Source organism: Ruegeria sp. CDSA077 (assembly GCF_059612265.1).
On the sequence record NZ_JBXWQG010000001.1, the window covers coordinates 1347933 to 1435031 of the forward strand.

The window sequence follows — 87099 nt, forward strand, 5'->3', positions numbered from 1 at the left end:
CGTAGCCAGAACCATACCCGCGCCACCGGCGACAAAACTGTTTGAATGTCGGGTCAAAAGCGATTGAAATAGCGCGCCAAATCGCCGCTCAATCCCCGTACGAACCAGGCGAACGGCGAAAAGCAGCAACATGGTTGCGGCAAAAATCTCGATCAGAAAACCAGCGATGGCCATGTGTTCATACCCCGTCCGACCGGTGAGCAGCACTGTGCATCCGGTTTCGCATCTCTGTTATTGGGATTGATATGAACATAAGAGGTGTCGCCAGGTGATGTCCAAACCCGACGCGAGAGGAGTTACCCGCGTCGGGAAGTTGCTTATTATCCGTAACGATAAGGCCGTCCGGCCTTGAGCATGTCGGCGTTGTATTGCTTGAATATCTCAACAACCCTCGCCTTGATCTCAGATTCTGCCGCAATCTCATCCCAGAATGCGATTGCCGCGCCTTCGACCTGTGCCCATTCCTCATCCGGGATCGTGGTAAGCTGCATCTTGTCTCCATTGACCCGCAAGCTGGCCTCGCCGCCCCAGTACCACCACTGGCGGTAGTAATGCGACTGGTCACAGCAAACACGGAACAGCGTTTGCAGATCTTCCGGCAACTCGTTCCAGCGATCCATGTTGGCAAAGAAAGACCCGGCCCAGGCGCCTGAGATGTTGTTGGTCAGGAAGTAGTTGGTCACGTCCGCCCAGCCGACAGTGTAATCCTCGGTGATGCCCGACCATGCGATGCCGTCCAACTCGCCGGTCTGTACGGCGACCTCGATATCTTCCCATGGCAGTGTAACTGGTACCACACCGAACTGGCTGAGGAAGCGACCCGCTGTAGGGAAAGTGAAGACACGCTTGCCTTGCAGGTCCGCCAGGCTGTTGATTGGATCCTTGGTGGCGAAATGGCACGGGTCCCATGCGCCAGCCGAGATGTGCTTGACCCCGACTTTCGAGTATTCTTCGTCCCAGATTTCGTTCAGACCGTACTGATTGAACAGAACCGGTACATCCAGGGAATAGCGCGAGGCAAACGGGAAATAGCCGCCGAACACTGTGACATCGGTGGGCGACGCCATCGAGTCATCATCGGACTGTACCGCATCAATGGTGCCTTTCTGCATGGCACGGAACAGTTCGCCTGTCGGAACAAGCTGGTCAGCATAGAACAGCTCGATCTGCATCCGGTCACCGGCGATCTTGTTGAACATCTCGATTGCCGGGTCGATCACATGCGCAGCCAGCGCAGGACCGGCATAGGTCTGCATGCGCCACGTGATCGTGCTTTGAGCCAGCGCCGGTGCGGCCAGAGGTGCGGCTGCGACCCCTACCCCGGCGGTTTTCAGAAACTTACGTCTTGTCGTCATGTCAATTTCCTCTCTGTTGAAGTGCTTCGTGCCTCTTCGAAAGGCATTCTTGTTAATTTCCATAGACATAGCCGGGCAGCCAAAGAGCCAGTTCCGGGAAGATCATGATAATCGTAAGCGCCAGAACCATCACGGCGACGAACGGAAAGATCGAGCCATAGATATCCCTCAGCGTGATTTCTGGTGGGGCCATCGCGCGCATCAGAAATAGGTTATAGCCGAAAGGCGGTGTCATATAGGCGATCTGTGTGGTGATCGTGTACAGAACCCCGTACCAAATCAAGTCAAAGCCCAGCGCACCAACCAGCGGTACATAAAGCGGGGCGACAATGACCAGCATCGCGGTGTCGTCCAGAAACGTGCCCATGACAATAAAGCTGAGCTGCATCAAGATCAGGATCATCCAGGGTGACAGGCCCAACTGGTCGGTGAACAAGTTGTCGATTGCCTTCACCGCACCAAGCCCGTCGAAAACCGCGCCAAAGCCCAGCGCAGCCAGGATGATCCACATGAACATACAGGATATCGCCAGCGTATGCTTGGTGCAGGATTCGAAAATCGCCCAGGTCATCCGGCGTTTGGCGATTGATACTACCAGCGCCGCCAGCGCCCCGATGGCCGAGCTTTCAACCAGTGACGTCCATCCGTTCACGAATGGGACCATCATCGACGCAAAGATTATCAGCGGCAGCGCTCCAGCGGCCAGCAACCGGATCTTCTCGGCCCGCGGGACCTCATGCGCGTCTTTCATCGCTGGGCCGAGCTCGGGCTGAATGCGGCAGCGGATCCAGATGTAAAGGATGAACATACCAGCCATCATCAGCCCGGGCACGATCCCCGCCAGCCATAACTGTCCCACAGGTTGACGGGCGATCATCGCATACAGCACCAGAACCACCGAAGGTGGTACAAGAATACCCAGACTGGACCCGGCCTGAATGACGCCGGTCACCATGGTTTTGTCGTACCCGCGTCTCAACAGTTCAGGCAAAGCAATCGTAGCTCCAATGGCCATCCCGGCCACGCTGAGGCCATTCATGGCAGAAACCAAGACCATCAAACCAATCGTCCCGATGGCAAGCCCGCCGTTCACCGGCCCCATCCAGACATGGAACATGCGATACAGGTCATCCGCCAGCCTGCTTTCGCTGAGCACATAGCCCATGAAAATGAACATTGGCAGGGTCAGCAGCGGATACCACTTCATCAGCTTCATCGCGGCTGAAAACGTGATGTCCTGCCCTCCGGTTCCCCACAATGAAAGCGCCGCGATCGTCGCAACCGCACCGATCGCACCAAAAACGCGCTGACCGGTGAACAGCATCAGCATCATCAACGCGAACATGAAGATGGCGATATATTCCTGGCTCATGCCCGCTGTACCCCGATTTCCTGCCCGTTGATCCGCGCAATGTCTTTGAAAAATTCCGAGACTGCCTGCAGCAACATCAGGAAGAAGCCGAAAACCATGATGGATTTGACCGGCCAGATATACGGCCGCCACGCGGTCGAGGAACGTTCAAGCCGACCGATCTCTTCACTGCCGGTCAGCAGTCCGGTGAAGTAGGAAACGGGTTCGTCGCCCCAATAACCAAGGCTATACGCCGTCGACCCAAGCCCACCGTAGAACAGCACACCCAAATAGAGGATCAGCAAAAGCACGGTGAACGCATCGAACCACGCTTTTCGTTGGGGGCTCCAGTTGTGGTAAAACAGGTCCATGCGCACATTCGAACCCAGCTGAATCGAATATGGCCCACCCATGATGTAATAGGTCACCATCGCAAACTGTGCCATTTCAAGTGTCCAGAGCGACGGTAGGAAGAAGGTCTTTGATATCGAAGACCACAGCAGGATGCCCATCATGACAAACAGGCCCCACATCATGACCCGCCCGATCCGATAGTTGATCGCATCCACGATACGGACATATGCGCTCATCGCTTTGATCACGCTGACGCCCCTTCCTGAAAACCGGACAGAACACGCGCAATCCAGGGCACCAGGCAATCGGCCATCTCTGCCCGCTGCTTAGGCGTGCGGATCAAGTCATTGCGGATCTCGATCATCACGTTCAGCAAGCGGTGGGGCAGCGCCTGGGTATCCAGTGTATGAGCTACTCCATCCGCCGCAGAATAAGGCTCATTCAGCCTGATGATAAAGGGGCTGCCGATAGCTTCGTCAGCCATCATCGCTGTGGCAAACTGGTTGTCCACTCCGTGCAGAATACCCAGTTCGACCTGTCGTTTCTGCCCCAGATAGATCGGCGTGAAACTGTGGATTGTCACCATCAGCCTAAGTGAAGCGCTGTGTTGATCGATCAAATCCGACAGAGCGGCGCAAAACGGCTGATACACGTTTTCGATTCTGGCCACTCGCTGCTCGGGCGACATGTTGATGTTCGCCGGGATTTCGTAATCCTCGCTGCGGATCGGCATTGCACCCGCCGCCTCGGGCGGGCGATTGCAGTCATAGACCAGCCGAGACACCCCGCCATGGACCAAAGGTGCTGACATGCGTTTGGCCATAGCCTGCGCCACGGCCAGTGCGCCTGGATCCCAGGCAATATGACTTTCGCGTGCTTCAGCGCTTAGCCCCATATCACCCAGAAAAGCCGGGATACGATTAGACGCATGTTCGCACACCAGCACGACCACAGGCGCATTGCCCGCCAAATCCGTATGAACAACTTTGCCGAAGTCCAATCTACCGTCCTGCGATTCCAAAATGAGACATTGTGGAAAAATTTCCACAGACCGCATCATCCTGTCAATATTTTTTCTGTATAAATTTTTCCAAGCTTGATCTTGCTGAAAAATTATTCACATTATGGTCTGGTCGCATAATAGGAGGACACGCCAGTGCGGGTGACAGACAGGCTTCTGGCCCATCGGGACAAGATGACCCCGTCTGAACGGCAACTGGTCAGCGTTCTGCTGGATGATTACCCGATGGCCGGGCTGGGCGGTATCACCGAATTGGCCAGTACCGCCTCAGTCTCGACCACTACGGTTGCACGGATGCTGCAAAAGACCGGTTTTGACGGATATCCTCAATTTCAGGCCGCGCTGCGTGGTGAGGTCAAAGAAATGATCTCGGGGCCAGTAGCCAAACGTGATGTCTGGCAGAATGACCTGCCCGAAGAACATATCCTCAACCGCTATTCCCAGCGTTCTCTGGCCAACCAGAAGCGCACAATCGACGAGATCGACCCCAACGAATTCGATAGCTTCTGCAGCCTGCTGAGCGATCAGAATCGGCGTATTTTCATCACCGGTGGCCGCATTACCGGAACACTGGCGCAATACCTGTATCTGCACCTGCAAATGATCCGACCGGATGTCCGCCTGTTGCCGGTCGCCGCATCCTGGACCCATGATCTGTTGGACGTGCGTCAAGGGGATGTGCTGATCGCGCTGGATGTCCGGCGCTATGAGAACGCGAGCCTGCTGATTGGTCAGCTCTGCCACGAGCGCGGGGCCGAAATCGTGCTGTTGACCGATCAGTGGCGCTCGCCAATCCACCGGCTGGCCAAACACACATTCGCGGCGCGCATCTCGGTGCCTTCTGCCTGGGATTCGATGGCTGCGATACTGACCCTGATGGAATGCGCCATAGCCGAAGTTCAGGAACGGCTTTGGGATTCGGTCAAAGATCGCACGGTCGAACTGGAACAGGCCTTTGATCGCACCAAGCTGTTTCGGAAATTCGGTCAAAGTTCGGGCTCTTAGCCTCGGATTGTTCCAAAACTACAACTGCCCGTGAGGAGTGTTGCCACTTGACCGGCGGTTGGTCACTTTGTTTCCATGACATTTATTACCGAAAACCAGTTGCCGCTGCTGATTCTGTTTTTTCTGATCGGCACAGTCGGCACAGCGTTCCTGTTTCGCAAACCAGCCGGGCATCGCGCATGGAAACTGGCTGATCTGGTCTGGGTGGTTCTGGGCGGGGTCGGCGCATTGGTTGCGGTGATGGCCGGGCTTTATACAGCGGACAGTTCCCGTCTGGACCGGCAGATTGACGTTGCCTATGCCGCAACGCTTGCCTTTGACCGCGACGCCGCGCGGTTTCGTTTGCGGTTCTGCGACCCGGCCTATGACAAGGATATCGGAGCGCTGTGCGAAAAAGTTGAGTTCCTTTCAGCCTCCACCGCAAGCAACGCTGACCTGCCCTTGTTTATTGCCGTAACAAACGAAGTCGCTCCTCTGAGGGGGTTACAATTCCTGTTTGGACGGCAGGCCCGGGAAGAGCGCGATGACATGCGCGCGATGACATCGAAGGTGCACTCATTCGACGTCGACCAGTTTCTGGTGTTCACAACGCTGGATGACCCGACACAGGAAGCTATCGACAATCTGCGCAGGAAAGTTCCCGCAATCGCAGGCGACTATTTGATCTTGGCCCAAAGTTACGATGACCTTGTCACTCAGGTCGGCAAGCTTAAGGATGAATGGGAGTATTTGCGGGAAAACGGGCATATTCTGGTGCTTCAGATCATTGCGCTGTGCCTTGTCAGTTTCGCCGCCCCGTTCCGGCTGGGCAAATCCATTGTCGAACTCAGAACGACGCTTACTGCCGGTACGCCCGCGCCAACCGCTCGGGATCAGCGCCCAGAAGATAGCGGATCAGAGTCCACAGATTCCGACCACCACGACGCAACCACCCCGCCCGTTCATACCGGTCCGCGCTCGTAAAGGCGCGGGCGGACAACAGCGTGATGCGGCGCAACTTTTTGGCAAGCGCCACGTCCTCCATCAACGGCTGTTCCGGGAAACCGCCTGCATCTTGATATTCAGAACGCCGGACTAGCAAGCCCTGGTCACCATAGGGCAACCCAAAGATCCGGCTACGAAGATTGGCCCATCCGGCAACCCAGGATGGCGCAAACCCCGCGGCCACAAAGGCCAGTCTGAACGCCGCAGGTCGCCCCGAGGGCAGATGATCCCGCACAACATTGCTCCACCCGTCCTGCAAAACCGTATCCGCATGAAGTACCAACAGCCAATCGGCTTTGGCGGCTGCACAACCACGGCGCAGCTGCCCCCCGCGCGAGGCTTCTCCGGTCACGAACCTGGCCCCGGCATTCTCGGCGATTTCATGGGTTTTGTCGGTAGAGCCTGCGTCCGACACAATCAATTCGTGGATCAACCCTGCGCGCAGCCCCTCCATCAGCGCTCCAAGTGTAGCAGGCAAGGTTTCGGCCGCGTTCAGGGTTGGAATTACAATACTGATCGGTGCCGGCACGTCGGATATCCTCTGGTCTTATGAGCGACTTCTCATATATCACGAGCACCATGGAAAAGACGAGGACTCTGCCATGCCCAATCGCCGCATTCTGCGCCTAACCGGTGCCGACGTTGACAGCTTCTTGCAGGGGCTGGTGACCAATGACATTGCCGGGCTTGATCGGGGTCTGGTCTATACGGCGCTGCTGACCCCACAAGGCAAGTATCTGGCCGATTTCTTTCTGAAACGCGAGGGCGACGATATCTTGCTGGACGTCGCCGAGGTTATTGCCGACGGGTTGATCAAACGTCTGAGCATGTACAAGCTGCGCGCCGACCTAACGATCGAAGCCAGCGGCCTGAATCTGCAACGCGGCACTGGCCTGGCACCCGATGGGGCCCTGCCCGATCCGCGCCATTCAGATATGGGCTGGCGCGCATATACCGAAGATGAGGAAGGCGAGGACGGAACCGATTGGAACGCGATCCGCGTGCTCCATTGCATTCCCGAAACCGGAATCGAGTTGACCGAAGACAGTTATATTCTGGAATCAGGGTTCGAGTTGCTGAACGGTGTTGATTTCAAAAAAGGGTGTTATGTCGGTCAGGAAGTGACCGCGCGCATGAAACACAAGACCGAGCTGCGTAAAGGGCTGCGCACGGTACATGTCGCGGGCACCACGCCTGTCGGAACCGAAATAACTGCTGACGGGAAATCCGTGGGGCGCCTGTTTACCCAAGCGGATGGCCAGGGGATCGCATATCTCAGGCTCGACAGGGCCAAGGGCGATATGCAGGCGGGCGACGCGACCGTGCGCCTGACGGAATGAAATTTCTCGAATACAGCCTGGCCATGGCCCCGCCAGCCCCGGAACCATTTGATCCGCCCAGCACAGGCTGCCAAACTAGGTTTGGTTCAGTGATCCGGGTGAGTTAATGTTTCGTCTGTATAAAGCAATTTGGCGTGCCAGTTCCGCCCGGCAGATCATCCTTATCATCCTGTCTATTGCGGTTGCCGCTCTGGCAGCGGTCCCGCTGGAGTTTCAGCGCGATATCATCAACCACCTGACCTCGGACGATGTATCCGTGGACCGGATGATCCTGCTTGGTGCGGGCATGATGGTGGTTATCTTGCTGAGCCTGGGGCTGAAATGGCTGCTCGGCTATCGGGCGGGAACACTGGGCGAGGATATGATCCGTCTGATCCGGCAAAGGCTGCTGGTCCGGTCCGCCGATCTGGATGAAACCGGCGAGACCATGCGCAAGGGGACCATGACTACCGCCATTTCTGCCGAAGCAGAAGAGCTGGGTAAATTCGCAGGCGGTGCCTTTTCCGACCCGGTGGTCCAAATCGGCACTCTGATCAGCGTGATTGGCTATATCTCGTCTACACAGCCGGGACTGGGTTTGATCGCTTTTTCGATGGTCGCGCCGCAGATCATCATCGTTCTGGTTTCGCAACGCAAAGTGAACGTCTTTGTCGCCGAACGCGTTCGTATCCTGCGCCGCGCCACCGACAGTTTGACAGCAGAAAAGATTGACGCGGCCGCGCACGAGATCGAAGCGGAATTCGACAAAATCTACGAAACTCGCCGAAAGATGTTCATCTGGAAGCTCTCGGCCAAATTCCTTCTAAGCGTGATCAACGGCGCCGGGACGGTTGGGGTTCTGATGCTGGGTGGCTGGCTTGTCCTTCAGGGCAGAACCGATGTCGGCACAGTTGTTGCCGCCACCAGTGGGCTCAGCCGTATTCAAGGCCCCACGGCCTTTCTGATCGCCTATTATCGCCAGGTCAGCGCAAACCGGATCAAATTCGAACTGATGCTCGAACTATTTGGCCCGAACCCCGAAAAATACCGACGCGTCAAAGACTAAAAATAGAAAGAACCGCGCAGCGCGGGCTGTCGCGGTTCTCGGTGTCTTAAAGCAGAAGTGCAGTTACGCGCGTTCCGAATAGTCCATGGTTTCAGTATTCACCACGATCATTTCATCTTGGCCCACAAACGGTGGCACCATGACTTTTACACCATTGTCCAGAACGGCCGGTTTGAACGAGTTCGCAGCGGTCTGACCTTTGACCACAGGCTCGGTCTCGACGATCTTGCACGTCACTTTCTGTGGCAGTTTGGCGTTCAGTGCCTCACTTTCGTAAAATTCTACGACGATAGTCATGCCGTCCTGCAGAAACGGGCGGCGATCACCCAACAGATCAGCGGACAGTTCGATCTGCTCATAGGTCTCGGAATCCATGAACACCAACATGCCGTCGGATTCGTATAGAAACTGCTGGTCTTTCTGTTCCAGGCGAACCCGCTCGACCTTGTCAGCTGAGCGGAAACGTTCGTTCAGTTTGGAACCATTGCGCAGATTGCGCAGTTCGACCTGTGCAAAAGCCCCGCCTTTACCGGGCTTTACATGATCAACTTTGACAGCGGCCCATAGCCCATCGTTATGCTCAAGCACATTGCCGGGGCGAATTTCGTTCCCATTTATCTTGGGCATGACTTAAATCCTTCACAAACGGTTGATGCGTCAGTCGCGCACCCTATATCTGGCGTGGCCGCACCTGACAAGACAACGACACCTTGTGCTGCAGCCGCAGCAAGCTATGCGCGTGACGCAACGCAACTATGCACATTAGGTGTATCCGAATCGCACTTAATAGGTCATAAGAACCGTCACGCCGAAAATGCAAGAGCAAGAACAACAAGGAAGACGAGATGAGAGATTTCGTTGACGGCACCGCCTTTAACAATGAGCAAGGCAACCGTGCTCGTAAACTTTTCGCAGCTGTCGTTTTGGCTGCGCTGGATGATGCTATTGCCGACGACAAAAAGTATGGCAATGGCCCAGAACAGATCGCCCGCTGGGCACGCTCGCGCGATGGGCGCGAAGTGCTGTCTTGCGCGGGTATCGACCCAAATGAACGGGTTGTCAGCGGATTGATGGATTTCGTTGGTCGCGGTGTGCGTACTTCGGTCGCTCTTTCGCGCGAAGAAAGCGAGCGCCGCAACGCCGCCCAACAGGCCGAAGCCGCCTGATCACAGACACGAGTCTGTTTGAAAAAACGCGCCTCCTATTGATGGAGGCGTGTTTTTTTGTTGCATAGACCCCGAATATGAATTCCGGTGCGAAACTGCGCCCTCACCCGATGACTGAAAAATGATGACAATGCCACGTCATCCGGGGCTTTCCCTTCACCGTTAAATCAGGTCATCTGCGCGTTAGCTTACAGGAGACTCGGCATGGTTCGCGCCATCATGATTCAGGGCACAGGCAGCAATGTTGGAAAATCGGTTCTAGTGGCCGGATTGGCACGCGCCTATACGCGCCGAGGCCTACGGGTTGCCCCGTTCAAACCGCAGAACATGTCGAATAACGCCGCAGTAACCGAAAATGGTGGCGAGATCGGGCGCGCGCAAGCCCTACAGGCGTTGGCGGCACGACGCGCCACACATACGGATATGAACCCGATCCTTTTGAAGCCTGAAACAGATACAGGCGCGCAGATCATCATTCAGGGCAAACGCGCCGGAACGATGCAGGCTGGCGATTACCGCAAGGATAAATCCAAGCTGATGACAGCCGCGCGCCAGAGTTTTGACCGGCTCTGCACCGACGCTGATCTGGTGTTGGTTGAAGGGGCCGGAAGCCCGGCCGAGACCAACCTGCGTCAGAGTGATATTGCCAATATGGGCTTCGCCTGCGCCGCGGGTGTTCCGGTCGTACTTGTCGGCGATATTCACCGAGGTGGGGTAATTGCTCAGATCGTCGGGACTCAGGCCGTGCTGGATGCTGGCGATCTGGCAATGATCCGAGGCTTTGCCATCAATCGCTTTAAGGGCGATGTATCCCTATTCGACGAAGGTCGCGATGACATCGCCGCTCGAACAGGCTGGGCCTGTATCGGTGTTGTGCCCTGGTTCGACGATGCATGGAAACTGCCAGCCGAAGATATGATGGACATCCGGTCCCACAGTGGCGGTTCCTGCAAGGTTGCAGTACCTCAGTTGGAACGGATGGCCAATTTTGATGATCTTGATCCGCTATCGGCAGAACCCGGCATCACGGTCGAGATCGTGCCCGCTGGCCGCGCGCTGCCCGGCGATGCGGATTTGGTCCTGCTTCCCGGAAGCAAATCAACCATTGGCGATTTGGCTTACTTTCGTGCGCAGGGCTGGGATATCGACCTTTATGCCCATGTGCGACGTGGCGGTCACGTGTTGGGATTATGCGGTGGCTACCAAATGCTAGGTAACACCATTGCTGATCCCGATGGTGTGGACGGGCGGCCAGGTACAGTCGATGGATTGGGGCTGTTGGATGTGGATACCGTTATGGTCGGCGAGAAAAAGGTGACCCTGCGGACTGCACGCGCCCTGCCGGGGCACCAACCGCTAACCGGATATGAGATCCATATGGGCCGCACCGAAGGCAATGATTGCACCCGCGCCTGGCTGGAGGTCGAGGGCCGCCCGGAGGGCGCAGCCGATCGGACTGGCCGGATACGTGGAAGCTACCTACACGGTATATTCTCATCCGATCAATTTCGGACCGATTACCTACAGCTTTTGGGAGTCTCTTCCACCCTGCACTATGAGGACGGTGTCGAAGATACGCTTGATCGTCTGGCCGACCATCTGGAACGACATATGGATCTGGATCGCTTGCTGGAACTGGCTGAAACGCCGATTAAAGGCTGACTCTCACTCGGCTTTTTGCTCGGCCAACGCACGGTAGATCTCGCGGCGAACCATTTTTCGAACGTTCCGCGTAATGCGTTCACCCAGTACGCCCTGCAGTTCTTCACGAACAACCTGCGCAATCAAAGAGCGCAAGCCATCTTCATCAAGCCGGGACATGGCAGCATCTGCTTCTGAACCTGTTGTATCCGCGGCAGCCGATACCTCTGGGTCCCGTACAAACACTGCCTTTTCAACAGTCTCTGTCTCTGCATCTGGGGCTTCGTCTTGGGGTTGCCATTCCAACGGTTGATTTGGCGTTCCGGAATAGGCATCTACGCTGTCACCGTCCGGCTCCCACTGATCTTCGGTCCGGGCGATCGCGGCTTCCAGCGCCTCAATTTTGGCACTTAGACTTTTGGCTATGCCCTCTTCCGCAACTGGATCAGGTGAATATTCTGTAGCCGACTCCGCTTCATCACCCGCAACAACATCGCAGGCGCGCAGAAGCATCGGTTTCACCGATTTTTCAGCGCTGTACTCAGCGTCCAGCTTTAAAGGCTGCGTCTCGACACCTGTTTGCTCGCCGACCCTGAGCGCATCAGTCAGAACAAGCCGCCCTGGCTTTCGCTCTGACTTGGAACGCACCAGATCGGGAACTTTTCGACCTTCTTCGCTGACCAGCCGCTTGACCGATGACAGTACGTCTTCGATCCCGGAGTTCACGACATTGTCTGTCATTGTTTTCTACCGCTCTAACCTCAGGTCCGAGTGTAGCCAAACAATGCAGACCTCACAACAGGCAGTATTGGGTGTTTAATCCCGACGCAGTGCTTTCAGGACCCGATCCAGATCTTTGCTCTGCTTGCTGACCTGCGCTGGAGCCTTCTTCACCAGGTTGTAGTAAAGGGTCGGATCGTAAATCTGAACCGCCAGACCCAAACGCTCGGCCGTGAGCAAACCTTGGGCCTGCAGCAACTGATAAGCCGCCAGAGATCGCTCGGTTCTGGAAGCAATTTCGGCAAGCTGCGCGTCCAGCAAATCCTGCTGAGCAGCCAGCACGTCCAGAGTGGTCCGCGCACCCAAAGTTGCCTCTTCGCGGATACCATCAAACGCAACTTCCGAGGCGCGCACACGTTCCGAAGAGGCCCTCAGGCTTGCGCTTGCAGTTTGAAACCGGACATAGGCATCAGACACACCCTGCGTAATGTTCTTTTGCACATTCAGCAGATTGGCACGTGACCCATCCCGCGAGGCCATTGCGCGGCGCACGCTTGCCGCGAGTCGACCACCCGCATAGATCGGCTGGCTGAAGTTCAGCGAGATACTCGCATCATTCACATAATCGTCGTCATCATAGCTCTCGGTGACGCCCGCATCAGCGTTCAGGCTGACATTCGGACCCAGGCCCGCGCGCTGCTGCTGCACGACCAGATCAAGGGCGCGCACCTGATGCTGGGCGGACAGAATGGATGGGTGATTGCGTTGGGCCAGGCTGACGGCCTCGCTCTGGGACCGGGGCAAGTTTGGCAGGCTGGGCTGACCAGCAGTACGGCCCGGCAGTTTGCCAACTGCGTTCACATATTCCGCCTGAGCAGTGCTCAGATCGCCGCGCGCATTCGCCAGATCGGCCTGCGAGCTTGCAAGCTGAGCCTGAGACAATGCGACGTCTGTGCGGGTAACTTCCCCAACTTCGAAACGATCCTGCGAGGCGCGAAGCTCTTCTGCGGACAGTTCAACGTTGTTTTGACGAATCGATACAGTCTCTTCCTGCAGCAGAACACTCAGGTAAGCGGTCGCCGCGCGGAACAGGACCTGCTGTTCGATATCGATCAGCGCCTGCCGGGTCGACAGCACCGTTTCCTGCGCTGATTGCTTGCCCAGAATCGAGGCTCCGCCATCGTATAAAAGCTGGCTCAGCGTCAGGCCCGAGAAGAAGTTCGAAGGATCAACACTGTTCGTAACACCACTGTTTCTGCTGCGCGTATAGTCTTGGCTAACCGCGACGGTCCAGTTGATAATAGGGCGCAAAGCCGACAGCGCGATCGCCACATCCTCGTCCGCAGCCCGCAGCAGCGCCCGGTTCTGTTCCAGCAAACCGCTGGTATTATAAGCTCCGATGAACGCATCAGTCAGGTTATCGGCCCAAACCGCCTTACCGGGCAACGTGCCCAGAGCAATACCCGCAGTCACTGCCAGAGTCCTGACCAGCTTGCCTCCTGCTGCAAAACGCATGGCGAAATCCTCTCAAATCAAAATAACGCAGCCCTCAGGGCAGTTTGCGTCTTTGTGTTGAACTAATCAAGGCAGCAGATAAATCTGCCCGCCGACTATAGCGAAAATGCACTCTCGGCCGAGAAAGCCTTCAGAACAGGTGCACTGGCGTTGAATGCCTGGCGCCAGGTAACGCGATCGCCTGATTTGTGGCCTATACGGACGGTCCCAAGATCACCTTCCATGAACAGGCAGGCGATACGCCCATGATCCTTAAGCTGGTCAATCAATGCAGACGGAACCTCTTCTACACCGCCCTGGATCATGACCACGTCATAAGGCCCATGCTCGGCAGCGCCCTCATCCAGCGGCCCCACGTGAACGACCACATTATCCGCGTCAGCCTCCATCAGCAGCGTTTGCGCTTCGGCAGCTAGCGCTTCATCCGCTTCCACTGCTACGACCAACTGCGCCATATGGGCTGCAACAGCCGTCGAATATCCCAGCGCCGGAGCAATATCCAGAACAACCTCATCATTGGTAATGTTCAGCACATCCAGCATCTTGGCCAGTGTTCTCGGTTCCAGAATGCAGCGTCCAGCCTCAAGTTCTATCAAACTCTCGACATAGGCGGCTTCGCGTTGCGCGTCTGGCACAAAATTCTCGCGCTTGACGGACAGCATGGCATCAATGATCGGGAACTTGGTAACGTCCGAAGGCCGGACCTGCGTATCGACCATGGTGCGGCGGCGGGCTGCGAAATCTGTCATTGGATCGCTCATTCATTTCCCAAGGTTGCTTGGCTTGTGCCACATCCCGGGCAAACCAGCAACGGCCCGCAAGTGGAAACTTTCGTCTGTCGTGAAGATTTTAGAGTGATCCGATTGGGTGAACCAATTTTCAGTTCCTCAAATTTAGACCGAACCCACTGGACGCCCCGGATTAAAGCTGCTAAAACGCCTGTCACACCACGGCAAGTATTTGATATTACTTGAAAAGGCGAGTTGGCGGAGTGGTGACGCAGCGGATTGCAAATCCGTGTACACCGGTTCGATTCCGGTACTCGCCTCCAATAATCGTGCGTAAGTTATTGATATTTAACGATAATTTTGGCGCTCAAACTTGGGATTCGAACTTTCCCGCACCAAATCCCGCAACATTGCTTGTTCTGCCCCCAAAAACAGACCGTCAAGAATGCGATTGTCGCCTTGAACACGCGCAACTTAAAGCATAGCGTGTTCCCAGTTTGTTCAGAAAGGGATTTTAGGCTTGCCACAAGTGAGAATGGCTTCTGTAGGATTTGATTTACCATCAGATGATGTCACCAACTTGCATTTTTATTCGGACTCATCACTGCTCGACTTTGACCTTATTATCTTTTCCCCCATATTCGATGCCCAAGACTATTCGTCTGAAACCTATCTGGGAAAATACAGTTTTGACGAAGATCAGTCCTTTCGTCTGCGAGACGCAATTGAGCACTGGAAACGGGAACTTGACGACGCCGTAAACCACGGAAAAACGGTGTTTATTTTCCTGTGCGCAATTGAAACAGTCTATGCGGCGACTGGAGAAAAAACGTACTCTGGCACCGGAAAGAACCGTCAGGCCACAACCCTGGTCGAACCGATCAGTAACTATGAGTGTCTTCCATTCGACATAGAACCCACAGGGGCGTCTGGCGAAAAGATGAGCGTTGTGCCTGACTTCAAAGAGCTTTTTGAGCAGTACTGGGCTCTGGCAGAAGACTACAGTTCGTTTCGTGTGATTTCTGAAAGCCCACTTGGTACTACTTGCATCAAAACTGAGACCGGAGAGAAGTCCGTCGGTCGAGCTTTCGGTCAATCCGGAAGTGACGGAGTTGCTTTCATTCTACCTTACCTTGACATGGACGACTACGGGTTAGCCGAAGAAGACGACTATGGTCGCCTCATCTGGACTGACGAAGGAAAGAAACTTGGTAAGAGGATAGGTCAACAACTTATTTGGATTCACAAAAACGCGCGGCAAAAATCAACGAAAACACCGGCTCCAGACTGGGCGGCTGATCAATCATTTCTTTTGAAAAAAGAAATGATCTTAAATGAAGAGATCAAGCAGATAAGCGATGAGATTAGTTCACTCGCAGAAAAAAGAGACAAACTGGAAGCTGATCTTCTAGGACAGTCCAAGCTTCGTGACCTACTTTTTGAGAATGGTCGCGCTTTGGAAGAAGCTATACACCTAGCTCTTGGGCACTTGGGATTTTCGACCTCAAACTACAATGAAAATGGCTCTGAGTTTGACGTTGTTTTCGAAGCTCCGGAGGGAAGGCTCCTGGGTGAGGCAGAAGGAAAAGACAACAAAGCCATAAACGTTGGCAAACTGCGTCAACTTCAAATGAACATTCTCGAAGACTTGGAGCGCGATGAAATCGAACACCCAGCAAAAGGCGTCCTATTTGGCAACAGTTTTAGACTAACTACCCCTGATGAAAGAACTGAACAGTTTACGACGAAATGCATAGCTGCTGCGAAACAAAACGGTACAGCGCTGATGAGCACGTTGGAGCTATTCAAAGCTGCAAAGTACCTAGCTGAAAATGAAGACAGTGTTTTTGCAAAGAACTGCCGAAAGGTTTTGCTTGAGGAGGTTGGCGAGTTAACCCTCCCAGACATTCCCTCTGAGTGAAAAAAACCGCAACAAATCCCGCAACATTTTGAATGGCATCAGGTCGGAAGATCACCCTTAAATATTGATATGAAACGAGAATTTTTCTGCACCAGTTCGATTTCAAAACAGGTACTCGCCTCCAATACTTTCAAACAGTTGCTTCGCATTCGGCTTTTCGAGCCTGCGACACGCCGTCTCGCCACGGCAGTGCTCTGCTGAGTGAAGCTTGACACCGGATTGATCAGAAGGCGATGAACTCACTGGCTCGGCCGGTAAATTTGACCGCTCTATCGATTCCACGCGATATGCCCTTTGAAGTAACGGGCCCGCGAATCCTTTCGTCTGGATATCTTCGAGGTGCAAAGCCCAAATTCGCCTGCGGTCATTTTGCATATGGCTGACCAAACATGCCGCTGACAGGCATTGGCAGGTCGCTTTTCCATTCTCGATGATTTCCGTGCGTCTGCCGCGCTTGACAAGCCCCCTGCCCGTGCCGCATGTCCCATCCGTTGGTGTCTGCACATGCAGATGAAAAGGGAATGCGTCAGCGGTCATCCGTCAAACGCAGCCGCCCCCGCGACCGTGACCGGAGAGGGTGCCCAAAGCCACTGGCCAGACAGGCCGGGAAGGCGGGACATCTGCCAGAGGCCAGCCTCTGACATCCGCAAGCCGGGAGACCTGCCAACATCCGAAGTTGAAACCGGACGGGGTGATCCGGTGTCGGGCCCATGTCGCAATACGTGGCCCGCATGAAACCCCGTCCCCCGCGAAGAGGATTTGGGGGGATGAGAGACATGACCGAGACCACACCTGTTGAACTGCTGGTGTGCACGACCTGCCGCCGCGGCCTGCCCGTCGAGAATGATGCAGATCGTCCTGGGGCGTTGCTGCACAAGGCGTTGGAGCAGGCAGAACTTCCTGATGGCGTCACTTTGAAGGCAGTAGAATGCCTTTCAAATTGCGATCAGGGCTGCTCGATTGTGCTGCGTGGCGGACCCAAACGTTGGACCTTTGTCTATGAGCATCTCGATGAAACCGATCATGTCGAGACCATTGTTGAAGGCGCGACCAAATATCTCGCGACCCAAGATGGCCTCGTTAAATGGCGCGAACGTCCTGAACATTTCCGCAAAAACTGTGCGGCCCGCATTCCCCCGATTGGAGCTTAGATATGAGCAATCTCGAAAAACTGCCCGTCACTGTGATCACCGGCTTTCTGGGCTCGGGAAAGACCACGCTGGTGCGTCATCTGATGCAGAACCCGCAGGGCAAGCGCCTGGCCATTGTGGTCAACGAGTTTGGAGATGTTGGCGTCGATGGCGATATCCTCAAATCCTGCGCGATCCCCGATTGCCCGGCGGAAAACATTATGGAATTGGCCAATGGATGCATCTGCTGCACCGTGGCAGATGATTTCATCCCGACCATCGAGGCGCTGATGGCGCTAGAGCCGCGCCCCGATCACATTCTGATCGAAACCTCTGGCTTGGCCCTGCCCAAGCCGCTGCTGAAAGCGTTCGACTGGCCCGATATTCGCTCGAAAATCACCGTGGATGGCGTAATTGCTCTGGCCGATGCCGAAGCTGTGGCCGCAGGTCGCTTCGCCCCGAATGTCGCTGCGGTGGATGCCCAGCGCCTGGCCGATGACTCGATTGATCACGAAACGCCGCTATCCGAGGTGTTCGAGGACCAGATCTCCTGCGCCGACATCATTCTGCTGACCAAGCCTGATCTCGCTGGCCCCGAGGGTATCGCCAAGGCCAAGGAAATCATCGCAGCTGAAGCCCCGCGCCCTCTGCCCGTGGTCGAAGTGGCCGAAGGCGCTGTGGATGTACGTATTGTGCTGGGGCTTGAGGCCGCTGCAGAAGATGACATGGAGGCGCGTCCCAGCCATCACGATGGCCATCACGATCACGAGCATGATGATTTCGAAAGCATCATTGTCGAGCTGCCGGAACAGACCGATCCGGCCCAGCTGGTCGCCAATATCGAACGTCTGGCGAATGAACTGAACATCCTGCGGGTCAAAGGCTATGCCGCTGTTACCGGCAAACCCATGCGCCTTTTGGTGCAGGCAGTCGGGGCCCGTGTGCGTCATCAGTACGACCGCCCGTGGGAGCCAGGTGAAGAGCGTCGCTCGCGTCTGGTGGTCATCGCCGAGCATGACGACATCAAAGTGGCTGAAATCCGCGAAATCCTCGTGGGTGTGACCGAGGCTGCCGAGTAAACCATGCACGTCGTCTTCCGCGAAAGCCATGGGTTAGAGGAAACGGAGACCCCGACCGATCTGGGCCAGAGCCCGGCGGATCTGGTGGTGCTGTCCTTTTCCGACAGTGACCTTGGCGCTTTCGCGGCAGGCTGGCATCGTGGTGGTGGACCCGAAGGCCGGATGCCGACCCTGCGGCTGGCCAATCTGACAGCGCTGAAACATCCCCTGTCGGTCGATACTTATGTCGAACAAACGCTTGCGGGCGCCAAAGGCATTCTGATCCGCCTGATCGGTGGCGTGCCCTACTGGTCCTACGGATTGCAGCAGGTTCTGGCACTGGCCCACGCCAAAGGCATCGCTGTGGCAATCCTACCCGCGGATGGGCGTGAGGATACGCGGCTGGATGACTATTCTACCCTGCCCGTTTCAACCCTGCGGCGGCTGGCGCATCTTTGCGACACAGGCGGTGAGGTCGCAGCGCAGGCTGCGCTGGCGCAAATGGCACTGGCCGCGGGGCTTTATTCTGGCCCGGTGATGGGGGCCAAGACGATCCCGGAATGTGGCGTATGGTGCCCGGATCGCGGTGTGATCCCGACGGATACCGCATTCGCCGGTGATGCCAAGCGCATCCTCGTGACCTTCTATCGCGCCTATCTGACCTCGGCAGACACTGCCCCGGTCGCGGCCCTGATCCACCGTCTGCGTGCGCGTGGGTTTCAGGCTGTTGGCCTATTTGCGCCGTCGCTCAAAGCCCCTACCGCCGCTGACTGGCTGCGCGAACAGGTCGTAGCGCTGGCCCCCTCGGCAATCATCAACGCCACCTCCTTTTCGGGCAAAGGCGCCTCGGGAACGTCCCCGCTGGACGCCGCCAATGTGCCGGTATTTCAGGTCGCCCTGTCCACCGCACGCCGCAAGGCCTGGGCCGATGCCGAACGCGGACTGTCCCCCGCCGACCTCGCAATGCATGTGGTCCTGCCCGAGGTGGATGGCCGCATTTCGGCGGGCATCGCTTCGTTCAAGGAACCCGGCAGACGTGACCCCCATCTGGAATACTCCCGCTTTGCCCACCGGGCCGAGCCGGAACGGATTGAGGCGATCATAGACCGGGTGGACGGCTGGCTGCGCCTAAGCGACAAACCCAAGCCAGATCAGGTCCCAGCGTTGGTGCTGTCGACTTATCCCGGAAAAGACTGGCAGATGGCCCATGCGGTTGGCCTGGATGCGTTGGCCTCGGCCGAAGCGATGCTGTCCGATCTGCAGGCTGAAGGCTATGACACAGCACCCGGCGAACCGATAGCTGAGACGCTTTTGGATGCGCGACTTGCTTGGCCGCTCGCGGCCTATCAGACCGCGCTGGCAGACTTGCCGGAACAGTTGCAAACGGATCTGCAATCCATTTGGGGCAAGCCCGAGGACGACCCGTTTTTTGCCGATGGTGCCTTCCACTTTACCGCCCTGAACCGGGGCAAGACGCTGATCGCGCTGCAACCCGAACGCGGCACACCCGAGCTGCGCGATGACGACTATCACGACCTGTCCCGCACCCCGCGCCACAGCTATGTTGCCTTTTATCTCTGGCTGCGTAAGGGGCATGGCGCGGACGCGCTGATCCATATCGGCGCGCATGGCACGTTGGAATGGCTGCCAGGCAAATCGGTCGCCCTGTCCCAAAACTGCTGGCCTGAGGCGTTGGTCCGCGATCTGCCGGTGATCTACCCCTTTATCGTGAATGACCCCGGCGAGGCCGCACAGGCCAAGCGCCGGATCGGCGCGGTTACACTGGGCCATATCCCACCCCCGATGCGAACAAGTGACACGCCGGACCGTATGGTGCGGCTGGAATCCCTGCTGGACGAATTCTCGAACGCCGACGGGCTGGACCCCAAACGCCGCGACCGACTACAAGAAGACATACGGGATGAGGCGCAGGCCATTGGTCTGGAAAGCGATCTGGGTCTGAATCAGGCAACCTGTACCGCCGAAGCGATCACCCGTATCGACCGATTTGTCTGCGACATCAAAGAAAGCCAGTTCGGCGACGGCTTGCACGTCTTTGGCCGCGTCCCCGAAGTGACCGGCAATTTTGATGCCACGCCTTCGGCGCATGCGGAACGTCAATCACTTTTGGACGCACTGGCCGGGAAACGGATCGAGGCTGGCCCCTCTGGCTCACCCTATCGCGGGCGCTCGGACGTGCTGCCGACAGGGCGAAATCTTTACACCACCGATCCGCGTTCGGTTCCAACTCGCGCGGCCTATACCCAAGGTGTCAAACTGGCCGAGGAACTAGTGCGGCGGCATCTGCAGGAAGAAGGCGATTACCCCAAGGGGCTGATTGTCGACCTCTGGGGCTCGGCCACGATGCGCACTGCGGGTGAAGAATTCGCCATGGCGCTTCACCTGCTGGGTGTGAAACCGGTTTGGGACAAGGGGTCGGAGCGGGTTTCCGGTATCGAGGTGCTGCCAATCACTGATCTCAGCCGTCCACGGCTAGACGTGACCTTGCGTGTCTCGGGCCTGTTCCGCGATGTATTCCCGACGCTTTCTGCGCTGTATGGCCAGGCAGTGCGAGCATTGTGTGAACGGGACGAGGCAGCAGACTGGAACCCATATGCCGGGCAGGCACCGGCCGCCCGTGTCTATGGCCCCGCCCCCGGCAGCTATGGCCTGAACATGACGCAGCTATCCGAAATCTATACGGACGAAGCGCGGGCACAGGCCGGTCAGGCTTGGCTGGATGCCAGTTCCTTTGCGCTTGAGGGCGAGCAAATTGCACGGGATGTCGATGGTATTACCCAACGCGTTGCCCACGCCGATAGCTTTGTTCACCTTCAGGACCTGACCGAAACCGATCTGCTGTTGGCCAATGACTATGCCACGCATGAGGCCGGTTTTGCCGCCGCCAAGAAAGTCACTGGCGGTACTGCGCAGCTGTACCATCTGGACAATACCAACCCAGACATCCCCCGCGCCCGAACCCTGTCTGAGGAAATCAGCCGCGTTGTCCACGCGCGCGCGGCTAATCCTGACTGGATCGCAGGAATGCAACGGCACGGATTCCGCGGCGCCGCCGAGATCGCGGCAACGCTGGATCATATGGCAAGCTTTGCCCATCTGTCGGGAACCGTTGCACCGCATCTGTTTGACATCTACCACGATGCCACACTGGGTAACGCCGAGGTTGATGCCTTTCTGCAAGAGAAGAACCCACGGGCGCATCAGGCCATGCAGGATCGGTTCCGTGCGCTGCTCGAGGCTGGCCTGTGGAACACGCGCCGAAACTCGATCCGAGCCGATCTGGAGGGGTTGGGATGAGTGCACCGATCGTTCAGGGCTGGTGCCCCAGCGCCCATCGCCCGATGATGTCGGGGGACGGGTTGGTCGTGCGGGTTCGGCCGCGGCTGGCGCGCCTTGAGGCTGCGCAGATGTTAGGCCTGTGCGAACTTGCCGACCGGTTTGGCAATGGCACAATTGACCTGACCAACCGCGCCAATCTGCAACTGCGCGGTGTGGCCGAGGCCGATCACCAACCTTTGCTAGAAGAACTCGCTGCGCTGAACCTTTTGGATGCGGAACCGGGTATCGAGGTGCGGCGCAATATTCTGGTGACGCCGCTCTACCAATCCGGCGATCTTACCGCACGACTGACGCAGGAACTGATCGACCGGTTGGGTGAATTGCCGTCGCTACCAGCCAAGTTTGGGTTTGCCATCGACACCGGACCAAATCGCCTGTTGGTCGGGGATTCGGCGGATATCCGGCTGGAGACAGGCCCCGACGGGCTGATCCTACGCGCTGATGGCGCCGAAACAGGGCGTCGCGTGACCGAAAAAATCGCCATCGACCACCTGATCGCGCTGGCCGAATGGTTCGCGGATCACCAAACTCCCGAGGCCCGGCGCATGGCCCGCTTGGTTGCGTCACAGGATTTGCCGTCAGAATGCCAAGGCAGCGCACCGGGTGATGTTGGCGCTCTGCCTGAACCGGGCATCGTGGAACTGGGTGCGTTTTACGGAGCCGCGTTCGGTCAGTTGCCAGCGCGCGGGCTTGCGGGGCTGATTGAGACCTGCGGTGCCTCTGCGCTGCGGGTCACCCCTTGGCGGCTGTTCCTGATGGAAGGCGGGGCGGCGATACCCGCCCCAGCGTTCGTCACCGATGGCACCGACCCGCTGATGACCACTGACGCCTGCCCCGGCGCCCCGCTCTGCCCGCAGGCGCAGGTGGAGACCCGCGATATCGCCCGCGCGCTGACCTCGCGTATTCCCGGCCACTTGCATGTCTCGGGCTGTGCTAAAGGATGCGCGCGCATGGAACCAGCTGATGTCACCCTGGTCGGCCACGATGGTCGATTTGATCTTGTCAAACAAGGCCGCGCGGGAGATGAGCCAAACCTGCGCGGGTTAAGCCCCGAAACACTTATGACCATGGACTTCTCCTGATGCCCTATGAATACGAAACCGACGGCGCGGCGATCTACAAACAAAGCTTTGCCACCATCCGTTCCGAGGCCGATCTGGCACGGTTCGACGCCGATGAGGAACAGGTCGCCGTTCGGATGATCCACGCGGCAGGTATGGTGGGGTTGGAAGAGTTCGTGCATTTCTCAACCGGTTTTGTGACCTCGGCCCGTGCCGCGTTGGAAGACGGCGCACCGATCCTGTGCGACGCCCGCATGGTCAGCGAGGGTGTGACCCGGTTCCGCCTGCCCGCCGATAACGAGGTGGTCTGCACCCTGCACGACGAACGTGTGCGTCCGCTGGCTGCCGAGATGAGCAACACCCGGTCCGCCGCTGCGCTGGAGTTGTGGCGCCCGCATCTGCAAGGTGCCGTGGTGGCCATCGGTAATGCGCCCACCGCCCTGTTCCACCTGCTGAACATGCTGGAAGACCCCGACTGCCCGCGCCCTGCGGCCATCATCGGCTGCCCGGTGGGCTTTGTCGGTGCGGTCGAATCTAAAGACGCTCTGTGGGTGGCGCAGCCAGTGCCGTCCTGCATCGTCAAGGGCCGCCTCGGCGGCAGTGCCATCACAGTCGCAGCCATCAACGCCATCGCGAGCCGCGCCGAATGAACGCGGGCAAGATATACGGCGTGGGCCTCGGCCCAGGCGATCCGGACCTTATGAGCGTCCGGGCTGACCGCCTACTGCGCACTGCCCGCCACGTGGCCTTTTTCCGCAAACCGGGTCGCAGTGGTCAGGCGCGCAAGATCGTCAATGGCATGATCCCCGAAGGCGCGGTGGAATTCCCGATGGAATACCCCGTGACCACAGAAATTCCATTGAGTGATCCGCGGTACAATGAGCTGCTCTCGGCGTTTTATGAAGATTGTGCCGAGCATCTGAAGACACTGTCGGATCAGGGTGAAGACGTGGTGGTCCTGTGCGAGGGTGATCCGTTCTTCTACGGATCATTCATGCATCTTTACAATCGATTACGTGGCGAAGCTAAGGTTGAAGTCGTGCCTGCGATCACCGGTATGTCCGGCGCGTGGACCGCAACCGGCGACCCCATCACCTGGGGAGACGACGTATTGACCGTGCTGGTCGGCACATTGCCCGAAGACGATCTGGCCCACCGAATGGCCCAAACCGACGCGCTGGTGGTGATGAAGATCGGGCGCAATATCGACAAAGTGAAGCGGGCCCTGAAGACGGCTGGTTTGTATGACCGTGCTTGGATCGTGGAATACGCTCAGATGCCCAATCAACGCGTGTGCAAATTGTCGGAAAATTGCGAGGGGATTACTCCGTATTTCTCGATCATCATCGTTCACGGACAAGGGCGGCGGCCATGAGCGGTTGGGTCAAGATCGCAGGACTCGGGCCAGGAAACGAGGCTTTGGTGACGCCCGAAGTGACCGCTGCGCTGGCTGAGGCGACGGATGTCGTCGGCTACATTCCTTACGTCGCGCGCATCGCCGAACGCCCCGGCCTGACGCTGCATGCCAGCGACAACCGGGTTGAGATCGACCGTTCGCAGCATGCGTTGCAAATGGCGGCCGAAGGGAAGCGCGTAGTGGTCGTATCCTCGGGCGATCCGGGCGTATTTGCCATGGCAGCAGCGGTGTTCGAAGCGCTGGAAAATGGCCCCCGTGAATGGCGCGACCTATCGGTTGAGGTGCTGCCCGGGATCACCGCGATGCTTGCGGCCTCCGCCCGCGCTGGCGCCCCGCTTGGGCATGATTTCTGCACCATCAACCTGAGTGACAACCTCAAACCTTGGCCTCTGATTGAAAAGCGCCTGCGTCTGGCCGCGCAAGCGGATTTCGCGATGGCGTTTTACAACCCCCGCTCGAAATCCCGCCCCGAAGGCTTTGTCAAAACACTGGAAATTCTGCGTGAGGAATGCGAACCCGAACGGCTGATCCTGTTCGCCCGCGCTGTCAGCCGGGTGGATGAGGCAATCCGGATTTCGACATTGATTGAGGCCACGCCTGATATGGCCGATATGCAGACCGTTGTCATCGTCGGCTCATCACTGACCCGCGTGATCGAACGCGCCGGTGACCCGATCGTCTATACGCCGAGGTTCACCCCGGAATGAGCCAGCCAGTCCAGAACCTGCGGAACGCTCGACAGTTCCAGCCGCTGCGGCAGGGCTGGACGGTCGATCATCAACACCGGTATGTCCAGAGCCCGCGCGGCGTCCAGCTTGGCGCGCGCGCCGGCGCCGCCCGCGTTCTTGGATACCACCAGCTGCGTGCCGTGGCGCTGCATCAACGCCCGGTCATCAGCCTCGGCAAAGGGTCCGCGCGCCACGACAACCTCGCAATTCGGCAAGGGCAGGACATCGGGTTCATCCACCAGCCGCAACAGGTAATGGTGCTGGGGCTGGCTGACGAAATCTTCGAGATGCATGCGCCCGACCGCAAGAAACACGCGCTGCGGATTACCGGACAAAGCGGCCACCGCTGCGGCGATATCCGGGACGCGCAGCCAGGTGTCACCGGGCTGCGGTGCCCATTCGGGCCGTGTCAGCGCAACAAGTGGAATCTGCGCCGCATGGCAGGCTTCAATCGCGTTACGGCTCATCCCGGCGGCAAAAGGGTGGGTCGCGTCGATCACGTGGCTTATGCTGTGGTCATGGATATATTTCACCAGCCCTTCGGCCCCACCGAACCCGCCAACACGTACCGGCAGAGGTTGCGCGCGCGGATTGTCGACACGCCCGGCATAGGAATAGGTCGCGGGAATACCCAGATCCGCGATGGCTTTTGCCAGCGCGTTGGCCTCGGTCGTGCCGCCCAATATCAGGAGGTTGGACATGTCTGAAGCTCCGTGGCTGACCGTTTTGGGTTTGGGCGAAGATGGACTGGATGGCTTGCCCCCCGCAAGCCGTCAAGTGCTGGAACGCGCCGAAATCATCATGGGGCCACCGCGACACCTGTCCTTGGTTCCCGATTTCGGGGCCCAGCAGGTGGAATGGCCCGTGCCCTTTGCCGATGGGCTGCCGATCCTGACCGGTTTTCGCGGGCGATCAACCGTGGTTCTGGCCTCGGGCGATCCGTTCTGGTTCGGTGCCGGATCCGTGATCGCACGGAATTTCGAGGCCGGGGAATGGACCGCCCTGCCCGGCCAATCGACGTTTTCGCTGGCCGCTGCGCGGTTGGGCTGGCCGCTGGAAAGCACGCAGACATTTGGTCTGCACTCGGCCCCGCTGACCCGGCTGCGCCCGCATCTGGCCCCCGGCCTGCGCGCGATTCTGCTGCTGCGCGATGGTAAGGCCGTGACGGAACTTGCCACCTATCTGACTGACACCGGCTTTGCCGACACACACCTACATGTGATGGAGGCCCTGGGTGGCCCGCGCGAACGGGCGCGCAGTGTCTCGCTGACTGAGGCGCTGTTGGGTGGGTTCGATCACCCGGTCTGCGTCGGGCTCGAGGTTGCTGGCGGCGGGCAGGCCTTTCCGCGCGCCTCTGGCAAACCGGATGAGATTTTTGAGACCGACGGCCAGATCACCAAACGCCCTATCCGTGCGCTGACCCTTTCGGCGCTGGCCCCGCAGCGGGACGAGCATCTGTGGGACATTGGCGGCGGCACCGGGTCAATCAGCATCGAATGGCTAATGTGTGATCCAACGCTCAGCGCCACGACGGTCGAACCCCGCGAAGACCGCGCCGAGCGTATTCGCCGCAATGCCGACGCTTTGGGTCAGGACCGGCTGCAGGTGGTGCATGGCACCGCCCCGGATGCGCTGGACGGCCTGCCCCTGCCCGATGTGGTTTTCATTGGCGGCGGGCTGAGCAGTGAGCTGCTGCAATGGCTGCATACAACCCTGCCCTCCGGCACGCGGCTGGTGGCCAACGCGGTGACTTTGGAAAGCGAAGCTCTACTAGCGCAGTGGCAGGATAGGCTGGGCGGTGAGCTGCTACGGGTCGAACTGGCACAGGCTTCAGCCCTGGGGCCGCGGCGCGGTTGGAAATCGGCCTATCCGGTGGTGCAATGGAGCGTCACGCTATGATCGTCGCAGGCATCGGTTTTTCCTCGGCCGCTACGCTGAACAGCCTGCGCGCCGCCTATGATCAGGCGAGTGCCGGTCACGCTGTGGACGCGCTTGCCACGGTAGCCGACAAGGAAGGCCACGCCGCACTAACAGATTTTGCCTCGGCCATTGCCCTGCCCTTGCATTTCATTCCCCCCGCCGATCTGGCCGGGCAGCGCACCCTCACCTGCTCGACCCGCAGCCGCGCCACCTATGGCACCGGCAGCGTCGCCGAAGCATCCGCCCTTGCCGCCGCCGGAACTGGTGCGCGGCTGATCTCACCCCGACAGATTTCAGACGACCGGCTGGCCACCTGCGCCATCGCCATCGGAGGACAGACATGACCGTTCATTTCATTGGCGCCGGACCGGGCGCCGCCGACCTGCTGACCCTGCGGGGGCGCGATATCATCGCCGCTTGCCCGGTCTGCCTGTATGCGGGTTCGCTGGTGCCAGAGGAAATTCTGGGCCATTGCCCCGACGACGCCAAGATCGTGAACACGGCGGCGATGGATCTGGATCAAATCATGGCCGAGATCGAGACCGCACATCAGGCCGGTCTGGATGTTGCGCGACTGCATTCTGGCGACCTGTCGGTCTGGTCCGCGATGGGCGAGCAGATCCGCCGCCTGAAAGAGCTGGGCATCCCGGTCAGCGTGACCCCCGGCGTGCCGTCTTTTGCCGCTGCGGCCGCATCACTTGGCACGGAACTGACCCTGCCCGGACTTGCGCAATCAGTGGTCCTGACCCGGACACCGGGACGCGCATCGTCGATGCCCGAGGGCGAGACGCTGAAAAACTTTGCCCGCACCGGGGCGACACTGGCCATCCACCTGTCGATCGGCAATCTGGATACGGTGATCGCCGATCTGACACCTGCCTATGGGTCCGACTGCCCGGTGGCCGTTGTCTATCGTGCCAGCTGGCCCGATGAGCGGATCATCCGTGCGACGCTGGCAACCCTAAAAGACGCGTTGGACGAGAGCATCTCGCGCACTGCGCTGATCATGGTTGGCCCGGCACTGGCTGGTGAAGGATTCGACGAAAGCTGCCTGTATTCAAAGGATTACGACCGCCGATATCGCCCGCAAAATGCGGACAGCCCTTGGTCAAGCTGGAGCCATGGTGATGACTAACCCTCCGGGTATTCTGATTTCGGCACCGTCTTCGGGGACTGGCAAGACCACCGTGATGCTGGGCCTGCTGCGTGCGCTGGCCGAGGATGGCCTGACCGTTCAACCTTTCAAAAGCGGCCCTGACTATATCGACCCGGCCTTTCACCGGGCGGCGGCTGGGCGCGCCTCGTTCAATCTGGACAGCTGGGCGATGGGCGATCCTCTGCTGAACGCAATATCGGCACAGGCTGACGGCGCGGATATCGTCGTAGCCGAAGGATCGATGGGTCTGTTCGACGGTGTCGCCAAACCCGGTGAGATTGGCCATGGATCTAGCGCGGAAACCGCGCAGCGTATGGGCTGGCCTGTGGTGTTGGTTCTGGATGTTGGCGGTCAGGCGCAATCAGCTGCAGCCACGGCGCTGGGGTTTCGGATGTACAACCCCGACCTGCCCTTTGCCGGGGTAATTTTGAACCGCTGCGCCAGCCCGCGTCACGAGCGTCTGACCCGGTTGGGTATGGAACGTGCAGGCCTGCCGGTTCTGGGCGTTCTGCCACGACGCGGAGACCTGACACTTCCCGAGCGGCACTTAGGTTTGATCCAGGCGGTGGAACATCCCGATCTGGAAAGCGCCATTGTCGGCTATGCTGCGTTCCTGCGTGAACATGTCGATCTGGAGGCGATCAAGCGGGCGGCTTCCTCAAGCCCAAATAGGCCATCGTCAGCCGTGCTGCCGCGCCCTCCGGCGCAGCGGATCGCACTGGCCCGGGATGCTGCGTTTTCGTTCACCTATCCGCATTTGCTGGAAGGCTGGCGCGCGGCGGGTGCAGAAATCCTACCGTTTTCACCACTGGCGAATGAAGCCCCTGCCCCGGATGCCGATCTGGTCTGGCTGCCGGGTGGGTATCCCGAGTTGCACGCAGGCACATTGGCCGCCGCCAACACCTTCCAGACTGGGCTGCGCAAACATGCCGAGACAAGACCTGTGCACGGCGAATGCGGGGGCTACATGGCGCTGGGTCAGGCGTTGATCGACAAAGACGGAGTCCAGCACGAAATGGCGGGCCTTCTGGGCCTTGTGACCTCCTATGAAAAGCGCAAGTTCAACCTGGGTTATCGCAAGGCAGAATTACTGGCCTCGATGGCCGGATTTGCCGAAGGCACAGCGCTACGCGGGCATGAGTTCCACTATTCCTCGATCATCGAACAGCCTGACGCGCCGCTGGCACGCGTGTTCGACGCCGAAGGCGCGGAAGGCCCGCAAACCGGATCGGTGCGAGACAATGTCACCGGGACATTCTTTCATCTGATCGCCGAGGCCTCGGCATGAGTGGTTTTGTGTCCTTCATCGGTTCAGGCCCCGGCGACCCGGAATTGCTGACGCTGAAGGCGGTAGACAGGTTGCAGAAAGCTGATGCGGTGCTGTTTGACGACCTCAGCAGCGGCCCGATCCTGAGCCATGCCCGCGAGGATGCTGATCTGGTTGGTGTCGGCAAACGCGCCGGGCGCCCCTCGCCCAAGCAGGATCACGTCAGCCGCTTGTTGGTTGAATATGCACAAACCGGTCAGCATGTTGTGCGGTTGAAATCCGGTGATGGCGGCATGTTCGGCCGGCTTGAAGAAGAACTGGTGGCCCTGCAAGAGGCCGGGATCGACTATGAAATCATCCCCGGCATCCCCTCGGCGGTAGCGGCGGCGGCAGCGGCGGGCATTCCGCTGACCCGGCGACTGACCGCGCGGCGCGTGCAATTCGTCACCGGCCACGATGTCAGTGGCAAACTGCCCGAAGATCTGAACCTGGCAGCACTGGCTGATCCACAGGCTACGACCGTCGTGTTTATGGGCAAGCGCACCTTTCCCCTTTTGGTTGGCGCCCTGCATTCGCGCGGCCTGCCGCTGGACACGCCTGCATTGATGGCCGAATCCGTCTCGACCCCCGAACAAAAACTGCAACGCTCGACCATCGGTGCTTTGTCGCAGCAGTTGGAAACCGAGATCGGCACCGCCCCGGCCCTGATCCTGTATGGACCTCTGGCAGAGTTCGAAAATGATTGACTTGACGCTGATCGGTATTGGCACCGGCAACCCGGATCATGTGACATTTCAAGGGGCGCAGGCGATCCGCTCGGCGGACCTGATCCTGATCCCCCGCAAGGGCGAAAACAAGGCCGATCTGGCAGGGCTGCGCGAGCAGATCATCGCTCAGGTCGCGGATACCCCTCCGCAAATCGCGTATTTCGACATTCCCAAACGCCGTGCCGATGATGGCTATTTACGCGGAGTGGACGAATGGCACGACGCGATTGCATTGCGCTGGCAGGAGGCCATCGCAGCCCACCCGAAGGCCCGCCATGTGGCGCTGCTGATCTGGGGGGATCCGTCGCTGTATGACAGTTCGCTGCGAATCGCGGCACGTTTGACCCCTCAGCCAGAAACACGGGTGATTCCCGGCATAACCGCGCTGCAAGCGCTGACGGCGGCCCATGCGATTCCGATCAACGAACTGGGCGCGCCCTATATCGTAACAACTGGTCGTCGCATCCGGGACGAAGGATGGCCGGAAACCGCAGAAAACGTGGCGGTGATGCTGGATGGCGAATGTTCCTTCCAAAACCTGAACATGGAAGACTTGGACATTTGGTGGGGCGCATATGTCGGCATGAAAGAGGAAATCCTGATCAAAGGCCCTTTAGCCGAGGTTGCGCAGCAGATTCTGGACCGTCGCGCCCATGCCCGTGCCGACCATGGTTGGATCATGGATATTTATTTGCTGAAAAAGCGCATAATCTGACACAATACGTCGCAAATGATGATTGCACCGCCACAGCTATAGCGGCTAAATGGGGGTGTCTGGTCCTGCCGGAGAAATCCGGATGCTAAGAGGGAATTTGGTGCGACTGCCTCGGTGGTCAACTCCAAAGCCGCCCCCGCGACTGTAAGCGGAGAGCCCCTGTTCAACCAGCCACTCCCGGTTATCCGGGGGGAAGGCGAACAGAGGCATCGACCCGCAAGCCAGGAGACCTGCCAGGCGAAAAAACGAAACACCGGCCGTCGGGTGCGGCGGCAGAGGAGAATACAAAATGGCAACACAAACGAAAACAGCATCCGCCGCGCGTACAGGCTTTGTTCCGGTCATGTTTGCAGTGGTTCTGGGTCTGGGCCTCATCACGCTGACCGGTCACGTTCAGGCAGCGGCCCTGCATGATGCAGCGCATGACGTGCGTCACGCGACCGGCTTCCCCTGCCACTAAGACCGTGTTCAGTCGTATATTGACCAGCGCGTTGTTCGCTGGTGCTGCAGCGGGGCTGATTGCCGCCTTGCTGCAGTTGGTATTTGTGCAACCAGTATTGTTGCATGCCGAGCTTTATGAATCCGGAGAGCTGGTGCATTTCGGGGGCGAGACCGTATCGGCTCATCCCGAGCTGCCGCGCATGTTCTCTGAACTGACGCGTGATGCGCTGAGTGTCATCTTTACCATGCTGACCTATACCGGCTATGCGTTGGTGATGGTTGCGCTGATGTCGGTAGCCGAAGGTCAAGGACATCAGATTGATGGCCGGACCGGCGTCCTTTGGGGGTTGGCCGGATTTATCGCCTTCCACCTTGCACCAGGTTTCACCCTGGCGCCCGAAGTGCCGGGTGTCGCGGCAGCCGATGTCTATGCACGTCAGGTCTGGTGGTTCGCAACAGTTGCAGCAGCCCTTGTCGCCATGTGGTTGATCGCCTTTGGAGGTAACCTGATCAGCTATGTGATCGCCGCGGTACTTCTGTTGGTGCCACATCTTATCGGTGCACCCGAGCCCGATGTTTTCACCGGCCCTGTGCCGACTGAAATTGGCGCGTTGTTCGCGGCACGAGCTTTTGGAATCGGTCTGGTTGCATGGGTTCTGGTTGGCGCGTTCGCTGGCTATTTCTGGCAGAAAGAAGCGCAACCTTCCGAAGCAACGGCCTGATCGCACTTCGATTGAACGCGCCGGGTGTAAACTTGGCGCGTTTCCCTATGTTTTCAAGGAAATACAATGACCCGTTCACTTGCTCTATTCGTGATCGGTCTGGTCTTTGGCGGCGGTGCAGGATTTGTAATCGCTGCTGCAAATGGCGTCACATTTGATGGCCACGACCATTCTGATCCGTCTCTTCACGGAGCCTCACACACTGAGACCATGGCCCACGATCATTCCACGGCCCTGAACCTACCGGCAGGCACAGATGCACCTACACTGGACATCGCTCTGACACAGGATCCTATGTCTGGCTGGAACCTGCATGTCATGCCAAAAAACTTTACCTTCGCACCGCAGAACGCATCTACCGCTGACATGGCAGGCGAAGGGCACGCGCATGTTTACATCAACGGAGAAAAGCTCGCCCGGCTTTACGGCAGTTGGATGCATATTGATCAGTTGCCCAAAGGCGAGGTCGAGGTTTCGGTTTCGCTGAATTCCAACAGCCATAGCCCGCTTTCGGTCGATAACGTGCCGGTTCGTGCTGCGGTTACGGTTCAGGTCGACTAAAGCGCCGGAATACGCGCACGCAAACACATCCGAAGCCGCCCGCAGGGTCGGGCGTCTTCGATCCAGCCCTGCGGGCTGTTCAGGTAAGTACGGCAAGTTTCAGCGATATCCGCGGCATCCGCCACCACATCGACACCCGAAAACACATAAGATGCGCGCCCCTGCGCCTGTATAGCCAGCGCCGTGGGTTCCGCGCAGCCGCTGAAACAGGCGTGTTCGCTCAATTCGACCTGATCCGTCAATCCAGCCCTTTTCAGTGCGTCCTGCACAGCCTGCACCTCGGCCGCCCGATCGCGTGCGGTGCCACAGGTTTTGCAGATCATCAGGCGCATCCGATCCAGACCTTTCCCTTCGTCCTGCGCCCGTTTCTGCGGCTTTAAGCGGCGCGGCGCAATCCCGAATGCGCACAAGATTGTGAGTGCGACGTTCTCACATTTCTGGCAGGATTCCTGCAGACACCTTAAAAGGAGGCCTCTGGATGAAACTGCTTTGGACCGTCTTCGCCCTGCTGGCCCTGCCCGCCTGGGCCGACGAACCGCTCTCGGGATGGGCCGTGTATCCAACGGGCAAAAGCTATGATGAATTGGTCTCGGACACCAAATCGGCGGTTAAGGCAAACGGTCTGATCGTGGTCACGCAGGCCGGCCCCACCAAAGCCGCCGCCGCGCGGGGAATTACAATCCCAGGCAATCTGGTGATCGGCGCCTTCAACAATGACTATGCGGTGCGCGTGCTGGAAACCTCGGTGCGCGCAATGATCGAAGCACCGATCCGGTTTTACGTGACCGAAAACGAGGACGGCACCGCCACCCTATCCTATAAAACGCCCAGCTTTGTATTCGCGCCCTATATCTATGAGGGCGGAGACCCCCTGAGGGACATTGCCCAGGAATTGGATGACACCTTTCAGATCGTGGCCGAAGCCGCTGTCAAATAGTCACACTGGCGTGATGCGCCTTGCGTCCGGGTCTGTCCTCCGCAATCTGCGTTGAAACAGTTTTCGGAGCTATACTGATGCAGGACTCGTCGCCCCGCGCTGCGGACATTCTGGCCCAACGGCTTTATGAGGCTGGCTGCCGCCACGCTTTTGGCATGCCAGGTGGCGAGGTGCTGACCCTAGTGGATGCGTTGGAAAAGGCGGGGATAACCTTTCACCTGACCAAACACGAGAACGCGGCCGGCTTTATGGCCGAGGCGGTGCATCACCGCGACGGCGCGCCAGCCATTCTGGTGGCCACACTCGGTCCAGGCGCGATGAACGGGATCAATGTGGTCGCCAATGCGTTGCAGGATCGGGTGCCAATGATCGTGCTGACTGGCTGTGTCGACGCAGATGAGGCGCTGACATACACCCATCAGGTCATGGATCACGCACGGGTCTATCGCTCGATCACCAAAGGGACGTTCCTGCTGACCGCCAAAGGCGCGGATATTATCGCAGACAAAGCGGTGTCGCTGGCCAATCAGCCGCGCACAGGACCGGTGCATATCGACGTGCCGATTTCGGTTGCGGATGCGCCTGTGACCGATGTCAAACGCCGCCGTCTTGTCAAACCTGCCGCCGTCGCGCCCGAGGGGGATTGCGTTGAAAAAGCCCGCCGCTGGGTGGCACAGGCCGAACGGCCCATCGCGATTATCGGCCTGGATGTTCTGTATGACGACTCGCGCAAGTTGGTGCAGGCGTTCCTTGAACATTTTGGCATTCCTTTTGTGACAACCTACAAGGCCAAGGGCGTGGTTCCCGAGGATCATCCACTGTGCCTTGGCGGCGCGGGCCTGTCGCCGCTGGCTGACACCCATCTGGTGCCGCTGGTTGAACAGGCCGATCTAGTGTTGTGTCTGGGCTATGACCCGATCGAAATGCGCCCAGGCTGGCGCGAGATATGGGACCCCGAAGAAAAGCGCGTCATCGACATTTCGGCGGTTCCGAACGATCACTACATGCATCAGGCCGGGTTGAACCTGGTGGCTGATACCGGCGCGACCCTCGAGGCCATTGCAAAGGGCAACCCTGCCCGCGCCACCTGGCCCGGCGGCGAACCCGAACAGGTTCGGGCCGCCCTGGCGCGAGCCTTCCCTACTGATGATGTATGGGGTCCCGCCGCGGTAATTGCGGAAACCCGCGCGGCTCTTCCTGCCGAGACATTGGCCACCGCTGACAGCGGCGCACATCGCATCCTTCTCAGCCAGATGTGGGGATGTTCCGAAGAACGCGGGCTGATCCAATCTTCGGCGCTCTGCACCATGGGCTGCGCTCTGCCAATGGCCATCGGGCTGAAGCTGGCCGAACCCACGCGCCCGGTCATCAGCTTTTCCGGTGATGCCGGGTTCCTGATGGTCGCCGGAGAACTGTCGACCGTTGCCGAGATGGGTGGTAACCCGATTTTCCTGGTGTTCGTCGACGCCAGCCTTGCCCTGATCGAATTGAAACAGCGTCAGCGGCAAATGGGGAACGTAGGCGTCGATTTCGACCGCCACGACTTTGCAGCTATGGGCCGGGCCTTCGGTGGGAATGGTCACACGGTGCGCACCCGCGCCGAACTGAGGGATGCTCTGGAAGCGGCAACCAAGTCTGATAGGTTCACCGTAATCGCTGCTGAGATTGACCGCGGAGGATATGATGGCCGGATCTGAAGGACCGCTGAAGGGCGTCAAGGTTCTGGACCTGTCCCGCATTCTGGCCGGACCGACCTGCACACAGTTGCTGGGCGATTTGGGTGCCAGCGTTATCAAGATCGAAAACCCTGCCACTAAAGGGGACGACACGCGCCAGTGGGGCCCACCCTATGTCGCTGATGCCGACGGGGTTCCATCGGATCTTAGTGCCTATTTCATGTCAGCCAACCGCAACAAGAAATCGGTCGCCATCGACATCACCACACCCGAAGGTCAGGCGGAAATTCGGCGGCTGGCCTCGTTTGCGGACATCCTGATCGAGAATTTCAAACCCGGCGGGCTTGCGAAATACGGGCTGGATTACAAATCGCTCTCGCAGGAATTCCCTAGCCTCGTCTATTGTTCGATCTCAGGCTATGGGCAGGATGGGCCTAACGCATCAAAGCCCGGATATGATCTGATGGCGCAGGGCTATGGCGGTGTCATGTCTCTGACCGGCGATCCCCAAGGGGCGCCGATGAAAGTTGGAGTTGGTATCGCTGATGTCATGTGCGGTATGTATGCCTGCGTTGGCATTCTGGCAGCATTGCGCCACCGGGACCAGACCGGAGAGGGACAGCAAATTGATCTGGCTCTGGTCGATTCCCAGATTGCGTGGCTGATCAATGAAGGCGTGAATTATCTGACTTCCGGCAATGTGCCACAACGCCGTGGGAATGGTCATCCAAATATTGTTCCATATGACGTTTACGAAACCGCCGATGGCCATGTGATCCTTGCTGTAGGTAATGACAGTCAGTTCCGCCGGTTCTGCGAATTCATCGACCAACCTGATCTGGCGGATGACGTCCGCTTTACGACGAATCCGGCGCGGCTGGAAAACCGGGATGCGTTGAACGCCCTATTGCGCCCTGCGGTTCAGTCATATGATACCACAACCGTCATCGCAGAACTTGAGGCACGCAAAGTACCAGTTGGGCCGGTCCAGACCCTGGATCAGGTTTTTGACACCGAGCAGGTCGCGGCGCGGCAAATGCAGATCGCAATGCAGGCCGCCCCGGCCGAGGTAAAACTGATCGGAAACCCGCTGAAATTGTCGCGGACACCGGTAACCTATCGGACGGCTCCGCCACAGTTCGGAGCGGACACTGCAGCAGTCTTGAACGCTAAGAACCCATTTGAAGATTGAAACACAATGCCTTACTAGGCGGCATATTGCTGAAACATGCCGTTGAATCGGCGGATTTTTTCACGTTTTCCACACACAGCTTTTCACCAATTCGAGAGCAGGGCCGATACTGATACGACCCCGCCTGACTCTCTGCTAAATCGAATAAAGTAATAAATCGCAAATGGATTGGATCCCGCGCATGAAACAAGATGTTTTCGGACAGATGAACACTCTTTGCCATTCGGCCAGTGTCGAGGCGTGGAATGGTGTTCTGCTTGGTTTCATGGCGCATTCAGCTGTCACACCCCAGCATCTGGGCAAAGTGCTAGAGCTTGAGCCCGATTTCGCGCTTGGTCACGCCATCAAAGGCCTGTTCCTGGTCTTGCTGGGTCGGCGCGAGATGATGCCAGTTGCAGCGGAAGCATTGAATGCTGCCAACACCGCTATGGATCGCCAACCGGTAACTGAGCGCGAGCGGCTTTATGTCGACGCGTTGGCCCTTTACCTGTCCGACCTGCCCTCACATGCAATCCAGAAGTTCGAAGAAATTCTGCGCCTCCACCCACAAGACTCGCTCGCGATGAAACTCAGCCACGCAACACGGTTTGTCTTGGGAGATGCCGCTGGTATGCGACGGTCGATCGAACGTGTCCTGCCCGCTTATGAACCCGACCACGCCGGTCGCGGATATCTTCTGGGGTGCCATTCCTTCGCGCTTGAGGAAACCGGGGCCTATGAAAAAGCCGAAATCGCCGGACGTCAGGCCCTGTGGATGGTGTCGGATGATGCCTGGGGCCTGCACGCAGTGGCCCATGTGCACGAGATGACCGGCAATGCGCAGCAAGGTCTTGATTGGCTGGCCGGACGCGAGGATGCCTGGGCGCATTGCAACAACTTCCGCTATCATGTCTGGTGGCACAAGGCGCTGATGCATCTGGACCTGGGCCAGGTCGATCAGGTTATGGAACTGTATGACCAGTATGTCCGGCAGGACAAAACCGACGATTACCGTGACATATCGAATGCCACGTCGCTTTTGTCCCGGCTCGAGCTTGAGGGCGTCAAAGTTGGAAACCGCTGGGAGGAACTGGCCGACCTCAGCGCCGCCCGGACCGAAGATGGCTGCCTGATCTTCGCCGATCTTCACTATCTGCTGGCCCTGACCGGCGACAACCGGACCGAAGCGACCGGCAAAATGCTGCAGCGCATCCAGAAAGATGCCCAGCGCAATCAGGGCGACACTCCGATCCGGATGTCGGATCCCGGTATTGCCGCAGCCAAAGGGCTTGAGGCTTTTGGCGACGGCCTTTACGGCGAAGCATTTGATTTCCTGTCGAATGCACGGGACGGAATGCAACTGGCCGGTGGTAGCCACGCCCAACGTGATGTATTCGAGCGCATCACTATTGATTCCGGCCTGCGTGCCGGCCGTTTGGATGCTGTCGAGCGCATTCTAGACGACCGCCGTGCCAAGCGGGCCGGGGGTGAGGACAATTATGCTATGGCGCGCCGCGCATTGATCGACGCGGCTCGCGATAACCAAGACGCACAAAGCGTTCCGGCAGAATAACAAAACAAAAAGACTGAAGAAGGACAGAACTCGTATGGCGACTCTATCGCCCGCTTCTGATTTTGCACCTGTGGCAGCCACCTCGGCCGCCCTTGTTAGTACGCGCGACCCGCGTCTGGATTTCTATCGCGGAATTGCGATGTTCATCATCCTGATTGCGCATATTCCCAACGACCCCTGGGCCAAGTGGATCCCTGCCCGGTTTGGTTTTTCGGATGCAACCGAGATTTTTGTTTTTTGTTCGGGCATGGCCTCGGCCATCGCCTTTGGCGGCGCGTTCCTGCGCAAGGGCTGGTGGATGGGCACTGCGCGGGTATCATACCGGATCTGGCAGGTTTACTGGGCGCATATCGGCCTGTTCTTCTTTGTCGCGATGACGATGGCTGCGCTGAATCAAACAGGCCTGTTTGAGAAGAACTACATCTCGTCCCTGAACCTGCAGCATTTCTTCAATGATCCTGCGCCGCAGATCGTCGGCCTGTTCACCCTGACCTACGTGCCGAATTATTTCGACATTCTACCCATGTATCTGGTGGTACTTGCAATGATGCCGCTGTTCATGGGCCTGTCCCGCATCGGATTCTGGGCGGTTGCAGCCACATCCGTTGCTATCTGGCTCGTGGCGCAGACCGACGTTCTGGACCTGCCTGCCGAGCCCTGGTCGGATCGTCAGTGGTTCTTTAACCCTTTTGGCTGGCAGTTGCTGTTCTTTACAGGCTTTGCATTCATGCGCGGCTGGATCCCGGCCCCTCCGGTGTCAAAAACGTTGATCTGGGCAGCGGCGCTGTTCCTGATCTTTTCAATGCCTTTCGGGTCGTGGAAAGTGTTCACATGGGTGAATGCCGCAGCCCCGGATTTGGCCGATGAAATCCGCAAAGTCTGGCCCATCACGAAGGAATTCCGCGACAAGACCGATTTCGGCCTGTTCCGTTACATGCATTTCCTGTCGCTGGCCTATCTGGGCTGGGTCGTCGCGGGCGAACATGGCCACCGCCTGATCGCAACCGGTCAAAGCGCAGGTGCCAAAGCCTGGCAAATTGTGCTGACCCTGATCACCAAGGTGGGTCAGCAGTCACTGGCCGTATTCGTATTTTCCATGGCGGCAGCACGACTTATCGGCGTTGGTCTCGATCTGAGTGGGCGGGATGTCGCCAGTGTCTTTGTCGCTAATATGATTGGCTTTGCCATGATCATCAGCGTGGCCTATTTGGCCGCGTGGTTTAAGTCACAACCCTGGAAATCAAAGAAATGAAATTCACACGTCGCGCATTTCTGGCCACGACTTCAGCGCTTGCCTTCGCCCCGGCCACCTTTGCCGTGGGCGGAGAGGTCCCGTTTGACCGCAGTGACGTGATCGCGCTGGCCCGCGAGTTGGCCGCAAAGCCCTTTGCCGAGCGCGAGATGGTCCCGCAGGAATGGCAGGACCTGACCTATGAGCAATACCGCTCGATCCGGTTCCGCCTGGATCGTGCGATGTGGTACGAGACCGAGACGCCGTTCAACGTCGATTTCTTCACCCCTGGGCTTTATTTCCCCCGCACGGTTCAGGTGTCGACTGTGGAAGACGGCATGGCCAAACCCGTAGCCTTCGATCTGTCGATGTTTGACAAGTCGACCGAGGTTCCTCAGTTGCCCGTCGACGACACGCTGGGTTTTTCGGGCCTGCGCCTGCGGACTGAAATGCATCGCCCTGGCAAAACGGATGAGTTCTGCGTCTTCCAAGGCGCCAGCTATTTCCGCGCCATCGGCTTGCACGAGGTCTACGGCCTGTCGGCCCGGGGGCTGGCGCTTAAAACCGGCGATCCGGATGGTGAAGAATTTCCCGAATTCATTCGTTTCTGGCTGGAACGACCCAAGCCCGGTCAGCGCAATATGGTGGTTCACGCCCTGATGGACAGCCCGAGCGTGACAGGGGCCTATCGGTTCAATGTCACGGCAGGCGCCGATTGCGTGATGGAGGTCGAGGCCACTCTGTTCCCGCGAATGGAACTGACCCATGTCGGCATTGCACCCGGCACGTCGATGTTCCTGTTCGATCAGACCAATCACAGCCGTTTCGACGATTTCCGCCCTGCGGTGCATGACAGCGACGGGCTGTTGATCCGCAACGGCGCTGGCGAGGTCCTTTGGCGGCCTTTGGCAAACCCGACCCGCCTGCAGTTCTCGTCCTTTGTTGACATGAACCCGCGCGGGTTTGGCCTGATGCAGCGGAAACGCGCGTTCTCGGATTATGCCGATCTTGAAGCGAGTTACCACAAACGCCCCGGCCTCTGGGTCGAGCCAACCGGCGATTGGGGCAAAGGCGCGGTCACTCTGGTCGAAATCCCGGCTGATCAAGAGATCTATGACAATATCGTTTCCTACTGGCGCCCGATGGAGCCCTACGCGGCTGGCAGCCAGGTGGACCTGTCCTATCGCCTGATCTGGGGTGAGGAACCACAGCGCACCCCGATGCCGCGCGTGATCAGCACCGCGATGGGTGACAACACATTTGGTGAAGGCCGTCTGGCCGTGATCGACTTTGAGGCCAGCGAGCTGTTCGACGACCCAGAGGCTATGACGATCTTTGTCAACTCGCCCCATGCGGAAACTTCCGAAGGCGTTCTGCAGCGCAACCCCGATACGGGCGGTCTGCGGTTGGCCTTTTCCTTCGAGCCGGGCGACCGGAACCATGTGGAACTGCGGGCGCAACTGCTGAAGGACAAGCAGCCTGCCTCCGAAGTCTGGCTGTATCGTTGGACCTCATGAGCAGCGATCTGCATATCATGCCGCCTGACGCACCTCTGGCGATGCCAGAGCAGAACTTTAGCGCCGGGTTCCGTGACGCGCAGGCGCCCGGGCGCAGGCGTGCATCTGCGGGGTTCTGGCGCGCACTGGCGTTCTCGCCCGCGATGGCGGCTACGCTGGGCCTGCTGTGGGTCATGGCCGACTGGTTCGGTGCCGAAGGGATCAACCTGATCGAAGCCATTCTGCTGACGCTGATCTCATTCAACTTCTTCTGGATATCCTTCACGGTCTGCACCGTGTTGCTGGGCATGGTTTCGCTGTCACGTCAGGAACAGCCCAAACGTCAGGGCCGCCCTCAGCCATTGCGCGTCGCGCTGCTTATGCCGGTCTATAACGAGGTTCCCTGGAACGTGCTGGGCAACGCCCGCACTATGCTGGAAGACTTGCGTGCGCGGGATGGCCAGCACCACTATGCGATGTTCATCCTCTCGGACACGCGCGACCCCGAGATCGCGGCGCAAGAGCAGGCAAGTGTCGAGGCGTTGCGCACCACCCTCGCCCCTGGGCTTGAGCTGTACTACCGCCGCCGCGAACAGAACACAGACCGCAAGGTCGGCAATATCGCCGATTGGGTCAGCCGCTGGGGCGCGGATTGGGATGCGATGCTGGTGCTGGATGCCGACAGCCTGATGACCGGCCGCGCCATCCTGCGCCTGACGGATTCTCTGGCGCGCGACCCGGGCGCAGGCCTGATTCAAAGCTACCCTCAGTTGATCGGCGCGCAGTCAGTCTTTGCCCGGATGCAGCAGTTTGCCAATGGCGTCTATGGCATCGCTTTTGCTGAAGGTCTGGCCCGTTGGTGTGGTCAGGAAGGCAACTATTGGGGCCATAACGCGATTATCCGCACCAAAGCGTTTGCCAACTGCGCCGGGCTGCCGAAACTGCGCGCGATGAATGGTCAGGAAAAGCTGATCATGAGCCATGATTTCGTCGAGGCCGGCCTCATGCGGCGCGCCGGATGGGGCGTGCGGTTCCTGCCGCGTATCCGGGGCTCTTACGAGGAAACCCCGCCCACGCTGATCGACCATGCGCTGCGCGACCGGCGCTGGTGTCAGGGCAATTTGCAGCACCTGAAGCTGCTGGGCTCAACCGGTTTCCGCGCTGTATCGCGGTTCCATATGTTCCACGGCGCAGTCGGGTATCTGATGTCGCCGCTGTGGTTTGCCTTGCTGGTGATGTGGGCGCTGATTGGTCAGGGCGAGGATGCCTCGGTCCTGCATTATTTCAGCCCCGACAATCCGCTGTTCCCACAATGGCCCGAGATGTCGGAAACCCGCCACGTGCTGATCATTCTGGTCATGTATGCCATGTTGCTGGCCCCCAAGGTGCTGGGCGTGCTCGCCCTACCCCTCAGCGGTGTGCGCTATGCGGATTTCGGTGGCGCGGGTAAGTTCATGACCTCATTCATCTCGGAAGTCATCCTGTCGATCCTCTATGCGCCGATCCTTATGGTGCAACAGATGATCGCCGTCTTCCGGACAATTCTTGGTATTCAAAAAGGCTGGTCTCCTCAGGCCCGGAATGGTGGCAGCTATGGACTGCGGACGCTGATCTTATGTCACACGTTGGAAACTATCAGCGGTATAGCCTTGGGCGCCGGCATCCTATCGGGTCTGGTTTCAATCTGGCTGGCTCCGATTGCCATAAGCCTGGCCTTTGCCATCCCGCTTTCCGCACTCAGCGGCGTTTCAACCTCACCGGCGCGGCGCATGGTCGGAATGAAAGAAGATGTTCAGGAACCGGCAATCACCCGGTCCGCCCGTCTCCACAGGGATGAATTGAAGCGCCTGGTCGAAGGCAAAACCGTCATGACCCCTGCCGAGTGATCAACCACCCGGCAGGCCCTCGTACCACTCTACCATCATATCCGACCATCCCTGCGGCACATTGTGACCACCGGGGAAAAGTGCGAATTCCAACATCGCGCCATCGGCGCATCCGGTCCATCTGCGGCGCATGAATTGCCCGGTCGTGGAAAATCCGCTGGGTTTGGTATCGGCGCATTCGTTTGCGGCCCGCCAGATTTCCAGACCGGCAAAGATATCGCCCTGATGGAATCGACCGCCGCCCAAAAGGCGCCCTTCCAGCGGGACTACATTGTCGGTCCAGCCATGGGTGTGAAACATGCGCACCGGGCCATCACAGGCCTCGGGATGCGGTCGCCAAAACCCACCTGAAACCGGAGCATAGGCCGAAAACGTATCCGGCGCCGCGCAGGCGAGGTAATAGACCATGAAGGCCCCCGCAGAAAACCCGCCCAACACGACGCGGTCATCATCGACCCCGAACCGGTCCGACGCATCCTGAACCACCTCGCGCAGAAAAGCCGTTTCGTCACGCCCCTCCCAATCCGGGAAGAAATTCCAGCTTTGGCGGCCGTTACGCTCGGACCCCTCCGGTGCCATAACCGCATATCCGCGAGCAAGCAGAGGATCAACCATACTGCGGTTCTTCAGCGTTCCGGTCGCAGTCCCGCCATAACCGTGCAGAAACACCACCAGCGGTGGGTTTTCGGTTTCGGGAAGTTCGATATGGTACCCACCCGACGGCGTTTCGCACATGTCTTCCTGATCGACACAGGCGGCCATTCCTGCATTCGCGATCACTGCCATCCCGACCGACAGAAACAAGCTTCGGATCATTCTGCTTTCCCATCATAGTGTTGAACCGGCAGGCCTGCCCGGACCCAGCCCGGCCCTGCTGCTGAGCCTAACATACCCTCGGGCACGTCGATGATATTTGCGAACCCCGCCTCGGACAGCCGGTTGCTCAGCCGGGCCGAGCGCACACCCCGTGCGCAGATCAGGGCGATTGGGGCATCGTGGTCTCCGCCGGCAATCTGCAGCAGCGCCTCATCAAAATCATCGCGACGCATGTCTAGGGGATGCGCGCCTTCGCCCACGCCTGAGGCATCCCATTCGCGTGGGGTACGGATGTCCACCAAAAATATATCTCCAAGCCTAGCTTGCTGATGCGCATCCCCGACACTGATCCGACCGCCCGCATAGCTCTGCGGGATCAGGCGGTATTCGCGGATTGCAAAACCGCCCAGAACAGCAGCCGCACCAAACAGCAGAACCTTTCGCCGTGTCCGGTTTGCCCCAGCAGCCACTGTAATCCCTCCTGATCCGATGCGGTCCTATGTATCACAGCAGCTTATCCAGTTCCGCGTCGAAATTAACCTGCCTGTTCAAGTTCGTGTCATCGCCGCTTTACCTGTACCATCCTCTGCCTTGGGGCCCCTGAACAGGCAGAATGGCTTGCAATCGCTGGACACTCCGCGAATTATCCTTACAAAATCAATAGCACTTTTGACCGCCCAGACCGGAGTATCGCAGTTGTCCCTATTCCTCATCGCGGCCCTTCCCTTCCTCGGAGCTGTATTCCCAGCCCTTTTGATCCGGGCTGGACGAAATGCAGCAGCCTCGGCCGCTGGTTTGACCACTTTCCTGGCGCTGATGGGGCTGTTGATTCACATCCCAACCGTGATGCGCGGCGGGGTCGTTACCGCCCGGTTCGACTGGATTCCGGCACTGGGCCTAAACGCCAATTTCATGTTGGACGGCCTTGGGTTTCTGTTCGCGCTGCTGATCCTTGGCATCGGTTTGCTGATCATCCTCTACGCCCGGTTCTACCTGTCGCGCGAAGACCCGATGGGGCAGTTTTACACCTATTTGCTGCTGTTTCAGGGCGCGATGGTGGGAATCGTTCTGTCGGACAATATCCTGCTTTTGCTGATATTCTGGGAACTTACCTCGCTTAGTTCATTCCTTTTGATCGGATATTGGAAACACCTCCCCGAGGGACGACAGGGCGCACGTATGGCGCTGGCTGTGACCGGCTCTGGCGGCTTGGCGATGATTGCGGGGATGCTAATCCTGGGCAATATCGTTGGCTCTTATGACCTAAGCGTCATTCTCCAGAACAAAGAGCTGATCCAGTCTTCACCCTATTACATGCCAGCGCTGATCCTGATTTTGCTGGGGTGTTTCACCAAATCGGCACAGTTCCCCTTCCATTTCTGGCTGCCACACGCAATGGCCGCCCCTACGCCAGTATCGGCCTATCTGCACTCGGCCACGATGGTAAAGGCAGGGTTGTTCCTGATGGCCCGCATGTGGCCCGTTCTGGCGGGTACTGATGCGTGGTTCTACATTGTGGCCACAACCGGCCTGGTAACCATGCTGATCGGGGCCTGCATCGCCCTGTTCAAAGACGATCTCAAGGCGCTGCTGGCGTTTTCGACCGTGTCGCATCTGGGTCTGATAACCATGCTGCTGGGGTTTGGAACCAAGATAGCCGCCGTTGCTGCCATCTTCCACATCATCAACCATGCGACGTTCAAAGCAGCCCTGTTCATGACCGCCGGGATCGTGGATCACGAGGCCGGGACCCGCGACATCAAGCGACTGGGCGGATTGCGCCATTTGATGCCAATCACCTTCACCATCGGGACGATTGCCGCACTTTCCATGGCCGGTCTACCTCCGCTGAACGGGTTTCTGTCCAAGGAGATGATGCTGGAGGAAACGGTCCACACAACCTGGCTGCATTCGCATTATCTTGTGCCGGGACTGGCGCTGCTGGCGGCCTTGTTCTCTGCAGCCTATTCGTTCCGCTTTGTTGGTCACGTGTTCCTTGGTCCAGTACGCGACGATTACCCAACCCATCCACATGACCCACCGGCCGGGCTTTGGCTTGCACCCGCTTTCCTGGTCGTGCTTGTCGTCCTGATCGGTCTTTATTCCAACGCCATCGTAGGTCCGCTGGTGGCAGTTGTTTCAAGTGCGGTAATCGGGGGCGAGAAGCTGCCCTATTATTCGCTGAAACTCTGGCACGGGTTTACGCCTGCCCTGTATATGTCCGCGTTCGCGACACTGGGTGGCCTGGCCTTGCTGACACAGCATCGGCGCGGTGAGTTTATCTGGAATGCGCTGCCCAGACCCGAGGCGAAAACTATTTTTGACGCAGTGATCGCTGCGCTTACGACGACCAGCCGCTGGGTCACAGATACTCTGCATAATGGTGTCCTCAGCCGGTATGCGGCCATCCTGATCGTCTTTACGGTTGGGCTGGGATATTACGCATTCGCAACCGGATCTATTGGCGTTGAAACACGCACGCCCCTACCCGTTCAGATCATTCCGTTCATTGGCTGGATCTGCCTGATCGCCGCGACGCTGGCCATCATGTGGTTTCACCGCAACCGGCTGTTGTCCTTGGTGCTGATCGGGGTCGTGGGCCTGATCGTCTCGATGGCCTTCAACTATCTGTCCGCACCCGACCTTGCCCTGACACAGATTTCTGTCGAGGTAGTGACGATGATCCTGCTGTTGTTGTCACTGAACTTCCTGCCCACGGACACGCCCTGGGACAGCAGCGCGGCGCGGCGTTGGCGGGATGCGGCAATTTCGGTCGTGGCAGGCATCGGATCAGGTGCGTTGATTTACGCGTTGATGCTGCGGGATTTCGGTTTCCCGAGCATTTCCGAATTCCATCTGGCCAACTCGTATAAGGGCGGCGGAGGCACCAATGTGGTCAACGTGATCCTGGTGGATTTCCGTGGCTTTGATACTTTCGGCGAAATCATCGTTCTGGGCATTGCCGCCCTGATCATCTTTGCCCTGACCGAGGCGGTTCTGGAAACCAATGTCCGGGGGTATTTGCTGAACCGTAAACCGCACTGGCCGCAATCGGGTGACTCTCATCCGTTGATGATGGTCGTGGCGACAAGAGTGATGATGCCGATCGCGCTGATGGTCGGGGCCTATATCTTTTTCCGCGGCCATAACCAGCCAGGTGGAGGGTTCATCGCCGGTCTGGTCGTCGCCATCGCCTATCTGATGCAATATATGGCCAGCGGCTATACCTGGGCCATCGAACGGCAACGGTTCTATTACCACGGCACAATCGGCTGGGGCGTTCTGATCGCCGCAGCAACTGGAATTGGCGCATGGTTCAATGAACGTCCCTTCCTGACCAGCGATTTCGGATATCTGAATTGGCCGCCGCTGGAAGAGTTCGAATGGGCAACCGCCATGCTGTTCGATACCGGCGTGTTCCTTGCGGTTTTAGGCGCGGTGATGCTGGCACTGGATAGCCTGTCCCGCTTGGCCTGGCAGCCCGGCATGGCGCAGGAATTCCCGATGGATATCAACCCGCTGCGGGACGATCCGCCTGAAGAAGAACAAGAAGAAAAGGAGCAGGTCTGATGGAAGCGCTCGTAGCCTCTGCGGTTGGCGTGATGACCGCCGCCGGGATCTTCCTGATCCTGCGTCGCCGGACTTTTCCGGTCATTCTGGGTCTGTCGCTGCTGACCTATGCGGTAAACGTCTTTTTGTTTGCCACCGGGCGGCTGGCTTTGGACGCGCCGCCGGTTCTGAACAAATATGAAGAGGTCGCCTATACCGATCCCTTGCCGCAGGCCCTGGTGCTGACCGCCATCGTGATTTCATTCGGGATGACCGCGGTGATCGTGATGATCTCGCTTTCGGCCTACCTGTCGGCCAAGGATGATCACATCGACATGGCCGCCCATGACAATACGGACGCGCCGGGAGAAGACGCATGAACCATTGGATCGTTGCGCCAGTCGTCCTGCCCGCGATTCTGGCTCCGTTCATCATCATGGTCCTGCGGTACCACCTTGATTTGCAGCGCATATTCTCGGTCGCCGGTGTCGTGGCCCTGCTCGGCATCGCGCTGACAATCACCGCACAGGCCGCAGGTGGAGACATTCTGGTCTATGAGTTGGGCAACTGGCCAGCGCCCTTTGGAATCGTGCTGGTGCTGGATCGGTTATCTGCCATGATGGTCTTGCTGACCGCGCTTTTAGCCCTTCCGATAGTGCTTTATGCGATTGCCTCCGGATGGGATGCACGCGGCAAGCACTTTCATCCCTTATTCCACTTTCAGCTTATGGGCGTATGCGGTGCCTTTCTGACAGGTGACGCCTTTAACCTGTTCGTGTTCTTCGAGGTATTGCTGATCGCGTCCTACGGTTTGATGACGCACGGCGGTGGAGCCGTTCGGCTAAAGGCAGGCGTGCAATATGTCGCCTACAACCTTTTGGGCTCAACGCTGTTTTTGTTTGCCCTTGGCACGCTCTATTCAGTGACCGGCACGCTGAACATGGCGGATATGGCAGTGCGGATTGCCGAGCTTCCGCTCGAAGACACCGCTCTGATAAGAGTGGGTGCTGCCCTGTTGCTGCTGGTATTCTGCATTAAGGCTGCAGTTCTGCCGCTGCATTTCTGGCTACCGGCCAGCTATGCGAATGCTCCTATGCCAGTTGCCGCGCTGTTTGCGATCATGACAAAGGTCGGGGCCTACTCGATCTTGCGCATGTACACGCTTGGCTTTGGCCCCGAGGTGTTGGTTGCGCATGATCTTGTGATCAACTGGCTGCAACCTGCCGCTTTGGTAACTTTGGCCGTTGGTACAATCGGCATTTTGGGCTCACGACACATCGCGCGCCTTGTGGCTTTTTGCGCCATCGCGTCAATGGGTACCCTGCTGATCGCAATTTCCCTGTTCACCGAAACGGCCACTGCTGCCGCTTTGTTCTATATTTATCATTCGACACTGGCGACGGCGCTGTTGTTCCTGATTGCTGATCTGGTGATCGAGCGGCGCGGAGGCGCAATTGCCCCAAAGCACCCTATGGCACAGACCGGACTGATTTCCGCACTGTTCTTTATTGGTGCGATTGCTTTGGCCGGGATGCCGCCCCTGTCTGGGTTCATCGGCAAACTGCTGGTCCTGGACGCCGCGCGAGATGCACCAGACGCAAATACGGTCTGGGCTGTGGTATTGATCGGCTCATTCGTAACCATAGTAGGGCTGGCCCGCGCCGGAACTTTGATCTTTTGGAAAAGCCATGACGCCAGCTTGGCCACCGACCAAGCCGATACAACTGACGGCGAGACCGCCTTTCAGGCAGCCCCGGAACCTTCGCCCGGGTTGGCCTTTACGTCGGTATTTGCTTTGATCATCGGTCTGGTCATGCTGACATTGTTTGCCGGGCCTGCAATGAACTACGCTACCAGCACAGCGGAACAGTTGTTTGCACCCGAAAATTACATCTCGGCCGTGTTAGGGATGGAAGAATGAAAAAACTGCTTCACCGGATATTCCCGCACCCGCATCTGACTTTCCTGCTGACGGTCGTGTGGATTTTGCTGGCAAACACACCATCGCTGAATTCACTGGTGTTTGGCCTTGTGCTGGGGATTATCATCCCCTTCGTCACACAGCCGTATTGGCCAGACCGGCCCGTTCTTCGGAATTGGCCGATGATCACCGAATACATATTGGTGGTTCTATGGGACATTGTTGTCGCCAATTTGACAGTTGCCAGGATCATCCTGTTCAAACGGGATTCCGACCGTGAACCGAACTGGGTCTGCATTCCACTGGAACTGCGCACACCCGAGGCGATTACGGTTCTGGCCGGGACAATCACCATGACCCCCGGCACCGTCAGTTGCGATCTGTCCGCGCAGGGTCACAACTTACTGGTACACTGCCTCGATGCGCCAAACCCGGACGAAGTACGGGATCAGATCAAGCAACGATACGAGCGCAGGCTAAAGGAGATTTTCGAATGATCGAGCTAGCAATCTACTTTGCCTTTGCCTGTTTCGGCGCAGCCATCATGATGTGCCTGTGGCGGATCATTACGGCCGATGGAGTGGGCACCCGGGTTCTGGCGCTGGACACGATGGTGATCAACACAATCGCCCTTATGGTGCTTTACGGGCTATTTCTGGGGACCGAAATCTTCTTCGAGGCTGCCATGATCATCGCCATGCTCGGCTTTGTCTCAACCGTTGCCTACGCGCGTTTTATGCTGCGCGGCAATATCATCGAGTGAGGGCGATATGTCGGTAATCTTCGAATTCCTGGTCGCCTTCTTCCTGGTTGTTTCAGGCATATTTGGTTTTGTCGGATCGTACGGGATGATCAAGCTAAAGGACCCGATGTCCAGGCTTCACGCCCCCACCAAAGCGACAACGCTTGGAGTGGGTGGCGTTCTGATCGCCTCAATCATCCATTCCGTATTGATCGAACATCACCTGTCTCTGCACGAGCTGCTGATCACGCTGTTTCTGTTCCTGACTGCTCCGATCACGGCCCTGTTTATTGCCAAATGGCATATTCACCGCCATGAAAAGCCCCAGGATCTGCCGGACGCGGGTGAGGACAAAATCTGGGCCACACATGCGGTCGAACAGGTCGAAGACGTTCCTGATCACAGAAACACCTGATACCTATGTATAGACCTCCGCTGCCCCTGACCCGCGATCTGGTTCTTATCGGCGGCGGTCATACGCACGCGCTGGTGTTGCGAAAATGGGGGATGAACCCTCTGCCTGGCGCGCGCCTGACGGTCATCAACCCTGCGCCTTCAGCCCCCTATTCAGGGATGCTGCCCGGTTTCGTTGCCGGTCATTATCGCCGGGGTGATCTTGATATTGATCTGGTGCGCCTGGCTCGCTTTGCCGGGGCACGGGTAATATTGGGTGCCGTCGAAGGGTTAGACCCTGACCGACAAGAGGTACATGTACCCGGCCGACCGCCCGTCGCCTATGATGTAGCCTCGGTTAATGTTGGCATTACATCCGACATGCCGGCCCTGCCTGGATTTTCCGACCATGCGGTCCCCGCAAAACCGTTAGGGTCTTTTGCCGCCAGGTGGGCCGAGTACCAATCTGGCGCAGGCGCCGCCTCGGTTGCCGTGATCGGTGGTGGTGTTGCCGGTGTCGAGTTGATCATGGCGATGGCGCACGCTCTGCGTTCCGCAAACCGCAGCGCCCGATTGACCCTGATCGACAATGCTCGGGCCCTGACCGCGATTGGCGCAAAGGCGGCCTCAATCATTCGCAATGCGATGGCTGACCTTGGCATCGACGTGATCGAACAGGCCGCCATCGTCGAAATTCATGCGGATCACATCCGGTTGGAGGACGGGCGCCAGATTGCGGCTGAATTCGTGACGGGGGCGGCGGGGGCCAAACCCTATGGTTGGATGGCGCAGTCCGGGCTGGATCTTCACGATGGATATATAACGGTGAATAGCAGGCTGCAGTCCAGCAATCCTTTTGTGTTCGCAGCCGGCGATTGTGCCCATCTGTCAGAAAACCCCAGACCAAAAGCAGGTGTTTATGCCGTCCGAGAAGCCCCGATTCTTTATGACAATCTTCGGGCCTCACTGGGTGTCGGAAAGATACGCCCCTATTATCCGCAAAAAGATTACCTCAAGCTGATATCGCTGGGTGGGAAATCCGCATTGGCCGAGCGATTGGGAACCTCGCTCAGTGGTCCGTTGATGTGGAAATGGAAGAACCATATCGACCAGAATTTCATGAATAAGTTCCGGAATCTGCCGCAGATGAAAGCAGCAGAGTTGCCCCGCGACCACGCTTTGGGCGTGCCCGAAGTCCTGGGTGAAAAGCCCATGTGCGGTGGGTGCGGCGCAAAGATTGGGCGTCGCGCTTTGCGCAGTGTTCTGTCTGATTTACCGCCCCCTGATCGGCAAGACGTAATACCGCTTTCAGGTGACGATGCGGCTTTGCTTCTCACCGGCGGCGCGCGACAGGTGATGACGTCGGACCATTTGCGCAGCTTTACCAATGATCCGGTTTTGATGACACGGATCACGGCCATTCACGCATTAGGTGATATCTGGGCGATGGGTGCGGCACCGCAGGCCGCCACCGCGACGATTATTCTGCCTCGGATGTCACCCGCGCTGCAACAACGTACCATGTCAGAAATCATGGCCACCGCCAGTGACGTCATCCGCGCAACCGGGGCCGAAATCGTCGGAGGCCACAGTTCGATGGGGGATGAGATGACCATCGGGTTCACTCTGACCGGCTTGTGCGAAAACGACCCGATCATCTTGTCCGGGGCCCGCAAGGGCGACGCTTTGATCCTGACCAAGCCGATTGGCAGCGGCGTGATCATGGCCGCTGAAATGGCCGGTTTGGCCAATGGCATCTGGGTCGCAGAGGCGTTCCGCCACATGGTTCAGCCGCAAGGCGAAGCCGCGCGCATTCTGTTCAGCGCCCATGCGATGACCGATGTGACCGGGTTTGGTCTGGCAGGGCATCTGCAGGGTATTTGCGGTGCCTCGGGCTGCGGTGCGGTAATTGCTCTGGATGCGGTTCCCGTGATGGCCGGGGCTGTGGAGCTCAGTGCAAGCGGTGTTCGGTCCACGATCTTCGAGGACAACCGCGCCATCGCGCCTGAACTCGCCAACGGACCCAAGGCTGATCTTCTTTTCGATCCTCAAACCGCCGGAGGGCTATTGGCCGCTGTCCAAGCCGATGACGCGCCAGGCCTGTGTGCAGACCTACGTGCGGCTGGATATCCGGCAGCAATCATCGGCATGATCGACGATACGCCGGGTTTAAAACTTCAGAGCTGATCCAGGACCTGTTCGACCCGCACAGCGACCTCTTTCAGACCGGCACTTGCCAGCGAGGGCACCTGGATCGAGGCTACAATTTCGGCGCTGTGTACGCTCGCGGACTTGGCATAAGCCGGGTCGTAATGCTGTTCCATAAGTGACCGTGTAAGGGCCAACTTGTTATCCCCGTCAATAAGCGCAAACCAACTATCCACCACCTCATGCCCACGGTGAGACCTTAGCGGCGACAGGAGATCTTTCAACCGCTCGGCATCGCTGAGGACATCGTCATATGCCGAGACCAGATATTCCGCGCGCGCTTCTATCGGGGCATCAATCTGAATACGCACGGCCGCACACATGGCGGACCAAAGCCTCGGCGGCAGGATCAAAGAGCCGATTTTGGACGATTCCGCTTCGACTACGACAGGACGGGTGGGGTCAAAACCACAAAGTTCTGCGGCCAGCGCGGATTCGAATGCCTTTTGACTGGGTTGTCCGCCCGGTATTGCCCCCAGCAACGACCCCCGGTGATTGGCAAGCCCTTCGAGATCCAGAACCTGGACACCACGTTCCTGAAGGTGTGTAAGCAGCTCGGTCTTTGCTGTGCCCGTATACCCATCCAGAAGGACGAATTGAAACGGCAACGGATCGTCATACAGATACCGGCTCACCAAGCGGCGATAAGCCCGATAGCCGCCCTCGACAACCTCGGCCCGCCAGCCAATCTGTTGTAGCATCCAGGTAAACGAACCAGATCTCTGCCCACCGCGCCAGCAATATACAAGGGGTTTCCACCCCCCTTCGTGATGGGACAGGCTGTGTTCAATGTGGTTGGCCGCATTCCTGAAAACCAGAGCCGCCCCCAGCTTGCGGGCCAGAAACGGGCTTTCCTGGACATAGATCGTCCCGACGCGCGCCCGTTCGTCGTTATCCAGAACTGGCAGGTTGATAGATCCGGGCAAATGATCCTCGGCAAATTCAGCCGGGCTGCGCACGTCTATGGTTGTGTCGAACTCATGCGCGTATAACTGCTGAAGGCTGGTGATTTTCAGAACCATGTCAACGATCTAACCCGCGTTGAACCGGATGGAAAGGCACGGTGTCAACCTGCGATGGGATCGACAAGCGTCGGTCCACTGGCCCGATTGGAATTGACGCCCGGATCGACACGATGAAAGCCAAGAAGATCTTCCTGCCCCGGAGACAGCAGCCGCGCAGCCCCTTTGCCCATTTCACCCAACCATAACGGCCAGTTTTCGGGATCAACAATCAGGGGCATGCGGTGATGAATTCTGCCCAGATTGCGGTTCGCTGGTGTCGTAACGATTGCGCATGTTCCCTTCTTGTCGCCCTCGGGTCCCCAATCTTGCCATACCCCGCCAAAAGCAATCGGGGCCCCGTCTTTTCTGAAAATATACCAGGGCAGCCGGTCTCCGCTCTCGGTTTTGGTCCATTCATAAAACCCGCTGGCAACGATCAGACATCTGCGTTCTCTGCAGGCAGCCCTGAAAGCCGGTTTTTCAGCTAGCGTTTCGGCGCGGGCATTGATCAACAATGGCCCAGCGGTTTTGGACTTGTACCAGTGTGGTAAAAACCCCCAACGCAAGGCATCCAACTGACGCCCGGTTTCGCCTGCCCTGACCACATGCACCTGACATGTCGGACAAACGTTGAAATTCGGGACAACAGGCAGAGCATTGGCCGGGCGCGCAGAAAACAACTGGGCCATGGCATCATTTGGAAGGGTTATTGCAAACCGTCCGCACATAGGTAATGAACTTTCAACAATCGTTTTCTACAGGCACAGGTTCTCACGGGGTCATATGCAAAATCAAACGGCGAAAACCTTAAAAGTCAAAGCTGTCGCAGCGCTGGAAGAAGGCAAATTCCAGGCTGCGCTGAAAAAGGCTCAACTTGGCGTAAAAAAGTTTCCGACCGACTCGGATTTTCATGCCATTTCCGGTTTTGTTCTGACCGAGATGAAACAGTATAAAAGGTCGATCCCGCATTTTGTCGAAGCCGCGCGGATGAAACCTGACGATCCGCAATTCGTCGAAAACCTCGCCAATGCTCTTATGCAAACCGGCCAGATGGCCAAAGCCTTGGAATATGCCGAACTCAAGGCCGAAAAATTCCCAGCCAGCAAGGAACTGAACCGGGTCATTGATGAGATTACGCTGAAAGGACAGAATTGGCGCCTGATCATTGATCACGTGACCAAAAAACTTCAAAGCGACCCTGAAAATGTCAGCCTGTTGTCGACTCGTGCCCGCGCCTATGGCCGCATCGGTTATATCGAGCACAACTCACGCGATATAACCAAGGCGTATGAATTGGCACCGGACAACGAAAAGATAGCCTTTCAAAAAGCCGTAAATCTGCACCAGAGTGGCGACAAAAAGGGATGCGCCAATATTCTGCAGGGCATCTACGCCAAAGAACCTTTCCATGTTGCCACCCTTCTTCAGCTTTCGACAATGTCCAGCAAAGAGGACGCCCCGAAACTGATGCAGGCGGTAGAAGCAGCGATATCCGAAAGCGTACACGAGCTGTCGGAACTGGAATTTGCCAAGGCCCACCTGATCCAAAAAGCCGATAGCCTTGGCGCAGCACTGCCGCAATTTGCACGTGCCAATGCCATCCAACACAATGTCAAACCCTATGATTTAGAGGCGGAAGAACAGAAGTTCGAACGTATCACTGGCCTGTTCCCTGTAGGGGGAAGAGTTCCTTGGTCCGAACAAACCGATCAGCCGGTTCCGATCTTCGTTCTGGGCCAGCCGCGCTCTGGCACGACGCTCATGGAAATGATGCTGAGCTCCGCGCCAGACATTGCTGGCTGCGGCGAACTGACGGTTGGGGCCGATCTTTCGCGCGACTACGCACAACATCGCAAGACCTTCGATTCCACTGCCGCAGCGAAATATGCCAAAGAGTTCCGAGAGTTGATGCCGCCGATCCCCGATGGCTCAACCGCTTTTGTTGACAAGATGCCCCACAATTTTCAGCGGGTCGGCTTCCTGTTGTCAGCATTCCCAAACGCCAAGATAATAAACATGCTGCGTGATCCGCGCGATGTCGGTCTTTCGAAATGGATCCGCCGGTTCCCTGCGGGGGGCATGAACTATGCCTCGAATCTTGAAACCATTGCCCATTCTGCCAACCTGTATCGTCGCTATATGGCGCATTGGGATGCTGTTTTTGGCGACAAGATCCTGACCGTTCCATATGAAAAGCTTGTCGCGGACCCCGAAACCTATAGCAAGCAGGTCGCCGCTTTCTGCGACCTCGAATGGACCGAGACGATGATGCATCCGGAAGAGAATACCAAACAGGTCCGGACTGCCAGTATCGACCAGGTTCGCAACAAAATCTCAACCAAATCCATTGGGGGATGGCGATCTGTGTCGGAACATATCCAGCCCATGCTTGAGGGTTTTGATACAGGGCTTTGGCCGGAATACGATATTGATCAAGGCTGAAGGTTAGCTGAATGAAATAGGGCCGCATCCCAAGGTGCGGCCCTTTTCGTTTCGCTCTGGTCGCCTTACTTTTGCTTGATGCGACCGTCCAAATAAGGCTGGTAAGGCGCGTTTTCGGCTAGGTATTCCGCCGTGACATCCGCCAGATCCGGGCCAAAGTCATAGGCATTTTTATCGTCGCCTTCGAACATACTGTACCCGTCACCGCCATTTCTGACGTAATTATTGGTAACGACAAGGTAAGTTGCCGCCGGATCAATCGGGGTAAGCCCATCGCCGTTGGATACCATGACCTCTGATATGCGCCCTTCGTTTGGTGCCACCGATGCGTCCCAAACAAAGGTCAGACCGGCAACCTGCGGAAAGCGGCCCTTGACCTCTTCTACCTGGCTCACGCCGTTTTCAAGCGCGTCAACGATGCCTTGTCCGCTGATCTCAAAGGTTGAAAGCGTATTCTGGAACGGCAGCACGGTCAGAACTTCACCCATGGTCACATCGCCAGGGTCAATCGAAGCGCGCAGGCCGCCAGAGTTCGCAATCGCGATATGAACGCCCTGATCAGCAACCCGCGCAAGCATGGCATCAGCGACCAAATTGCCCATCTGACACTCCTGAACACGACAGATCGAACGGTCACCCTCAATCGCCTCAGACGTGCTGGCCACGACCTTATTGCGGATTTCGTCCAAAGGAGCGGCCAGTTCCGCGATACGGTCCAGCGAGGCCTGATCTTCGGCCACGTTGTTGTCCATGATCAGCGGCTCGCCAGCCGCCGCGACAACATTTCCGTCGTCATCAAAAGTGACATTCAGCTCGCCCAGGAATTTGCCATAGGCATAGGCCTGAATGATCTGCACGCCATCGACCACTGTCGGATAGGGACCAACAGCCTTGTCGGAAACGTTGGACAAATATGTATTGGAATGCCCACCTACAATTACGTCAACGCCGGTCGTTTCCTGTGCAACACGCTGGTCGACAGCATATCCCGAATGGCTGAGAACGATGATCTTGTTCACGCCTTCCGCGGTTAGCTTGTCCACTTCGGCCTGAACCGCGGGAACCGGGTCCGAGAATGTGATGTTCGGGCCAGGAGAGGCCAGTTCATGCGTGTCTTCCGGCGTCAGGCCAACAAGGCCGACTTTTTCTCCGCCGACTTCAATCACTGTAGACTTTTTGATCTTGCCGTTCAGCAATTCTTCGCCGGAAAAATCCGCGTTCGACATCAGCACCGGGAAATCAACCGTGTCGATAAACCCGCGCAGGACTTCCGGGCCATCATCGAATTCGTGGTTGCCCACGGTCATAGCGTTATAGCCCAGTTTGTTCATGAACTCGGCCGCGACCTTGCCCTTGTAATAGGTATAGAACAACGAGCCCTGAAATTGATCGCCGCCATCTACCAGGATCGAGTTTTCGGCACGTCCGCGGGCTTCTTCCACTGCTGTCACGAGACGGGCAGATCCGCCAAAACACTTACCTTCGGCGTTGTCATCTGAACTACAGCCGCTGTCATATTTGTTGATCGGCTCGATACGCGAATGAAAGTCGTTGGTGTGCAGAATGGTCAGTTTATATTCGGCGGCGGCCATTCCTGCAGTCAAACCCAGCACAGCAGCCGAGGCTAGGAAACGGGTGAACATATTTTAACTCCCTTTGTTAATTGCCAAGATGTTGCGCCGCCTTCAGCAAAGAGTCAAAGGGGGAAATCCGGCTTGAATCTAGCCGCAGCGCGGGGCATGACCGTTCTATGCTGATTTACAAGATTTTCCGCGCCAACGAATGGACGGCGCTGCAGACCGATGGCGCCACGGATGGTGCTCCGATTGATGTTTTGGACGGTTTTGTCCACTTTTCCACAGCTGAACAAGCTGCGGAAACCGCTGCCAAGCATTTTGCTGGCGCCGAAGGTTTGACGCTGTTGGCCTGCGATGCTGACGCGATGGGCGAGGACCTGAAGTGGGAGGTTTCGCGGGGGGAGGCTCTGTTTCCGCATCTCTACCGTCAAATCCGTATGACCGACATTATCTGGTCTTGCCCCCTGCCCTTTGACGGCAAGGCGCATCGCTTCCCGGACGACATGAAATGACGGGGTATATCGACCCGGATCGCGCCCAGTTTGAGGCCTTCAAGGTACTGGATCGTGACCAGCCTATTGAGATGCTGAACCTGGTGAGGTTCCGCGACCGGGCCGAATATCCATCGGGGCACGAACTGGCCAAAAGCGGTCTGTCGGGCGCTCAGGCTTATCGAAATTATGGGATCGAAACCGGGCCAATCATTGCCCGCCTTGGGGCAAAGATCATTTGGCGCGGCGCGTTTCAGACTACGTTGATTGGCCCAAAGGATGAGCTATGGGACGCGGTATTTATCGCGCGTTACCCATCGGCCCATGCCTTTCTGGAAATGATATCCGACCCTGATTACAAACAGGCGGTCGTGCATCGTCAGGCTGCGGTGAGGACCTCTCGCCTGATCCGGTGCGCGCCGACCGAAGGCGGAGAAATGTTTGGATGAAACTGACTGAAAAGCTGGGGCTGGCTGCCCTGCACCGGCTGGATCCGGAAACCGCACATACCCTGTCGATCAAGGCCCTGAAAGCGGGGCTTACGCCTGCGCCGGGGCCGGTCACCTCGCCGCGTTTGCGGACCAAATTCGCCGGGCTGGATCTGCCCAATCCGGTTGGTCTGGCAGCTGGGTTCGACAAGAACGGAGAGGTTCTTGGCCCCTTGTCTCGCGCCGGGTTTGGGTTCATCGAAGTCGGTGCCGTTACCCCACGCCCGCAGCCCGGCAATCCCAGGCCGCGCCTGTTCCGCCTGACCGAAGACCAGGCTGCCATCAACCGCTTTGGTTTTAACAACGAAGGGATGGAGGCCATGGCCCGTCGTCTGGCGGCGCGCCCCAGGGATGCGGTGATCGGACTGAACCTTGGCGCGAACAAAGACAGCGATGATCGGCCCGGCGACTTTGCCAAGGTACTGGCCCATTGTGGGGCGCATCTGGATTTCGCTACGGTCAACGTGTCATCTCCGAACACTGAAAAGCTGCGGGATTTGCAAGGCAAAGCGGCGCTGAGCGCTCTGTTGAGCGGCGTGATCGAAACCCGAAACACCCTAATGCGCCCTCTACCAGTATTCCTCAAGATCGCCCCCGATCTGACCGAGGATGAGCTGCGGGATATCGCCGAAGTGGCCCATGAATCGGGCGTTGATGCGGTCATCGCCTCGAACACCACTTTGTCGCGCGATGGGTTGCGCAGCGCACACAAAGACGAAGCAGGCGGCCTGTCCGGCGCGCCTTTGTTCGAAAAATCCACCCGCGTTCTTGCCCGGTTTAGCCATTTGACCGACGGTCAGATTCCGTTGATCGGCGTTGGTGGCATCAGCACAGCAGAACAGGCCTATGCCAAGATATGCGCCGGTGCTTCGGCCGTGCAATTCTACACCGCGATGGTTTTCGGTGGTATCTCACTTGCGGCGGAAATCGCGCGAGGCTTGGATGACTTTCTGGCGCGCGACGGGTTTGAAACAGTTGCGCAGGCCGTTGGAAGCAAAAGACAGGACTGGATATGATCGAATACTGGCACAATCCCAGATGCTCTAAGTCTCGCGCAGGGCTCGCTTTGCTTGAGGAAAACGGAGCGCAGGTCGAAATTCGCAAATACCTTGAGGATACGCCCTCGGCAGACGAAATCCGGGCCGTACTTACACGCCTTGATATCCCCGCCATCGACCTGATGCGGACTAGCGAAAAGCTGTTCAAGGAACTGGGCCTAACCAAGAATACCGCTCAGGATGACCTGATCACAGCAATGGCGGCCCATCCGGTTTTGATCGAGCGTCCGCTTGCAATCAAAGGGGACAACGCAGCCATTGGTCGCCCTACTGAATCCCTTCTGGACCTTCTTTAGGCGACCAAAGCCTCAAGCTTGGGGTACCGCCATCCCAGCGTGCAGGCACGCGCGATGTTCAAGATCATCAGCGCGGCCCAAAGGCCGTGATTGCCGAGCGCAGGCACCAATATGAACAGGGCCAAAACATAAATCGCAACCGAATGGATCATCGCATTGCGCATTGCGCGCGTCCAGGTCGCGCCTATGTAGATGCCGTCAAACATCCAGCTTGCCACACCGATCACCGGCGCCAGCGCCGCCCAGACCAGATACTCGCGTGCGGCTAGTCGCACCTCAGGTGCAGTTGACATCAGGTCGATCAACGCTGGCCCGGCCAGATAGAAAACCGCACCAAGTACAAATGCACCCCCTACCCCCCATTGCGAAGCCATGGCCGCGGCTCGGCGCACCTGATGCCGATCCCGCGCGCCAATGGCGCCGCCGACCAGTGCTTCGGCGGAAAAGGCGAACCCATCCAGTGCAAAGGCGGTAATCTCGAGAAACTGCAGCAAGACCTGATTGGCTGCCAGATTAACATCCCCCAGATCCGACCCGACGAAGAGGAATGTGGTAAAGGCGCCGGTCAGCAATACCGAACGGACCATGATGTCACCATTCACCTGCATCATCCGACGCAGACGCGTGGGATCAAAAATTCGCGGCCAGTCACGCCATTGATTCCCGGTAAAAGCACTGCGGCACAGCCAGAGACCTAGTGCCAGCCCGCTCCACTCGGCGATGAGCGTCGCGATGGCCACCCCCTCGACGCCCCAACCCAGACCAAGCACAAACCACAGATCCAGGAGAATATTCAGCCCGTTCATCCAGACCTGCAGGACAAAGACCCCACGCGTACGTTCAATCGCAATCAACCAGCCAGTGATGGCGAACAGCGCAATCGTTGCCGGCGCACCCCAGATGCGTATCTGCAAATAGTCGCGGGTCAGCGCCTCAACCTCGGGGCTGGCGGGGGAAAGGGCAAAAGCCCCTTTGAACAAAAGGACCTGGGCCAATATGAAAACCATACCTGCCGCACTGCCCAGCAATATGCCCCGCATCAGCAGCGCACCGGTTTCTGCAGTGTCACCTGCCCCGCGCGCCTGCGCCGCCAGGCCGGTGGTCCCCATCCTCAGAAAGCCGAATATCCAGTAGATCGAGGCCAGAATCACGGCCCCCATCCCAACAGCCCCAATCGGCGCAGCCAGACCCATCTGCCCGACTACGCCAGTATCCACGGCCCCAAGGATCGGAACCGTGGCATTCGACAGAACGATGGGCGCTGCAATTTTAAGCACGCGCCTGTGCGTGATGGGTGCCGAGGCGTCTTGCATGGAAATCTACTCAGCTTTCGATTTGGACTGCGGCATCAGAAAATGCCCGCTGGCCTGTGCGAAAGGACGCTGATGATTGTCCTGCCACGCTTCGACACGAACCGACGCATACCGGCGCCCTAATCGGCGAACAAAGGCACGCGCATAGGCATCCCGAGGCAAGCCCGATCGCAGGTAATCAACGGTGAAATCGACTGTTTTTGGAAACATGATGGTTTCATCTTGAAAGACCGTGCTGGCATCCAATTCGCCGTTTTCGATCCGGGGAAAGAAATACTCCCAACTCAGGGTGATAACCGCGGTTACTTCCAGAAAGGCAGCCGTCACACCACCATGAAGCGCCGGAAGCATCGGGTTTCCGATCAGCTTTTGGTCAAAGTTCAGTACCCCGGTCAACTCATTTCCCCGCCGGTCAAATTCGATTCCGAGAAACTGAATATATGGAACACCATCCACGATTGCCTTCAGTGCTGCATCGCGACGCTGTTCGATAAGCTGCATGGCTTCGGGCCGAGGTCGTGACATCATCGGCTCTCCACTGTGAATGAACCGGTGGCGGTTGCCACGGGCAGGTCCTTGTCCTCATCCATCGCAGTTGCGCGGACAAAGGCCACGTTTCTGGTGATGTGATAACAGACAGCATGTGTCGTAATGCTCTGCCCTGGCGTCGCCGGGCGCATGTAGTCTATCCGCAGATCTATTGTCGCGGTGGCGCCGGGCGAAGAAGGATGGCACATGACCGCGGAACCGCAGCAGGTGTCAAGCAGGGCAAAAACCGCCCCGCCATGGATCACACCCGTGCGTGGATCACCAATCAGTTCGGCCTTGTAGGGCATCGAAATCTCGGCCTCGCCATTACCCATTTTGGTGAGTGTCAAACCCAAAGCTTTGGCATGCGGAATGGCCTCAATAAACTGTCGTGCTATAGCAGCTTTGTCGACCATCTACTTGTGTCCTCTCTGTTTCTCCCTTTATGAGCGTCAGGCTAGCAAAAGAGCAAGCCCGCCTGTTGCGCTTGAAGTCGCCACGTCCTACGCTGTTTCGAAGGAGACTAGGAATGCCCGACAACCGTTTGTCATTCAAAGAGATGTGCGCCGAGTTTGACGTGACTCCACGTACCCTGCGCTACTATGAATATATCGAACTTCTGCAGCCTGACCGCGAAGGCCGAACTCGCTTTTACGGGCCTAGGGAATGCGCTCGGATGACGCTGATCATGCGGGGACGGAAATACGGATTTCCACTGGAAGATATCCGCCAGTGGCTGCTGATCTACGAAGATCAGGGGAATCAGGCACAGATGAAGGCCTTCATCGAAATGGCCGAACATCAGCTTGTCGAACTGAACAATCAGAAAAAACAGTTGGATGAAGCCATAGATGCCTTGGAACAAATGCGTGACCAGACCGCGAAATTGTTAGACTAGGCATTGCTGCCCAGTTGATCGCGTTTACTATCGGATTTGCCAAAGCCAAAAACAGACCCTTCCTGGGCTCTTTTACCCTTTCAGCATGCTTTCCCGTGTTTGGAAAATTGCATCTGGAAGGTGATCTGACGTGACGTCCTGAAATTCCCTGCAGTAGAAACCTTGACGCGAACGGAAGTTACGTCAACTTATTTGTGACGCAGCGTTCGCGTTACGTGAACGGCATCTACGTGCTGTAAGACGCGCATCGACTGCGCAAATCAGCTTAACGAAGGCCAGTTACAAGAGTGCAGAAACCATGACCGAAGATCTGATGACCATTCGTGAAATGTGCGAGACCTATGATGTCACGCCGCGCACATTACGTTTTTACGAGGCAAAGGAACTTTTGTTTCCGATCCGCGAAGGGCAGAAACGACTGTTCACCAAAAGCGACCGGGCGCGTCTCAAGCTGATCCTGCGAGGCAAACGCTTTGGCTTCAGCCTGGAAGAAATTCGCCAGCTTCTTGATTTGTATCACGTAGGTGATCAGCAGGTTACACAGATGACCCGCACCTATGAGATCGCGTGCGAGCGGCTTGCCGATATGGAATCCCGGCGTGAAGAGCTGACCCAGGCCATTGACGATCTAAAAGAACAGTTGAGATGGGGCGAGAAAGTGATCGCCTCGATCAAGAGCGACAAAAAGGCCGCAGAATAACCCCGGCGGCACCCACCCACCGGACAAGCGAAACTAAGGAAGTTCCCAATGCCCGTATACAATGCACCAACCAAAGACATGCAGTTCGTATTGCACGAAGTGCTCAATGTATCGGGATCGGACATCCCGGGTTATAGCGAGCTTGAACCTGATTTTACCGGCGCTGTTCTAGAAGAAGCCGGTAAGGTGGCGACAAATGTTCTGCACCCGCTGAATACAATCGGTGATACCGAAGGATGTCGTCTGGAAAACGGTGTGGTATATACCCCTACTGGCTTTAAAGACGCATTCGGTCAGATGAAGGAAGGCGGCTGGACCGGCTTGGACATGCCCGAAGAATTCGGCGGCCAGAACATGCCTTATGTCATCGGCTCTGCCGTGGCCGAGATGTTTTCCGCCTCGAACCAGGCGTTCACCATGTATCAAGGTCTGACCCACGGCGCAGCCTCGGCCATTCTGGCGCACGGCACCCAAGAGCAGAAAGAAACCTATCTGCCGAACATGGTTAGCTGCGATTGGACCGGCACCATGAACCTGACCGAACCGCATTGCGGCACCGACCTGGGTCTGATGCGCACCAAGGCTGAACCGCAGGCGGATGGCTCCTACAAGATTTCCGGTCAGAAGATCTTTATCTCGGCTGGTGAACACGACATGGCCGACAACATCATTCACCTGGTGCTGGCCAAGATCGTGGGCGGCCCCGAAGGCATCAAGGGTGTATCCCTGTTCATCGTTCCTAAATTCATGGTGAACGAAGATGGCAGCCTGGGTGAACGCAACGGCGTATCGGTCGGCAACATCGAAGAAAAGATGGGCATCCACGGCAACTCGACCTGCGTCATGAACTATGACGAGGCAACCGGCTATCTTTTGGGCGAAGAGCATAAAGGCATGCGCGCGATGTTCACCATGATGAACGAAGCTCGTATGGGTGTAGCCATGCAGGGTCTGTCCCAGGCCGACGCGGCCTATCAGAACGCGGTGGAATATGCCAAGGACCGCCTGCAGGGCCGCGATGTGACCGGCGCGAAAAATCCGGACGGTCCAGCCGATCCGCTGATCGTGCATCCCGACATCCGCCGCAGCCTGATGGATCAGAAGAGCTTTACCGAGGGTGCCCGTGCCTTTGTTCTGTGGGGAGCCACCATGATCGACAAGGCCCACCGCTCTGGTGACGATGACGCCGATGGCTTGATCTCACTGCTGACGCCGGTCCTCAAAGGGTTCCTGACCGACGAAGGCTATGACATGACGGTCAAGGCCCAGCAAGTCTATGGCGGCCACGGCTACATCGAAGAATGGGGCATGTCGCAATATACCCGCGACGCCCGGATCGCGATGATCTACGAAGGCGCAAACGGCGTTCAGGCGCTTGACCTTGTGGGCCGTAAACTTGCCCAGGATGGCGGCAAACACGTCATGGCGTTTTTCGAAATGGTCAAAAACTTCTGCAAGGAAAACGCAGGTCAGAACGAAGCCTATGATACGGCGTTTATCGAACCGCTGAAAGCGGCCTCCAAGGATCTGCAGGCCGCTGCCATGTACTTTATGCAAAGTGGCACCAAGAACCCCAACCATGCGCTGGCTGGGTCGAATGACTTCATGCACATGTTCGGTCATGTCTGCCTGGGCCTGATGTGGGCACAGATGGCAAAAGCCTCTTATGCCGCACTTGAAGCCGGGACTTCGGACACCGAGTTCTACGAGACAAAGATTACCACCGGCCAGTTCTACATGGCGCGTCGCTTGCCAGCCACCGGTCTTCATCTGACACGCATCCAGAGCGGTGCGGATACTGTCATGGGCCTGGACGCGGCAAGCTTCTGATCTCTGACCGGCCCCAAACCATCTTGGGGCCGGCCATTCGAAAGGCTCGATATGCCAAAACGATTTCGCCTGACTCGCCGTTTCCCGGTCGCCATGACCGAGGACGGCTATCGCAAACTCAGAGGGTTCGCGCGCGAGGCTGGTCTGGACGAAGGTGAGGCACTGTCATTCCTGTTCGAGAACTTCAACAGCGTCATCGACGAAGAGAGCCTGACGCACCGTTTGCGTATCTTCAATTCCGAACTTGAAGAGCGCAAACGATAAGAAAACAGACCCGCCCAAAAAAGGGCGGGCTACATGATACAGCACATCGCACTGACTCATGTGCCAAGGGAGGCAAATGATGACCATCAAACTGCATTGTTTCGGCGTCAGCGGAAACTCGTACAAGGCCGCGCTGGCTCTGGAGTTATCAGGGTTAGAATGGGAAGCCGTCGAAGTCGACTTCTTCAAAGGAGTGACACGCACTCCCGAATTTCGTGCCACTGTCAACGAAATGGGTGAAGCGCCCGTCATGATTGATGGCGACTTTCGCACCAGTCAGTCCGGGGCCATTCAGACTTATATAACTGAAAAGACAGGCATGTTCGGAGGAAAGACGCAGGAAGAGAAATACGAGGTACTGCGCTGGGTGCTGTGGGACAATCACAAACTCAGCTCGATGGCAGGCCTGACCCGTTTTTTGATCAACTTTCTGCCGGAAGAACATCGCAACCCAGATGTGATCGCATTCAACCAGGGTCGCCTGAAGGCTGCGTATCAAGTCCTGGATGCACATCTGAACGGTCGCGACTGGATCGTAGGGGACGGTGTAACCAATGCTGATCTCAGCTGCTGTGGCTATCTCTACTATCCTGAACCCTTCGGCTTTGACCGCACCGAATGGCCAAATATCGACGCCTGGCTGACACGCTTGTCCCAGCAGCCTGGCTGGAAACACCCCTACGACCTGATGCCCGGCTCTGTGCCGGATCGAGCTTAAGGAGAAAACTATGACCGACGCATATATCTATGACGCCCTGCGTACTCCGCGCGGCAAAGGCCGCAAGGATGGCAGCCTGCACGAGCTGACTTCGGCGCGCCTGTCCTCGCTGACATTGAACGCCGTAAAAGAGCGGAACAATCTAGAGGGCCACGCCGTAGAGGACGTCATCTGGGGCAACGTAACCCAGGTTATGGAACAGGGCGGCTGTCTGGCACGAACCGCAGTGCTGGGTTCTGATCTGGATGAATCGATCCCCGGGCTGGCGATCAACCGGTTCTGCGCCTCGGGCATGGAAGCTGTGAACCTGGCGGCCAACCAGGTCAAAGGCGGCGCAGGCGACGCCTATATTGCAGGCGGGGTCGAGATGATGGGCCGTGTTCCGATGGGCAGCGATGGCGCTGCGATTGCGGCTGACCCTTCACTGGCGATGAACACCTATTTCGTTCCGCAGGGTATCTCCGCTGATATCATTGCGACCGAATACGGGTTCACACGCGATCAGGCTGATGCGCTGGCGATGGAATCGCAGCGCCGTGCAAAAGCTGCGTGGGACGACAACCGGTTCTCGAAATCGGTCATCACCGTTAAGGATCAGAACGGCCTGACCATTCTGGACCATGATGAATACATGCGCCCCGGCACGGACATGCAAAGCCTGGGTGGCTTGAACCCCGCATTCCAGATGATGGGCGAGCAAATGCCCGGCTTCGACAACGTCGCAAAGCTGAAATACCCGCATCTGGAAAAGATCAATCATATCCACCACGCGGGTAACAGCTCGGGCATCGTGGATGGTGCGGCGGCAGTTCTGATCGGCAACAAGGAATTCGGCGAGAAATACGGCCTGAAGCCGCGCGCACGCATCAAGGCCACGGCCAAGATCGGCACCGACCCCACCATTATGCTGACCGGTCCGGTTCCGGTGACCGAGAAAATCCTCGCCGACAACGGCATGAAAATCAGCGATCTCGACCTGTTCGAAGTGAACGAAGCCTTTGCCTCGGTTGTTCTGCGCTTCCAGCAGGCATTCGATGTCGATCCGGCTTTGGTCAACGTCAATGGCGGCTCGATCGCAATGGGCCACCCGCTGGGCGCGACCGGCGCGATGATCATCGGCACCCTGCTGGATGAGCTTGAACGTCAGGACAAGGAAACCGGGCTGGCCACGCTTTGCATCGCATCCGGCATGGGTGCAGCAACGATCATCGAGCGCGTCTGATGCCCAAGCTGGATCTCTCTCAGATTCCGTTTCAGGGCGGCTCGGCCTATCCCGGCAAGCTGGCCGAGGCGACCGCAGGCCGTTTTGTTCAGCGCCTCGGTGATGCGGGCGGGCTAACCCAGTACGGGGTCAACATCGTACGGCTTGAACCGCAAGGCATGTCCTCGCTGCGTCACTACCATATGGAGCAGGACGAGTTTGCAATCATGCTAAGCGGCACCTGTACGCTGATCGACGACGATGGCGAGCATGAAATGCAGCCCGGCGATTGCGCCGCATGGCCCGCAGGTGAAGCCAACGGCCATCACCTTGTGAACAACACCGATGCGCCTGCGACCTTTCTGGTGGTGGGCACACGGACCCCGAACGAGACCGGCTATTACAGCGACTTAGACATGATGGTGAAGGATGATGAGAACGGATTCTCTTTCACCCGGAAAGATGGAAGCCCGCTAACGGCTGACCAGATTGGAGATGACAATGACTGATTTCACTCTGAGCAAAGACGCGGACGGCGTCGCCATTATCACCTGGGACGTTCCAGGAAAATCCATGAACGTGATGTCTTTTGACGGCTTCGCACAGTTGAGCGATTGCATCGATCAGGCACTTGCCGATGACGAGATCAAAGGCATCGTTATCACCAGCGGGAAAGAAGGTTCGTTCGCCGGTGGCATGGACCTGAACCTGCTTGCGGTGATGAAAGAACAGGCGGGCGACAACCCCGCCAAGGGCCTGTTCGAAGGCACCATGAATATGCACGGCGTGCTGCGCAAGATCGAGCTGGCGGGCATGGACCCCAAGACCAAGAAAGGCGGCAAGCCGATTGCAACCGCCCTGCCCGGTACAGCCGCAGGCATTGGCATGGAACTACCGCTGTCGACGCACCGCATCTTTGCAGCCGAGAACCCAAAGGCGAAATACGGCCTGCCTGAAATCATGGTTGGCATCTTCCCCGGCGCTGGTGGCACCACCCGTATGGTCCGCAAGGTCGGTGCGATTGCAGCCGCTCCGCTGTTGCTGGAAGGCAAGATGCTGGACGTCAAAAAGGCGAAAAGTGCAGGCTACATCGATGAGATCGCAGAGGATCCAGTTGCCGCGGCAAAAGATTGGGTGCTGAACGCCAAAGATGCGGACATTGTGAAGCCTTGGGATGCCAAGGGTTACAAAATGCCCGGTGGCGCGCCTTACCACCCTGCCGGTTTCATGAATTTCGTCGGCGCCTCGGCTATGGTGAATAGCAAAACCCAGGGTGCGTTCCCTGCCGCCAAGGCGTTGCTAAGCGCTGTTTACGAAGGTGCGCTGGTTGATTTCGACACCGCGCTGAAGATCGAAGCCCGTTGGTTCACCTCAGTTCTGATGAACCCGTCTTCGGGTGCCATGATCCGATCACTGTTCCTGAACAAGGAAGCCTTGGAAAAAGGCGCCGTGCGTCCTGCGGGCGTACCGGATCAGTCAGTCAAGAAGATCGGTGTTCTGGGCGCTGGCATGATGGGTGCGGGTATCGCACTTGTATCGGCGCAGGCAGGTATGGAAGTTGTTCTGGTCGACCGCGATCAGGAAGCAGCAGACAAAGGCAAAGCCTATACCGAGACGTACCTGGACAAAGGTATGAAGCGCGGCAAGGTTACCGCTGAAAAGAAAGAGGCCATGCTGGGCCGCATCACCGCGACCCCTGACCTTGATCATCTGAAGGGCTGCGACCTGATCATCGAAGCTGTCTTTGAAGACATGGGCGTCAAGGCCGAGATGACCAAAAAGGTCGAGGCGATCATTCCCGAGGATTGCATCTTTGCCTCGAACACCTCGACCCTGCCGATCAGCGACCTGGCCAAAGCTTCGGTGCGTGCGGATCAGTTCATCGGCATCCACTTCTTCTCGCCCGTCGAAAAGATGTTCTTGGTCGAGATCATCAAAGGCAAGGAAACCGGTGATCGCGCAGTGGCCAAGGCACTGGACTATGTGCGCCAGATCCGCAAGACGCCGATCGTGGTCAACGATGCCCGCTTCTTCTACGCCAACCGCTGCATCATTCCCTACATCAATGAAGGTGCCCGGATGGTGACCGAAGGCGTCAGCCCGGTTCTGATCGACAACGCGGCACGCCAGTTGGGCTTCCCTGTCGGGCCGATCCAGCTGACTGATGAGACCTCGATTGATCTGGGTGCCAAGATCGCACGCGCGACCAAGGCCGCGATGGGCAACGAATATCCTGAAAGCCCGTCCGATGATCTGATCTTCTGGATGGAAGAACAGGGCCGTCTGGGCCGCAAGGCAAACGCGGGCTTCTTCGACTATGACGAAAAAGGCAAGCGCGTCGAATATTGGAAGGGTCTGCAGGACAAGTATCCGCTGGCAGAGGATCAGCCCGACGTGATCGAAGTGCAGGAACGCCTGATGTTCGCTCAGGTTCTGGAGGCTGTCCGCGCATTGGAAGAAGGCGTTCTGGAAGACATCCGAGAGGGTGACGTAGGCGCAATCTTGGGCTGGGGCTTTGCACCTTGGTCAGGTGGCCCACTGAGCTGGCTGGACATCATCGGCACCCCTTATGCGGCCGAGCGTTGCGATCAGTTGACCGCACAATATGGGGAACGGTTTACCTGCCCGCCGCTGCTGCGTGAGATGGCAGATAAAGGCCAAAGCTTCTACGGGCGTTTCAACCCCGAAGCCAAGGCTGCCTAAACAGTTGGTGCTGGCGTAAGAGACCTTACGCCAGCACCCTGCTTGTCGTGTTTGGTTGGTCTGCCGTTCAGATCACTGGGAGAGGCCGGCCCGGACGACCCGGGCGACGCGCACCCCTGCTGGGTCTCAAAGGGACAACTTGTTCCAGCGAGATGGGTGCAGGCAGCGCACCCAACGGGTTGGCAAGGGCTGCCACGCGGCCCTCGGTTCGTATATCTTCGACCAATTCCGCCGCTGTTTCGCTTTCGGCAATTTGATAGCCCGCACTTGTGCCGCTGTGGCCGCCGAAACGCCCTGACGGGCAGAAGGCGCGCATGCCGCCTTCCATATAGACCACTTCATCCTCGTCAAAGAACAGTGCGCTGACATCGAATGATGATGCCGGGACGTCCGACTTGATGCGGAACAAACCGCTCAACTTTCGTGCTGCCACAACAGTCAGATCTGCGGTGCCATTCTCCAATGCTATACCCTGTTCAGGCATGATCCAAATCGTACCTGGGCTGTCGACGGCACTTGGGGGTACGCGGACTGGCAAATAGTCGATCCGACTTTCTTCAGTAGGAACCGATATCGTATCGACAGAAATGCGCCTTACTGCCTTAAAGCCGTTCTCGACTGTCCGGATCAGATCACCAGGCTGAATGTCTTCAATCGGCGTCCAGCCGTCGACAGTTGCAACCCTGGTCCCGTGGATCAAGCCGCCACGGCGCGCGTTCAGTTCTACTCTGGTTTCGAATTGTGTCCGGCTTTCCGGAACATCTGAAATACCCATGTCACTCACTACTTCAAACACGTGCCTCCCCCCCTGCTGGCACCAAAAACAATAGATATTCATTAGCATCCAAACCGATCACGCGTCCAAATTTTGACACATTTGAGCCTGATTTGGGCCCCAAACCCCGTTGGACAACGCTAAAAACGGAACAACGATCTGTAATCGCCCGGTATTAAGTCCCGCAGGGAAACGATATTTCTGTCATCTAATCAAAAGAGTATCCGAATCTGTCTATATCTTCAGCGCAAGCCTCGGCGATGGCCTCCTGTGATGCGGCTGAATAATAGCTGCGGTAGTCTTGTGACCGCTCTGATCGGTTCAAATGCGGCAGCGTGATCCGAAACCCCAAATGGTCGAACAGAGGCTCTGCCCCCTGATCAAAGGCTTCGAGCCTGATGAAGTGCTGGCATTGTTCAATACCATCGGCTCGCGTCACGTAGTGCCGCGCCGGATGCTGACGGAGCGACTGTTGCGTCGCGGGATGGCAGACAAATCCTTCAAACGAATGGGCGCGGGCCAGCGCGATTGCGGGATGATCAAAGCCTTGCACCTTGAGCCAGTGATAATAGCTGACAAGCCGATCCCAGGGATTTCGGACCAGAGTAAAGACTGTCATCCCCGAAAAGTCATCCGGTGAAAGAACACCTTCGATATCGGCGAGGGTTGAATGTTTCCAAAGGCGGCCACGCGCCGATAGCTGTTTGATCCGCCTATTGCGTTTCTTTGCCTTGGGCGTATCTCCCAGCAAAATATCATCCTTCATCGCGCGCTGTTCCAAAGCCAGCGACAAAGATGTCCCTCCAGTTTTGGGAATGTGGACGAAGATATAAGAGCGACCGCGCGAAATGATCACGATGCGGCCTCTGTAGCGGCGGGACGCGTGGACCGCCAGGCCAGCAGAACTCCGGCCGTTGCGATCAGGCATATGCCGAGGATCTGCAGAACACCGATATTCTGCCCAAAGACCCTCCAGGCGAACAAGGGTCCAAATATCATCACCGAATATTCAAACACCGCCACATAAGAGGTCTCACCGATCTGATAGGATTTGATCAGCATGAATACCGCAATCGTTGAACCAACAGCCTGCGCAATAATCCATGGAAGTGCCGGTCCCATCTGCCAGACCCAACCTCGGGTGACGAACCCGTCCGGCCCAGCGACCGGAGCCACTGGGAAAAGAGAAAACACGATTAGTCCCAACGCTCCGGCCAGTCCCAAAGTCACCACCATTGCCGCCAGCAATGCCGTCGTGCTTTCCTGCGCGCAGTGGCTTCGGGTGATGACTGAACTGAACGCGTAGAACAGCCCTCCGGCGACCGGCAACAGCGTTTTTGCATCAAACTCGCCGGGATTCGGCTGCAACACGCACAAAATCCCGGCAAACCCTACTGCAACGGCCAGAATACGCCATGGGCCTATCCGTTGCTTCATGGCGACGGTTGTAATCAACAGCACAAAGATCGGCGACGTGAACAACCCTGCCAGCGCCTGAGCAATCGGCATCAGCGCAAGCGAGGCAAAATAGAACAACATGGCCAATGTGATGAGAACACTACGCAGGATCACGGGGCCAAGCCTAATCGGGCGCAAGCGGCCCAGCCCTAGCAATGACAGACCCATTATCAGCGGTAGCATGAGCAGTGCCCGGCTGAAATGGAACTGCCACAGACCGATCGTTTCGGCCACCAAGATGACCACATTATCAATCACGCCGATGATTGCCATAGCACTGACCATCAGCACCGAGGCCAAAACCGGTGAAGTCTGGGTGTCCGCCTGCATCATTTTCCCCGCGGCATGATGGAGAGCGGTAACAGAATATTCCGCTCGTCTAGGTATCCAGCACATTTCCTGAACGTCGCGCAACAGGTTTGCGCCGGTTGAATTTAGCGTGTTAAGCTGGCTCCAATTAAGAACGAGCAGACATCACCCCGATGACGGCACTGAAACAGTTCCAGCGGATCGAAGCCACCGGTCTGTGGCGCCCCTCGCCCGATGTTCAGCGGCGCGAGGTTGTTGTGTCGATTGGTGAAGCGACGCTGACGATATCGGATTTCAACGACCGGGCCCTGACTCATTGGTCGCTGGCTGCGCTAGAGCGCCAGAACCCCGGTGTTTTCCCTGCAATTTACCACCCGGATGGCGACCCACAAGAGACGTTGGAACTGGCCCAATCCGAAACCACGATGATCGAAGCCATTGACCGTCTGCAGCGTGCCATCGACTGGTCACGCCCCCACCCCGGGCGTTTGCGGTGGTTCAGCGTGGCCGGGGTTGTGGCTGCTGTGGCCGCGCTGATGCTTCTGTGGTTGCCGTCGGCACTGCAAAAACATGTCGTATCCGTTGTGCCCGAAATCAAGCGTATCGACATCGGCGACACGATCCTGAGGCGCATCGAAAGAGTGTCAGGCCGCGCCTGCGTGTCCGAGGGCACTCAGGAAGCACTGGATCATCTGGCGGCAAGAACGGGCGTACGCGCAATCGTTATCCTACCCGCCGGAGTACAGACCAGCCTGACCCTGCCGGGTGGAATTGTCCTGTTGAACCGATCTCTGGTCGAAGATCACGAAGACCCCTCGGTCGTGGCCGGGTACATCATTACGGAACGTGCACGTGTGCAGGCACAGGACCCACTGGATGATCTGCTGGACCGGACCGGCATCAGATCTGCGTTCCGCCTGCTGACAACCGGTGAGCTGACACCTCAGATTGTCGACAGTTATACCGAAGAAGTTTTATCAGAACCCCGTCCGGCTGTACCCGACGAGAACCTGCTGAAGATTTTTGCCGAGGCAGCTTTGCCCTCGGCCCCCTTTGCCTATGCGACGGACGTCACAGGTGAAACCGTGCTGGGCCTGATCGAGGCCGACCCAATGGCGGGCCAGCCCCAGCAACAGATACTGCCAGATCGCGAATGGGTCCGGCTGCAGAATATCTGCGGCGGATAAGCCCGCTTATTTGGTCCCGAACATCCGGTCGCCCGCATCGCCCAGACCCGGCATGATATAGCCTTTTGAGTTCAGCTCACGGTCCAGTGCGGCGGTGACGATGTGAACATCCGGATGTGCCTCTTTCATGCGGGCAACGCCTTCGGGGGCGGCCAGCAGGCACAGGAACCGGATATCCGTCGCGCCCGCCTCTTTCAGCAAATCAATCGCGGCGGCCGAACTGTTGCCGGTTGCCAGCATCGGGTCGACAGCAATGACCAAACGGTCCTTCAGCCCCTCGGGCGCTTTGAAGTAATATTGGACGGGCTTCAAAGTCTCTTCATCGCGGTACAGGCCAACAAAGCCAACACGGGCCGAGGGGATCAATTCCAAAACCCCGTCCAGCATACCGTTACCGGCGCGCAGGATAGAGACCAGCGCCAGTTTCTTACCTGCCAGGATAGGGGCGTCCATCTCTTCCATCGGGGTTTCAATGTGTCGGGTTGTCAATGGCATTTCGCGCGTGATCTCATAGGCCAGAAGCAAGGTGATCTCACGCAGCAACTGACGGAATTCGGCGGTCGAAGTGACCTTGTCCCGCATGAGCGTCAATTTATGCTGCACCAACGGGTGGTCGACGACGGTCAGGTGTTCGCTCATGATATCTCCAGTCTTTTCTTGACCCGCGCACGGGTCGCTTCATCGCAAAAAGCCGCATTCAGGGCGGTTTCATTCAGGGCGGCAAAATCCTCGGCCTCCCAACCGAAAGCTTTGGCCAACATCTCATATTCACGCCGCATTGTGGTATGGAAAAACGGCGGATCGTCGGTGGACACGGTGACCTTGACACCTGCCTCGCGCAACTTGGAAATCGGGTGGCTGGCAAAGTCAGGAAACAGGCCCAGAACCACGTTCGAGCCTGGGCAAACCTCGAGCGTCACACCACGATCAACGATCTCATGCACAAGGTCGGGTTCTTCGATCGCACGCACGCCATGGCCGATGCGTTCAACTCCCAGATCACGGATCGCATCGCGGACACTATCCGGCCCACCGAACTCTCCGGCATGGGTGGTCAGGCATAGTCCGGCCTCGCGCGCGCAGTCAAACGCCCACTTATAGTCGCCCTGAACCCCCATGGATTCATTGCCCCCCATACCGAACCCGGTAATCCAGTCGCCCGCAGTTTCAGCAGCACAATATGCACTGAGCTTGGCCTGTTGGGGTCCGAAATGCCGGACACAGGTCACCACGCCGCGCAGAGTGATATCGTACTTCCGCTCGGCTTCATCAGCGGCATCCTGAATGGCACTTAGATAGTCGCGCCAGGCCACCAAATCGCCACCGCCACAGAAATCGGGGCTCAGAAAGCTTTCCGAATACACCACCCCGTTCGCCGCGCTTTCTTCAAGAATAGCCAACGTCAGACGGCGGAAATCCTCGGGCGATTTCAGCACTTCACAGGCGGCCTCATATACGCTGAGGAAATGGGCGAAATCCCGGAAATCATATGACCCGTCAGGTTTGAAAATCCCGCTCAGGTCGATGCGCTTTTCATGCGCCAGCTGACGGATGAAGGCAGGCGGCGCGGCACCTTCGTGATGCAAGTGCAGTTCGATCTTGGGTAGGTCAGCGACAGTCATAGAAAGCTCCGCCCCGGCCCTTGTGCCGGGATATTCAGGTGATGTGCGATACTGGCAGCAATGTCGGCGAATTTGACCTGACCGATCTGCCCCGCACCCTGCCCTGCAATCAGGACAGGTACTTGCTCACGCGTGTGGTCGGTGCCGATCCAGCTTGGGTCGTTGCCGTGATCAGCGGTCAACAACATCAGGTCATCGGGGCGCAACCGGGTCAGAATTGCACCTATCTCTTGGTCAAACCATTCCAGCGCGCGGGCATAGCCGCTGATGTCGCGCCGATGGCCATAGAGACTGTCGAACTCGACAAAATTAGCGAATGTCAGGCTGCCCTCTTCGGCCTCATCGACCAGATCGGACAGATGACCCATCAAGTCAGCATCCGACCCTTTGCGCAGCGTGTCGATTCCCTGCATGGAAAAGATATCGCCGATCTTGCCCACTGCATGAACACGGCGGCCCGCATCCTGACACCAGTTCGTCAGCACCGGAGCGGGCGGCACGATGGCAAAATCCTTGCGGTTGGTCGTGCGGGTGAACCCTTGTTCGGGCGAGCCGACAAAGGGCCGTGCGATCACACGCCCCACTTTCATCTGGTGCAAACGTGGGGCCAGCGCGCGGCAGAGGTCAAGCAGACGGTCTAGGCCGAAACTTTCTTCATGCGCGGCGATCTGAAAGACACTATCGGCCGAGGTATAGCAGATCGGCCAACCGGTTCGCATATGCTCGGCCCCCAATTCGGCGATGATCGTGGTGCCCGAGGCGTGGCAATCCCCCAAAACCCCTTCGGTTCCGGCGGCCTCGGCTGCGACCTTGCTCAGATCAGCCGGAAATGATGGTGTTGTATTGGGAAAGTAATGCCAGTCCCACGGCACAGGCAGCCCTGCTAGCTCCCAATGCCCCGATGGCGTGTCCTTGCCCGGAGAATCCTCACAGGCGCAGCCCCACAGACCTGTCGGCTGGGCCAGTAAACCCGGCGTTTCCGCACCCGAGGCCAGCCGTGCCGCAGCACCCAACCCCAGCGCATCCAAATGCGGGAGATGCAGAGGTCCGGATCGCCTCTCTTCCGCCTGACCTTGAGCACAAGCCTGCGCGATATGGGCCAGAGTGTTTGCCCCAGTATCCGGCATGTCGCCATTAAAGAACTGATCAGCATCAGGCGCGCCGCCGATACCCACAGAATCCATCACCACAAGGAAGGCACGGCTCATGGCGTGATCCTCTCGTGGACAAGGGATGGCACCACTGGTTTACCCGTTCCAAGCGTGATCGCCTTTTGAACAGCATCAGCCGCACGTCGCGCGGCATCCTCGCGGGCGGCATGGACGACCGCCAATGGAACGCCTTTTTCGACCCGGTCGCCCAGTCGCACCAGATCTGACAGCCCGACCGCAGGGTCGATCACATCGCTTTCTACCTGACGTCCGCCACCCAATTCGACAACCGCAAGGCCCAGAGCCTCTCCGTCTATCGTGGTTACATAGCCCGCAGCGGGAGCGGGCACTTCCAGGATCACGCTGGCTTCGGGCAAATAGCGCGACCAATCGTCGACAAAGTGAATGGGTGCCCCAACTGCGGCCATCATGCGGCCAAACCGTTCTGCGGCACGGCCATCGCGGATGACCTTGGCGATTTTGTCCCGGCCTTCTTCCGAAGTGGCAAACATACCGGCGTCAGCCAACAGAACCCCACCCAGTTCGGCAGAGATCACAGCCAACGGCGCGTCAGGCGCTTGGGTCAATACCTTCATGACCTCATCCACCTCAAGTGCATTGCCCAGCGCAGAGGCAAGCGGCTGGTTCATATCGGTTATGACTGCCGAGGTCCGACACCCTGCAGCGTTGGCGGTTTCCGTCAGCGCCTGTGCCAGATTGCGCGCGTCATCAAGGGTTTTCATAAAAGCCCCACTGCCAACCTTAACGTCCAGCACCAGTGCATCCGGGCTGGCCGCAAGCTTTTTCGACAGAATCGACGCGGTGATCAGGTCGAGGCTTTCAACTGTCGCCGTGACATCCCGAATGGCGTAAAGCCGTTTGTCCGCCGGCGCGATTTGCCCGGTGGCCCCGACGATGGCTGCCCCCGTTTCGTTCAGCACCTGCACCAGCCGGTCCTGGCTGATCTGGGTGGTCACACCGGGGATGGATTCAAGTTTGTCCAACGTGCCGCCCGTATGTCCCAGTCCCCGGCCAGAAATCATTGGCACATAGGCCCCAAGCTCGGCCAGTGCGGGGGCCAGTACCAGGCTGACGCTGTCGCCCACACCCCCGGTCGAGTGTTTATCGATTACCGGACCTTCCACATCCCAGTTCAGGACATCGCCGCTGTCGCGCATCGCAATGGTCAGATCGGCGCGGCCCTGCGCGCCCAGCCCGCCCATGCAAACCGCCATGGCAAAGGCCCCTGCCTGCGCGTCACTGACCCCACCATCGGCAAGCCCCTGCGCAAACCAGTGCAGTTCCTCGGCGGAGGGTATATCCTTGCGGCGCAACTTTGCGATGATCGAGCGGGCGTCCATGGGGTCAGACATCCTCCATATGCGAGGCGTCAAATGCGCCTGGCAGCAGATCCCCGATAGTGGTTTTCAACTCCGCCCCGTCCAAGCTGGCCAATACCACCTTGACGTCACGCTTGCCGAACTCGGCCAGTTTCTGGCGGCACCCCCCGCACGGCGGTACTGGCTGAGGAGACGACGCGACCACGTAAACCTCGGTCAGTTCCTGCTCGCCAGCAGCGACCATGGCAGCAATGGCTCCGGCCTCGGCGCAAGTGCCTTCGGGATAGGCCACGTTTTCCACATTGCAACCGGAGTAGATCTGCCCCGACAGGGACCGGATCGCCGCGCCGACCTTGAAATTGGAATAAGGCGCATAGGCGTTTTCCCGCACGGACAAGGCTGCGTCTTTCAAGCTCATGGCGATTCCCTATTTTTTGATCATCTGGTCAGAAAGTCATACCCTAAATGAAAGCCCCCGGGGAATTGAAGCCCCGAGCGCAGAATTCCTGAGCCAAAATGCTTAATCCAGAACCGTATTGAACACGCCAGGCAGCGTGACCTCAAGCAGTTCAACATCATCGGTCGGATCAGACAGGCGTGTCCGCATGCCCGGTGGAATGACAAAGGCATCACCTTGTTCCAGCCGATACGGGTCGCGCCCCTCGCCTTCGAGCGTCAACTCACCGTTCATAACGAAGGTGAAATGAATATCGGTATCATGTGTAGCCCAGGCGGTGTCACCCTGCCCCCGACGCACCACCTGAACGCCTGCGACACCCATCGTGTTCTGGGCAATCGTGGTGTCGCGACAGATGTAGCCCGGCAAACGGAACGGCCCCCATTCTGCCCCCTCGGCCCGGTTGTAGACAAAGCGCTGGCCCTGCCATTCGCGATCCGGGCGGTATTGCGGGGTCGGCAACTGCATTTCGTGGTCGATTTCGGTGACATGTTCGGCAGGAACACCAATTTCGATCACCTGCACATTGTCCGATGCTTCCAACACACGATGACGGATTTCGGGCGGCTGGATAAAGCAATCACCGGCGGTCAGGCGCATCTTGTCGCCCTGATCCTCGTAAACCACATCGACCCAGCCATGGATGCAGAAAATCAACTGAAACCCGACCTTGTGGAAATGCACCATGTCTGGAACCGGACCGCCATCAGGAATGCGGATATGGCTGGCAATGATCGACCCGCCCAAGCGATCGGGTACCAGATCGCGATAATGCATTCCGGCGCGCCCGATGACCCACGGGGCCTGATCCTTGAGTCTGCGCACGACAAAGGAATGCACGGTATCCGGCATCACCATCGGCGGGTTCAGCTCATCAATTTCGACACGCGTCCCGTTCGGCGCGACCAAACTGCGCTGGCCAGCCGCAAACTCATCCGGATTTTCGGTCAGAATGCGCAACATTCCGGGCGCCTCGGGTGCATCCTGTTCGATCCGTAATCGCAATCCATGCCCCGAGAACACGGCGACCCGAGGGTCATCAGCCGGATAGATCATATCCATCCGCATCCCCAGTACCTTGGTAAAAAACGGGATGTCGTCACGTAATTCCTGCGTCGGCAGACGAATCTCAGCTTTGGTCTGATTGCTGGTCATTCAAGTTCTCTTCGGTCGTGGCTTTGGGCCATCCGATCAGAACAGAAGCCAAAATGCCAATCGAAAAGAACATCTCAAGCGTTTCTTCCAACACAAACAAACGCATGATCATCTGGTCCGACAGGTCGTCTTTCAGTGCGCCACTGACCTCTTCCAACCCCTGTGCAACCACGGCACACATACCGGCCAGAAAGAACACCATTAGAAACGGGACCCGTTGCTTGAACGCACGCCACCCGTTTGGCACCCCGTGCCAGAGCAAGCCGCCCAGAACCAAAACAGCCAGGATGACGCGAACCGCGTTCATATCAAGCAGCGTGTCCAGCCCATTCAGAATCCCATATGGCAGGCTATCTACGGCATAGATATCCGCAGCTAGTTCGCGCTCTGCCAGCAGCAAACAGACGAGACCGATATAGAGACGGGAAATCCCGCGATACCGGAAAAGCGCAATGCCCCCGGCTAGAACAAGCGCCGCCGCCGAAATGGATTCGAACGGGCCGCCCTCATGGCTGAGGGACATCGCCTGCACCGGCCAGATACAGAGGACCACCAAGATCAGCAACGCAACACCAATCGCTGCACGAAACAGCGGCTGGTCCAGCCCAAAGGACCGCTTGGTATCGGTTGTGACGGGTATCGACTGAGATTGTTTTTCCGGGGTCATCTTGGGCCTTCGATCTCCTGTGGAAGCGGTGCCGAATATGAAGATGCGAGACCGTAACCATATTGGAACAAAATTCAACCTACGGCCGTGTTTGGCAAAAATCCATTTATGAAGTGACGTCACGTAGCCAAGGCGCCAGAAATAGTTTAACCCTTCAACCAAATTCGGAACGGAGATGAATTGCCTATGTCTGACACTCCCAACCTGCGACAGGCCGCGCTTGATTATCACGCTCACCCAAAGCCTGGAAAGCTCGAAATCAGGGCTACGAAACCCATGGCCAACGGTCGGGATCTGGCGCGCGCCTACTCGCCTGGCGTCGCCGAGGCCAGCCTGGAAATCAAGGCCGACCCATCCAACGCCGAGCTTTACACTGCGCGGGGCAATCTTGTTGGCGTGGTCTCGAACGGAACAGCAGTGCTGGGCCTGGGCAATATAGGCGCTCTGGCTTCAAAGCCGGTGATGGAAGGCAAAGCGGTTCTGTTCAAGAAATTCGCAGGGATCGACTGTTTCGACATCGAGGTTGACCAATCCGACCCCGAAAAGCTGGCCGATATCGTTTGCGCGCTGGAACCCACGTTCGGTGCGATCAACCTTGAAGACATCAAGGCACCCGATTGTTTTATTGTCGAAAAACTGTGCCGCGAGCGGATGAACATCCCCGTTTTTCACGATGACCAGCACGGCACCGCAATCGTCGTGGGCGCCGCTGCCAAGAACGCGCTGTACGTTGCCGGGAAAAAGTTCGAGGATATCAAAATCGTCTCGACCGGCGGAGGCGCGGCTGGGATCGCCTGCCTGAATATGCTGGTGAAGCTGGGTGTGAAACGCGAAAACATCTGGCTGTGTGACATTCACGGGCTTGTCTATGAAGGGCGAGCCGAGGACATGAACCCGCACAAGAGCCAATTCGCGCAAAAGACTGATCTGCGCACGCTGGATGACGTGATCGGGGATGCCGATCTGTTTCTGGGGCTTAGCGGACCGAATGTCCTGAAACCCGAAATGGTCGCGAAAATGGCCAACAGACCAATCATCTTCGCGCTGGCCAACCCGACGCCCGAGATTCTGCCGGACGCAGCTCGCGAAGTGGCCCCCGATGCGATCATCGCAACGGGTCGCAGTGATTTTCCCAATCAGGTGAACAACGTTCTGTGCTTTCCTTTCATCTTCCGGGGCGCCCTGGATGTTGGTGCGACCGAAATTAACGACGCTATGCAGATCGCCTGCGTAGATGGTATCGCTGATATGGCCCGGGCAACGACCAGTGCAGAAGCCGCCGCCGCCTATAAGGGCGAGCAACTGACATTCGGACCTGACTATCTGATCCCAAAACCTTTTGACCCGCGCCTCGTCGCTGTTGTGTCCTCGTCAGTGGCCCGGGCGGCTATGGACAGTGGCGTTGCCAGGCGTCCGATTCCAGATATGGAGGCCTATAAAGAGCGCCTGAACCAGACGGTTTTCAAATCCGCCCTGATCATGCGCCCGGTTTTCGAGGCCGCAGCAGCTGCGTCGCGCCGCATTGTATTTGCCGAGGGTGAGGACGAACGTGTGCTGCGCGCCGCTCAGGCCATTCTGGAAGAAACCACGGAAACACCGATCCTGATCGGACGTCCCGAAGTCATCGAAGCGCGATGCGAGCGCCTGGGCCTGACCGTGCGTCCTGGCGAGGATTTTCAGATCGTGAACCCGGAACATGACAATCGCTACTATGATTACTGGACCTCATATCACCAGATCATGCAGCGCCGCGGTGTCACCCCTGATCTGGCCAAGGCCATCATGCGCACCAACAGCACAGCCATTGGGGCGATCATGGTCCAGCGTGGCGAGGCCGACAGCCTGATCTGCGGAACCTTTGGCGAATACCGCTGGCACCTAAGCTATGTCGAACAGGTGTTGGCCAATGGCGACCTGCGCGCGCATGGCGCTTTGTCTCTGATGGTTCTTGAGGACGGCCCCTTGTTCATTGCCGATACACATGTGCGGCAATTACCAACGCCTGCAGAGCTTGCCGAAACCACCCTGGGCGCGGCCCGTCATGTCCGGCGTTTCGGGTTGGAGCCAAAAATCGCGTTCTGTTCGCAATCTCAATTCGGCAATCAGGCCGAAGGCTCGGGCAAGCGCCTGCGGGCCGCTTTGGAGATTCTGGACTCGGAGCCGCGCGATTTCACATATGAGGGTGAGATGAATCTGGACGTAGCGCTTGACCCTGAACTGCGGTCGCGCATTTTCCCGCATTCACGTCTAGAAGGTGTCGCCAACGTCCTGATATTTGCCCACGCAGATGCCGCCAGCGGTGTGCGCAACATCCTGAAGATGAAGGCCAACGCGCTGGAAGTTGGCCCGATCCTGATGGGTATGGGCAACAAGGCACATATCGTGACCCCCTCGATCACCGCACGCGGGTTACTGAACATGGCGGCGATCGCAGGAACGCCTGTCGCTCATTACGGGTAAAGGGTCACGGATCCCCTCCGGGCACCGAAACAGGTGCCCGGACTGATTCCTTCATATTTGCACCAATACATTTGCAGTTTTGCAAAACTGTGAATTCGGCGCGCAATATCCATAAATTGCCGACAGATTTGCAAAAGTTAGCAGGGAAATTCTTATACATCTGCAAATATTTTGCGATAAAGTGACGCTCCGTCACTTCGACCGCTTGTCTGCCCCCTCTACCCCGCCCTAGACACGGTGCAGGGATTTTTCGGAGGAGACCAAAGTGGCATATCAGGACGTTTACCAGAGCTGGAAATCCGATCCAGAGGCATTCTGGATGGAAGCTGCAAAAGGAATTGATTGGGTTCGGCCACCCAGCAAGGCTTTGTTTGACGACAATGCTCCTCTTTATGAATGGTTCTGTGATGCCAGGGTCAACACCTGCTGGAATGCAGTTGATCGCCATGTCGAGAATGGTCGCGGTGAACAGACGGCCATCATCTATGACAGCCCAATCACCCACACCAAGCGCGAGATCTCATATGTCGAACTGCGCAATCGTGTCGCTACTTTGGCCGGGGCATTGCGGGCAAAAGGTGTCGAAAAGGGCGACAGGGTTATCATCTATATGCCGATGATCCCCGAAGCGCTTGAGGCGATGTTGGCCTGTGCCCGGCTGGGTGCGGTACACTCGGTTGTGTTTGGTGGCTTTGCAAGCAACGAATTGGCGGTCCGTATTGATGACGCCAAACCAAAAGCAATCATCGCCGCTTCTTGCGGGATGGAGCCGGGCCGTGTGGTGCATTATAAACCGCTGCTTGACGGTGCCATCGAACTTGCCAGCCACAAGCCCGATTTCTGCGTGATATTCCAGCGCGAACAAGAGGTTGCGCATTTGATCGAGGGGCGTGATTTCAACTGGCACGGGTTCCAGTACGGTGTTGAGCCTGCGGAATGTGTTCCTGTCGATGGCAATGATCCAGCTTATATCCTGTATACATCGGGCACGACCGGAGCGCCCAAAGGGGTCGTACGGCCGACGGCCGGCCATCTGGTCGCCCTGAACTGGACGATGAAGAACATCTATAACGTGGATCCCGGCGACGTGTTCTGGGCGGCTTCTGATGTCGGCTGGGTCGTTGGCCACTCATATATCTGCTACGCGCCGCTGATCCACGGCAACACCACGATAGTGTTCGAGGGCAAGCCGGTTGGAACCCCAGACGCGGGCACCTTCTGGCGGGTGATATCCGAGCATAATGTTCGCAGTTTCTTCACTGCTCCCACCGCAATCCGCGCGGTCAAACGTGAAGATCCCAAGGGGGAATTAATCCCTGAATACGACCTCTCCTGCCTGCGAGCCCTGTTTCTGGCCGGAGAGCGGGCAGATCCCGACACGATCGAATGGGCCAAAGACGCGCTGAACGTTCCGGTCATCGACCATTGGTGGCAAACCGAAACCGGTTGGACCATCGCGGGCAATCCGCTGGGGATTGAAGAGCTGCCAACCAAGCTGGGCTCACCTGCCAAGCCGATGCCCGGCTACGACGTGCAGATTCTGGACGAAGGCGGCCACCCGATGAAACCCGGAGAGCTGGGCGCGATTGCGGTAAAGCTGCCCCTGCCCCCCGGCACTCTACCAACGCTGTGGAACGCCGAAGACCGGTTCAAAAGCTCGTACCTGAATCACTTTCCCGGATATTATGAAACCGGCGATGCGGGCATGGTTGATGAGGACGGGTACCTCTACATCATGGCGCGCACCGATGACGTGATCAACGTCGCGGGCCATCGTCTGTCCACCGGCGGCATGGAAGAGGTTCTGGCCGCGCACCCTGACGTTGCCGAATGCGCCGTGATCGGTGTGTCGGATCAGCTGAAGGGCCAGATGCCGGTTGGCTTCTTATGCCTAAATGCGGGCTGTGATCGGGACCACGGTGACGTCGTTCAGGATGTCGTCAAGTTGGTTCGCGAAAAGATCGGACCGGTCGCAGCCTTCAAACTGGCCGTGGTTGTCGACCGGCTGCCCAAGACGCGGTCGGGCAAGATATTGCGCGGGACCATGGTCTCGATTGCGGATGGCAAGGAATACAAGATGCCCGCCACCATCGACGATCCGGCGATTCTGGACGAAATCACCGAAGCCCTCAAATCCATCGGCTACGCCCAGTAGAAAATCGGCGCGCCTGCCGCCTCTTGCAACCTGACACCGGGCCTCTACTGTCTGACCAAGACAGTGAGGCCCCATGACAGTGACCGACATCTGGCGTCTGAGCGCCACCGATCTGACCGCGTTGACCCGCAACCGTAAACTCAGCGCGGAAGAGGCCGTAAAAGCCGCAATCGAGCGGATGCAACAGGTCAACCCTTCGTTGAATGCGGTTGTCGAAGATCTGAGCCTGCAGGCGCTGGACCGTGCGCGATATCTGGACAAGGCGGTCGGTGGCGGAGAGCAGCCCGGCCCCCTGCATGGTGTGCCGGTCACCATCAAGATCAACGTCGATCAAAAAGGACATGCGACCTCGAATGGGGTCGTTGCCCTGAAAGACGTGATCGCCCCGGATGATGCGCCGGTTGTTTCCAACCTGCAAAAGGCGGGCGCCATCGTCATCGGTCGCACCAACACGCCCGAATTTTCATTCCGTGCTGACACAGACAACGAACTGCATGGCCGCACGTATAACCCCTGGGGGCGTCATATCTCGCCCGGGGGATCTTCTGGTGGCGCGGGCGCGGCTGTGATGGCTGGGATCGGTGCGCTTGCCCATGGCAACGATATAGGGGGCAGTCTGCGATTTCCTGCCGCCGCCAATGGGGCGGTCACCGTCAAACCGGGTCTGGGTCGTGTTCCGGCGTGGAATCCCAGCCAATCGGCAGAACGGGGCATATTGGCACAATCGATGTCGGTGCAGGGTCTGATCACGCGCTCCGCAGCGGACCTGCACCTGTCCATGCCCAGCTTGATCGCGCCCGATCCGCGCGATCCGTTTCACGTGCCGATGCCGTGGCGGGGTGAGGACCAAACCGGCCCGATCAAGGTCGCCTTCACCAAGCAGACCTTTGGATACGATTTGCATCCCGAAGTCGACAAGGCTCTGGATACGGCACGCGATGCATTGATCGATGCAGGCTATGTAGTGGAAGAGGTAGCACCACCCGATATCTTTGAAGCTGGTCGTGGTGGGTACCGCGCCCTGATGGGCGAAGTTCTGACCTTGTTGAAAGCCGATATCGAGGCTGCGGGATCTAAAACAATCCGCGACATATTCGAGGTCTACTTTCAGGAATTCCCACCCATAGTCGGCACAGACCTTATCGAAATGCTGGCCAAGCGCAGCCACTATGCGCGCGAGTGGTCTCTGTTCATGCATAACTATCCTCTGGTCCTGTCACCATTCCTGCCACAGCCGTTCTTCAAACCGGACCGAGATACCGAGGGCGCCGAGGGCGTGCATGAAGTTCTGGGCTGTGCGGTCTATTCCTATGCGATGAACTTCATCGGCCTGCCCGCGGCATGTGTTCCGGCGCGGCTGGCCGAGCTGCCGCATGGGCCGCAGCCGATCAACATCCAGATCGCAGCCCGCAGATGGCGCGAGGATATGGCCGTAGACGCCGCCGCGGCGATAGAAGACCGGGTAGGGCAAATGTGCCTGCCATTGTGGAAGAAAATGGGGACGTCCTTCTAAATAGACGTTGTCCAAAAAAAATTGACCCCGGGGTTTTGTACCCGGGGTCCGCTTTCTAAAATATGCCTAGAAATCCGATAACGAGCGTAGCACCACCTACCCTCGCCCGCACATAAACTGCACGTTCATTTCGAAACCGCCGTTGATGGCCACTCACTTCCACCATGGCGTGTTCTCCAGGCAAGTTCACACTACCTTAATGTTAATCGGATTCGTGTGAACTGGTTCACACAAGCGCGATTAATTCGTACCTGGCCTTTCATTTAGGTGAACTGTTCCGAAATCAGACGCTCTTCCAGGCCGTGGCCCGGGTCGAACAGGATACGGTGCCGAATCGCCGGTTCAGATCGAATTTCGACCCAATCAATATCCGGAAATGAATTTGAATCCGCATCCGCCATGACCGGCCGCTTGTCCGCATCCAACACATCGAACCGCACCTGGGCGATTTTGGGCAGCAGTGCGCCCCGCCAGCGTCGCGGACGAAAGGCTGCAATCGCTGTCAGAGCTAGAACATCCGATCCAATCGGCAGGATTGGCCCATGCGCGGAATAGTTATAAGCCGTCGATCCTGCTGGCGTTGACAGCAAAGCGCCATCGCAAACCAATTCATCCATGCGCACGCGACCGTCCACACTGATCCTCAGCCGCGCCGCCTGAGGGCCTGCCCTTAGCAAAGAGACCTCATTGATGGCTAGCGCCTCATGGATCTTTCCGGACTGATCCATCGCGCGCATCGCCAGCGGGTTGATGACCTCTTCTTCAGCGGCGGAAAGACGGTCCATCAGATCTTCTTCGTGGAACTCGTTCATCAGGAACCCGATTGTTCCACGATTCATGCCATATACGGGCGTATCGAGGTGCTGCATGTTGTGCAAAGTGTGCAGCATAAAACCGTCCCCACCCAGCGCGACAATTACACCTGCATCACGCGGCGCCGCATTGCCATAGCGCCCGACCAGTTTGTCGCGTGCGGTTTGAGCCACCTTGGCGTCGCTGGCAAGAAAAGCGATTCTTTGAATCATCTATTGTGGTTTCCAGTGCTGCACATTTGGTTCCGAAACAATCATACCTTTCCCCTATAGACCAGACTTGACGCCACCGCTGGCCAAATCGTCGCTTTAAGCCTTTTGCCGATGTCCCGTTTCCGATAGGAAATCCGCAAGAAATCCCAGCATTGTGGAGCCCCCATGAACGCCAATCTACGTGATACCGGTTTTTTCACCCAGTCTCTCTCAGCGCGCGACCCAGAGCTGTTCGGCTCGATCACGTCCGAGCTGGGCCGTCAGCG

84 protein-coding genes, 1 tRNA gene and 2 riboswitches (1 of these 87 cut by a window edge) are annotated in these 87099 nt (G+C 57.8%); of the genes, 54 read left to right on the plus strand and 31 right to left on the minus strand.

From position 1 onward, the window contains the following. The 5 genes from AC2FLE_RS06770 to AC2FLE_RS06790 all read right to left on the minus strand — a co-directional run. On the minus strand, positions 1–174 hold the start of the coding sequence (locus tag AC2FLE_RS06770) for a Na/Pi cotransporter family protein (protein WP_496695956.1). The gene continues 1512 nt to the left of window position 1, outside the view; the window shows 174 of its 1686 coding nt (coding positions 1–174); the start codon lies at positions 172–174; its stop codon lies off the left edge, out of view. Between the two features lie 146 nt (positions 175–320). After that, positions 321–1355, minus strand: coding sequence for a TRAP transporter substrate-binding protein (locus AC2FLE_RS06775; RefSeq protein ID WP_142632938.1), 1035 nt, complete (start codon positions 1353–1355; stop codon positions 321–323). A 52-nt stretch (positions 1356–1407) separates the two neighbouring features. After that, the gene (locus AC2FLE_RS06780; RefSeq protein ID WP_271947929.1) at positions 1408–2727 is read right to left on the minus strand and encodes a TRAP transporter large permease; all 1320 of its coding nucleotides are present in this window, start codon (positions 2725–2727) and stop codon (positions 1408–1410) included. Then, complete coding sequence (locus tag AC2FLE_RS06785) at positions 2724–3308, minus strand: TRAP transporter small permease subunit (RefSeq protein ID WP_142632934.1); 585 nt, start codon at positions 3306–3308, stop codon at positions 2724–2726. The genes AC2FLE_RS06780 and AC2FLE_RS06785 overlap by 4 nt, the downstream gene beginning before the upstream one ends. Further along, positions 3305–4060 carry an N-formylglutamate amidohydrolase gene (locus tag AC2FLE_RS06790; protein WP_496695959.1) on the minus strand — a complete coding sequence of 252 codons (756 nt, stop codon included), beginning with the start codon at positions 4058–4060 and terminating at the stop codon, positions 3305–3307. Before AC2FLE_RS06790 ends, AC2FLE_RS06785 begins: the two co-directional genes overlap by 4 nt. Positions 4061–4216: 156 nt before the next feature. Here AC2FLE_RS06790 and AC2FLE_RS06795 point away from each other — a divergent pair, with 156 nt between their 5' ends. Continuing rightward, a complete protein-coding gene (locus AC2FLE_RS06795; RefSeq protein WP_496695961.1) occupies positions 4217–5086 on the plus strand; it encodes a MurR/RpiR family transcriptional regulator in 870 nt (289 codons plus the stop codon). Between the two features lie 838 nt (positions 5087–5924). Here the strand turns inward: AC2FLE_RS06795 and AC2FLE_RS06800 are convergent. Continuing rightward, positions 5925–6599, minus strand: a complete 675-nt coding sequence (locus AC2FLE_RS06800; RefSeq protein ID WP_496695963.1) for a TIGR04283 family arsenosugar biosynthesis glycosyltransferase — start codon at positions 6597–6599, stop codon at positions 5925–5927. Between the two features lie 73 nt (positions 6600–6672). Between AC2FLE_RS06800 and ygfZ the strand changes: the two genes are divergently transcribed. Both ygfZ and AC2FLE_RS06810 read left to right on the plus strand, forming a co-directional pair. Next, positions 6673–7410 carry a CAF17-like 4Fe-4S cluster assembly/insertion protein YgfZ gene (gene ygfZ, locus AC2FLE_RS06805; RefSeq protein ID WP_496695964.1) on the plus strand — a complete coding sequence of 246 codons (738 nt, stop codon included), beginning with the start codon at positions 6673–6675 and terminating at the stop codon, positions 7408–7410. Between the two features lie 106 nt (positions 7411–7516). Further along, on the plus strand, positions 7517–8455 hold the full coding sequence (locus AC2FLE_RS06810) for an ABC transporter transmembrane domain-containing protein (protein ID WP_271947939.1): 939 nt from the start codon (positions 7517–7519) through the stop codon (positions 8453–8455). A gap of 63 nt (positions 8456–8518) precedes the next feature. Here the strand turns inward: AC2FLE_RS06810 and efp are convergent, their stop codons facing one another. Then, positions 8519–9082: an elongation factor P gene (efp, locus tag AC2FLE_RS06815; protein ID WP_142632922.1), complete on the minus strand. Its 564-nt coding sequence runs from the start codon at positions 9080–9082 to the stop codon at positions 8519–8521. A 218-nt stretch (positions 9083–9300) separates the two neighbouring features. Here efp and AC2FLE_RS06820 point away from each other — a divergent pair, with 218 nt between their 5' ends. Continuing rightward, positions 9301–9621 carry a DUF6280 family protein gene (locus AC2FLE_RS06820; RefSeq protein ID WP_108785849.1) on the plus strand — a complete coding sequence of 107 codons (321 nt, stop codon included), beginning with the start codon at positions 9301–9303 and terminating at the stop codon, positions 9619–9621. A 204-nt stretch (positions 9622–9825) separates the two neighbouring features. After that, on the plus strand, positions 9826–11283 hold the full coding sequence (locus AC2FLE_RS06825; RefSeq protein WP_496695967.1) for a cobyric acid synthase: 1458 nt from the start codon (positions 9826–9828) through the stop codon (positions 11281–11283). 3 nt (positions 11284–11286) lie between these two features. Here the strand turns inward: AC2FLE_RS06825 and AC2FLE_RS06830 are convergent, their stop codons facing one another. The 3 genes from AC2FLE_RS06830 to AC2FLE_RS06840 all read right to left on the minus strand — a co-directional run bounded on the left by AC2FLE_RS06830 (position 11287) and on the right by AC2FLE_RS06840 (position 14246). Then, a complete protein-coding gene (locus AC2FLE_RS06830; protein ID WP_496695968.1) occupies positions 11287–12003 on the minus strand; it encodes a hypothetical protein in 717 nt (238 codons plus the stop codon). A 75-nt stretch (positions 12004–12078) separates the two neighbouring features. Beyond that, a complete protein-coding gene (locus tag AC2FLE_RS06835; protein ID WP_496692410.1) occupies positions 12079–13497 on the minus strand; it encodes a TolC family outer membrane protein in 1419 nt (472 codons plus the stop codon). Between the two features lie 95 nt (positions 13498–13592). After that, positions 13593–14246, minus strand: a complete 654-nt coding sequence (locus AC2FLE_RS06840; protein ID WP_496695971.1) for a protein-L-isoaspartate O-methyltransferase family protein — start codon at positions 14244–14246, stop codon at positions 13593–13595. A gap of 228 nt (positions 14247–14474) precedes the next feature. Here AC2FLE_RS06840 and AC2FLE_RS06845 point away from each other — a divergent pair. From AC2FLE_RS06845 to cobJ, 9 genes are all read left to right on the plus strand, one after another. Continuing rightward, a tRNA-Cys gene (locus tag AC2FLE_RS06845) sits at positions 14475–14548 on the plus strand. Positions 14549–14745: 197 nt separating this feature from the next. Next, positions 14746–16146, plus strand: coding sequence for a hypothetical protein (locus AC2FLE_RS06850; RefSeq protein WP_496695973.1), 1401 nt, complete (start codon positions 14746–14748; stop codon positions 16144–16146). 475 nt (positions 16147–16621) lie between these two features. Continuing rightward, a riboswitch (cobalamin riboswitch) is annotated at positions 16622–16828 on the plus strand. 94 nt (positions 16829–16922) lie between these two features. Then, on the plus strand, positions 16923–17297 hold the full coding sequence (locus tag AC2FLE_RS06855) for a DUF1636 family protein (RefSeq protein WP_142632902.1): 375 nt from the start codon (positions 16923–16925) through the stop codon (positions 17295–17297). A 2-nt stretch (positions 17298–17299) separates the two neighbouring features. Next, the gene (cobW, locus tag AC2FLE_RS06860; RefSeq protein WP_496695975.1) at positions 17300–18355 is read left to right on the plus strand and encodes a cobalamin biosynthesis protein CobW; all 1056 of its coding nucleotides are present in this window, start codon (positions 17300–17302) and stop codon (positions 18353–18355) included. A gap of 3 nt (positions 18356–18358) precedes the next feature. Beyond that, a complete protein-coding gene (gene cobN / locus AC2FLE_RS06865) occupies positions 18359–21652 on the plus strand; it encodes a cobaltochelatase subunit CobN (protein ID WP_496695977.1) in 3294 nt (1097 codons plus the stop codon). Beyond that, the gene (gene cobG / locus AC2FLE_RS06870; protein WP_496695979.1) at positions 21649–22776 is read left to right on the plus strand and encodes a precorrin-3B synthase; all 1128 of its coding nucleotides are present in this window, start codon (positions 21649–21651) and stop codon (positions 22774–22776) included. Before cobN ends, cobG begins: the two co-directional genes overlap by 4 nt. After that, the gene (locus AC2FLE_RS06875) at positions 22776–23405 is read left to right on the plus strand and encodes a precorrin-8X methylmutase (protein ID WP_496695981.1); all 630 of its coding nucleotides are present in this window, start codon (positions 22776–22778) and stop codon (positions 23403–23405) included. Before cobG ends, AC2FLE_RS06875 begins: the two co-directional genes overlap by 1 nt. Beyond that, positions 23402–24130, plus strand: coding sequence for a precorrin-2 C(20)-methyltransferase (locus AC2FLE_RS06880; protein ID WP_496695983.1), 729 nt, complete (start codon positions 23402–23404; stop codon positions 24128–24130). The genes AC2FLE_RS06875 and AC2FLE_RS06880 overlap by 4 nt, the downstream gene beginning before the upstream one ends. Then, positions 24127–24879, plus strand: coding sequence for a precorrin-3B C(17)-methyltransferase (gene cobJ, locus AC2FLE_RS06885; protein ID WP_496695985.1), 753 nt, complete (start codon positions 24127–24129; stop codon positions 24877–24879). The genes AC2FLE_RS06880 and cobJ overlap by 4 nt, the downstream gene beginning before the upstream one ends. Here cobJ and AC2FLE_RS06890 read toward each other — a convergent pair. After that, on the minus strand, positions 24852–25601 hold the full coding sequence (locus AC2FLE_RS06890; protein WP_496695986.1) for a cobalt-precorrin-6A reductase: 750 nt from the start codon (positions 25599–25601) through the stop codon (positions 24852–24854). The two genes, cobJ and AC2FLE_RS06890, sit on opposite strands and share 28 nt — an antisense overlap. On the opposite strand from AC2FLE_RS06890, the gene cbiE reads away from it, so the two are divergent. From cbiE to AC2FLE_RS06935, 9 genes are all read left to right on the plus strand, one after another. Further along, positions 25600–26799 carry a precorrin-6y C5,15-methyltransferase (decarboxylating) subunit CbiE gene (cbiE, locus tag AC2FLE_RS06895; protein WP_496695988.1) on the plus strand — a complete coding sequence of 400 codons (1200 nt, stop codon included), beginning with the start codon at positions 25600–25602 and terminating at the stop codon, positions 26797–26799. The genes AC2FLE_RS06890 and cbiE overlap by 2 nt on opposite strands. Further along, on the plus strand, positions 26796–27164 hold the full coding sequence (locus AC2FLE_RS06900; RefSeq protein WP_496696105.1) for a cobalamin biosynthesis protein: 369 nt from the start codon (positions 26796–26798) through the stop codon (positions 27162–27164). Before cbiE ends, AC2FLE_RS06900 begins: the two co-directional genes overlap by 4 nt. After that, positions 27161–27955, plus strand: a complete 795-nt coding sequence (gene cobM, locus AC2FLE_RS06905) for a precorrin-4 C(11)-methyltransferase (RefSeq protein ID WP_496695990.1) — start codon at positions 27161–27163, stop codon at positions 27953–27955. Before AC2FLE_RS06900 ends, cobM begins: the two co-directional genes overlap by 4 nt. Next, positions 27942–29264 carry a cobyrinic acid a,c-diamide synthase CobB gene (locus tag AC2FLE_RS06910; protein ID WP_496695991.1) on the plus strand — a complete coding sequence of 441 codons (1323 nt, stop codon included), beginning with the start codon at positions 27942–27944 and terminating at the stop codon, positions 29262–29264. The genes cobM and AC2FLE_RS06910 overlap by 14 nt, the downstream gene beginning before the upstream one ends. After that, positions 29261–29989: a uroporphyrinogen-III C-methyltransferase gene (gene cobA / locus AC2FLE_RS06915; protein ID WP_496695993.1), complete on the plus strand. Its 729-nt coding sequence runs from the start codon at positions 29261–29263 to the stop codon at positions 29987–29989. Before AC2FLE_RS06910 ends, cobA begins: the two co-directional genes overlap by 4 nt. Further along, the gene (cobF, locus tag AC2FLE_RS06920; RefSeq protein ID WP_496695995.1) at positions 29982–30725 is read left to right on the plus strand and encodes a precorrin-6A synthase (deacetylating); all 744 of its coding nucleotides are present in this window, start codon (positions 29982–29984) and stop codon (positions 30723–30725) included. The genes cobA and cobF overlap by 8 nt, the downstream gene beginning before the upstream one ends. A 43-nt stretch (positions 30726–30768) precedes the next feature. Further along, positions 30769–30977: riboswitch (cobalamin riboswitch) on the plus strand. A 37-nt stretch (positions 30978–31014) separates the two neighbouring features. Further along, positions 31015–31185 (plus strand): CbtB domain-containing protein, encoded by a 171-nt coding sequence (locus AC2FLE_RS06925; protein WP_142632876.1) that lies wholly within the window; start codon positions 31015–31017, stop codon positions 31183–31185. 4 nt (positions 31186–31189) lie between these two features. Beyond that, positions 31190–31888 (plus strand): CbtA family protein, encoded by a 699-nt coding sequence (locus AC2FLE_RS06930; RefSeq protein ID WP_142632874.1) that lies wholly within the window; start codon positions 31190–31192, stop codon positions 31886–31888. Between the two features lie 66 nt (positions 31889–31954). Then, entirely contained in the window at positions 31955–32449 is a 495-nt protein-coding gene (locus AC2FLE_RS06935) for a hypothetical protein (protein ID WP_281971818.1), read from the plus strand. Here AC2FLE_RS06935 and AC2FLE_RS06940 read toward each other — a convergent pair. Beyond that, positions 32446–32772, minus strand: coding sequence for a DUF1636 family protein (locus AC2FLE_RS06940; RefSeq protein ID WP_496695997.1), 327 nt, complete (start codon positions 32770–32772; stop codon positions 32446–32448). The genes AC2FLE_RS06935 and AC2FLE_RS06940 overlap by 4 nt on opposite strands. A 155-nt stretch (positions 32773–32927) precedes the next feature. On the opposite strand from AC2FLE_RS06940, the gene AC2FLE_RS06945 reads away from it, so the two are divergent. From AC2FLE_RS06945 to mdoH, 7 genes are all read left to right on the plus strand, one after another. Continuing rightward, positions 32928–33386, plus strand: a complete 459-nt coding sequence (locus AC2FLE_RS06945; RefSeq protein WP_271947979.1) for a DUF302 domain-containing protein — start codon at positions 32928–32930, stop codon at positions 33384–33386. Between the two features lie 77 nt (positions 33387–33463). Further along, positions 33464–35083, plus strand: a complete 1620-nt coding sequence (locus AC2FLE_RS06950; RefSeq protein WP_496695999.1) for a thiamine pyrophosphate-binding protein — start codon at positions 33464–33466, stop codon at positions 35081–35083. Further along, a complete protein-coding gene (locus AC2FLE_RS06955) occupies positions 35070–36254 on the plus strand; it encodes a CaiB/BaiF CoA transferase family protein (protein WP_496696001.1) in 1185 nt (394 codons plus the stop codon). The genes AC2FLE_RS06950 and AC2FLE_RS06955 overlap by 14 nt, the downstream gene beginning before the upstream one ends. 181 nt (positions 36255–36435) lie before the next feature. After that, complete coding sequence (locus tag AC2FLE_RS06960; RefSeq protein WP_271947985.1) at positions 36436–37806, plus strand: tetratricopeptide repeat protein; 1371 nt, start codon at positions 36436–36438, stop codon at positions 37804–37806. A gap of 34 nt (positions 37807–37840) precedes the next feature. Further along, positions 37841–39058, plus strand: a complete 1218-nt coding sequence (locus tag AC2FLE_RS06965) for an OpgC family protein (protein WP_496696003.1) — start codon at positions 37841–37843, stop codon at positions 39056–39058. Beyond that, positions 39055–40554 (plus strand): OpgD/OpgG family glucan biosynthesis protein, encoded by a 1500-nt coding sequence (locus AC2FLE_RS06970; protein WP_496696005.1) that lies wholly within the window; start codon positions 39055–39057, stop codon positions 40552–40554. The genes AC2FLE_RS06965 and AC2FLE_RS06970 overlap by 4 nt, the downstream gene beginning before the upstream one ends. Next, complete coding sequence (gene mdoH / locus AC2FLE_RS06975; RefSeq protein WP_496696006.1) at positions 40551–42419, plus strand: glucans biosynthesis glucosyltransferase MdoH; 1869 nt, start codon at positions 40551–40553, stop codon at positions 42417–42419. Before AC2FLE_RS06970 ends, mdoH begins: the two co-directional genes overlap by 4 nt. Here the strand turns inward: mdoH and AC2FLE_RS06980 are convergent, their stop codons facing one another. Continuing rightward, a complete protein-coding gene (locus AC2FLE_RS06980; RefSeq protein ID WP_496696008.1) occupies positions 42420–43235 on the minus strand; it encodes a CE1 family esterase in 816 nt (271 codons plus the stop codon). It lies immediately after the preceding gene. After that, positions 43232–43705, minus strand: a complete 474-nt coding sequence (locus AC2FLE_RS06985; RefSeq protein ID WP_496696010.1) for a rhodanese-like domain-containing protein — start codon at positions 43703–43705, stop codon at positions 43232–43234. The genes AC2FLE_RS06980 and AC2FLE_RS06985 overlap by 4 nt, the downstream gene beginning before the upstream one ends. Positions 43706–43931: 226 nt before the next feature. On the opposite strand from AC2FLE_RS06985, the gene AC2FLE_RS06990 reads away from it, so the two are divergent. From AC2FLE_RS06990 to selD, 7 genes are read left to right on the plus strand one after another with little or no spacing between them, the layout of a single operon-like run. Further along, positions 43932–46805 (plus strand): monovalent cation/H+ antiporter subunit A, encoded by a 2874-nt coding sequence (locus tag AC2FLE_RS06990; RefSeq protein ID WP_496696012.1) that lies wholly within the window; start codon positions 43932–43934, stop codon positions 46803–46805. Further along, positions 46805–47164: a Na+/H+ antiporter subunit C gene (locus AC2FLE_RS06995; RefSeq protein WP_142632852.1), complete on the plus strand. Its 360-nt coding sequence runs from the start codon at positions 46805–46807 to the stop codon at positions 47162–47164. The genes AC2FLE_RS06990 and AC2FLE_RS06995 overlap by 1 nt, the downstream gene beginning before the upstream one ends. Beyond that, positions 47161–48705, plus strand: a complete 1545-nt coding sequence (locus AC2FLE_RS07000) for a monovalent cation/H+ antiporter subunit D (RefSeq protein ID WP_496696014.1) — start codon at positions 47161–47163, stop codon at positions 48703–48705. Before AC2FLE_RS06995 ends, AC2FLE_RS07000 begins: the two co-directional genes overlap by 4 nt. Then, a complete protein-coding gene (locus AC2FLE_RS07005; RefSeq protein WP_496696016.1) occupies positions 48702–49202 on the plus strand; it encodes a Na+/H+ antiporter subunit E in 501 nt (166 codons plus the stop codon). Before AC2FLE_RS07000 ends, AC2FLE_RS07005 begins: the two co-directional genes overlap by 4 nt. Then, positions 49199–49468 (plus strand): K+/H+ antiporter subunit F, encoded by a 270-nt coding sequence (locus AC2FLE_RS07010; RefSeq protein ID WP_142632846.1) that lies wholly within the window; start codon positions 49199–49201, stop codon positions 49466–49468. The genes AC2FLE_RS07005 and AC2FLE_RS07010 overlap by 4 nt, the downstream gene beginning before the upstream one ends. 7 nt (positions 49469–49475) lie before the next feature. Then, a complete protein-coding gene (locus AC2FLE_RS07015) occupies positions 49476–49862 on the plus strand; it encodes a Na+/H+ antiporter subunit G (RefSeq protein ID WP_142632844.1) in 387 nt (128 codons plus the stop codon). Between the two features lie 5 nt (positions 49863–49867). Beyond that, positions 49868–52027 carry a selenide, water dikinase SelD gene (selD, locus tag AC2FLE_RS07020; RefSeq protein ID WP_496696019.1) on the plus strand — a complete coding sequence of 720 codons (2160 nt, stop codon included), beginning with the start codon at positions 49868–49870 and terminating at the stop codon, positions 52025–52027. On the opposite strand, the gene mnmH is transcribed toward selD, so the two are convergent. Further along, on the minus strand, positions 52018–53070 hold the full coding sequence (gene mnmH / locus AC2FLE_RS07025; protein WP_496696021.1) for a tRNA 2-selenouridine(34) synthase MnmH: 1053 nt from the start codon (positions 53068–53070) through the stop codon (positions 52018–52020). The two genes, selD and mnmH, sit on opposite strands and share 10 nt — an antisense overlap. A 44-nt stretch (positions 53071–53114) precedes the next feature. Next, positions 53115–53780 (minus strand): SOS response-associated peptidase, encoded by a 666-nt coding sequence (locus AC2FLE_RS07030; protein WP_496696023.1) that lies wholly within the window; start codon positions 53778–53780, stop codon positions 53115–53117. A 55-nt stretch (positions 53781–53835) separates the two neighbouring features. Between AC2FLE_RS07030 and AC2FLE_RS07035 the strand changes: the two genes are divergently transcribed. Continuing rightward, positions 53836–55494 (plus strand): tetratricopeptide repeat-containing sulfotransferase family protein, encoded by a 1659-nt coding sequence (locus tag AC2FLE_RS07035; RefSeq protein ID WP_496696025.1) that lies wholly within the window; start codon positions 53836–53838, stop codon positions 55492–55494. A 65-nt stretch (positions 55495–55559) separates the two neighbouring features. Here the strand turns inward: AC2FLE_RS07035 and AC2FLE_RS07040 are convergent, their stop codons facing one another. Further along, a complete protein-coding gene (locus tag AC2FLE_RS07040; RefSeq protein ID WP_496696026.1) occupies positions 55560–57137 on the minus strand; it encodes a bifunctional metallophosphatase/5'-nucleotidase in 1578 nt (525 codons plus the stop codon). Positions 57138–57244: 107 nt separating this feature from the next. Between AC2FLE_RS07040 and AC2FLE_RS07045 the strand changes: the two genes are divergently transcribed. From AC2FLE_RS07045 to arsC, 4 genes are read left to right on the plus strand one after another with little or no spacing between them, the layout of a single operon-like run. Continuing rightward, a complete protein-coding gene (locus AC2FLE_RS07045; protein WP_496696028.1) occupies positions 57245–57583 on the plus strand; it encodes a DUF952 domain-containing protein in 339 nt (112 codons plus the stop codon). After that, complete coding sequence (locus AC2FLE_RS07050) at positions 57580–58011, plus strand: DUF1330 domain-containing protein (RefSeq protein WP_496696030.1); 432 nt, start codon at positions 57580–57582, stop codon at positions 58009–58011. The genes AC2FLE_RS07045 and AC2FLE_RS07050 overlap by 4 nt, the downstream gene beginning before the upstream one ends. Beyond that, entirely contained in the window at positions 58008–59066 is a 1059-nt protein-coding gene (locus AC2FLE_RS07055; RefSeq protein WP_496696032.1) for a quinone-dependent dihydroorotate dehydrogenase, read from the plus strand. The genes AC2FLE_RS07050 and AC2FLE_RS07055 overlap by 4 nt, the downstream gene beginning before the upstream one ends. Then, on the plus strand, positions 59063–59404 hold the full coding sequence (gene arsC / locus AC2FLE_RS07060) for an arsenate reductase (glutaredoxin) (protein WP_496696034.1): 342 nt from the start codon (positions 59063–59065) through the stop codon (positions 59402–59404). The genes AC2FLE_RS07055 and arsC overlap by 4 nt, the downstream gene beginning before the upstream one ends. Here the strand turns inward: arsC and AC2FLE_RS07065 are convergent. From AC2FLE_RS07065 to AC2FLE_RS07075, 3 genes are read right to left on the minus strand one after another with little or no spacing between them, the layout of a single operon-like run. Beyond that, a complete protein-coding gene (locus AC2FLE_RS07065) occupies positions 59401–60717 on the minus strand; it encodes an MATE family efflux transporter (RefSeq protein ID WP_496696036.1) in 1317 nt (438 codons plus the stop codon). The genes arsC and AC2FLE_RS07065 overlap by 4 nt on opposite strands. A gap of 6 nt (positions 60718–60723) precedes the next feature. After that, a complete protein-coding gene (locus tag AC2FLE_RS07070; RefSeq protein WP_271948008.1) occupies positions 60724–61242 on the minus strand; it encodes a PaaI family thioesterase in 519 nt (172 codons plus the stop codon). After that, positions 61242–61661: a PaaI family thioesterase gene (locus AC2FLE_RS07075; RefSeq protein WP_142632821.1), complete on the minus strand. Its 420-nt coding sequence runs from the start codon at positions 61659–61661 to the stop codon at positions 61242–61244. Before AC2FLE_RS07075 ends, AC2FLE_RS07070 begins: the two co-directional genes overlap by 1 nt. A 113-nt stretch (positions 61662–61774) precedes the next feature. Between AC2FLE_RS07075 and AC2FLE_RS07080 the strand changes: the two genes are divergently transcribed. The 8 genes from AC2FLE_RS07080 to AC2FLE_RS07115 all read left to right on the plus strand — a co-directional run bounded on the left by AC2FLE_RS07080 (position 61775) and on the right by AC2FLE_RS07115 (position 69559). Next, positions 61775–62143, plus strand: coding sequence for a MerR family transcriptional regulator (locus AC2FLE_RS07080; RefSeq protein WP_142632819.1), 369 nt, complete (start codon positions 61775–61777; stop codon positions 62141–62143). Positions 62144–62441: 298 nt separating this feature from the next. Further along, positions 62442–62843, plus strand: a complete 402-nt coding sequence (locus tag AC2FLE_RS07085; RefSeq protein WP_142632817.1) for a MerR family transcriptional regulator — start codon at positions 62442–62444, stop codon at positions 62841–62843. A 48-nt stretch (positions 62844–62891) separates the two neighbouring features. Next, the gene (locus tag AC2FLE_RS07090) at positions 62892–64673 is read left to right on the plus strand and encodes an acyl-CoA dehydrogenase C-terminal domain-containing protein (protein ID WP_496692444.1); all 1782 of its coding nucleotides are present in this window, start codon (positions 62892–62894) and stop codon (positions 64671–64673) included. A gap of 51 nt (positions 64674–64724) precedes the next feature. Further along, on the plus strand, positions 64725–64937 hold the full coding sequence (locus AC2FLE_RS07095; RefSeq protein WP_142632813.1) for a hypothetical protein: 213 nt from the start codon (positions 64725–64727) through the stop codon (positions 64935–64937). 79 nt (positions 64938–65016) lie between these two features. After that, complete coding sequence (locus tag AC2FLE_RS07100; RefSeq protein WP_142632811.1) at positions 65017–65655, plus strand: glutathione S-transferase family protein; 639 nt, start codon at positions 65017–65019, stop codon at positions 65653–65655. Between the two features lie 10 nt (positions 65656–65665). Beyond that, positions 65666–66877, plus strand: a complete 1212-nt coding sequence (locus AC2FLE_RS07105; protein ID WP_142632809.1) for an acetyl-CoA C-acetyltransferase — start codon at positions 65666–65668, stop codon at positions 66875–66877. Next, complete coding sequence (locus AC2FLE_RS07110) at positions 66877–67365, plus strand: cupin domain-containing protein (RefSeq protein WP_142632807.1); 489 nt, start codon at positions 66877–66879, stop codon at positions 67363–67365. The genes AC2FLE_RS07105 and AC2FLE_RS07110 overlap by 1 nt, the downstream gene beginning before the upstream one ends. Further along, positions 67358–69559 carry a 3-hydroxyacyl-CoA dehydrogenase NAD-binding domain-containing protein gene (locus tag AC2FLE_RS07115; RefSeq protein WP_496696039.1) on the plus strand — a complete coding sequence of 734 codons (2202 nt, stop codon included), beginning with the start codon at positions 67358–67360 and terminating at the stop codon, positions 69557–69559. Before AC2FLE_RS07110 ends, AC2FLE_RS07115 begins: the two co-directional genes overlap by 8 nt. A gap of 67 nt (positions 69560–69626) precedes the next feature. Here AC2FLE_RS07115 and AC2FLE_RS07120 read toward each other — a convergent pair whose 3' ends face one another. The 3 genes from AC2FLE_RS07120 to AC2FLE_RS07130 all read right to left on the minus strand — a co-directional run bounded on the left by AC2FLE_RS07120 (position 69627) and on the right by AC2FLE_RS07130 (position 72122). Continuing rightward, complete coding sequence (locus AC2FLE_RS07120; RefSeq protein ID WP_496696040.1) at positions 69627–70355, minus strand: Hint domain-containing protein; 729 nt, start codon at positions 70353–70355, stop codon at positions 69627–69629. 187 nt (positions 70356–70542) lie between these two features. Then, complete coding sequence (locus AC2FLE_RS07125) at positions 70543–71190, minus strand: sulfotransferase family 2 domain-containing protein (RefSeq protein WP_496696042.1); 648 nt, start codon at positions 71188–71190, stop codon at positions 70543–70545. After that, positions 71187–72122, minus strand: coding sequence for a DMT family transporter (locus AC2FLE_RS07130; protein ID WP_496696044.1), 936 nt, complete (start codon positions 72120–72122; stop codon positions 71187–71189). The genes AC2FLE_RS07125 and AC2FLE_RS07130 overlap by 4 nt, the downstream gene beginning before the upstream one ends. A 152-nt stretch (positions 72123–72274) precedes the next feature. Between AC2FLE_RS07130 and AC2FLE_RS07135 the strand changes: the two genes are divergently transcribed. Next, the gene (locus AC2FLE_RS07135) at positions 72275–73288 is read left to right on the plus strand and encodes a hypothetical protein (protein ID WP_496696046.1); all 1014 of its coding nucleotides are present in this window, start codon (positions 72275–72277) and stop codon (positions 73286–73288) included. Positions 73289–73294: 6 nt separating this feature from the next. Here AC2FLE_RS07135 and upp read toward each other — a convergent pair whose 3' ends face one another. From upp to AC2FLE_RS07170, 7 genes are all read right to left on the minus strand, one after another. Continuing rightward, positions 73295–73927: a uracil phosphoribosyltransferase gene (gene upp, locus AC2FLE_RS07140; protein ID WP_281994363.1), complete on the minus strand. Its 633-nt coding sequence runs from the start codon at positions 73925–73927 to the stop codon at positions 73295–73297. Then, positions 73924–74910 carry an adenosine deaminase gene (locus AC2FLE_RS07145; protein ID WP_496696047.1) on the minus strand — a complete coding sequence of 329 codons (987 nt, stop codon included), beginning with the start codon at positions 74908–74910 and terminating at the stop codon, positions 73924–73926. Before AC2FLE_RS07145 ends, upp begins: the two co-directional genes overlap by 4 nt. Beyond that, on the minus strand, positions 74907–76118 hold the full coding sequence (locus AC2FLE_RS07150; protein WP_496696049.1) for a phosphopentomutase: 1212 nt from the start codon (positions 76116–76118) through the stop codon (positions 74907–74909). Before AC2FLE_RS07150 ends, AC2FLE_RS07145 begins: the two co-directional genes overlap by 4 nt. Next, complete coding sequence (locus AC2FLE_RS07155; protein ID WP_281994990.1) at positions 76115–77422, minus strand: thymidine phosphorylase; 1308 nt, start codon at positions 77420–77422, stop codon at positions 76115–76117. The genes AC2FLE_RS07150 and AC2FLE_RS07155 overlap by 4 nt, the downstream gene beginning before the upstream one ends. A gap of 4 nt (positions 77423–77426) precedes the next feature. Continuing rightward, complete coding sequence (locus AC2FLE_RS07160; RefSeq protein ID WP_142632791.1) at positions 77427–77819, minus strand: cytidine deaminase; 393 nt, start codon at positions 77817–77819, stop codon at positions 77427–77429. A 102-nt stretch (positions 77820–77921) separates the two neighbouring features. Continuing rightward, positions 77922–79013, minus strand: a complete 1092-nt coding sequence (locus tag AC2FLE_RS07165) for a cupin domain-containing protein (protein WP_142632789.1) — start codon at positions 79011–79013, stop codon at positions 77922–77924. Next, positions 78988–79680 carry a hypothetical protein gene (locus AC2FLE_RS07170; protein WP_496692455.1) on the minus strand — a complete coding sequence of 231 codons (693 nt, stop codon included), beginning with the start codon at positions 79678–79680 and terminating at the stop codon, positions 78988–78990. The genes AC2FLE_RS07165 and AC2FLE_RS07170 overlap by 26 nt, the downstream gene beginning before the upstream one ends. Positions 79681–79866: 186 nt before the next feature. Between AC2FLE_RS07170 and AC2FLE_RS07175 the strand changes: the two genes are divergently transcribed. From AC2FLE_RS07175 to AC2FLE_RS07185, 3 genes are all read left to right on the plus strand, one after another. Continuing rightward, on the plus strand, positions 79867–82140 hold the full coding sequence (locus tag AC2FLE_RS07175; RefSeq protein ID WP_142632785.1) for an NADP-dependent malic enzyme: 2274 nt from the start codon (positions 79867–79869) through the stop codon (positions 82138–82140). A gap of 265 nt (positions 82141–82405) precedes the next feature. Beyond that, entirely contained in the window at positions 82406–84295 is a 1890-nt protein-coding gene (gene prpE / locus AC2FLE_RS07180) for a propionate-CoA ligase PrpE (RefSeq protein WP_496688652.1), read from the plus strand. A gap of 73 nt (positions 84296–84368) precedes the next feature. Then, a complete protein-coding gene (locus AC2FLE_RS07185) occupies positions 84369–85808 on the plus strand; it encodes an amidase family protein (RefSeq protein WP_496696052.1) in 1440 nt (479 codons plus the stop codon). Between the two features lie 263 nt (positions 85809–86071). Here the strand turns inward: AC2FLE_RS07185 and AC2FLE_RS07190 are convergent, their stop codons facing one another. Further along, on the minus strand, positions 86072–86833 hold the full coding sequence (locus AC2FLE_RS07190; protein WP_496696053.1) for an NAD kinase: 762 nt from the start codon (positions 86831–86833) through the stop codon (positions 86072–86074). Positions 86834–87099 lie beyond the last annotated feature (266 nt).

Excerpts from the sequence above, each read along its gene's own strand:
- AC2FLE_RS07100 (WP_142632811.1), top strand. The coding sequence starts at position 65,017 with ATGACCATCAAACTGCATTGTTTCGGCGTCAGCGGAAACTCGTACAAG.
- AC2FLE_RS06840 (WP_496695971.1), bottom strand. The coding sequence starts at position 14,246 with ATGACAGATTTCGCAGCCCGCCGCCGCACCATGGTCGATACGCAGGTC.
- AC2FLE_RS07160 (WP_142632791.1), bottom strand. The coding sequence starts at position 77,819 with ATGAGCTTGAAAGACGCAGCCTTGTCCGTGCGGGAAAACGCCTATGCG.
- AC2FLE_RS07130 (WP_496696044.1), bottom strand. The coding sequence starts at position 72,122 with ATGCAGGCGGACACCCAGACTTCACCGGTTTTGGCCTCGGTGCTGATG.
- AC2FLE_RS07115 (WP_496696039.1), top strand. The coding sequence starts at position 67,358 with ATGACTGATTTCACTCTGAGCAAAGACGCGGACGGCGTCGCCATTATC.
- AC2FLE_RS07070 (WP_271948008.1), bottom strand. The coding sequence starts at position 61,242 with ATGTCACGACCTCGGCCCGAAGCCATGCAGCTTATCGAACAGCGTCGC.
- cobG (WP_496695979.1), top strand. The coding sequence starts at position 21,649 with ATGAGTGCACCGATCGTTCAGGGCTGGTGCCCCAGCGCCCATCGCCCG.
- AC2FLE_RS06940 (WP_496695997.1), bottom strand. The coding sequence starts at position 32,772 with ATGATCTGCAAAACCTGTGGCACCGCACGCGATCGGGCGGCCGAGGTG.
- AC2FLE_RS07045 (WP_496696028.1), top strand. The coding sequence starts at position 57,245 with ATGCTGATTTACAAGATTTTCCGCGCCAACGAATGGACGGCGCTGCAG.
- AC2FLE_RS07055 (WP_496696032.1), top strand. The coding sequence starts at position 58,008 with ATGAAACTGACTGAAAAGCTGGGGCTGGCTGCCCTGCACCGGCTGGAT.
- AC2FLE_RS07065 (WP_496696036.1), bottom strand. The coding sequence starts at position 60,717 with ATGCAAGACGCCTCGGCACCCATCACGCACAGGCGCGTGCTTAAAATT.
- AC2FLE_RS06965 (WP_496696003.1), top strand. The coding sequence starts at position 37,841 with ATGGCGACTCTATCGCCCGCTTCTGATTTTGCACCTGTGGCAGCCACC.
- selD (WP_496696019.1), top strand. The coding sequence starts at position 49,868 with ATGTATAGACCTCCGCTGCCCCTGACCCGCGATCTGGTTCTTATCGGC.
- AC2FLE_RS06955 (WP_496696001.1), top strand. The coding sequence starts at position 35,070 with ATGGCCGGATCTGAAGGACCGCTGAAGGGCGTCAAGGTTCTGGACCTG.
- AC2FLE_RS07185 (WP_496696052.1), top strand. The coding sequence starts at position 84,369 with ATGACAGTGACCGACATCTGGCGTCTGAGCGCCACCGATCTGACCGCG.
- AC2FLE_RS06830 (WP_496695968.1), bottom strand. The coding sequence starts at position 12,003 with ATGACAGACAATGTCGTGAACTCCGGGATCGAAGACGTACTGTCATCG.
- ygfZ (WP_496695964.1), top strand. The coding sequence starts at position 6,673 with ATGCCCAATCGCCGCATTCTGCGCCTAACCGGTGCCGACGTTGACAGC.
- AC2FLE_RS07010 (WP_142632846.1), top strand. The coding sequence starts at position 49,199 with ATGATCGAGCTAGCAATCTACTTTGCCTTTGCCTGTTTCGGCGCAGCC.
- cobM (WP_496695990.1), top strand. The coding sequence starts at position 27,161 with ATGACCGTTCATTTCATTGGCGCCGGACCGGGCGCCGCCGACCTGCTG.
- AC2FLE_RS07095 (WP_142632813.1), top strand. The coding sequence starts at position 64,725 with ATGCCAAAACGATTTCGCCTGACTCGCCGTTTCCCGGTCGCCATGACC.
- AC2FLE_RS07050 (WP_496696030.1), top strand. The coding sequence starts at position 57,580 with ATGACGGGGTATATCGACCCGGATCGCGCCCAGTTTGAGGCCTTCAAG.
- AC2FLE_RS07035 (WP_496696025.1), top strand. The coding sequence starts at position 53,836 with ATGCAAAATCAAACGGCGAAAACCTTAAAAGTCAAAGCTGTCGCAGCG.
- AC2FLE_RS07175 (WP_142632785.1), top strand. The coding sequence starts at position 79,867 with ATGTCTGACACTCCCAACCTGCGACAGGCCGCGCTTGATTATCACGCT.
- AC2FLE_RS07015 (WP_142632844.1), top strand. The coding sequence starts at position 49,476 with ATGTCGGTAATCTTCGAATTCCTGGTCGCCTTCTTCCTGGTTGTTTCA.
- AC2FLE_RS06810 (WP_271947939.1), top strand. The coding sequence starts at position 7,517 with ATGTTTCGTCTGTATAAAGCAATTTGGCGTGCCAGTTCCGCCCGGCAG.
- AC2FLE_RS07075 (WP_142632821.1), bottom strand. The coding sequence starts at position 61,661 with ATGGTCGACAAAGCTGCTATAGCACGACAGTTTATTGAGGCCATTCCG.
- cobW (WP_496695975.1), top strand. The coding sequence starts at position 17,300 with ATGAGCAATCTCGAAAAACTGCCCGTCACTGTGATCACCGGCTTTCTG.
- AC2FLE_RS06880 (WP_496695983.1), top strand. The coding sequence starts at position 23,402 with ATGAACGCGGGCAAGATATACGGCGTGGGCCTCGGCCCAGGCGATCCG.
- AC2FLE_RS06995 (WP_142632852.1), top strand. The coding sequence starts at position 46,805 with ATGGAAGCGCTCGTAGCCTCTGCGGTTGGCGTGATGACCGCCGCCGGG.
- AC2FLE_RS06780 (WP_271947929.1), bottom strand. The coding sequence starts at position 2,727 with ATGAGCCAGGAATATATCGCCATCTTCATGTTCGCGTTGATGATGCTG.
- cobF (WP_496695995.1), top strand. The coding sequence starts at position 29,982 with ATGATTGACTTGACGCTGATCGGTATTGGCACCGGCAACCCGGATCAT.
- AC2FLE_RS06950 (WP_496695999.1), top strand. The coding sequence starts at position 33,464 with ATGCAGGACTCGTCGCCCCGCGCTGCGGACATTCTGGCCCAACGGCTT.
- AC2FLE_RS06960 (WP_271947985.1), top strand. The coding sequence starts at position 36,436 with ATGAAACAAGATGTTTTCGGACAGATGAACACTCTTTGCCATTCGGCC.
- AC2FLE_RS06935 (WP_281971818.1), top strand. The coding sequence starts at position 31,955 with ATGACCCGTTCACTTGCTCTATTCGTGATCGGTCTGGTCTTTGGCGGC.
- AC2FLE_RS07000 (WP_496696014.1), top strand. The coding sequence starts at position 47,161 with ATGAACCATTGGATCGTTGCGCCAGTCGTCCTGCCCGCGATTCTGGCT.
- arsC (WP_496696034.1), top strand. The coding sequence starts at position 59,063 with ATGATCGAATACTGGCACAATCCCAGATGCTCTAAGTCTCGCGCAGGG.
- AC2FLE_RS07005 (WP_496696016.1), top strand. The coding sequence starts at position 48,702 with ATGAAAAAACTGCTTCACCGGATATTCCCGCACCCGCATCTGACTTTC.
- AC2FLE_RS07155 (WP_281994990.1), bottom strand. The coding sequence starts at position 77,422 with ATGGACGCCCGCTCGATCATCGCAAAGTTGCGCCGCAAGGATATACCC.
- AC2FLE_RS06855 (WP_142632902.1), top strand. The coding sequence starts at position 16,923 with ATGACCGAGACCACACCTGTTGAACTGCTGGTGTGCACGACCTGCCGC.
- AC2FLE_RS06910 (WP_496695991.1), top strand. The coding sequence starts at position 27,942 with ATGGTGATGACTAACCCTCCGGGTATTCTGATTTCGGCACCGTCTTCG.
- AC2FLE_RS06875 (WP_496695981.1), top strand. The coding sequence starts at position 22,776 with ATGCCCTATGAATACGAAACCGACGGCGCGGCGATCTACAAACAAAGC.
- cobJ (WP_496695985.1), top strand. The coding sequence starts at position 24,127 with ATGAGCGGTTGGGTCAAGATCGCAGGACTCGGGCCAGGAAACGAGGCT.
- upp (WP_281994363.1), bottom strand. The coding sequence starts at position 73,927 with ATGAGCGAACACCTGACCGTCGTCGACCACCCGTTGGTGCAGCATAAA.
- AC2FLE_RS06900 (WP_496696105.1), top strand. The coding sequence starts at position 26,796 with ATGATCGTCGCAGGCATCGGTTTTTCCTCGGCCGCTACGCTGAACAGC.
- AC2FLE_RS06825 (WP_496695967.1), top strand. The coding sequence starts at position 9,826 with ATGGTTCGCGCCATCATGATTCAGGGCACAGGCAGCAATGTTGGAAAA.
- AC2FLE_RS07165 (WP_142632789.1), bottom strand. The coding sequence starts at position 79,013 with ATGACCAGCAATCAGACCAAAGCTGAGATTCGTCTGCCGACGCAGGAA.
- AC2FLE_RS06945 (WP_271947979.1), top strand. The coding sequence starts at position 32,928 with ATGAAACTGCTTTGGACCGTCTTCGCCCTGCTGGCCCTGCCCGCCTGG.
- AC2FLE_RS06970 (WP_496696005.1), top strand. The coding sequence starts at position 39,055 with ATGAAATTCACACGTCGCGCATTTCTGGCCACGACTTCAGCGCTTGCC.
- AC2FLE_RS07080 (WP_142632819.1), top strand. The coding sequence starts at position 61,775 with ATGCCCGACAACCGTTTGTCATTCAAAGAGATGTGCGCCGAGTTTGAC.
- AC2FLE_RS07105 (WP_142632809.1), top strand. The coding sequence starts at position 65,666 with ATGACCGACGCATATATCTATGACGCCCTGCGTACTCCGCGCGGCAAA.
- AC2FLE_RS06980 (WP_496696008.1), bottom strand. The coding sequence starts at position 43,235 with ATGATCCGAAGCTTGTTTCTGTCGGTCGGGATGGCAGTGATCGCGAAT.
- AC2FLE_RS07030 (WP_496696023.1), bottom strand. The coding sequence starts at position 53,780 with ATGTGCGGACGGTTTGCAATAACCCTTCCAAATGATGCCATGGCCCAG.
- AC2FLE_RS07135 (WP_496696046.1), top strand. The coding sequence starts at position 72,275 with ATGACGGCACTGAAACAGTTCCAGCGGATCGAAGCCACCGGTCTGTGG.
- cobN (WP_496695977.1), top strand. The coding sequence starts at position 18,359 with ATGCACGTCGTCTTCCGCGAAAGCCATGGGTTAGAGGAAACGGAGACC.
- AC2FLE_RS07170 (WP_496692455.1), bottom strand. The coding sequence starts at position 79,680 with ATGACCCCGGAAAAACAATCTCAGTCGATACCCGTCACAACCGATACC.
- AC2FLE_RS07145 (WP_496696047.1), bottom strand. The coding sequence starts at position 74,910 with ATGACTGTCGCTGACCTACCCAAGATCGAACTGCACTTGCATCACGAA.
- mdoH (WP_496696006.1), top strand. The coding sequence starts at position 40,551 with ATGAGCAGCGATCTGCATATCATGCCGCCTGACGCACCTCTGGCGATG.
- AC2FLE_RS06835 (WP_496692410.1), bottom strand. The coding sequence starts at position 13,497 with ATGCGTTTTGCAGCAGGAGGCAAGCTGGTCAGGACTCTGGCAGTGACT.
- cbiE (WP_496695988.1), top strand. The coding sequence starts at position 25,600 with ATGTCTGAAGCTCCGTGGCTGACCGTTTTGGGTTTGGGCGAAGATGGA.
- cobA (WP_496695993.1), top strand. The coding sequence starts at position 29,261 with ATGAGTGGTTTTGTGTCCTTCATCGGTTCAGGCCCCGGCGACCCGGAA.
- AC2FLE_RS07040 (WP_496696026.1), bottom strand. The coding sequence starts at position 57,137 with ATGTTCACCCGTTTCCTAGCCTCGGCTGCTGTGCTGGGTTTGACTGCA.
- AC2FLE_RS07110 (WP_142632807.1), top strand. The coding sequence starts at position 66,877 with ATGCCCAAGCTGGATCTCTCTCAGATTCCGTTTCAGGGCGGCTCGGCC.
- AC2FLE_RS06775 (WP_142632938.1), bottom strand. The coding sequence starts at position 1,355 with ATGACGACAAGACGTAAGTTTCTGAAAACCGCCGGGGTAGGGGTCGCA.
- AC2FLE_RS07150 (WP_496696049.1), bottom strand. The coding sequence starts at position 76,118 with ATGAGCCGTGCCTTCCTTGTGGTGATGGATTCTGTGGGTATCGGCGGC.
- AC2FLE_RS07090 (WP_496692444.1), top strand. The coding sequence starts at position 62,892 with ATGCCCGTATACAATGCACCAACCAAAGACATGCAGTTCGTATTGCAC.
- mnmH (WP_496696021.1), bottom strand. The coding sequence starts at position 53,070 with ATGGTTCTGAAAATCACCAGCCTTCAGCAGTTATACGCGCATGAGTTC.
- efp (WP_142632922.1), bottom strand. The coding sequence starts at position 9,082 with ATGCCCAAGATAAATGGGAACGAAATTCGCCCCGGCAATGTGCTTGAG.
- AC2FLE_RS07190 (WP_496696053.1), bottom strand. The coding sequence starts at position 86,833 with ATGATTCAAAGAATCGCTTTTCTTGCCAGCGACGCCAAGGTGGCTCAA.
- AC2FLE_RS06925 (WP_142632876.1), top strand. The coding sequence starts at position 31,015 with ATGGCAACACAAACGAAAACAGCATCCGCCGCGCGTACAGGCTTTGTT.
- AC2FLE_RS06890 (WP_496695986.1), bottom strand. The coding sequence starts at position 25,601 with ATGTCCAACCTCCTGATATTGGGCGGCACGACCGAGGCCAACGCGCTG.
- AC2FLE_RS06820 (WP_108785849.1), top strand. The coding sequence starts at position 9,301 with ATGAGAGATTTCGTTGACGGCACCGCCTTTAACAATGAGCAAGGCAAC.
- AC2FLE_RS07085 (WP_142632817.1), top strand. The coding sequence starts at position 62,442 with ATGACCGAAGATCTGATGACCATTCGTGAAATGTGCGAGACCTATGAT.